This is a genomic window from Mycobacterium montefiorense, from assembly GCF_025823255.1.
Taxonomy (GTDB): Bacteria; Actinomycetota; Actinomycetes; order Mycobacteriales; family Mycobacteriaceae; genus Mycobacterium; species Mycobacterium montefiorense.
In genome coordinates this window covers 57,672-173,014 of sequence record NZ_JACKVL010000006.1, presented here as the reverse complement: position 1 = coordinate 173,014, position 115,343 = coordinate 57,672, and the positions used below count along the sequence as shown (strand labels likewise).

Annotated in this window: 109 protein-coding genes, 1 tRNA gene, 4 pseudogenes and 1 riboswitch (1 of these 115 only partly in view); of the genes and pseudogenes, 45 read left to right on the top strand and 69 right to left on the bottom strand. The window is 65.7% G+C overall.

Going from position 1 to position 115,343, the window contains the following annotated elements; translation table 11 throughout:
- Positions 1-110: 110 nt before the first annotated feature.
- The gene (locus H7K34_RS02655; RefSeq protein ID WP_264059642.1) at positions 111-1,040 is read left to right on the top strand and encodes a hypothetical protein; all 930 of its coding nucleotides are present in this window, start codon (positions 111-113) and stop codon (positions 1,038-1,040) included.
- Between the two features lie 650 nt (positions 1,041-1,690).
- Complete coding sequence (locus H7K34_RS02650; protein WP_264059635.1) at positions 1,691-2,245, top strand: hypothetical protein; 555 nt, start codon at positions 1,691-1,693, stop codon at positions 2,243-2,245.
- Between the two features lie 131 nt (positions 2,246-2,376).
- Here the strand turns inward: H7K34_RS02650 and H7K34_RS02645 are convergent, their stop codons facing one another.
- Entirely contained in the window at positions 2,377-2,604 is a 228-nt protein-coding gene (locus tag H7K34_RS02645; protein WP_264059633.1) for a hypothetical protein, read from the bottom strand.
- 1,011 nt (positions 2,605-3,615) lie between these two features.
- Between H7K34_RS02645 and H7K34_RS02640 the strand changes: the two genes are divergently transcribed.
- The 4 genes from H7K34_RS02640 to H7K34_RS02625 all read left to right on the top strand — a co-directional run bounded on the left by H7K34_RS02640 (position 3,616) and on the right by H7K34_RS02625 (position 7,187).
- Positions 3,616-4,413: a DUF5631 domain-containing protein gene (locus tag H7K34_RS02640; protein WP_264059632.1), complete on the top strand. Its 798-nt coding sequence runs from the start codon at positions 3,616-3,618 to the stop codon at positions 4,411-4,413.
- A gap of 49 nt (positions 4,414-4,462) precedes the next feature.
- Positions 4,463-4,777, top strand: a complete 315-nt coding sequence (locus H7K34_RS02635; RefSeq protein WP_264059630.1) for a DUF2563 family protein — start codon at positions 4,463-4,465, stop codon at positions 4,775-4,777.
- Positions 4,759-6,639, top strand: a complete 1,881-nt coding sequence (locus H7K34_RS02630; protein ID WP_264059628.1) for a putative alpha/beta hydrolase — start codon at positions 4,759-4,761, stop codon at positions 6,637-6,639. Before H7K34_RS02635 ends, H7K34_RS02630 begins: the two co-directional genes overlap by 19 nt.
- Before the next feature lie 95 nt (positions 6,640-6,734).
- Complete coding sequence (locus H7K34_RS02625) at positions 6,735-7,187, top strand: hypothetical protein (RefSeq protein ID WP_264059625.1); 453 nt, start codon at positions 6,735-6,737, stop codon at positions 7,185-7,187.
- A gap of 2 nt (positions 7,188-7,189) precedes the next feature.
- Here the strand turns inward: H7K34_RS02625 and H7K34_RS02620 are convergent, their stop codons facing one another.
- Positions 7,190-8,320: a M24 family metallopeptidase gene (locus tag H7K34_RS02620; RefSeq protein ID WP_264059623.1), complete on the bottom strand. Its 1,131-nt coding sequence runs from the start codon at positions 8,318-8,320 to the stop codon at positions 7,190-7,192.
- Positions 8,321-8,368: 48 nt separating this feature from the next.
- On the opposite strand from H7K34_RS02620, the gene H7K34_RS02615 reads away from it, so the two are divergent.
- Positions 8,369-9,325: a 5'-3' exonuclease gene (locus tag H7K34_RS02615; protein ID WP_264059621.1), complete on the top strand. Its 957-nt coding sequence runs from the start codon at positions 8,369-8,371 to the stop codon at positions 9,323-9,325.
- 4 nt (positions 9,326-9,329) lie between these two features.
- Here H7K34_RS02615 and H7K34_RS02610 read toward each other — a convergent pair whose 3' ends face one another.
- From H7K34_RS02610 to pafA, 7 genes are all read right to left on the bottom strand, one after another.
- Positions 9,330-10,109, bottom strand: coding sequence for a DUF4333 domain-containing protein (locus H7K34_RS02610; RefSeq protein WP_264059619.1), 780 nt, complete (start codon positions 10,107-10,109; stop codon positions 9,330-9,332).
- A gap of 55 nt (positions 10,110-10,164) precedes the next feature.
- Positions 10,165-12,921 (bottom strand): DEAD/DEAH box helicase, encoded by a 2,757-nt coding sequence (locus H7K34_RS02605; RefSeq protein ID WP_264060488.1) that lies wholly within the window; start codon positions 12,919-12,921, stop codon positions 10,165-10,167.
- Between the two features lie 24 nt (positions 12,922-12,945).
- Positions 12,946-13,914: a twin-arginine translocase subunit TatC gene (tatC, locus tag H7K34_RS02600; protein ID WP_372510671.1), complete on the bottom strand. Its 969-nt coding sequence runs from the start codon at positions 13,912-13,914 to the stop codon at positions 12,946-12,948.
- 43 nt (positions 13,915-13,957) lie between these two features.
- Complete coding sequence (gene tatA / locus H7K34_RS02595; RefSeq protein ID WP_108924119.1) at positions 13,958-14,224, bottom strand: Sec-independent protein translocase subunit TatA; 267 nt, start codon at positions 14,222-14,224, stop codon at positions 13,958-13,960.
- A 72-nt stretch (positions 14,225-14,296) separates the two neighbouring features.
- Positions 14,297-15,268 carry a helix-turn-helix transcriptional regulator gene (locus H7K34_RS02590; protein WP_264059605.1) on the bottom strand — a complete coding sequence of 324 codons (972 nt, stop codon included), beginning with the start codon at positions 15,266-15,268 and terminating at the stop codon, positions 14,297-14,299.
- A complete protein-coding gene (locus H7K34_RS02585; protein ID WP_264059603.1) occupies positions 15,265-16,263 on the bottom strand; it encodes a helix-turn-helix transcriptional regulator in 999 nt (332 codons plus the stop codon). The genes H7K34_RS02590 and H7K34_RS02585 overlap by 4 nt, the downstream gene beginning before the upstream one ends.
- 98 nt (positions 16,264-16,361) lie before the next feature.
- Entirely contained in the window at positions 16,362-17,720 is a 1,359-nt protein-coding gene (gene pafA, locus H7K34_RS02580) for a Pup--protein ligase (RefSeq protein WP_264059602.1), read from the bottom strand.
- Positions 17,721-17,926: 206 nt separating this feature from the next.
- On the opposite strand from pafA, the gene H7K34_RS02575 reads away from it, so the two are divergent.
- Positions 17,927-18,874 (top strand): phosphodiesterase, encoded by a 948-nt coding sequence (locus tag H7K34_RS02575; protein ID WP_264059601.1) that lies wholly within the window; start codon positions 17,927-17,929, stop codon positions 18,872-18,874.
- Positions 18,875-18,898: 24 nt separating this feature from the next.
- Here the strand turns inward: H7K34_RS02575 and H7K34_RS02570 are convergent, their stop codons facing one another.
- From H7K34_RS02570 to dop, 5 genes are all read right to left on the bottom strand, one after another.
- Positions 18,899-20,410: a stealth family protein gene (locus H7K34_RS02570; RefSeq protein WP_372510670.1), complete on the bottom strand. Its 1,512-nt coding sequence runs from the start codon at positions 20,408-20,410 to the stop codon at positions 18,899-18,901.
- Positions 20,411-20,488: 78 nt separating this feature from the next.
- Positions 20,489-20,661: riboswitch (M-box (ykoK) riboswitch) on the bottom strand.
- 132 nt (positions 20,662-20,793) lie between these two features.
- The gene (prcA, locus tag H7K34_RS02565; protein ID WP_264059599.1) at positions 20,794-21,558 is read right to left on the bottom strand and encodes a proteasome subunit alpha; all 765 of its coding nucleotides are present in this window, start codon (positions 21,556-21,558) and stop codon (positions 20,794-20,796) included.
- Complete coding sequence (gene prcB, locus H7K34_RS02560; protein ID WP_264059597.1) at positions 21,555-22,436, bottom strand: proteasome subunit beta; 882 nt, start codon at positions 22,434-22,436, stop codon at positions 21,555-21,557. Before prcB ends, prcA begins: the two co-directional genes overlap by 4 nt.
- Positions 22,433-22,621 carry a ubiquitin-like protein Pup gene (locus tag H7K34_RS02555; RefSeq protein ID WP_264059595.1) on the bottom strand — a complete coding sequence of 63 codons (189 nt, stop codon included), beginning with the start codon at positions 22,619-22,621 and terminating at the stop codon, positions 22,433-22,435. The genes prcB and H7K34_RS02555 overlap by 4 nt, the downstream gene beginning before the upstream one ends.
- A 102-nt stretch (positions 22,622-22,723) precedes the next feature.
- Positions 22,724-24,232: a pup deamidase/depupylase gene (dop, locus tag H7K34_RS02550; RefSeq protein ID WP_264059593.1), complete on the bottom strand. Its 1,509-nt coding sequence runs from the start codon at positions 24,230-24,232 to the stop codon at positions 22,724-22,726.
- Between the two features lie 229 nt (positions 24,233-24,461).
- Here dop and H7K34_RS02545 point away from each other — a divergent pair, with 229 nt between their 5' ends.
- Positions 24,462-25,640 (top strand): hypothetical protein, encoded by a 1,179-nt coding sequence (locus H7K34_RS02545; protein ID WP_264059592.1) that lies wholly within the window; start codon positions 24,462-24,464, stop codon positions 25,638-25,640.
- 3 nt (positions 25,641-25,643) lie between these two features.
- Positions 25,644-26,249, top strand: a complete 606-nt coding sequence (locus tag H7K34_RS02540; RefSeq protein ID WP_264059589.1) for a hypothetical protein — start codon at positions 25,644-25,646, stop codon at positions 26,247-26,249.
- 19 nt (positions 26,250-26,268) lie between these two features.
- Here H7K34_RS02540 and arc read toward each other — a convergent pair whose 3' ends face one another.
- On the bottom strand, positions 26,269-28,098 hold the full coding sequence (gene arc, locus H7K34_RS02535; RefSeq protein ID WP_108924405.1) for a proteasome ATPase: 1,830 nt from the start codon (positions 28,096-28,098) through the stop codon (positions 26,269-26,271).
- A gap of 310 nt (positions 28,099-28,408) precedes the next feature.
- Here arc and H7K34_RS02530 point away from each other — a divergent pair, with 310 nt between their 5' ends.
- Together H7K34_RS02530 and H7K34_RS02525 are read left to right on the top strand one after the other, a co-directional pair.
- Complete coding sequence (locus H7K34_RS02530; RefSeq protein ID WP_264059577.1) at positions 28,409-29,062, top strand: hypothetical protein; 654 nt, start codon at positions 28,409-28,411, stop codon at positions 29,060-29,062.
- Positions 29,062-29,361, top strand: a complete 300-nt coding sequence (locus H7K34_RS02525; protein WP_108921786.1) for a DUF503 domain-containing protein — start codon at positions 29,062-29,064, stop codon at positions 29,359-29,361. Before H7K34_RS02530 ends, H7K34_RS02525 begins: the two co-directional genes overlap by 1 nt.
- Here H7K34_RS02525 and trmI read toward each other — a convergent pair.
- A pseudogene (trmI, locus tag H7K34_RS02520) lies at positions 29,358-30,200 on the bottom strand (tRNA (adenine(58)-N(1))-methyltransferase TrmI). The gene H7K34_RS02525 and the pseudogene trmI sit on opposite strands and share 4 nt — an antisense overlap.
- A 73-nt stretch (positions 30,201-30,273) precedes the next feature.
- On the opposite strand from trmI, the gene H7K34_RS02515 reads away from it, so the two are divergent.
- Complete coding sequence (locus H7K34_RS02515; protein WP_264059574.1) at positions 30,274-31,152, top strand: RecB family exonuclease; 879 nt, start codon at positions 30,274-30,276, stop codon at positions 31,150-31,152.
- A gap of 4 nt (positions 31,153-31,156) precedes the next feature.
- Here the strand turns inward: H7K34_RS02515 and H7K34_RS02510 are convergent, their stop codons facing one another.
- The 4 genes from H7K34_RS02510 to H7K34_RS02495 form a co-directional block, all read right to left on the bottom strand.
- Positions 31,157-32,527, bottom strand: coding sequence for an FAD-containing oxidoreductase (locus H7K34_RS02510; RefSeq protein WP_264059572.1), 1,371 nt, complete (start codon positions 32,525-32,527; stop codon positions 31,157-31,159).
- Positions 32,524-33,036, bottom strand: coding sequence for a DUF4126 domain-containing protein (locus H7K34_RS02505; RefSeq protein ID WP_264059570.1), 513 nt, complete (start codon positions 33,034-33,036; stop codon positions 32,524-32,526). The genes H7K34_RS02510 and H7K34_RS02505 overlap by 4 nt, the downstream gene beginning before the upstream one ends.
- A gap of 104 nt (positions 33,037-33,140) precedes the next feature.
- Complete coding sequence (hisG, locus tag H7K34_RS02500; protein ID WP_108921753.1) at positions 33,141-33,998, bottom strand: ATP phosphoribosyltransferase; 858 nt, start codon at positions 33,996-33,998, stop codon at positions 33,141-33,143.
- Between the two features lie 2 nt (positions 33,999-34,000).
- Positions 34,001-34,282: a phosphoribosyl-ATP diphosphatase gene (locus tag H7K34_RS02495; RefSeq protein ID WP_264059568.1), complete on the bottom strand. Its 282-nt coding sequence runs from the start codon at positions 34,280-34,282 to the stop codon at positions 34,001-34,003.
- Between the two features lie 171 nt (positions 34,283-34,453).
- On the opposite strand from H7K34_RS02495, the gene H7K34_RS02490 reads away from it, so the two are divergent.
- A complete protein-coding gene (locus H7K34_RS02490; RefSeq protein WP_264059566.1) occupies positions 34,454-35,896 on the top strand; it encodes a PPE family protein in 1,443 nt (480 codons plus the stop codon).
- 26 nt (positions 35,897-35,922) lie between these two features.
- Here the strand turns inward: H7K34_RS02490 and H7K34_RS02485 are convergent, their stop codons facing one another.
- Complete coding sequence (locus H7K34_RS02485; protein WP_264059559.1) at positions 35,923-36,525, bottom strand: TetR/AcrR family transcriptional regulator; 603 nt, start codon at positions 36,523-36,525, stop codon at positions 35,923-35,925.
- Positions 36,526-36,828: 303 nt separating this feature from the next.
- Here H7K34_RS02485 and H7K34_RS02480 point away from each other — a divergent pair, with 303 nt between their 5' ends.
- From H7K34_RS02480 to H7K34_RS02430, 11 genes are all read left to right on the top strand, one after another.
- Complete coding sequence (locus tag H7K34_RS02480; protein ID WP_264059555.1) at positions 36,829-37,668, top strand: MlaE family ABC transporter permease; 840 nt, start codon at positions 36,829-36,831, stop codon at positions 37,666-37,668.
- Position 37,669: 1 nt separating this feature from the next.
- Positions 37,670-38,533 (top strand): ABC transporter permease, encoded by an 864-nt coding sequence (locus tag H7K34_RS02475; protein WP_108921757.1) that lies wholly within the window; start codon positions 37,670-37,672, stop codon positions 38,531-38,533.
- A complete protein-coding gene (locus H7K34_RS02470; protein WP_264059552.1) occupies positions 38,533-40,119 on the top strand; it encodes an MlaD family protein in 1,587 nt (528 codons plus the stop codon). Before H7K34_RS02475 ends, H7K34_RS02470 begins: the two co-directional genes overlap by 1 nt.
- Positions 40,120-40,126: 7 nt before the next feature.
- Positions 40,127-41,182: an MlaD family protein gene (locus H7K34_RS02465; protein ID WP_264059550.1), complete on the top strand. Its 1,056-nt coding sequence runs from the start codon at positions 40,127-40,129 to the stop codon at positions 41,180-41,182.
- Between the two features lie 28 nt (positions 41,183-41,210).
- Positions 41,211-42,230 carry an MlaD family protein gene (locus H7K34_RS02460; RefSeq protein ID WP_264060485.1) on the top strand — a complete coding sequence of 340 codons (1,020 nt, stop codon included), beginning with the start codon at positions 41,211-41,213 and terminating at the stop codon, positions 42,228-42,230.
- The gene (locus tag H7K34_RS02455) at positions 42,227-43,348 is read left to right on the top strand and encodes an MCE family protein (protein WP_264059548.1); all 1,122 of its coding nucleotides are present in this window, start codon (positions 42,227-42,229) and stop codon (positions 43,346-43,348) included. Before H7K34_RS02460 ends, H7K34_RS02455 begins: the two co-directional genes overlap by 4 nt.
- Positions 43,345-44,568 carry an MCE family protein gene (locus H7K34_RS02450; protein WP_264059546.1) on the top strand — a complete coding sequence of 408 codons (1,224 nt, stop codon included), beginning with the start codon at positions 43,345-43,347 and terminating at the stop codon, positions 44,566-44,568. Before H7K34_RS02455 ends, H7K34_RS02450 begins: the two co-directional genes overlap by 4 nt.
- Positions 44,565-45,815, top strand: a complete 1,251-nt coding sequence (locus H7K34_RS02445) for an MlaD family protein (RefSeq protein WP_264059544.1) — start codon at positions 44,565-44,567, stop codon at positions 45,813-45,815. Before H7K34_RS02450 ends, H7K34_RS02445 begins: the two co-directional genes overlap by 4 nt.
- Positions 45,816-45,884: 69 nt before the next feature.
- Positions 45,885-46,577, top strand: a complete 693-nt coding sequence (locus H7K34_RS02440) for a DUF3329 domain-containing protein (RefSeq protein ID WP_264060484.1) — start codon at positions 45,885-45,887, stop codon at positions 46,575-46,577.
- Positions 46,574-47,341, top strand: a complete 768-nt coding sequence (locus H7K34_RS02435; protein WP_264059542.1) for a mannan-binding family protein — start codon at positions 46,574-46,576, stop codon at positions 47,339-47,341. The genes H7K34_RS02440 and H7K34_RS02435 overlap by 4 nt, the downstream gene beginning before the upstream one ends.
- Before the next feature lie 78 nt (positions 47,342-47,419).
- On the top strand, positions 47,420-48,319 hold the full coding sequence (locus tag H7K34_RS02430; protein ID WP_264059540.1) for a class I SAM-dependent methyltransferase: 900 nt from the start codon (positions 47,420-47,422) through the stop codon (positions 48,317-48,319).
- A 10-nt stretch (positions 48,320-48,329) separates the two neighbouring features.
- On the opposite strand, the gene H7K34_RS02425 is transcribed toward H7K34_RS02430, so the two are convergent.
- The gene (locus H7K34_RS02425) at positions 48,330-48,596 is read right to left on the bottom strand and encodes a hypothetical protein (RefSeq protein WP_264059537.1); all 267 of its coding nucleotides are present in this window, start codon (positions 48,594-48,596) and stop codon (positions 48,330-48,332) included.
- A 70-nt stretch (positions 48,597-48,666) separates the two neighbouring features.
- Positions 48,667-52,407, bottom strand: a complete 3,741-nt coding sequence (gene metH / locus H7K34_RS02420; RefSeq protein WP_372510669.1) for a methionine synthase — start codon at positions 52,405-52,407, stop codon at positions 48,667-48,669.
- A gap of 376 nt (positions 52,408-52,783) precedes the next feature.
- Here metH and H7K34_RS02415 point away from each other — a divergent pair, with 376 nt between their 5' ends.
- Positions 52,784-53,671: a PAC2 family protein gene (locus tag H7K34_RS02415; protein WP_372510668.1), complete on the top strand. Its 888-nt coding sequence runs from the start codon at positions 52,784-52,786 to the stop codon at positions 53,669-53,671.
- Between the two features lie 96 nt (positions 53,672-53,767).
- The gene (locus H7K34_RS02410; RefSeq protein ID WP_264059530.1) at positions 53,768-55,267 is read left to right on the top strand and encodes an amino acid permease; all 1,500 of its coding nucleotides are present in this window, start codon (positions 53,768-53,770) and stop codon (positions 55,265-55,267) included.
- 28 nt (positions 55,268-55,295) lie between these two features.
- Here the strand turns inward: H7K34_RS02410 and H7K34_RS02405 are convergent, their stop codons facing one another.
- Positions 55,296-56,177 (bottom strand): SDR family oxidoreductase, encoded by an 882-nt coding sequence (locus tag H7K34_RS02405; protein WP_264059525.1) that lies wholly within the window; start codon positions 56,175-56,177, stop codon positions 55,296-55,298.
- Positions 56,178-56,203: 26 nt separating this feature from the next.
- Complete coding sequence (gene mshC, locus H7K34_RS02400) at positions 56,204-57,439, bottom strand: cysteine--1-D-myo-inosityl 2-amino-2-deoxy-alpha-D-glucopyranoside ligase (RefSeq protein WP_264059523.1); 1,236 nt, start codon at positions 57,437-57,439, stop codon at positions 56,204-56,206.
- A 146-nt stretch (positions 57,440-57,585) separates the two neighbouring features.
- On the opposite strand from mshC, the gene H7K34_RS02395 reads away from it, so the two are divergent.
- Entirely contained in the window at positions 57,586-59,136 is a 1,551-nt protein-coding gene (locus tag H7K34_RS02395; protein WP_264059521.1) for an aldehyde dehydrogenase family protein, read from the top strand.
- 12 nt (positions 59,137-59,148) lie between these two features.
- Here the strand turns inward: H7K34_RS02395 and H7K34_RS02390 are convergent, their stop codons facing one another.
- From H7K34_RS02390 to H7K34_RS02365, 6 genes are all read right to left on the bottom strand, one after another.
- Positions 59,149-59,916, bottom strand: coding sequence for a 3'(2'),5'-bisphosphate nucleotidase CysQ (locus H7K34_RS02390; protein ID WP_264060477.1), 768 nt, complete (start codon positions 59,914-59,916; stop codon positions 59,149-59,151).
- A gap of 53 nt (positions 59,917-59,969) precedes the next feature.
- The gene (locus H7K34_RS02385; RefSeq protein WP_264059519.1) at positions 59,970-60,794 is read right to left on the bottom strand and encodes an SCO1664 family protein; all 825 of its coding nucleotides are present in this window, start codon (positions 60,792-60,794) and stop codon (positions 59,970-59,972) included.
- Positions 60,778-61,365, bottom strand: a complete 588-nt coding sequence (locus H7K34_RS02380) for a DUF3090 domain-containing protein (RefSeq protein WP_264059517.1) — start codon at positions 61,363-61,365, stop codon at positions 60,778-60,780. Before H7K34_RS02380 ends, H7K34_RS02385 begins: the two co-directional genes overlap by 17 nt.
- A 63-nt stretch (positions 61,366-61,428) precedes the next feature.
- Positions 61,429-62,169, bottom strand: coding sequence for a histidine phosphatase family protein (locus H7K34_RS02375; protein WP_264059515.1), 741 nt, complete (start codon positions 62,167-62,169; stop codon positions 61,429-61,431).
- Entirely contained in the window at positions 62,166-62,996 is an 831-nt protein-coding gene (locus H7K34_RS02370; RefSeq protein WP_264060471.1) for an undecaprenyl-diphosphate phosphatase, read from the bottom strand. Before H7K34_RS02370 ends, H7K34_RS02375 begins: the two co-directional genes overlap by 4 nt.
- 61 nt (positions 62,997-63,057) lie before the next feature.
- Positions 63,058-63,360, bottom strand: coding sequence for a hypothetical protein (locus H7K34_RS02365; RefSeq protein ID WP_264059514.1), 303 nt, complete (start codon positions 63,358-63,360; stop codon positions 63,058-63,060).
- Between the two features lie 110 nt (positions 63,361-63,470).
- Here H7K34_RS02365 and H7K34_RS02360 point away from each other — a divergent pair, with 110 nt between their 5' ends.
- The 3 genes from H7K34_RS02360 to H7K34_RS02350 are packed head-to-tail and all read left to right on the top strand — an operon-like array spanning position 63,471 to position 65,895.
- Positions 63,471-64,544 carry a YncE family protein gene (locus H7K34_RS02360; protein ID WP_264059512.1) on the top strand — a complete coding sequence of 358 codons (1,074 nt, stop codon included), beginning with the start codon at positions 63,471-63,473 and terminating at the stop codon, positions 64,542-64,544.
- The gene (locus H7K34_RS02355; protein ID WP_264059509.1) at positions 64,541-64,795 is read left to right on the top strand and encodes a DUF5703 family protein; all 255 of its coding nucleotides are present in this window, start codon (positions 64,541-64,543) and stop codon (positions 64,793-64,795) included. Before H7K34_RS02360 ends, H7K34_RS02355 begins: the two co-directional genes overlap by 4 nt.
- A 23-nt stretch (positions 64,796-64,818) precedes the next feature.
- Complete coding sequence (locus H7K34_RS02350) at positions 64,819-65,895, top strand: quinone-dependent dihydroorotate dehydrogenase (RefSeq protein WP_264060468.1); 1,077 nt, start codon at positions 64,819-64,821, stop codon at positions 65,893-65,895.
- 1 nt (position 65,896) lies between these two features.
- Here H7K34_RS02350 and H7K34_RS02345 read toward each other — a convergent pair whose 3' ends face one another.
- Entirely contained in the window at positions 65,897-67,258 is a 1,362-nt protein-coding gene (locus tag H7K34_RS02345; protein ID WP_264059507.1) for an HNH endonuclease signature motif containing protein, read from the bottom strand.
- A gap of 302 nt (positions 67,259-67,560) precedes the next feature.
- On the opposite strand from H7K34_RS02345, the gene H7K34_RS02340 reads away from it, so the two are divergent.
- Positions 67,561-67,836: a hypothetical protein gene (locus H7K34_RS02340; protein WP_264059506.1), complete on the top strand. Its 276-nt coding sequence runs from the start codon at positions 67,561-67,563 to the stop codon at positions 67,834-67,836.
- On the opposite strand, the gene H7K34_RS02335 is transcribed toward H7K34_RS02340, so the two are convergent.
- The 3 genes from H7K34_RS02335 to H7K34_RS02325 are packed head-to-tail and all read right to left on the bottom strand — an operon-like array spanning position 67,830 to position 70,372.
- Positions 67,830-68,408, bottom strand: a complete 579-nt coding sequence (locus tag H7K34_RS02335) for an alpha/beta hydrolase family protein (RefSeq protein ID WP_264059505.1) — start codon at positions 68,406-68,408, stop codon at positions 67,830-67,832. The genes H7K34_RS02340 and H7K34_RS02335 overlap by 7 nt on opposite strands.
- Before the next feature lie 42 nt (positions 68,409-68,450).
- Positions 68,451-68,978, bottom strand: coding sequence for a YbhB/YbcL family Raf kinase inhibitor-like protein (locus tag H7K34_RS02330; RefSeq protein ID WP_108921779.1), 528 nt, complete (start codon positions 68,976-68,978; stop codon positions 68,451-68,453).
- A 29-nt stretch (positions 68,979-69,007) separates the two neighbouring features.
- Positions 69,008-70,372: a M20/M25/M40 family metallo-hydrolase gene (locus H7K34_RS02325; RefSeq protein WP_264059498.1), complete on the bottom strand. Its 1,365-nt coding sequence runs from the start codon at positions 70,370-70,372 to the stop codon at positions 69,008-69,010.
- 112 nt (positions 70,373-70,484) lie between these two features.
- Between H7K34_RS02325 and H7K34_RS02320 the strand changes: the two genes are divergently transcribed.
- Positions 70,485-70,570, top strand: a tRNA-Leu gene (locus H7K34_RS02320).
- A gap of 103 nt (positions 70,571-70,673) precedes the next feature.
- On the opposite strand, the gene H7K34_RS02315 is transcribed toward H7K34_RS02320, so the two are convergent.
- Positions 70,674-70,958 (bottom strand): WXG100 family type VII secretion target, encoded by a 285-nt coding sequence (locus H7K34_RS02315; RefSeq protein WP_264059491.1) that lies wholly within the window; start codon positions 70,956-70,958, stop codon positions 70,674-70,676.
- Positions 70,959-71,005: 47 nt separating this feature from the next.
- On the bottom strand, positions 71,006-71,302 hold the full coding sequence (locus H7K34_RS02310; RefSeq protein ID WP_264059488.1) for a WXG100 family type VII secretion target: 297 nt from the start codon (positions 71,300-71,302) through the stop codon (positions 71,006-71,008).
- Positions 71,303-71,558: 256 nt separating this feature from the next.
- Between H7K34_RS02310 and H7K34_RS02305 the strand changes: the two genes are divergently transcribed.
- Positions 71,559-72,188: a TetR/AcrR family transcriptional regulator gene (locus H7K34_RS02305; RefSeq protein WP_264059485.1), complete on the top strand. Its 630-nt coding sequence runs from the start codon at positions 71,559-71,561 to the stop codon at positions 72,186-72,188.
- Between the two features lie 19 nt (positions 72,189-72,207).
- Here H7K34_RS02305 and H7K34_RS02300 read toward each other — a convergent pair whose 3' ends face one another.
- Complete coding sequence (locus H7K34_RS02300; protein ID WP_264059483.1) at positions 72,208-73,371, bottom strand: PPE family protein; 1,164 nt, start codon at positions 73,369-73,371, stop codon at positions 72,208-72,210.
- A gap of 239 nt (positions 73,372-73,610) precedes the next feature.
- Between H7K34_RS02300 and H7K34_RS02295 the strand changes: the two are divergent.
- Positions 73,611-73,862 (top strand): annotated as a pseudogene (locus tag H7K34_RS02295) (hypothetical protein); the annotation flags it as partial.
- On the opposite strand, the gene H7K34_RS02290 reads toward H7K34_RS02295, so the two are convergent.
- Entirely contained in the window at positions 73,841-74,254 is a 414-nt protein-coding gene (locus tag H7K34_RS02290; protein ID WP_264059481.1) for a PE domain-containing protein, read from the bottom strand. The pseudogene H7K34_RS02295 and the gene H7K34_RS02290 overlap by 22 nt on opposite strands.
- A gap of 757 nt (positions 74,255-75,011) precedes the next feature.
- Here H7K34_RS02290 and H7K34_RS02285 point away from each other — a divergent pair.
- Positions 75,012-75,692: pseudogene (locus tag H7K34_RS02285) on the top strand (phosphoribosyltransferase); the annotation flags it as partial.
- A gap of 10 nt (positions 75,693-75,702) precedes the next feature.
- Here H7K34_RS02285 and H7K34_RS02280 read toward each other — a convergent pair.
- From H7K34_RS02280 to H7K34_RS02185, 20 genes are all read right to left on the bottom strand, one after another.
- On the bottom strand, positions 75,703-76,014 hold the full coding sequence (locus tag H7K34_RS02280) for a hypothetical protein (RefSeq protein WP_264059479.1): 312 nt from the start codon (positions 76,012-76,014) through the stop codon (positions 75,703-75,705).
- Positions 76,015-76,097: 83 nt separating this feature from the next.
- Entirely contained in the window at positions 76,098-76,907 is an 810-nt protein-coding gene (gene wag31, locus H7K34_RS02275; protein WP_264059475.1) for a DivIVA-like cell division protein Wag31, read from the bottom strand.
- A gap of 259 nt (positions 76,908-77,166) precedes the next feature.
- Positions 77,167-77,457: a YggT family protein gene (locus H7K34_RS02270; RefSeq protein ID WP_108921356.1), complete on the bottom strand. Its 291-nt coding sequence runs from the start codon at positions 77,455-77,457 to the stop codon at positions 77,167-77,169.
- A gap of 155 nt (positions 77,458-77,612) precedes the next feature.
- On the bottom strand, positions 77,613-78,254 hold the full coding sequence (locus tag H7K34_RS02265; RefSeq protein ID WP_264059472.1) for a cell division protein SepF: 642 nt from the start codon (positions 78,252-78,254) through the stop codon (positions 77,613-77,615).
- Positions 78,255-78,322: 68 nt separating this feature from the next.
- Positions 78,323-79,111 (bottom strand): YggS family pyridoxal phosphate-dependent enzyme, encoded by a 789-nt coding sequence (locus H7K34_RS02260; protein ID WP_264059470.1) that lies wholly within the window; start codon positions 79,109-79,111, stop codon positions 78,323-78,325.
- Between the two features lie 5 nt (positions 79,112-79,116).
- A complete protein-coding gene (gene pgeF, locus H7K34_RS02255) occupies positions 79,117-79,824 on the bottom strand; it encodes a peptidoglycan editing factor PgeF (protein ID WP_264059462.1) in 708 nt (235 codons plus the stop codon).
- Between the two features lie 80 nt (positions 79,825-79,904).
- Positions 79,905-81,059, bottom strand: a complete 1,155-nt coding sequence (gene ftsZ / locus H7K34_RS02250; RefSeq protein ID WP_108921360.1) for a cell division protein FtsZ — start codon at positions 81,057-81,059, stop codon at positions 79,905-79,907.
- Between the two features lie 221 nt (positions 81,060-81,280).
- Positions 81,281-82,264, bottom strand: a complete 984-nt coding sequence (locus H7K34_RS02245; protein WP_264059455.1) for a cell division protein FtsQ/DivIB — start codon at positions 82,262-82,264, stop codon at positions 81,281-81,283.
- Positions 82,261-83,688: a UDP-N-acetylmuramate--L-alanine ligase gene (gene murC, locus H7K34_RS02240; RefSeq protein WP_276059215.1), complete on the bottom strand. Its 1,428-nt coding sequence runs from the start codon at positions 83,686-83,688 to the stop codon at positions 82,261-82,263. The genes H7K34_RS02245 and murC overlap by 4 nt, the downstream gene beginning before the upstream one ends.
- Positions 83,689-83,726: 38 nt before the next feature.
- The gene (gene murG, locus H7K34_RS02235; RefSeq protein WP_264059450.1) at positions 83,727-84,944 is read right to left on the bottom strand and encodes an undecaprenyldiphospho-muramoylpentapeptide beta-N-acetylglucosaminyltransferase; all 1,218 of its coding nucleotides are present in this window, start codon (positions 84,942-84,944) and stop codon (positions 83,727-83,729) included.
- Complete coding sequence (gene ftsW / locus H7K34_RS02230) at positions 84,941-86,647, bottom strand: putative lipid II flippase FtsW (RefSeq protein WP_372510667.1); 1,707 nt, start codon at positions 86,645-86,647, stop codon at positions 84,941-84,943. The genes murG and ftsW overlap by 4 nt, the downstream gene beginning before the upstream one ends.
- A 7-nt stretch (positions 86,648-86,654) precedes the next feature.
- Entirely contained in the window at positions 86,655-88,127 is a 1,473-nt protein-coding gene (gene murD / locus H7K34_RS02225; protein ID WP_264059448.1) for a UDP-N-acetylmuramoyl-L-alanine--D-glutamate ligase, read from the bottom strand.
- Between the two features lies 1 nt (position 88,128).
- Positions 88,129-89,208 (bottom strand): phospho-N-acetylmuramoyl-pentapeptide-transferase, encoded by a 1,080-nt coding sequence (mraY, locus tag H7K34_RS02220; protein ID WP_264059446.1) that lies wholly within the window; start codon positions 89,206-89,208, stop codon positions 88,129-88,131.
- Positions 89,205-90,734 carry a UDP-N-acetylmuramoyl-tripeptide--D-alanyl-D-alanine ligase gene (locus H7K34_RS02215; RefSeq protein WP_264059429.1) on the bottom strand — a complete coding sequence of 510 codons (1,530 nt, stop codon included), beginning with the start codon at positions 90,732-90,734 and terminating at the stop codon, positions 89,205-89,207. Before H7K34_RS02215 ends, mraY begins: the two co-directional genes overlap by 4 nt.
- Entirely contained in the window at positions 90,731-92,275 is a 1,545-nt protein-coding gene (locus tag H7K34_RS02210; RefSeq protein WP_264059427.1) for a UDP-N-acetylmuramoyl-L-alanyl-D-glutamate--2,6-diaminopimelate ligase, read from the bottom strand. The genes H7K34_RS02215 and H7K34_RS02210 overlap by 4 nt, the downstream gene beginning before the upstream one ends.
- A 141-nt stretch (positions 92,276-92,416) precedes the next feature.
- Complete coding sequence (locus tag H7K34_RS02205) at positions 92,417-94,393, bottom strand: peptidoglycan D,D-transpeptidase FtsI family protein (RefSeq protein ID WP_264059422.1); 1,977 nt, start codon at positions 94,391-94,393, stop codon at positions 92,417-92,419.
- A gap of 74 nt (positions 94,394-94,467) precedes the next feature.
- Positions 94,468-95,715 carry a hypothetical protein gene (locus H7K34_RS02200; protein WP_264060463.1) on the bottom strand — a complete coding sequence of 416 codons (1,248 nt, stop codon included), beginning with the start codon at positions 95,713-95,715 and terminating at the stop codon, positions 94,468-94,470.
- Between the two features lie 2 nt (positions 95,716-95,717).
- A complete protein-coding gene (rsmH, locus tag H7K34_RS02195) occupies positions 95,718-96,944 on the bottom strand; it encodes a 16S rRNA (cytosine(1402)-N(4))-methyltransferase RsmH (protein WP_264059421.1) in 1,227 nt (408 codons plus the stop codon).
- Entirely contained in the window at positions 96,919-97,350 is a 432-nt protein-coding gene (mraZ, locus tag H7K34_RS02190) for a division/cell wall cluster transcriptional repressor MraZ (protein ID WP_108921371.1), read from the bottom strand. The genes rsmH and mraZ overlap by 26 nt, the downstream gene beginning before the upstream one ends.
- Positions 97,351-97,701: 351 nt before the next feature.
- On the bottom strand, positions 97,702-98,100 hold the full coding sequence (locus tag H7K34_RS02185) for a DUF3040 domain-containing protein (RefSeq protein WP_264059420.1): 399 nt from the start codon (positions 98,098-98,100) through the stop codon (positions 97,702-97,704).
- Positions 98,101-98,439: 339 nt separating this feature from the next.
- Between H7K34_RS02185 and H7K34_RS02180 the strand changes: the two genes are divergently transcribed.
- Together H7K34_RS02180 and H7K34_RS02175 are read left to right on the top strand one after the other, a co-directional pair.
- Complete coding sequence (locus H7K34_RS02180) at positions 98,440-99,042, top strand: GNAT family N-acetyltransferase (protein WP_264059419.1); 603 nt, start codon at positions 98,440-98,442, stop codon at positions 99,040-99,042.
- Between the two features lie 166 nt (positions 99,043-99,208).
- Entirely contained in the window at positions 99,209-99,856 is a 648-nt protein-coding gene (locus H7K34_RS02175; protein ID WP_165839776.1) for an LppM family (lipo)protein, read from the top strand.
- Here H7K34_RS02175 and H7K34_RS02170 read toward each other — a convergent pair.
- Positions 99,853-100,749, bottom strand: a complete 897-nt coding sequence (locus H7K34_RS02170) for a mycobacterial-type methylenetetrahydrofolate reductase (RefSeq protein ID WP_264059417.1) — start codon at positions 100,747-100,749, stop codon at positions 99,853-99,855. The genes H7K34_RS02175 and H7K34_RS02170 overlap by 4 nt on opposite strands.
- A 244-nt stretch (positions 100,750-100,993) precedes the next feature.
- On the opposite strand from H7K34_RS02170, the gene idsA2 reads away from it, so the two are divergent.
- Positions 100,994-102,043: a bifunctional (2E,6E)-farnesyl/geranyl diphosphate synthase gene (idsA2, locus tag H7K34_RS02165; RefSeq protein WP_264059415.1), complete on the top strand. Its 1,050-nt coding sequence runs from the start codon at positions 100,994-100,996 to the stop codon at positions 102,041-102,043.
- Between the two features lie 3 nt (positions 102,044-102,046).
- Complete coding sequence (locus H7K34_RS02160; protein ID WP_264059413.1) at positions 102,047-103,585, top strand: alpha-(1->6)-mannopyranosyltransferase A; 1,539 nt, start codon at positions 102,047-102,049, stop codon at positions 103,583-103,585.
- Here the strand turns inward: H7K34_RS02160 and H7K34_RS02155 are convergent.
- Entirely contained in the window at positions 103,582-103,986 is a 405-nt protein-coding gene (locus H7K34_RS02155; protein ID WP_264059410.1) for an Rv2175c family DNA-binding protein, read from the bottom strand. The two genes, H7K34_RS02160 and H7K34_RS02155, sit on opposite strands and share 4 nt — an antisense overlap.
- A gap of 48 nt (positions 103,987-104,034) precedes the next feature.
- Here H7K34_RS02155 and H7K34_RS02150 point away from each other — a divergent pair, with 48 nt between their 5' ends.
- The 3 genes from H7K34_RS02150 (at position 104,035) to H7K34_RS02140 (ending at position 107,340) form a co-directional block, all read left to right on the top strand.
- Positions 104,035-105,309: a protein kinase domain-containing protein gene (locus H7K34_RS02150; RefSeq protein WP_372510666.1), complete on the top strand. Its 1,275-nt coding sequence runs from the start codon at positions 104,035-104,037 to the stop codon at positions 105,307-105,309.
- 144 nt (positions 105,310-105,453) lie between these two features.
- Entirely contained in the window at positions 105,454-106,917 is a 1,464-nt protein-coding gene (locus tag H7K34_RS02145; RefSeq protein ID WP_264059396.1) for an FAD-dependent oxidoreductase, read from the top strand.
- A 129-nt stretch (positions 106,918-107,046) separates the two neighbouring features.
- Positions 107,047-107,340, top strand: a complete 294-nt coding sequence (locus H7K34_RS02140) for an SgcJ/EcaC family oxidoreductase (RefSeq protein ID WP_264059394.1) — start codon at positions 107,047-107,049, stop codon at positions 107,338-107,340.
- Here H7K34_RS02140 and H7K34_RS02135 read toward each other — a convergent pair.
- The 3 genes from H7K34_RS02135 to H7K34_RS02125 all read right to left on the bottom strand — a co-directional run bounded on the left by H7K34_RS02135 (position 107,337) and on the right by H7K34_RS02125 (position 110,203).
- On the bottom strand, positions 107,337-108,725 hold the full coding sequence (locus H7K34_RS02135) for a class II 3-deoxy-7-phosphoheptulonate synthase (RefSeq protein WP_264059392.1): 1,389 nt from the start codon (positions 108,723-108,725) through the stop codon (positions 107,337-107,339). The two genes, H7K34_RS02140 and H7K34_RS02135, sit on opposite strands and share 4 nt — an antisense overlap.
- A gap of 83 nt (positions 108,726-108,808) precedes the next feature.
- Positions 108,809-109,315 carry a polyadenylate-specific 3'-exoribonuclease AS gene (locus tag H7K34_RS02130; protein WP_108921378.1) on the bottom strand — a complete coding sequence of 169 codons (507 nt, stop codon included), beginning with the start codon at positions 109,313-109,315 and terminating at the stop codon, positions 108,809-108,811.
- 9 nt (positions 109,316-109,324) lie between these two features.
- The gene (locus H7K34_RS02125) at positions 109,325-110,203 is read right to left on the bottom strand and encodes a hypothetical protein (protein WP_264060460.1); all 879 of its coding nucleotides are present in this window, start codon (positions 110,201-110,203) and stop codon (positions 109,325-109,327) included.
- 115 nt (positions 110,204-110,318) lie between these two features.
- On the opposite strand from H7K34_RS02125, the pseudogene H7K34_RS02120 reads away from it, so the two are divergent.
- A pseudogene (locus tag H7K34_RS02120) lies at positions 110,319-111,612 on the top strand (glycosyltransferase 87 family protein).
- 10 nt (positions 111,613-111,622) lie between these two features.
- Here the strand turns inward: H7K34_RS02120 and H7K34_RS02115 are convergent.
- From H7K34_RS02115 to H7K34_RS02095, 5 genes are all read right to left on the bottom strand, one after another.
- On the bottom strand, positions 111,623-112,360 hold the full coding sequence (locus H7K34_RS02115) for a lysophospholipid acyltransferase family protein (RefSeq protein WP_264059388.1): 738 nt from the start codon (positions 112,358-112,360) through the stop codon (positions 111,623-111,625).
- Between the two features lie 87 nt (positions 112,361-112,447).
- Positions 112,448-112,846, bottom strand: a complete 399-nt coding sequence (locus tag H7K34_RS02110) for a hypothetical protein (RefSeq protein ID WP_264059386.1) — start codon at positions 112,844-112,846, stop codon at positions 112,448-112,450.
- Positions 112,843-114,117 (bottom strand): ArsA family ATPase, encoded by a 1,275-nt coding sequence (locus H7K34_RS02105; protein WP_264060458.1) that lies wholly within the window; start codon positions 114,115-114,117, stop codon positions 112,843-112,845. The genes H7K34_RS02110 and H7K34_RS02105 overlap by 4 nt, the downstream gene beginning before the upstream one ends.
- The gene (locus H7K34_RS02100) at positions 114,110-114,547 is read right to left on the bottom strand and encodes an SRPBCC family protein (RefSeq protein WP_264059384.1); all 438 of its coding nucleotides are present in this window, start codon (positions 114,545-114,547) and stop codon (positions 114,110-114,112) included. Before H7K34_RS02100 ends, H7K34_RS02105 begins: the two co-directional genes overlap by 8 nt.
- Before the next feature lie 103 nt (positions 114,548-114,650).
- Complete coding sequence (locus tag H7K34_RS02095) at positions 114,651-115,040, bottom strand: polyketide cyclase / dehydrase and lipid transport (protein WP_264059377.1); 390 nt, start codon at positions 115,038-115,040, stop codon at positions 114,651-114,653.
- Positions 115,041-115,216: 176 nt separating this feature from the next.
- On the opposite strand from H7K34_RS02095, the gene H7K34_RS02090 reads away from it, so the two are divergent.
- Positions 115,217-115,343: the 5' end (the start) of an AMP-dependent synthetase/ligase gene (locus H7K34_RS02090; protein ID WP_264059372.1), read on the top strand. 1,676 nt of this gene lie beyond the right edge of the window; 127 of the gene's 1,803 nt are visible here — the first part of the coding sequence; its start codon is at positions 115,217-115,219; its stop codon lies beyond the right edge, outside the window.

The following is a 115,343-nucleotide window of genomic DNA, read 5'->3' as shown; positions in this document are numbered from 1 at the left end:
CGGCGTTGGTTCGCTAATGAGGCGGTCCAGTCTTGCTGCACGGGAACGGTTGCGCTTTATCCCCAACACGGCTTCGCCTCGTTCCACTCAGCGGTGCACGGGAGGACGCCATGAGCGGTGACGATGAAATTCGAATTATTCTCGAGCGCCTCGCCCAGCTGACTGGGCATCCACCGCCGCCAGGGATCACACCTGATGCGCTGGCGACGGGCACAGTTTCCATGAGTCAGCTGCTGAGAGCCCTTGGGCTTTCTGCTAATAGCGGCGATCCCAGCGACATGACCGCCGCCCAAACAGGGTACGCCGAGCGCAGTGCGAAAACCGGCGATGCCATGGCGAAATTCCCTGCCAATGAAGCAGAGTCGGCCGGGAAGATGTCCGGTGTCGGTGGTCCTGCCGAGATGGCTCAGCAGATTCCGCAAATGATCTCTGGCGTCGCCGGCGGAATCTCGGGTGCCATGCAAGGTTTTCTCCAACCCTTGAGCCAGCTTCCACAGCAGGCGGCTCAGATCGGACAGCAGATGATGCAAGCCGGCATGGGCGCAATGCAGCACGGCGCGGAAGGAGCTTTGGGAGCTGGCGAAGCCATTCCCGGGGAATTGACGGGGTCGACGAGCGGGGCCGGTGCAGGCGGCGGTGGTCTGGGCGGCGGACCTGGGGCCACCACGCCGACATCGAGCCTCAATCCGCTTCCCGCTCCGTCGGCCGGTACCGAGCCCGCGTCATCGCGGACCACCTCGACCACGCCACCGAGTGCGTCGGCGCCGACTAGCGCGTCGCGGGGCGGAATGGGCGCGATGCCGATGATGCCGCCGGGCGCCATGCACGGCGCGGGCGCCGGAGCCAAGGACGAGAAGCCTGACACCAAACGCATTGTGCCGCCAACAGTTAAAAACGGCGCTCCGGTCCAGGGCCGTATCTCCACACCGCCGCCAGCGCCTGAGGTCGTCAAACGTGTTGAGGGCAAACCGGTTGCGAGCCGACGCATCATCTTGCCCGACCAAAAGCGGGATGACGACGATCAGGATTCGCGCGGCTAAGGCGGTCGTCGCTAGCCTGTCATTGCGACGGGCAAGCTTCGGGGGATCATCCTTTAATCGTTTGTACAAGAACATGTTTCGTCTGCTTTCAATGACTTTGACGGACTGCACCAACTCCCGATGAATGCGCTAGCACCAGGCGGAAGGACCAACCACCAAACAGCCCTTCCGAAATACGATCAGGCGGTGGCGAACCTTTCTCCTCCACCATTCGCGCTGCCCCTGTTGCCCCCTGCCCACCCGCTCAGAAGCGTCCTGCCGGGTTGGCTCGCAGTTGCCGCACTGCGCTGACTCTCGTCGCGGTGGGCATTGCAATCGGTTCCTGGACCCGCCCCATTCCGGACAACAAATGCACCGCTCCACCATCGGCGGCCACTTATTCCGGCCAACAGGTTGCCACAGCAGAGGCTAGCGACTCCCCGATAAGCCCGTTATTCCAAACTATCGACCAATCAACATCAGCAATCGATAGCTTGTGCAAATGACGGATTTCTTTGGGCGACGAAAGCATCTTAACCTGCGGGCCGTAACTCTAAATTCAATACCGGGCGAACATTTGTCCAGCAGCTTGCAATTGATGCGCCAATGTAGTGTCCTCGCGACATCGTGGGTGACTACCGGCATCGCGACAGGACGATACGATTGAGATCGTGTCGGACTTCGGAACACGCCCAGCTGCGTCGCCTATGCCGCCCCCTTGGCCGGCCGCGACGCCACCCAAACAGGCCCGTCAGTGGCCGATTTTTGTATTCTTCGCAGTTGCGCTGTTAGCGACATTGGGCGTCGCGATCGCAGGTTGGTTCCGTCCCGAAGCCAGCAACAAGCCAGGCTCGCTCCCTCAGGCGCCCACGTATTCCGACCAGCAGACGGTCGAGGCTAAGGCCAAGGTCTGCGCTGCCTACGAAAAGGTGCATCACGCGGTACTCGCGAACACGGGTCGTAGCGGAGGTAGCGACCCTGCCTTGCTCCTCGGCGTTGCCGCGAATGCGCGCCTCGCCCTGTATGACGGTGGCGAATATCTGACGAAAACCCTGACGCAGGAACCCGCCACTCCCGCCGGCCTTGCGGGAGCAACGAGAGCACTCGCGAGCGCGTATCAAGAACTTGCCATTGACTACATGGCCGAGGCGAGCGATACGGACATACAATCGGCTCTTCAAACAGTCGAAAGTACAGGTTCAAAAGTATCTGGAATGTGCAAATGATTTTTCCACCCGGGAAATACTCAATCCCGATTGTTGGTGACCAGTGGATACACGACCAAGATCTAATGGCACTTCTACATAGCCGAACTAACCGCAGAAATATCCAAACGGGATATTCTAATTTTGCGGACCTACTCCGTAACGCCCAATCTGGGCCGCTCGCCGAACAGCGGGGCCGTACTGTGGACGATCTGCGCAACGCTTACCGTCAGGGCGAAGATCAGGCCCGACAAGTTGCCCAAAAGAACGGCGTCAAGGAGAACGCATACGCCACCGCCTACGACAGTATGGTGAGCCTCCAGCACGATCTGACCAATGTCGCCTATGAAGGTAACAACCGCATCAACGAGATAGAACATTCGAAAGAGCCCCCTGAAGCCAAGGTTCCGCAGATCGTCGCCGCGATACACGAGTATCGGGCTCAGGCAAGCTTGGTCTCAGCTAAGTACAGCGGCAACGTGCTCGACGCGATGCAGCGAATCCTTGACGCTGAAGGGACGGGGCAGTCGGCTCGACAGTTCGCACAGGCTCATGGCCTGGACGTCGGACGAATGTTCCGACCAGCGCAGGAGCAACCCGGGGAACTCGAAGATACGGTAAGGAAAGCACTGGGCAACTCCGATTCAACGGAAGCTTTCCGATCGGGTGGCGCCCTACCGACGGGAATGCAAACTCCGGCTGACGAAATGCCGCCTGCATCGCCACCTGTCGAACCGGAAGTCTTACACGGCGCTGGGCAGCTCCCAACGGGACTTCAACCTGTGAGCAATAGGATCCCAGCGCCAACGCCGCCACAGAGTTATTCGCAGGGCGGCCAGCTACCAGCTGGACTCCAGCCCGCTGGCACGACACCGTCGGCGCCGACCCCAGTTCGTGCGCCTGCTCTAGTGGCTCCAGCTCAGGGCCTGCCAAGCCCCGGGATAACTGCGTCCGGTGGGGGTCCACACCTGCCCACGACTGGAGCAACACCCCTAACCGGCGCACCGGCGGCACCAACCAGCCCGGTCCAGCCGGTAACACCGGCCGACTTGATGCACAGCTTCGACAAGGGAATGCAGGCAGGGACACCACTTTCCGCGACTGCTGGCGCGATGCCGCCCCCTCACTCCACAGACCCTCAGATACCGACGACCCCCACCGCAGGCGCGGGCGCTGTCCCGGTCAACGCACCGGCATACGAAGCACCGCCCGTCGCGCATGCGGCAGCCCCCGACGCAACCCCGCCACCACAGGTCGTCGCGGGATCGCCAAGCCCAGCCGCGGCTGCACCCGCGTCCGCGGGCCCGCTGCCGGCTTACGCCTCCGACATACGGCCGACGATCCCCGCAGCCTCCGGCCCTGTCCTTCCATCGAGCCCACCGCCCTCCGCGATGCCAAGTTCTGCGCCGGTGCATCCCTCGGCGGGGCAAGGTAGCCCGGCTCAGCCCACGGTCGTGCGCCAATCGCCCCCTCCTGCACCGCCGTCGTCGCCGTCGGGTCTGGGAACCGAGGCCGTCGCGGCCACCGCTACCGGGGCACTCGCCGGGGCCGCATCGGCCAACGCCACCGAGCGTGCACGACTAGAGCGACTGGTGGCCGCGGTTGCCCGCCAACAACCTCGGCTGTCCTGGGCGGCCGGAAATCGCTCTGACGAAACCACCGTGCTTACAACAGATCTCGCCAGCGGCTGGATCCCGCCGGGCATCGAACTCCCAGCCGCGGTCACACTGCTGTCCCCCGAACGACGCCGCGGCGACCTGGAAACCCTGCTCGGCGAGGTCACTGTCGCCGCGGGATACACCCCGATCCACCACGTTCCGGAGGAAGACGAGCCCACCCCCACCTCGCCACGGCCCCGCCGCCTGCCCGACATCGACGAACTCGGTTGGGAGCTCAACCAGGCAACACAATGGCGCGACGGTCTGCCGCGACTGGCCCACACGCTCGCCAAAGCCGCCACTGGCGGCACCGGGGTGCTCGACAAGGAGGTCGATCTCCTGCAAACGCATCTGCGCGAGATCAGCACCCGCGTTCTGGACAGCTACCCCGAGAACGTCGACTTGCACGACGTCGGAAACTGGCAGCTGCTGGCAGCCATCGAGGCACTGGTGGCAGACGACAAGACGGCCGCCAACTATCACCTCGCCTGGTTCCAGGCCTGCAGTGCAACGACCCACAAGGTGAATTGACGGCAAAACCGCCGGTAGTAATCTTTAGTCCAGCTCGGAAGGGGTGGCGGTGTTCGTCGACACTGGATTACTGCAATCGGGGGGAAGCCAGTCTCACCGCGCGGGCGGGCATGCTCAAGACGCAGCCGATCGCCTGTCGCGGGGACCGCTGATGTCGGGGATGTTCGGTGACTTCTCCGCCGCGGAGCAATTTCACGAAGCGGTGAGCGTAGCCCACGGCAAGCATGTGAAAGACCTGCAAGCCCACGGGGAAACGCTGGCCACAGTCGGCGGTAAGGCCCACAAAGCCGCCTCAGAGTTCACCGACATGGAGGAGCACAACGCCGCGAAACTGCGGGCCGTGCGATGCAACTCCGCTACATAAGCATCCCCCAGCTGATCGCCGAAGCCGGCGGTGACCCTTGGGCGATCAACAGTAGCCTCCAAAGTGGCCGTCCCGCACAGATTTCCGATCTCGCGCAGGTATTTCACAACGCGGGCCGCTGTACTACCGAGTCCTCCAACGCATTCGAACAAGCCCGCAATCGCTTTGAGGCATCCTGGAATCGCGAGCACGGCGAGAACCCGATCAACGACTCAGCCGAGGTGCAGCGCGCCGCCCAGCAGCTTGGTGCACAGTCCTTGCAATTGCCCAAGATCGGCGTTGACCTGGAAAGCATCGCCGCCGCCCTGGCCGAAGCGCAGCGAACCGGCGCCACGTTGATCTCGACGTTGGAGAGCCAACTACAGCAGATTGACAACCAACTCGGGCAAGCACTGGGCCTGGAGAAAGACCCTCACCTCAGCGCTGCGGATAGATCAGCGGTGGATACGCTCATCGGCTTGCTGGAACAGCAAGCCATCGACGACACCAAATCGACTCTCGCACAAATTCGCTCGATTCGCAGCGGCTACTCCGACTACCTGCAGAAGTCGTTGACGACGCTGCGCACGGACGGATACGACGGCGCGGCCATCCAAGGCGTGGATGCACCGGAATCGGCTCCCAGAGCCGAAGATTCGATTCCGCTCCCAGCCCCGGGAACAAGCACCGACGGCGTAAACCGGTGGTGGAAGTCGCTCACCAAAGAACAACAGGGCCGACTGATCGCCCAGCATCCCGCGGATCTGGGCAACCTCAACGGGATTCCCGTTGTGGCTCGCAGCCAGGTCAACATGGCGGTGATGAACGACGACCTGCACCGCGTCGAGCACCTCGTCAACAACGGGGTATCCGTCAACGACGTGCTCAGCAATCCGGGCAATTACGGGCTGTCGCCCGCCGAGGTCAACCGCTACACCAACGCCTCTCGCAGCAAGGAAGGCTTGGCAAAATCCGCAGAGGCGGTGGACCTCTGGAACAGGCACCCGGACATATTCCTGGTGAGGTATCAGCCTGACGCATTCGGCGGAGAGGGTGTGGCGGCCATCGCAATGGGCAACCCCGACACCGCCGCGCACACCGCAATCCTGGTCAAGGGCCTAGGAAGCGGTGTGTACGAAGGAACTCTGGCCAACCCCGACGGTGTACGTCTCTATGACGAAACGACACGCGCCGCTGGGGGCAAGCCGACTTCGGTGGTGATGTGGATCGGCTACGACGCCCCGAATAATGTGACCGACCCCGGCCTGTACGAGCCGAACATGGCACGTACCGGGGGCCAGCTGCTGGCCTCAGATGTCAACGCGTTCGCGGTGACTCACGAGGGTGCGCCGACCCACATGACCGTGGTCGGCCACTCCTACGGATCCACCGTCGTCTCGGACGCGGCAGCGGGCTATGGCATGCATTCCAACGATGTGGTGCTGGTCGGGTCGCCCGGCACGGATTTAGCCCACTCCGCAGCCGACTTCCACCTATCGCCAGGTGGACATCTTTACGTCGGCGCGGCCTCGGGCGATGCGGTGACCTGGTCACCCGGTCAGGTGACGGGTCCGGGCGTCTTCGGTCCGACGCTGGGCGGACTCGGCGACGATCCGTCCGTGGACGGCTACGGGGCCACCCGTTTCAAAGCCGAAGTCCCCGGCTATACCGCCAACCCGATTTACGACCATTCCCATTACTTCGATAATGGGTCGGAGTCGCTGTTCAGCATCGCCGACGTGGTTTCCGGCCACGGTGACGCGCTGGAACACGACGGCATGACGGCACCGCACCGCGGCGAATACGGAATGGGTGATTGGTTTGACCCAGAGGCCCTCCGCTCGGCGACCACCGGGCACACCCACAGCGCCCCGACAGGCTAACCGCAGAAAGGAAGTGACGAGTGTGGACTCTCACAACCAGGATCGCCGTCGCGGCGTCAATAATCGGCGTTGCACTCACGGGATGTGCTGAGACCGTGCATAATCCGATATCCCCACAACAAGCCCGCGCCCAGGTCCTCAACGCTGCCCGCGACATCGTGACTACCCTGCACAGCCAAGTGACCGAGGCGACATTCAGCTATGAGTCGTGTAACGACCAGGGAGAGCCGCCATTTCGAGGCGTTGCGAAGGTGGCGTTCTGGCTGCCAGGCATCCCGCACAACGAACCCGCCGACGCTCAGACGGTGATCAAGGGACTCGTCGCCGACGGGTGGAGCACCGATTCCGATTTCAAATCTCACTCACCGACCTTGCGGAAAGACAACGTCAACATCATCCTGACCGTGTCGCCGCGCCCACCCGCCGGCGTCGAACTCAACAGCCACGCTCGCGTCGACGTCAATGGTGAATGCCGCGACACCACCGATCACCGCACCGACGGCTCGATCGTGCCGGCCGATATCAGCAAGGAAATCCAGCAGCCGTAAGGCTATTCGGACACCGGTACCACGACGAGGTCGTGCGGTTGGTTGTTGACGGCCAGCGCGCCGTCCTCGGTCACGACGACGATGTCTTCGATGCGCGCACCCCAATGGCCCGGAAAGTAGATGCCCGGCTCGATCGAAAATGCCATCCCCGCAGTCAATGGCAGATCGTTGCCACTGACGATGTAGGGCTCCTCATGCACCGAGAGTCCGATGCCGTGGCCGGTGCGGTGCACGAAGAACTCCGCGAGTCCCGCTTCGGCTAGCACGTCGCGGGCGGCGGCGTCGACCTGCTCGGCGGTCACCCCCGGACGAACCACCTCGAAGGCCGCCCGCTGGGCCTGCTGCAGCAGCGAATATTGCTGCGCAACATCGGGATTAGGCTCTCCGATGCTGTAGGTGCGCGTCGAGTCGGAGTGGTATCCCGGCTCGTAGGCTCCCCCGATGTCGACGACGACAATGTCACCGGTCCGCAGTTCGCGGTCCGAATAACTGTGGTGCGGGTCGGCGCCGTGTGGGCCGGAGCCGACGATGATGAACGACACCTCCGAATGCCCTTCGGCGACAATAGCTTCGGCGATATCATCGGCGACGTCGGCCTCGGTACGGCCCGGAATCAGGAACTCCGGCACCCGGGCATGTACCCGGTCGATGGCCGAACCGGCCTTGCGCAGCGCGTCGATCTCGCACTCCTCCTTGACCATCCGCAGGCTGCGCAGTATGTCGGTAGCCAACACCGGGGGCACGCCGAGCAGACCGGCCAGCGGCAACAGATGCAGGGCTGGCATGGAGTCGGTGACCGCCGTCGCGGCGGGAGCGCCGCCCAGCGCCGCAAGAACCAATTGGTAGGGGTCGTCGCCGTCGACCCAATCGCGCACCGGCAAACCCAATTCGGCAATGGCCGATCCTCTGAGCGAGGCCAGCTCCAGCCGCGGCACCACCACCGTCGGGTCACCGGAGGCCGGCACCACCAGCGCGGTCAGCCGCTCGAACGTCTGAGCCCGCGACCCGCTGAGATAGCGCAGGTCGTATCCCGTGGTGATCACCAGGCCGTCGAGTCCGGCGTCGGCGGTCGCGGCGGCCGCCGCTGCCAGGCGACGGGCATAGACCGCGGCATCGAATCGGTGAGAATCCATGGCAGCCAGGCTAACCGCGTCGGCGGCGGCGCTGGCAGGATAGCCCGCATGCCTGCACCTGTGTTGCTGCTCGACGGCGCCAGCATGTGGTTCCGCTCGTATTTCGGGGTGCCGTCGTCGATCACCGCTCCCGACGGTCGGCCGGTCAACGCCGTGCGCGGGTTCATCGACTCGATGGCCGTTGTGATCACCCAACAACGACCGAAAAGGCTGGCCGTGTGCCTCGATCTGGACTGGCGCCCGCAGTTCCGGGTGGACCTGATCCCGTCGTACAAGGCGCATCGGGTGGCCGAGCCGGAACCGGAGGGCACGCCGGACGTCGAGGAAGTGCCCGACGACCTGTCGCCGCAGGTCGACATGATCATGCAGCTCCTCGACGCGTTCGGGATCACGACGGCCGGCGCGGAGGGCTTCGAGGCCGACGACGTGCTGGGCACGCTGGCAGCGCAGGAAAGCAACGACCCGGTCGTCGTGGTCAGCGGAGACCGCGACTTGATGCAGGTGGTCACCGACGATCCCGTCCCGGTTCGGGTCCTCTATCTGGGCCGCGGCCTGGCCAAAGCCACGCTGTTCGGGCCCGCCGAGGTGGCCGAACACTATTCCGTGCCGCTGGACCGCGCCGGACCGGCCTACGCCGAACTCGCGCTGTTGCGCGGTGACCCCTCCGACGGCCTGCCGGGGGTGCCGGGCGTCGGTGAGAAGACGGCCGCCACGCTGTTGGCGCAGCACGGCTCGCTGGAGCAGATCCTGGCGGCCGCGCACGACCCGAAATCCAAGATCGCCAAGGGATTGCGGGCAAAGCTGTTGACCGCCACGGACTACATCGAGGCCGCCGGTCAGGTGGTGCGGGTGGCCACCGACGTACCGATCACGCTGTCGAGACCCACCGACGAGCTACCGCTGACGGCCGCCGACCCGCAGCGCACCGCGGCGCTGGCCACGGAATTCGGCGTGGGATCCTCGATTGCCCGCCTGCAGAAAGCGCTCGACTCGCTGCCGCAGTGACGCGCTACTGCGGCCGGCCGACCTCGTAGGTGCCCTTGTCGTCCTGGAAGGTCACCGTCACGCGCTTCTGAGCGCCATCGATGCTGACGGCGCAGTCGAAGGTGGCGCCCTTCGTCACGGTCGGGTCGGCGCCGTTGTTGCACTTGACGTCCTTGACGTTCTTCGCGCCGTAGCCGTTGGTTTCGTCGGTCAGGACCTGCTGCACGCCGGTCTGAGCCTTATTGACGTCCAGCTTGGTGGTGACGAAAAATCCGGGCTCCCAGAAGCCGAGCACCAGCACGATCGCGATCAGCAGAAACGCGATCGCCCCGCCCACGCCGCCGATCAGCGCCATCGACCGCTTTTTCTTCGGCTGCTCGTAGCCCGGGTACTGCTGCGGGTACTGGCCGGGCTGACCGTATTGACCTGGCTGACCGTACTGGCCCGGCTGCCCATATTGACCGGGCTGACCGTACTGGCCCGGCTGCGCGTACTGGCCCGGCTGGCCATACTGACCGGGCTGCGCGTACTGGCCCTGCTGGCCGTACTGCTCGGGTTGCCCGTAGCCGGGCTGCTGCTGGGGGTACTGCTGCTGGTAGGCGTGCTCAGCCGGCTGCTGGTATTGCGGGTACTCGGCGGCTGCCGGGTACGCCGGGGCTTGCCACGTTCCCTCTTGGGTCGGCGGTTGCTGCTGTTGCCAGGGTGAGCCCACCTGACCCACCTGAGTCGGTTCTTGGGAGCGATCGCCACCCTCGCCGGGCGGTTGCCATTGCTGGCCCGGGTTCGATCCGTGCGGTCCGCTCATCATTTCTCCTCAATCGCCTTGTGTCATGGCCCTGTAACGGTAGCTCGGGCCCAGCCTACCCGGCGTCAACTGCGACGACGCCGCGCCGGACATCGTTGATCGCACGCTTTGCCGTCGCCCGCAGTTCAGCATCCGGCGCGGCATTGCGCACCTGGTCCAGCAGATCAAGCACCTGACGGCACCACCGCACGAAATCCCCGGCCAACAACGGTGAACCGCTGCCGGTCGCGTCGGCCGCGGCTAGCGAGCCAGCCAGATCGCCGCTCCGCGCCCACCGGTACATGACGGTAACGAAGCCGTCGTCAGGTTCGCGGGTGGGCGCGATGCGGTGGGTTTGCTCGTCGGTACGCAGCGCGAACGAAAGCTTCGCTGTCTGCTGCAGGGCCTGCCGCAATTTAGGGGTCGGCGCCTCGGCGGCAAACGGAGCGCCGGGGCCGTCGCTACCGCGCGTCTCGTAGAGCACCGACGAAACCACCGCGGCCAACTCGGCGGGCTTCAGTTCGGCCCAGGCGCCGGTGCGCAGACATTCGGCGACCAGCAGGTCGCTCTCGCTGTAGATCCGCGCCAACAACCGGCCGTCGTCGGTGACTCGGGGATCAGCCGCGGAGCCCTGGATGAACTCACGCTCGGTGAGCAGCCCGACGATTCGGTCGAACGTGCGGGCCAGCGAGTTGGTGGCGGCGGCGACCTTTTTTTCCAGCTGCGCGTTGTCGCGTTCGATGCGCAGGTAACGCTCGGCCTCACGGACTCCAGCCTCGACGCCGGGGCTGTTGTGTGCCGGGTGGCGACGCAGCTCCGCGCGCAACGACGTCAGCTCCGGGTCGTGGAAACCGTCATCGGAGTCCGCGGCGCGACGGCGCGACGGCACGTCCAGCTCAGCGGTAGCCGACCGCAGCGCCGAGGCCAGATCGCGGCGCACCCGGGGCTGACGGTGTTCGACTCGTTTGGGCAGCGGCATCGTCGCGACGGGTTCGGCAGCACCGGAGTAGTCGGCCGACGAAATCCGGCCCGCCCAACGGTGTTCGGTGAGCACCAGAGGTCGGGGGTCGTCGCCGTCGCGTGCCGATTCCAGCACCACCGCCAGCCCGCTGTGCCGGCCGTGCGTGATGGTGATGATGTCACCGCGGCGCAGCCCGGCCAGCGCCTGGTTGGCCGCCTGTCGCCGGTGCAGCCGCGACGCCCGGGACTGTGCGCGCTCCATCTCCGAAATTCGCGCACGCATCCGGGCGTATTCCAGGATCGGCGCGTCCGCCCCGCCGAGTTCGGCGGCGATCTCGTCCTGCAGCCGCTTGCCCCGGTCAATGCCGCGGACCAAGCCGACGACGGAGCGGTCGGCCTGATACTGCGCGAAGGACTGCTCGAGCAGCTGATGCGCCTGCTCCGGACCCATGTGCTGCACCAGGTTGATGGTCATGTTGTACGACGGCGCGAACGAGCTGCGCAGCGGGAACGTCCGGGTGGACGCCAGCCCAGCCACCGCGGACGGGTCGGAGGTTTCCTCGCCCGGATGCCAGAGGACCACTGCGTGACCCTCGACGTCGATGCCACGCCGCCCGGCCCGGCCCGTCAACTGGGTGTACTCCCCCGGCGTCAGCGGCACGTGCGCTTCGCCGTTGAACTTCACCAGCCGCTCGAGCACCACGGTGCGGGCGGGCATGTTGATGCCCAGGGCCAGGGTTTCGGTGGCGAACACCGCCCTGACCAGGCCTGCGGTGAACAGCTCCTCGACTGTGTGACGGAAGGCCGGCAGCATGCCGGCATGGTGGGCCGCCAATCCACGCAGCAACCCCTCCCGCCACTCGTAGTAGCCGAGCACCGCGAGATCGGCTTCCGCGAGGTCTCCGCACCGGTGCTCGATCACCTCGGCGATCTGAGCGCGTTCCTCTTCGGTGGTGAGCCGCAGCGGCGAGCGCAGGCACTGCTGGACCGCGGCGTCGCAACCGGCCCGCGAGAACACGAACGTGATCGCCGGCAACAGCCCTTCGGAGTCCAGCGTGGCGATCACGTCGGGTCGCGCGGGCGGCCGGTAGAAGCGCGGCCGCTCCGGCCTGCCCCTGCCCGACTGCCGGCGGGGACCACGCCAATCGCCCATCCGGTCCGCCTCGCGGCGGTGCGCAATATGTTGCAGCAGTTCGGGATTCACCCGAGGATGACGATCGGCGGCCGGCTTCTCGTTCTCGTAGTCGAACAGGTCCAGCAAGCGCCGGCCGACCAGGACGTGTTGCCACAGCGGCACCGGCCGGTGCTCGTCGACCACTACCGTCGTGTCGCCGCGCACGGTCTGGATCCAGCCGCCGAACTCCTCGGCGTTGCTCACCGTCGCCGACAGGCTCACCAACCGCACCTCGTCGGGCAGATGCAGGATCACCTCCTCCCACACCGGACCCCGCATCCGATCGGCAAGGAAATGCACCTCGTCCATCACCACATGGGAAAGCCCTTGCAGCGCAGCCGAATCGGCGTACAGCATGTTGCGCAGCACTTCGGTGGTCATCACCACCACGGGCGCATCGGCGTTCAGCGACACGTCGCCGGTTAACAGCCCGATCCGATCGCGGCCATAGCGTGCCGTCAGATCGGTGTGCTTCTGGTTGCTCAGCGCTTTGAGCGGCGTGGTGTAGAAGCACTTACCGCCGCCCGCCAGCGCCAGGTGCACGGCGAATTCGCCGACCACCGTCTTGCCGGCTCCCGTTGGCGCGCAGACCAGCACGCCGTGACCCCGTTCCAGTGCCGCACAGGCCCGCGTCTGGAAGTCGTCGAGCGAAAAAGGCAGCTCCGCGGTGAACCGAGGCAGCTCGGTCAACTCGGTCACGCCGCCGTCAGGTGCCACCGACATCTACGTCACGTCGTCGTGTTGCCCGGCGATAAACGACGGTTCCGGCACCGACTGGGACATCGGCTGGGCCGGCTCGATGACCGATGCTTCGTCGTCCGAGATTTCAGTTTGGGCTTCGCGCTTGGCTTTTCGCTTGTCGTGGATTCGGGCGATCTGGATGGCCAGCTCTTGCAGCACGGACAGCGCGATTCCCAGCGCCGTCATCGAAAACGGGTCGGAGCCGGGCGTGAACACCGCCGCGAACACGAACATCGCGAAGATCAGGCCGCGCCGCCACGACTTGAGCTTTTCGTAGGTCAGGATGCCCGCCATGTTGAGCATGACGATCAGCAGCGGGAATTCGAAGCTGACGCCGAACACCACCAGCAGATTGATCAGGAAACCGAAATAGCGGTCTCCGGACAGCGCGGTCACTTGCACGTCGCTGCCGACCGTCAACAGGAAGCCCAGCGCCTGGGACAGCACGAAGTAAGCCAGCACCGCACCGCCGATGAACAGCACCGCGGCGGGGATCACGAACCCGACCGCGAAGCGGCGCTCCTTTTGATACAGCCCCGGCGTGATAAAGGCCCACAGCTCGTAGAACCACACCGGGCAGGCCAATACGATCCCGGCGGTCATCCCGACCTTGAGCCGCAGCATGAACTGGTCGAACGGCGCGGTGGCCAGCAATCGGCACTGCCCGTCGGCGCTGATGTCCGCACGCGCCGACTGCGGCAGCGAGCAATAGGGATGGCGTAGCCACTCGCCCAGGCTCTGCAGCCCGAACAGCGGATGCCCGTACCAGACGAACCCGAGAATCGTGGTGGCCACGATCGCGGCCAGGGAGATCAGCAGCCGGGTGCGCAGTTCGGTCAGGTGATCGACCAGCGACATCGTCGCGTCGGGATTGGTCCGACTGCGCCTATTGCGCGGATTGAGATGCTTCAGAAACGCAGCAGTACGCGCTGAAGTTTTGAGTGTTTTCACAATGCTCGGTCAGTGGCGCTCGGGCACCGCGGCCGATGCCCGGCTAAGCGGGGCGCGCTTCGGTGTGACCCTGCTCGGAGGTCGCCGACGGGTCGACCCGCTGCGACTGCACGGGCTGCGGGGCCGCGGCAGGGGTTTCAATGGAAGGCGCCTCGGGCTTGCCTTCCGTCTGCATTTCACGCATCTCGGATTTGAAGATGCGCATCGATTTGCCCAGCGAGCGCGCTGCATCCGGGAGCTTCTTGGCACCGAACAGCAGGATTACGACGACCGCGAGGATCGCCCAGTGCCACGGACTAAGACTGCCCACTTTGATTACCTCCAGACGTCCACCCGATGCTACCGCAGCACGGCCAACTGCCGGTGTGCCCGCGCCGTGCGATCAGGACGTCACTGCCTGGTAGGACTCCAAGGCCGCCGCCGCGGCATCCCGTATCCGCTGCGCGAGCGACTGGGGTTCAACCACCCGAACGTCCGGCCCGAATCCCAGCACCAGGCGTGTCATCCAGTCCTCGGAGGCGTAGGTCATGACCGCCTCACACGATCCGTCCGGCAACTCGCGTACGTCGCGCATCGGGTAGTACTCGAACATCCATGACGCCGAGGGCGCTACCCGCAGCCTGGCCGATGGCAGCGACGGATCGCCGTCGAACAGCGATGTGTCCGGGCGCGCCTGCAGCGCCGGCATGGGTGGGGCGGCCGGCTCGCCCAGCTCGCTGGCCTCGACGATCCGGTCGAATCGGAACAGCCGCACACCTTCGGCTTCACGGGACCAGGCCTCCAGGTAGCTGTGGCCGCCGATCAGCAACACCCGGATGGGGTCGACGGTTCGGCTGGTCAGCGTGTCGTGTGAGGCGGAGTAGTAGTCGATAGCCAGCGCGTGCTTGTACTGCACCGCCGTACGCACGGTAGCCGCGGCCCGGTTCTCGATCGGCGCCGGCTCGTCGATCGCCGTCACCGAACTCGTTGCGTCGTGTCCGACAGTGCCGGCCGCCGCGGCGATCTTGGCGATCGCGGTACGCGCCGCCTCCGGATCGACCACGCCCGGAATGTCGGCCAGCGCCCGCAGCGCGACGAGCAGACCGGTGGCCTCCGGAGAGGTGAGCTTGAGCGGCCGGTCGATGCCCGCCGAGAACGTCACCTCGATGGTGTCGCCGGAGAACTCGAAGTCGATCAGATCACCCGGGAAGTAGCCGGGCAGCCCACACATCCAAAGCTGGTTGAGGTCTTCTTCCAGCTGTTTGGCCGACACCCCCAGCTTGGCGGCGGCTTCCGCGCGGGTGATCCGCGGATTGGCCTGGAAATACGGCACCATGTTGAGCAGCCGAACCAGGCGGGTGGACACGGGGGTCACGCGGGCGCTCCCGCGTGGGCACGCAGCCGGGCCAGCACGTCGTCGCGCAGCGGTTGCGGCTCGAGTACGACGGCGTCGGCCCCGTATCCGGCGATTTCGCGGGCCAGCCGGTCGGTGGAGCTGATGTCGACTTCGAGCACTTCACCGTCGCGGCCACCCAATTGCCGGGCGCCGGTGGACCGTCCGGCGCGGCGCAACGCGGTGGCCCGCCCGTCGGCAACCCACACCTGGGCCTGCCCGCCGGTCGGCGTCTCGGCCACCGTCTGGGCGACTATCTTGCGCAGGTCGATGCCGCCGGGGACGGTGACGGCGCCGGACGGACCGATCGGCGCGACCTCGGCGCCGATGCGGGAGAGCCGGAAGGTGCGGGTGGCCTCGCGATCACGGTCGTGGCCGACGAGATACCAGCGGCCCTTCTCGGTGACCACACCCCACGGCTCGACGGTGCGCATGGTGTAGGGCTCGGCGCGTGACGGCCGATGCGGGAACTGGACGGCCTGCCGGGAATCGATGGCGGACAACAGGATTCCGAGCACCTCCTCGGACCCGCGCAGGCCCGGCACGCCCTCCGGGGAGGCGATCGCCACCGGGGTCCCGTCATCGAAGGGGTCGACGTCGACGCCGGCGGCGCGCAGCTTCAGCAACGCGCCCTGGGTCGCGGTGATCAGCTCGGGCGACTCCCACAGCTGCGTGGCGACGGCGACCGCGGCCGCCTCATCCGCGGTCAGCTCGACCGCCGGCAGTGAGTACGCGTCGCGGTTGATCCGGTAGCCCTCGGTCGGGTCCAGCGCCGACACCCGGCCGACCTCGAGCGGGATGCCGAGGTCGCGTAGCTCGTTCTTGTCGCGTTCGAACATCCGGAAAAACGCCTCGAGGCTGGGGCTTTCCGAATAGCCAGCCACGCTGGACCGGATCTTTTCCGCGGTGATGTAGCCGCGGGTGGACAACAAGGCGATGACGAGATTGACCAGCCGTTCGACTTTCGAGGTCGCCATTTGCTCCAGATTAGATGGCCCGCATCGCGCGCGTGCACCGACTCGCCCGCGTCACTTTGGCCACATGAGCCACCTGATCAGCTGTAGACAGCCGATGGTCACATGCTGGCGATGAGCCGCTTGACCCGCTCGTCGACCGCCCGGAAGGGGTCTTTGCACAGCACGGTCCGCTGCGCCTGGTCGTTGAGCTTCAGGTGGACCCAGTCGACGGTGAAGTCGCGGCCGGCCGCCTGAGCGGCGCTGATGAACTCGCCACGCAGCCTGGCACGGGTGGTCTGAGGCGGGTTCTCGACGGCCTCGGCGATGTCCTCATCGGTGGTGACGCGTGCCGCCAGGCCCTTGCGCTGCAGCAGTTCGAAGACGCCGCGACCGCGCTTGATGTCGTGATACGCCAGGTCCAGCTGGGCGATCTTCGGGTCGGACAGCTCCATGTTGTAGCGGTCCTGATAGCGCTGGAACAGTTTGCGCTTGATCACCCAGTCGATCTCGGTGTCGACCTTGGCGAAGTCCTGGCTTTCGACGGCGTCGAGCTGCCGGCCCCACAGGTCGACAACCTGCTCGATCTGCGCATTGGGCTCCCGGGTCTGCAGGTGCTCGACGGCGCGGCTGTAGTACTCGCGCTGGATGTCCAGCGCGCTGGCCTGACGCCCACCGGCCAGGCGCACCGGCCGGCGGCCGGTGACGTCGTGGCTGACCTCGCGGATCGCGCGGATCGGGTTGTCTAGCGAGAAGTCGCGGAAGGGCACACCGGATTCGATCATCTCGAGCACCAGCGCGGCCGTACCCACCTTGAGCATCGTGGTGGTCTCGCACATGTTCGAGTCGCCGACGATGACGTGCAGCCGCCGGTACTTCTCGGCATCGGCGTGCGGCTCGTCGCGGGTGTTGATGATCGGGCGGCTCCGAGTGGTGGCCGACGAAACGCCTTCCCAGATGTGCTCGGCGCGCTGCGATAGGCAGAACGTCGCGGCTTTGGGGGTCTGCAGCACCTTGCCCGCCCCGCAGATCAGTTGGCGGGTGACCAGGAACGGCAGCAGCACATCGGAAATCCGGGAGAACTCGCCGGCGCGCACGATCAGGTAGTTCTCGTGGCAGCCGTAGGAGTTGCCCGCCGAGTCGGTGTTGTTCTTGAACAGGTAGATGTCGCCGCCGATGCCTTCGTCGGCGAGCCGTTGCTCGGCGTCTACCAGCAGGTCTTCCAGCACCCATTCGCCGGCCCGGTCGTGGGTGACCAGCTGCACCAGGCTGTCGCATTCGGCGGTGGCGTACTCGGGGTGGCTGCCGACGTCGAGGTACAGGCGGGCGCCGTTACGCAAGAAGACGTTGGAGCTGCGGCCCCAGGACACCACCCGGCGGAAAAGGTAGCGAGCTACCTCGTCCGGCGACAGGCGGCGATGGCCGTGGAACGTGCAGGTGACACCGAACTCAGTCTCGATGCCCATGATTCGTCGCTGCACACAATTGAGGGTACTTGCTGTGTCGCCGCGGCGGTCAGCAAGCCGCCCGGCGAGTGGTGCTAATTGACTAACACACGGATTTAGCCGCCACGCTGGACGAGCCCCATCGAACCATCGCGATCCCGGATGCGAGGCCGACCACCGTGTAGAATTGATGGTGCTCGTTACCGCGAGCCCAGTCGTTTTAGAAAGGCTTTGTCAGCCCTGTGGACAGATCCAGGGTCGCGGAATACCCGCGGCCGGACCACGTCATCGCACACATCAGCGACACCCACCTCATAGCCGGTGACGGCGACCTCTACGGCGACGTCGATGCGGAGGCTCGATTATCCGAGCTGCTTGAGCGGCTTGAGGCTTCCCAAATACGCCCCGACGCAGTCATTTTCACCGGCGACCTGGCCGACAAGGGACAGCCCGGGGCTTACCGCAAGCTGCGCTGCCTGGTTGAGCCGTTGGCCGATCGCCTTGGAGCTGAGGTCATCTGGGTGATGGGTAACCACGACAACCGAGCGGCACTGCGCGAGCATCTGTTGCGCGAGGCTCCGACGATGGCGCCGATGGACCGGGTGCACGATATCGCGGGTTTGCGGGTAATCGTCTTGGACACTTCGGTTCCCGGCTACCATCACGGGGAGATCGCGCCGGCGCAGTTGCAGTGGCTCGCGGCGCAGCTGGCCGAACCCGCCCCCTTCGGCACCATCCTCGCGATGCATCACCCGCCGATTCCCTGCGTGCAGGACCTCTCCGTCATGGTAGAGCTGCGCGATCAAGGCCCACTTGCCGCGGTTCTGCGTGGCACCGATGTGCGCAGCATCCTCGCCGGACACCTGCACTACTCGACCTCGGCGACCTTTGCCGGCATTCCTGTTTCGGTTGCCTCGGCCAGCTGCTATTCCCAGGACCTTCTGACGGCGGGGACCCGGGGTCGCGATGGTGCACAGGCATTCAATCTCGTGCACTGCTACCCAGAAACTGTGGTGCACACCGTTATTCCGCTGGCCAGCGGTCCCACTGTGGGACGGTTCGTACGGCCGGCGGCCGTGCGCCAAGAACTCGCCGACGCCGGGGTGAGTATTCTTCCGGCCAGCCGGATACCGCGCATCGCACATCAGCTCGCGCGCACATGGCCAGCTGCCAGCCGACGCACGGACTAACGCACCTTCACTCGCCGCCGATTTTCAGTCGTCTTCGGCTCCTCGCTCCCACGGCGCGGGCACCGGGAAGTACCGGTCCAGAAACTCGCCGACAACATGCGCCCGCTCGCCCATGCTCACTTCCGGGAAGCTGCCATCGTTGAGGCAGAAGAAGTCGAACTTGCGCTTCCTCAGCAGCTGCGGCAATTTGGCCAGCCCCGACCGCATTGTGGTGTCGACGTAGAGCACCTTGGCGCACTCGTGCTGAACCGCACGGCCAGTCATCAATGCGTAGTAGTGGTACAGCGAATTGGTCACCGAGATGTCGGTGCTGGCGCGAAAGCGACTCGCTTGAGTGCGCGCGAACTCCTGCGGAAACTCACGCTCGAGTTCCAGCAACACGCTCTTGCGCAGCGGGGCAGCGCTGTGCTCGAGGTGGCGCGTGATGACCTTCCCGAACTTGTCCCACAGCAACTGCCGGTTGACGCGCGCTGCGTTCTCGAAGCCGCTGCGCTCCGGATGGTTGGCGCCAAGTCCGATGCGCGTGCCCGCTTCGATGAACTTCGTGACGCCTCCCGGCGAGAAGAACATTGTGGGTGAAACGGGCCGGCCGAAGAACATGTCATCGTTCGAGTAGAGGAAATGCTCTGCCAGACCTGGGATGTGGTGCAGCTGGCTCTCGACCGCGTGGCTGTTGTACACCGGCAACGCCGACAGATCGGTGAAGTGATCCTCGGCGCGCACGATGGTGACCTTCGGGTGGGCGGCGAGCCACCTGGGAACCGGCGAATCCGTCGCGACGAAAATCCGTCGCACCCATGGGGCGAAGGCGTGCACCGAGCGCAGCGCGTACTTCAATTCGTCGATCTGACGGATGCGCGCATCGGCTTCATCGCCTTCGCCGACAACCTGCCCCGCCATCGCCGCCGCGCGCCGTGCGCAGAACTCCGGGTCGTTGCCGTCCACCCAGGAGAACACCATGTCGATGTCGAACGTCACGTCGCCGGCGTGGGGGGCGAACATGCCGTCGATCGTCCGCCACGTGCGGCCGAACATATCGACGGTGGTGTACGCGATGTCGGCGAGCACCAACACCTTGCGCGTGAGCGAATTCTCGATCGGACAAATCGCCTGCATCCCATCGAAGACCCAGAACTGCAGCTCGACCCCGGCAGACGCGCCGTAACGCAGCCCAAAACGCGGGCATTCCCGGTGGCGAAACACCCGCAGCAACCGCGGGTCCGGGTCTGCCGACAGCAGGCCATCACCCAGGTACACCGAGCGGCGCCCGGTCCCGTCGAGGATCTTGGCGCGCAGCGGCACTTCAAGACATGCGGACATCAGAGTCTCGGCGACCCGGGCGCGCAACGCGATGTCCACGACAAGCGCCGGGCGGCCGTCCGCACCGCGGATCAGAACGAAAGGGACGCCCGCCATGTTCAGTTCGTCGCAGACGAACAACAGGTCGGCCAACATCGCCTCATACGGAGTCAGGCGCACCTCATCGGCCGAGCTGATTGAGCCCGCCCGGGGGGCGACATCGACCAATCTGGTCATGGGAACACCTGCCTTCCAGAGTCAATACGGGTCACGACATGCACAAAGAGGGAACCCGCGAAGCGGAATAGCAGGCGATGCTGCCCCCACACGTTGAGCTTCGGCACTGAACGACGTATCCCCGGGAGCCGGGAAAGCCACTTGGGACCACCCCTTAAGCCGGGGAGATCTGTCCTGATCTTGGGCGTCTCTCGACGTCGTGAGATCAGTGGCCTGTGTTCGTTCAGGAGCCTCGCCTAACGAGGTGCCTCAGCAGGCTAGCTCCGTTTCAGGCTTCCGGCAACACGCTTTTGCGTGCGAAGACGCAGCCGAAGCGCGCGGTGCGGCTCAAGTCCCACGTCACGCCCGCCTCCACAGTCACCTCGCGCTTAGCCGCGCGTCGGCTACTCGGACGGCTCTTCGGGCGCCGAGGTGCCCTTGTCAGGCGACTTGGAGACCGATTTGGGCAGTAGCACCTCGAGGGCGGGTCCCGTCATCCGCCGGAACGCGCGCCGCGGCCGGTTGGCGTCCAGGATGGCGACCTCGAGATTGGCTACGTCCAGTGCAGGCTGGTCGCCGTTCGAGGAGTCGGCGCTGCCGGCCCGCAGCGCGTCGATCGCGATCCCCAAAGCTTCGCGCAGGTCGGCGTTTTCGGCGTACGACTCCTTGAGCGCGGTCGTGATCGGCTCTGTGGTCCCGCCCATCACCACGAAGTGCGGCTCGTCGGCGATGGACCCGTCGTAGGTGATCCGGTACAACTCAGGCGGTTTCGTCTCGCCGTAGTGCGCAACCTCGGCGACGCACAGCTCGACCTCGTAGGGCTTGGCTTGCTCGGTGAAGATGGTGCCGAGGGTCTGCGCGTAGACGTTGGCCAGCTGCCGGCCGGTGACATCGCGGCGGTCGTAGGCGTAGCCGCGGGTGTCGGCGAACTGAATGCCCCCACGGCGCAGATTGTCGAATTCGTTGAACTTGCCCGCAGCCGCAAAGCCGACACGGTCGTAGAGTTCGCTGATCTTCTGCAGCGAGCGCGACGGATTCTCCGCGACGAAAAGCACGCCGCCGGAGTAGGCCAGCGCCACCACGCTGCGGCCCCGCGCGATGCCCTTGCGCGCGAGCTCGCTGCGCTCACGCATCGCCTGCTCAGGCGAGATGAAATACGGGAAGCTCACTTCTCACCGCCATCCGGACCGAAAGTGTCAGCGCGCGAGCGGCTTTCGATGACCTCCCGGGCTAGTTCGGCGATCCGGCTCTCGGGCACGTCGACTGCTCCTTCGGCACCGATGGTGACCGCCGTGGGGAAGATGCCGCGAACCAGATCCGGTCCGCCGGTGGCGGAATCGTCGTCGGCGGCGTCGTAGAGCGCTTCCACGGCGACTCGCACCGCGGAATCGGCGTCGGCGACTCGGGAATACAGCTTCTTGATCGAGGACTTGGCGAAGATCGACCCCGACCCCACCGACTGGTATCCCTCTTCCTCGATGTTCCAGCCACCCGCCGCGTCGAACGACACTATGCGCCCGGCGCTTTCGGGATCGGCCGCGTGGATGTCGTAGCCCGCCAGCAGCGGCAGGGCCACCAGCCCCTGCATCGCGGCGGCGAGGTTGCCGCGCACCATGATCGCGAGCCGGTTTACCTTGCCGGCGAAGGTGAGCGGTACGCCTTCCAACTTCTCGTAGTGCTCGAGCTCCACGGCATAGAGGCGGGCGAATTCGACCGCGATCGCGGCCGTGCCGGCGATGCCGGTCGCGGTGTAGTCGTCGGTGATGTAGACCTTTTTGACGTCGCGGCCGGCGATCATGTTGCCCTGCGTGGAGCGCCGGTCACCGGCGATGAGCACACCGCCGGGATATTTCAGGGCGACGATCGTGGTGCCGTGCGGCAGGTGTCCGGCGTCACCACCGGATTGACCTCCACCGCCACCCAGCACTGCGGGTAGCAATTCCGGCGCCTGGCGGCGCAACAGGTCGGCGAACGAAGACGTGTTTACAGCAGAGAATCCGGGTAGTGACGAGTTAGTGGGCAGGCGATCGGGGAAAGACCAGGTCACTGTCCGCCCTTTTGGACGTACGCACGAACGAAGTCCTCCGCGTTTTCCTCAAGGACGTCGTCAATCTCGTCGAGCAAGTCGTCGGTCTCCTCGGTCAGTTTCTCGCGACGCTCTTGACCCGCGGCTGTGGTGCCAACGACGTCGTCGCCGCCGCCTCCGCCACGCTTGGTCTGCTCCTGCGCCATCGCCGCCTCCTGCTTCGTCTGGGCTGTTCACTGGCCGCTTAAACATGCCCGCTGGTATCTCTACCCTACCGGTCGAACCCGACGTTCTTCGGTTAACAAGCCTCAGCTCGTCAGTTGTTCCACCAGTTCGACGGCACTGTCAACGGAGTCCAGCAAGGCCCCGACATGCGCCTTGCTGCCCCGCAGCGGCTCCAGCGTCGGAATGCGCACCAGCGAATCGCCACCGAGATCGAAAATCACCGAGTCCCAACTGGCTGCGGCGATGTCGCCCCCGAACCTGCGCAGGCACTCGCCGCGGAAATACGCGCGGGTGTCGGTCGGCGGATTGTCGACCGCCTCGATCACCTGGTGCTCGCTGACCAGACGCTTCATCGAGCCACGCGCCACCAGCCGGTTGTACAGGCCCTTGTCCAGCCGGACATCGGAATACTGCAGGTCGACAAGGTGCAGTCGGGGTGCCGACCAGGCCAGGTTCTCGCGCTGCCGGAAACCCTCGAACAGTCGCAGCTTGGCCGGCCAGTCCAGCAGCTCCGCGCATTCCATCGGGTCGCGCTCAAGCAGATCAAGCACGTGTGCCCAGGTTTCCACGACGTCGGCGGCCCGCGGATCGGGGTCGCGACCGTCGACCAGCTTGGCCACCCGGTCGAGGTACATCCGTTGCAGCGCAAGAGCAGTCAGTTCCCGGCCGTCCGCCATGGCCACCGCGACGCGCAGCGACGGGTCACGGCTGATCGCGTGGACCGCGTGCACCGGCCGGGCCAACGCCAGGTCGCTCAGGTCGATCCCGTGCTGCGGGCCTTCTTCGATCAGGTCCAGCACCAGCGCCGTGGTGCCCAGCTTCAGGTAGGTCGACGTTTCGGCGAGGTTAGCGTCGCCGATGATGACGTGTAGCCGGCGGTACCGGTCGGCGTCGGCGTGCGGTTCGTCGCGGGTGTTGATGATGCCGCGCTTCAGCGTCGTCTCCAGCCCGACCTCGACTTCGATGTAGTCGGAGCGCTGGGACAGCTGGAAGCCGGGCTCATCACCCGAGGGGCCGATACCGACCCGGCCAGAGCCGGTGACGACCTGCCGGGACACTAAAAACGGGGTCAGACCGGCGATGATCGACGAAAACGGCGTCTGCCGGCTCATCAGGTAGTTCTCGTGCGATCCGTACGAGGCACCCTTGCCGTCGACATTGTTCTTGTAAAGCTGCAGCTTGGCGGCTCCGGGCACGCTGGCGACGTGCCGCGCGGCGGCCTCCATCACCCGCTCGCCGGCTTTGTCCCAGATCACGGCGTCCAGCGGGTCGGTGCACTCGGGCGCGGAGTATTCGGGGTGCGCGTGGTCGACATAGAGCCGCGCCCCGTTGGTCAGGATCATGTTGGCGGCACCGACCTCGTCGGCGTCGACGACCGGCGGCGGCCCGGCCGAACGGCTCAGGTCGAAACCTCGGGCGTCGCGCAGCGGCGACTCCACCTCGTAATCCCAGCGGGTGCGCTTGGCGCGTTGGATGCCGGCGGCGGCCGCGTAAGCCAGCACCGCCTGAGTCGAAGTAAGGATCGGGTTGGCAGTTGGGTCGGAAGGCGACGAAATGCCGTACTCGACCTCCGTCCCGATAATCCGTTGCATCCGTTCAGCGTAGGCCGGGCAACGACGTACCCGGCGTTGGGGCAACCGCGCGGCCGATACGGGCCTGCCGCCGATCGTCGAAACATCTTCTGGCTGAAGATGCTTCAGGAGCAGACGGGCGCACCGCCCGACGGCCGTGGCGGCACCCGCCGAACGCGCCGCCGAACAAATCCTGACCTGCGTGAAAACGCCCAACACAGGGGTTGCTGCGCCACTAGGGTGACCCGGTGTGGACCCAACTTTGCGCCGCACACCGGGCAGCCAGAAGGCGGCGACAGCCGAGGCGGAACAGTGGTTCCTCGAGCGCGGTTTGCCGTCCGTGCTGACCCGGCGGGGCCGATGGCGACGGCTCTGGCCGCGGTCCGCTCCGATGCTGGCCGCGTGGACGGGAGTCGAGGCCTGCCTGCTGGGCGTCTATCTCGTCAGCAACGGCCGCGAGGTCTTCATTGATGGGACACCGTCCACCCGGCAATGGGTCATCCTGGCGTTGCTCGCGGCCGCTCTCCCGCTGGCCGCTCTGATCGGTTGGCTGGTGTCGCGGGTATCGGACGGGCGCGCCCGCGCGACGATCGCGACCGCAGCGCTGGCGTTTGCGATCGTCTGCGGGTTCGTCGAAAGCGGCCCGATCCAACTGACCCGGGACGCCGCGATTCTGGGCCTGGTGCTGCTGCTGACCGGCTCGGGCGTCGGATCGGTGCTCGCCTGGGCGGTGCGCATGACGTTCGAGCACCTTGCCACGGTCGGCACGCTGGCGATCAGGGCGCTGCCGATTGTGCTGCTGACCGCGTTGGTGTTCTTCAACACCTACGTCTGGCTGATGGCGGCAACTATTAACGGGAAGCGGATCTCGCTGGCCATATTCTTTCTGCTCGGCATCGCGGGGGCGTTCGTCGTGTCCAAGACCGTGGAACGAGTGAGGCCGCTGCTGAAGTCGACGGCGTCGCTGCCCGAGGACAGCGACAGCCTTGCCAACACTCCCTTCGCGGCGATGCTTGACCCGTCGCCGGGCTCAGCGCTGAGAAAGTCGGAACGCCTCAATGTGGTTTTCCTGCTAGCTGCCTCGCAACTAGTCGAGATCCTGGTGGTGGCAATCGTCGGCGCCACGATGTATCTCATTCTCGGGCTGATCATTCTGACGCCGCAGCTGCTCAACGAATGGACCCACACCTACGTCAGCACCGCGACAGTCATGGGATGGACACTGCCCGTACCGGATTCGCTGATCCACATGTGCCTGTTCCTCGGCGCGTTGACGTTCATGTACATCAGCGCCCGCGCCGTCGACGACGCCGAGTACCGGGGCATGTTCCTCGATCCACTCATCAACGACTTGCATGTCTCGCTGGCTGCCCGCAACCGCTACCGAGGCGCCATCAATTGCGTCGCCACGACGACAGAAAGCGAGTAACAAGTGCCCGACCTATCTGGAAAGCGTTACGGTGAAGTGCTTCTCGTTGAAGTCGGCGAATCTGGCCCACAGGCGACCGTCTACAACAGCTTTCCGCTCAACGACTGCCCGGCCGAGCTGTGGTCAGCGCTCGACCCGCAGGCAATCGCAGAGGAACACGGCGCTGCCGCGGCGTTGCTCAATGGTCCGCGCTACTGGCTGATGAACAACATCGAAAAGCACGCCGAGGGCCCGCAGGAACGGATGACGTTCGGCGGGATCGAGATGATCAAGCAAGCCACCGTTGCGCTTTCGTCGATGAACCCCGCCCCGTACACCGTCAACGAAGTGACCCGCAATACGGTCTTCGTCTTCAACGCCGGCGAAGAGGTGTACGAACTCATCGATCCCGAAGGCAAGCGCTGGGTCATGCAGACCTGGAGTCAGGTCGCAGACCCCAGCCTGTCCCGGGCCGACCTGGCCGGGCTGGCCGGCCGGCTCACGCTGCCCGCGGGCTGGAGTTATCAGCCGCGCGTGCTCACCGAGACATTGCGGGTGGACACGACGACTCGCCCCGCCCGCGTGACGCAGGACGATCTGACGAACAGCTACTCGTTCGAATTCGACTGAGCCGACTAGGGATTGATCCCTAGAGGTACTGGCCGAGGTTCGATTCGGTGTCGATGGCGCGCGACGCGCTGGACGACTTGCCGGTGACCAGGGTACGGATGTACACGATCCGCTCGCCCTTCTTGCCCGAGATCCGCGCCCAGTCGTCGGGGTTGGTGGTGTTGGGCAGGTCCTCGTTCTCGGCGAACTCATCGACGATCGAGTCGAGCAGATGCTGAATACGCAAGCCCCGCTGGCCGGTCTCCAGCACCGACTTGATGGCGTTCTTCTTCGCCCGGTCGACGACGTTCTGGATCATCGCGCCGGAGTTGAAGTCCTTGAAGTACATGACTTCCTTGTCACCGTTGGCGTAGGTGACCTCCAGGAACCGGTTGTCGTCGATCTCGGCGTACATCCGCTCGACGACCTTTTCGATCATCGCACCGATGCAGGCCGACCGGTCGCCGTCGAACTCGGCGAGATCGTCGGCATGCACCGGCAGCGATTCGACAAGGTATTTCGAGAAGATGTCTTGTGCCGCTTCGGCATCGGGTCGCTCGATCTTGATCTTGACGTCGAGGCGGCCGGGCCGCAGGATCGCGGGGTCGATCATGTCCTCGCGGTTGGAGGCGCCGATCACGATGACGTTCTCCAGCCCCTCCACGCCGTCGATCTCGCTCAGCAGCTGCGGGACCACCGTGGTCTCGACGTCCGACGAGACACCCGTTCCGCGGGTGCGGAAGATCGAGTCCATCTCGTCGAAGAACACGATCACCGGCGTTCCCTCGGACGCCTTCTCACGGGCCCGCTGGAAGATCAGCCGGATGTGGCGCTCGGTCTCGCCGACAAACTTGTTCAGCAGCTCGGGGCCCTTGATGTTGAGGAAGTACGACTTGGCCTCGCGAGCGTCGTCGCCGCGCACCTCGGCCATCTTCTTGGCTAGCGAGTTGGCCACCGCCTTGGCGATCAGCGTCTTACCGCAGCCGGGCGGACCGTAGAGCAGCACGCCCTTGGGCGGACGCAGCGCGTACTCGCGGTACAGCTCCTTGTGCAGGAACGGCAGCTCCACGGCATCGCGGATCTGCTCGATCTGGCGAGTCAGGCCGCCGATGTCCTGGTAGCTGACATCGGGCACCTCTTCCAGGACCAGGTCCTCGACCTCGGCCTTGGGAATGCGCTCGAACGCGTAGCCGGCCTTGGTGTCGACCAGTAGAGAATCGCCAGGCCGCAACTTGCGCGGCCTGGTGTCATCGTTGAGTGCGTCGGGAACGCCGTCCGGCAGATCCTCCGCCACCAGTGGCTCCGCGAGCCAGACGATCCGCTCCTCGTCGGCGTGACCGACGACCAATGCTCGGTGCCCGTCGTTGAGCACCTCGCGCAACGTAGAGATCTCGCCGACCGATTCGTACGTCCCGGCTTCGACGACGGTCAGGGCTTCGTTGAGCCGAACCGTCTGTCCCTTGCGCAGGGACGGCACGTCGATGTTGGGCGAGCACGTCAGTCGCATCTTGCGACCCGAGGTGAACACGTCGACCGTTTCGTCCTCGTGGGTGGCAAGCAAAACGCCGTAGCCGCTCGGTGGCTGCCCCAGCCGGTCGACTTCCTCGCGGAGCGCCAACAACTGCTGTCGGGCCTCTTTAAGAGTTTCCATTAACTTCGAATTGCGGGAGGCAAGCGAGTCGATGCGGGCTTCGAGCTGATGCACGTCGCGCGAGGAGCGGGCGCCGCCCTGCGATCCGGCGGCCTGCTCGAGTTGATCGCGCAGCGCTGCTGCCTCGCGGCGTAACTGTTCCAACTCGGCGGCATCGCCGCTGGACATGTCAGTTTCGCGATCGATACCGAATGCTTCAGAACGCTCTGAGTCACCCATGTTGCGCTCCTTTCCCGCCCCGAATTGATGCGGTGGATTCTTTAACGCTACCGGCGATTGGCTGTTCATGCGTGAACTCAAAAGCCATCAAAAGTCGCGTCTTCACTCCCACTGGTAACCTCAGCGTCGATTTGGGACCACCGAGAGGACACCCCGTGACCGCAAAACCCCTCACCACAGGCACTACCGTGGTCGCGGTCATCAACGCAATGTTTCCAACTGTGACTTCTATTGCACCAGTTGGCCGGATCGCAGCAACCACCCCCCTCCAAGAATCAGGCCTCGCCGAATAGCCCGGCCGACCGCAGGGATGCACCGACACTTGTCCGTAGCACTGAGCGCCGCCACCGCCGTGGCGACGCTCGGGCTGACGGGATGCGCGCACAGCGAACCCAAGGTGCTGCCGTCGAGTAGCTCGGCAGCCGCGGAGCCCACGTCCAGCCCGCTGATCGTCACGGCCCCCCCGACCGCCCCCGTCCCGGTGGCCGAGGCTCTGGTCGAAGTGCTTAACCGGCTTGTCGACCCGAACATTCCGGGCATCAACAAGGTGAACCTCGTTGAAGGCGCGACGCCGGAGAGCGCCGCCACGCTGGACAAACTCGTCAACGCGCTGCGTGACAATGGCTACTTGCCGATGACTTTCGTGGCAAACAACATCGCGTGGTCGGACAAGAATCCGTCCAACGTGGTGGCCACCGTCAGCGTCAACACTGCCAAGGGAAGCAACAGCAAGTTCACCTTCCCGATGGAGTTCGCCCCGCTGCAGGGCGGCTGGCAGCTGTCCCGGCGAACAGCCGAAATGCTTTTGGCCCTGGGTAACTCGGCGGCCTCGACGCCTCCGCCTCCGAGCCCGACGCTTCCCCTGCCCCCGCCGCCGGAACCCGTCCAGCCACCCGCGCCGCCTCCACCACCTGCGCCGTCCCCGCCACCCGAGTCCGCTCCTGCGCAACGTCCGCCCGGCTGATGTGGATCGCCTGGCTCGAGTTCGACGTGTTGCTGGGTGACGTGCGATCGCTCAAGCAGAAGCGATCGGTGATCCGTCCCGTTGTTGCCGAGCTGCGCCGCAAGTTCAGCGTGTCGGCCGCGGAGACCGGATCGCAGGATCTGCATCGGCGAGCGGGCATCGGGGTGGGCGTCGTGTCCGGCGACCGTAGCCATGCCGTCGAAGTCCTCGACGCGGCCGAACGTCTGGTCGCCGCGCATCCCGAGTTCGAAGTGCTGTCGGTGCAACGCTCGCTGGTACGCAGCGAGGACTACGCCTAGCCGTCCCTGCCCGGACGCTTGCGACCCAACGGCACCGGGGCGATCGTGCCCGGCGCGAGACGTCGCGACGCCACCAGGAACGCGGTGTGGCCGCGCATCGAGTGCTGCGGACGGACGGCCAGGCCGACAACATGCCAGCCGCGCTGGATCGTCTCCCAGGCCCGCGGTTCGGTCCAGCACTGCTGGGCCCGCAGCGCCTCCACCACCTAGGACAGCTGGGTGACCGTGGCCACGTAGATCACCAGCACCCCGCCGGCGACCACGAGCCGCGACACGGCGTCGAGCACCTCCCACGGTGACAGCATGTCCAGCACGGCCCGGTCGAAGGAGTCGTCGGGCAGCCCGGAGTCGATGACGTCGCCGACGACCAGCTCCCAGTTGGCGGGTGCCCCGTCGAAAAAGACGGTCACGTTGCGCCGCGCATGTTCGGCGTGATCCGGCCGCACTTCGTAGGAGACCACCCGCCCCTCGGGTCCCACGGCGCGCAACAGCGAACAGGTCAACGCGCCCGACCCGGCGCCGGCCTCCAGCACGCGGGCGCCCGGAAAGATGTCGCCCTCGTGCACGATCTGGGCGGCATCCTTCGGATAGATGACCTGAGGCCCCCGCGGCATCGACATGATGTAGTCGACCAGCAGCGGGCGCAGCACCAGGTAGGGGTTGCCGTTGCTGGATTTGACCACGCTGCCCTGTTCCAGACCGATGATCATGTCGTGCGGGATGGCACCGCGATGGGTGTGGAACTCGGCGCCTGCCACGAGCTCCACCGTGTAGTGACGGCCCTTGGCGTCGGTCAGCTGGACGCGCTCGCCGACGGTGAATGGACCGGTGTTGGACACGCCGTTCAGCGTGCCAGCCGACTCGCCGTTACCGATGCTCGGGGTTGTCAGCCTGCAGTTCTAGGCTGCGAATATGACCGACCAGCCGCAAGACCAGGCGCGGCCGGCTTCCAGACCGGCACTATCACCGTCGCGAGCGGCGGACTTCAAGCAGTGCCCGTTGCTGTACCGGTTCCGGGCGATCGACCGGCTGCCCGAGCCGCCGTCGACGGCGCAGATCCGCGGGTCGGTGGTGCACGCCGCGCTGGAACAGCTCTATGGCCTGCCCGCGGCATCGCGCGGGCTAGATACGGCGATATCGCTGGTGGAACCCGCCTGGGAGCACGTGGTCGCCGCCGAACCCGACCGGATCGGCGAGCTGGACTCCGCGCAGCGGACCCAGGTGCTGGAGGAAGCCCGCGCGTTGCTGTCCGGCTACTACCGGCTGGAGGACCCCACTCGATTCGACCCGCAATGCTGCGAGCAGCGAGTGGAGGTCGAACTCGCCGACGGCACTCTGCTGCGTGGATTCATCGACCGAATCGACGTCGCGGCGACCGGCGAGCTGCGGGTGGTCGACTACAAGACCGGTAAGGCGCCACCGGAGGCGCGCGCGCTGGCCGAATTCAAGGCGATGTTCCAGATGAAGTTCTACGCGGTGGCGCTGCTGCGTACCCGCGGCGTGCCGCCCACCCGGCTGCGCCTCATCTACCTGGCCGACGGCCAGGTGCTGGACTATTCGCCCGAGCTCGACGAGCTGCTGCGCTTCGAGAAGACACTGATGGCGATCTGGCGTGCGATCCAATCCGCGGGTGCGACAGGCGATTTCCGTCCTCACCAGTCGCGATTGTGCGATTGGTGCCCGCACCACGAATACTGTCCGGTTTTCGGGGGCACCCCACCGCCCTACCCCGGCTGGCCGGATCACGCTCGGACACAGGCCATTTCGCATACGACCGAGCCGGCGGCGTAATCGACTAGTCGAGCGGCGACATTTCTTGCAGCATCGTGGGAATGAGCTCGCTGACGGTGGGATGGATATGCATCGTGCGCGACAGTGTGGTGTATGGCGCCTTGGCGGACATGACGTCCAGAATGGCGTGAATCGCCTCATCGCCGCCGACGCCGAGGATGGCCGCGCCAAGGATCTGTTGGGTGTCGGCGTCGACGATGACTTGCATAAAGCCTTGCGTCTCACCCTTTTCCACAGCCCTGCCCACCCTTGTCATCGGCCGCTTACCGAGCAGCGCGTTGCGCCCCGATTTGCGCACCTCGTCGACCGTCATGCCGGCGCGCCCCAGCGGCGGATCAATGTAGAGCGCGTAGGTGGTGATGCGGTCGCTCACCCAGCGTGGATCGTCGTCGAGCAGGTTGGCGGCGACAATCTCGAAATCGTTGTACGAGGTATGGGTGAACGCGCCCTTGCCGTTGCAATCGCCCATCGCCCAAATGTGATCGACGTTCGTCTTGAGCTGGTCGTCGACCGCGATATAGCCGTGGGCGTCGGTCTGCACCCCGGCAGCGTCCAGCCCCAGATCGTCGGTGTTGGGCTGCCGGCCCACCGCCAGCAACAAGTGGCTGCCGCCGATGGGGTTGGCACCGGCGCGAGGTGTGAGTTCGAATCCGCTGTCACTCTTACTGATCCGCACGTCGTCGGCACCGAGGACCACGTCGATGTCTTCGGCCTCCAGGATTTCCTTGATGGTGGCCGAGACGTCCTCGTCTTCGCGGGAGGCCAGCCGCGGTCCCCGCTCCACGACGGTGACCTTCGCCCCGAAGCGCCGGTACATCTGGGCGAACTCCAGTGCGATGTAGCTGCCGCCGACGATCACGAGATGTGTTGGCAGTTCGTCGAGTTCGAGGATGGAAACGTTGGTGAGGAACTCGACATCGTCCAGGCCCGGGATGGTGGGCACGACCGCGCGGCCGCCGACGTTGAGGAAGATGCGATCGGCGTGCAGCTCGTCGTCACCGACGCGCAAGGTGTGCGGATCGATGAAGCGGGCGTGTCCGCGAACGACCGTGCAGCCGTCCATGCCGTCCAGCCAGTCCTCCACGCCCTTGCGGTCGGCGAGCATGATGCCGTCCTTGCGCGCCTTGACTTTCGCCATGTCCACACTGACCGAACCGGTCCCGACGCCGTATTCGGCGCCGCGACGGGCCGAGTGGGCGGCGTGCGCAGTGGCGACCAGCGTCTTGGTCGGGATGCATCCGTTGTTGACGCAGGTGCCGCCGATCAGTTTGCGCTCGACGACCGCGACGCGCTGGCCGGCGGCTGTCAGCCGCCCCGCGAGTGGGGGGCCTGCCTGGCCGGCACCGACGATGATCGCATCGAAATGCCGGCTCACTTAACCGCCGTGAGCAGGTATTGCGTCAGCTCGTGACCCGTGGCGGCAACGATGGCGAACCCACCCAGGATCGCGATCGCGTCCTCGAGCAGCGCGATCGGCAGGTCACGCCCGCCGCTGACCGCGACCAGCCGCTTGCGCGCCTGATAGCCGCCGAGGGTGCCGAGCACCGCGCCGATGATCCCTGCCCCCAGCGCGCTGAACGTCCAGTGCGGCCAGGCGCCGAGCACCGCGCCCGCAAACCCACCCATCAGCAGCCGGGCCGCGAAGACCGGTGGCGCAGTGCGGGGCGGGGTCTTGGGCAGCTTGTCGTTGACCACTTCGCCGACGGCGAGAACGGTGAAGACAACCACCGTAATGATGTTGGCCATCCACGATGCCCACGTGCCATGCAGGTCGATCCAACCCAGGTACGCGGCCCACGCGACGACGGCGGGTGCCGTCAAGGAACGCAACCCGGCGATAACACCAATCAGCAAAGCCAGCAAGAGAATAAGGACGTGTGTCACGGCGACCCTCCTGGGAATGACAGCGCGGCAACGATAAGAGGGGCGGCCCGGCGGGCCCCCTCCCCTAGCCGGACGCTAACACAGCCGGAGCCAGGCAGGCGTGATCAGAACCGGCAGAATCTGATATCGGAAGCCAGAATCGCTTTGGCTCCGATGGCCGCGAGCTCGTCCATGATCTCGTTGACGCCCCGGCGCGGCACCAGCGCGCGGATCGCGACCCAGTCCGGGTCGGCGAGCGGAGCGATGGTCGGCGACTCCAGCCCCGGCGTGATCACCGTGGCCTGGTCCAGTACCGAGCGCGGGCAGTCGTAGTCGAGCATCAAATACTGCTGCCCGAACACCACACCCTGGATCCGCGCGACCAACTGGTCGCGCGCCGCCTTCGCCGCGTCCTGACCGTCGTGGTTGGCGCGCTCGATCAGTACCGCCTCCGAATCACACAGCGGCTCACCGATGGCCACCAGATCGTGCAGGCTCAGAGTGCGGCCCGATCCCACCACGTCAGCAATCGCATCGGCCACCCCGAGTTGGACCGAAATCTCCACCGCGCCATCAAGCCGGATGACCGTGGCCTCAATCCCTCTGTCCGCCAGATCTTTTCGCACTAGATTGGGGTAGGCGGTGGCGATCCGCTTGCCGGCCAGATCGGCTGTCGTCCAGTTGCGCCCGGCGGGCCCGGCATAACGGAAGCTGGACGAACCGAAACCCAGCGCCAGGCATTCACGCACCGGCGCGTCCGAGTCGAGCACCAGGTCTCGCCCGGTGATGCCGAAATCGAGCTGCCCCGAACCGACATAGATGGCAATGTCTTTAGGCCGCAGAAAGAAGAACTCGACGTGGTTGACGCGGTCGATGACGGTGAGGTCTTTGGTGTCGGTGCGCCGCCGATAGCCCGCCTCCGAGAGAATCTCGGAGGCGGGCTCGCTCAGCGTGCCCTTGTTGGGAACCGCGACTCGCAACATGCTCACAGCTTCCGATAGACGTCGTCGAGGGAGAGCCCACGCGCGATCATCAACACCTGCGCCCAGTACAGCAACTGACTGATCTCCTCGGCCAAAGCTTCGTTGGATTCGTGCTCGGCGGCCAGCCACACCTCGCCGGCCTCCTCCAGGATCTTCTTGCCCAGCCCATGAACCCCGGCGTCGAGCGCCGCGACCGTGGCACTGCCGGCCGGTCGGGTGCGGGCACGATCGCCGAGTTCGGCGAACAGATCCTCGAAAGTCTTCACGGCCAGCGATTGTTTCACGAGGCCACAAGCAAAGTCACGGCGGTTTCGCCAGCAACAGTGCACACCCGGACCGGGTCCGGGGTCAGCCGGCCTCGGACCATCCCCTTCCGGAGCCGATGCGTACATATATAGGTTAGGCTAACCTATATATTCATACACTCCGTATATATATTTCTAAGGAAACAATCGATGACATACCCGATCTGGGGGGCGTTTCCACCCGAGATTCATTCGGCCTTGCTGTCGACCGGCCCCGGCCCCGGTGGGCTTGTAGCCGCGGCCGAAGCATGGCGAACCCTGGCGGTCCAATACACCGACACGGCAACGGAACTCACTGCGATCCTCGCCACAACGCAGGCCGCCGCGTGGGAAGGTCCGACCGCTGCGCAGTTCGTCGCAGCACACCAGTCATATGTGCTCTGGCTGGATCACACCAGCGCGGTTGCCACCGCGACCGCGACCGCGACCATGTACGAAACCATGGCCGCTGCGTACGCCTCAGCTCTGGGCGCCATGCCCGCGCCTGCTGAGCTCTCCGGAAACCATGCGCTGCACGCCGCGTTGGTAGCAACCAACTTCTTTGGCGTCAACACCATCCCGATCGCAGTAAACGAGGGCGACTACAGCCGCATGTGGGTTCAGGCCGCCGCCGTCATGGGCGTCTACCAAGCGGTGTCGCAGGCGATCCTGTCGGGAACCCCCGTCACATCAGCCGCGCCCCACATTGTCACGACCGAAGCCACTTCCCTGGCGGCCCACACCCACCACAGGTTTCCCGACCCAACCACGTTGATCCTGCAAGCGCTACGGAAATTCCTGAAGTACCTCGACAACCTGATCACCCACTTCCTGCCGGGACCGCTCGGCGCGCTCATCAGCCACGCGCTGGAGTGGGTGATCGCCTTCACGTCCACCCAGGCGTTCTTGATTCCCGCGTACTCAATATTGGATTCATTGATCTATTTCGGGCCGTTTGTAGCGGCACTGGGCCTTCTTGCACCCATCGCGCTGATCGGACTCGCCGGCGCGGCAGGGCTGGACAACCCAATGGCGCTCGCCGACCAGCCCCAGACGGCTCTACCGCGCGAAAGCCAGCAGCTGTCACCGGTCGCGGCCGGGGTCGCACACGTTAGCGCTGGCCCCGCGGCGTCGAACTCCGCGGCCCCCGGCTCCCCGACGAGTTCTACCGCGACGGCCACCGCTGCGGTCCCGGTGACGGGAGCGGGTGAAGTCCTCTACGCCGTCGGAGGCGATCCAGGCGGCGAAGGGTTCACTCCAACGTTCGGCGGCAAAGCCGCCGCGAACACAACCGCATCATTGCCGGATGCCAGCGCCGTTGCCGGCAGCAGCGAGGCCGCGGCAAAACGGCGGCGGACCAGGCTGCGTCAGCACGGGCGTAAGCATCAGTTCGCGTATCTGAACGAAGATCTCGACCTGGCGCCACCGGACGACTCGGCCGAAGCCGAGTATGTCGCCGGCGCCGGTGCGACGCCACTCGGGTTCGCAGGCACCATCCCGAAAGCGACTGCCGCACACGCCCGAGGGCTTACCCACTTCGCCGGTGGCGAGTTCGACAAGACACCGCTGCACCCGATGCTGCCGCACACTTGGGATGCCGGTGAGAAGCCTTGAACACATCCAGGGAACGGATGAACTTCTCAGTCGAAGCTGCAGAGCGTGATCCGAAGCGCCTGTTCCAGCTGGACGTGGAACAGCTCGCTCATCTCGACATCCGGGCTTAGCCAGCGGTCGAGAACGAATCTGATTGTGGCCAAACTGGTGTGAACCAACAGAGCCGGCCGCACGTCGTCCGACGCGTCGACGCCCATCCGGAAAGCGACCTGCTGTAGGAACTTATCGTGATCGGCCTCGCTAACCAGCGCCGTCTTACTCAACAGGTGGGGCGCGGTGGCGATTGCGTGACGCCAGGTATCTAGATTGTCGAGTTCGTCGGCGTCGCGGGCCCGCGTGACGAATACCTGAATCAATGCCTCAACGGCCGACTCGTCGTGCGGTCTCGCGCTGTACGAGCCAACGACTTCGCCGATCGCCTCTCGGACCGGATCGACCAGCAGGCCTTCCTTCGTGGGTGCGTGCCGGAAATAGGTGCTGATGGAGATTCCGGCGGCGGCGGCAATATCCTCGGTCGTTACGGCATCGAATCCGCGCGCGGCGAAAAGCTCATATGCGTTGAGCTGGATCTGGGAGAGCAGTTCGGCGCGGCGACGGTCCCGTAGCGAGCCGGTGTTTGCTGCGGACATGTCGTTACCTTCGTCGAGCTGACATTCCAACGCGTCGGTACCGTCCAGTGACGATCTCAGGTGAGTGACTCTACACTATTGAAAGTCCCTATCAACTAGGCTAGTCTGACTCAGCACACACCGAGAACCGCAGTTCACGGAGCCTCGTGACACTACCTTTATCAAGATGCGTTGGACGGCACCCGGCTCCTTCATGTTCTGCACTCGTGCACTTATTGGTGGGGGGAACGCCAATGGAGGCGGCAGCTGGTGCGCAATGACCGGTAGCGTAGGTTTGCTAGACGGACTACCGGTTGCGCATCGATGACGGCGCAACAAGACAGCGTCGTCGCCATCGGGGACTGGTCGGTCGGATACATCAAACGTCATCCGCTCGCTTCGCTGACGACGGTCGGCGAACAGTTCGTCCTTGGTGTGCGCACCATTCAGTACTTCTTTTTCGACCTGGTGACCGGCCGATTCCAATGGCAGGAATTTGTCCGCCAGGGCGCATTCATGGCCGGCACCGCAGTCCTGCCGACGATTCTGGTCTCACTACCGATCAGCGTCACCCTGTCCATCCAGTTCGCCTTGCTGGCTGGGCAAGTGGGAGCCACCTCGCTGGCCGGCGCGGCCAGCGGGCTCGCGGTCATTCGTCAGGGCGCATCGTTGGTGGCCGCCGTTCTGATGGCCTCGGCCGTCGGGTCGGCGATCACCGCCGACCTGGGTTCGCGGACCATGCGCGAAGAAACCGACGCGATGGAGGTCATGGGCGTATCGGTGATCCATCGACTGGTGGTTCCACGCTTCGCCGCCGCCCTCATGATCGGCGTCGGGCTCACCGGCGTCGTGTGCTTCGTCGGATTCTTCGCGAGCTACATGTTCAACGTGTACTTCCAGAACGGGGCGCCCGGCAGCTTCGTGTCGACCTTCGCGTCGTTCGCGACCACCGACGACATGATTTTGGCGCTGGTGAAGGCGGTCATCTTCGGCGCCATCGTGGCAGTAGTTTCGGCACAGAAAGGCCTATCCACCGTCGGCGGGCCGACCGGTGTGGCGAACTCGGTGAACGCGGCCGTCGTCGAGGCGATCCTGCTGCTGATGATCGTCAACGTCGTGATCAGCCAGCTCTACATCTTGTTGGTGCCCAGGACGGGGCTGTGACGTGGCGGCCTCTACTTTTCTCCCGTTTGCTCCGCTGTCGAATCAGGTGGTTCGGCTTTACCGCCGGGGCACCGTCCCGATCATCCGGCTCGGGCATCTACTTGTCTTTTTCATCCGAGCGCTAGTCGCCGTCCCCCTCGCCTTACGCCACTACCGGGGCGAGTTCCTGCGACTGCTGTCGAACATCACCTGGGGTAACGGCTCGATCGTGGTAGGCGGCGGCACCGCCGGCGTGGCCGTTGTTCTCGGAATGACCGTCGGCGCACTCGTCGGCATCGAGGGCTACAACTTTCTGGACCTACTGGGCCTTGGCCCCGCCACCGGATTCGTCTCCTCGTTGGTCAACACCCGCGAGCTGGCACCGCTGATGGCGTCGCTGTCTTTCGCCATGCAAGCCGGCTGTCGCTTCACCGCGCAGCTGGGATCGATGCGTATCGCCGAGGAAATCGACGCGCTGGAATCGATCGCGATCCGACCGATCCCGTATCTGGTGACCACCCGGCTGATCGCGTCCGTGGTGGCGATAGTCCCGCTGTACGCGGCATGTTTGGCGATCGGCTATCTGACGACGCAGGTCGTCGTCGGGATCAGCAGCGGCGGCTCGACCGGCTCCTATTTGCACTACTTCACGCTTATGCTGGCCGGCCAAGACATCGTGTATTCGTTGTTCAAGGCCGTCATCTTTGTGTGGATCGCGTCGACGATTCAGTGCTACTACGGGTATTACGCGACCGGCGGGCCCGAAGGAGTCGGGGTGGCGGCCGGACACGGCATGCGGGCCAGCATCACCGTCGTGATCATGGTGAACATGCTGCTCACCATGGCGCTGTGGGGCGTCGATGCCGGCGCAAGGTTCGGTGGCTAGTGCCGAACTCCTTTGAGCTGGACGGGCGCGGCCCCTCGGACCGGCAATTGCTTGCCACCGGCACAGCGGTGGTAGTGGTCACGGCCTTGCTCACCATCGCGATGTTGCTCAAGTCCACCGGCCGGCTCAACGACTACGTTCGGGTGGTCGCCGATCTGGTCAACGTCGGCGACGGTCTGCCGCAGAAGTCGGACGTCAAGTATCACGGCGTGCTCGTCGGGATGGTCGACGACGTGGTTCCCGCGTCCAACGGAAAACCCAACTACGTCCACATCGATCTCAAAGAAGAGTTCGCCAAGTCGATTCCGGCGTCCGTAACCGCCCGAGTGGTGCCTAGCAATGTGTTCGCCGTGTCGTCGGTGCAATTGGTAGGCACCCGAAACCAGGAGAGCCCGGGCTCGACGATCAGGGCGGGCGCCCACATTCCGGAAGACACCCGGCTTCCGACCGTGCTGTTCCAGACGACCGTCAGCAAGCTGCGCGACCTGCTGGCGGCCGCCGGACGAGGCCGCGACGATAGATCCGTGGGGATCCTCGCCGCGCTGGGTGCCGCCACCGACCACCGCCGCGGCGCCCTGTTGAATGCCGGGGGGCAACTGAATCGCCTTCTCGATCAACTCAATTCGATTGTCGGTACTGACTCCGGCCCCTCGACCGTGTCCGCGCTCGTCGATGCGGCGCACGGCCTTGCGCAGACGGCTCCCGACCTGCTCGACGCCCTGCACCAGGCCGTCGAGCCGATGCAGACCTTCGCCGAGACGCGCGGGCAGTTGGCCTCGCTGCTCTCCGGCGCCGAAAACACGGTCGCAACCACACGCGGATCGTTTGGTAACCACATCGACCAGCTCATCAGGATCACCGGCGATTTCACGCCGGTGCTGGGCATCCTGGCGATGAAGTCCAATAACTTCGTGCCCGCGGTGGCCAAGTTGGACAACCTGGCCAACAGGTTCATGGAAGAGGTCTGGGTGCCGGGAAGAGACGTCGGCAACATGCGCGCGATGCTCACATTTACCCCTAGTTCCACCTACACCCGCGCGGACTGTCCACATTACGGAGAACTGAAGGGGCCCAGCTGTTTCACCGCACCGCTCATTCCGGTGCGCCCGGACCTGCCGGAAGTGCTGTTGCCGCAGAACTATCAGCCGCCCAAAGATCTGGCGCCACCGCCGGGCACGGTCATCGGTCCGGACGGGAACCTCGTCGCGGTCGGACCGCCGCTGATCAATCCGAGCCCCAACCTGACCGATCCCAATCCCCCGCTGCCGGACTGGCTTCCGCCGTCGCCGCCGGTACCGGGCAGTGCGAATCCCAACAACCCGGCACCGGGGGCACCAGCGCCGGCATCAGCGCCGCCGGACGCTCCATGGGTGGCCCCGGTGGCACCGAAAGCTCCGTGGATACCGCAATCGTCCTTCGGCGGAAACGTGGGGCCCATCGGTAGCCAGTACGAGCGAAACATGTTGAGCGTCATCACCGGCCAGCCGGCGACGTCGGCAACTGAGTTGCTGCTCGGCCCGGTCGCCCGCGGCACCACCGTGTCCTTGAAGCAGGGTCTGAAACCTCCACCCGGGGGTCCGAACTGACATGCAAATGAGATTTCGTGGCCCGCTGATCGGCCTCACCTTGTTCATGGTCGTCGCGTTGACCCTCACCTGGCTGGTCTACGTGAGCCTGCGCCGTGACGTTGCCGGCAATACCGCTAAGTACTCAGCGTTGTTCACCGATGTCTACGGGCTACGGGAAGGCGACGACGTCCGCATGGCCGGGGTGCGGGTGGGCCGAGTGGAAAGCGTCGAGCTGGACGGCAAACTCGCGAGAGTCTCGTTCGTGGTGCAGACCGAACAACACCTGTACGGGAACACCGTCGCCTCGGTGACGTACCAGAACATCGTCGGACAGCGCTACCTCGGGCTGACTTTGGGCTCCGAGGGCAGCCAAGAGCTGTTGGCGCCCAACAGTGTTCTGCCGCTGACACGCACCGAGCCATCCTTTGATGTCACCGCGCTACTCAACGGCTACGAGCCGCTGTTCAGCCTGCTGAACCCGCAGGACGCCGACAACCTCACCAAGGGCATCATCACGTCGCTGCAGGGCGACAGCTCGTCCTTGACCACGTTGATCAGCCAAACATCAACGCTGACACAAACTTTCGCCGGTCGAGACCAGGCTCTCGGCGCCGTGATCACCAACCTCAACAAGGTGGTCGGCAATCTTGCCCAGCAGAACGACAATCTAGACGGGGTCATCACCCAAACCCGCGAGGTCGTTGACCAACTCGACCGACGGCGTCCCGAGCTGGTCTCCTCGTTGGGTTCACTGTCTCGGGTAATGGGCCGTCTGTCGGCCTCGGCAACCGACGTATACCCGGCGCTGCGCGAATTCGTCGACCGCAAACCCGGTGTCGCCAGGCACCTGATGGATGTCGAACCGCAGGTGGCTTTCTTCGGCGACAACATCCCGCTGCTGCTCAAAGGGCTGGTCCGAGTCGGCAACCAGGGCGCCTACGGCAACGCCTACGTGTGTGACGTGAACTTCATGGGGTTCTTCCCCGGCCTCAACGATGTGGTGCCGATCATCGTCGCCGCCGCCACCCCGGGAAACAAGATGTGGCACACGCCGAGATGCAGGAGCACGGCTGGTGGCTGATTCATCCGTGCGGCTTCGACTTTCGGCGATGAAGAAGCGTCCGTTGGAGAGCTATCACAAGACGTGGCTCGGGTTTATCGCCGTCGCGGTGGTGGCGGTGCTGATCGGCGCCATGCTGGCGGTGCACGCACTCGGCGCCGGATACCGGCATTACACCGCGGAGTTTTTGCAAGCCGCCTCGCTGCGGCCCGGGAACCCGATCGCGGTCGCGGGTATCCCGGTGGGCGAGGTGACGAGCATGAAACTCGCCGGCGATCACGTCGAGGCGGGCCTGAAGATCCGCGACAGCGTGGTGCTGGGCAAGGATTCTCGCGCCAAGATCAAGGTCACGACCATCCTGGGCTCGCGCTATCTGGCGGTGCAGCCCGACGGCCCGGCGGCGCTGCCACACAACACGTTTGACCTGTCGCACACCGAGGTTCCCTACGATCTGCAATCGGCACTGAAGGACGCCACCACGACGTTCGAACAGGTCGACTCCGACAGATTCGCTGAGTCGCTCGCGGTGCTGGGCAAGCAGCTCGCGGGCCTGCCCGCGGTGGTACCGCAGGCCATGAAGAACATCGGATCGCTGTCATCCATCATCGCGGTGCGCCGTGACCAATTGGGCCAGTTGCTGGAAAGCACCGAACGGGTGACCAACACGTTGCGCCGCCAACAAGCCGGCCTCGGCAATCTCATCAACCAGGGGCAGGACCTGCTCGGCCAATTCGTCGCGCGGCGAGCCGTTTTCCACGCCATGATGCAATCACCGACCAACCTCGTCGACACCATGAGCCAGATCGTCGTCAACGATCGATCAGGTCTGGACTCGCTGATCGCCGACATGCGCGACTTCACCGGCATGATGGCCAAACACGACGACCTGCTGGGCAGCCTGCTGCAGATCAGCCCGATCTTCTTCCGGGAGGCCGCCAACCTGACCGGCGAGGGCAATGCGGTGAATTTCAACGCCAACAACGTCCCGCTGATCGACTCGTGGATGTGCGCAATCAGCGGCCGCGCCAAGCAGTTCGGCATGATCGAATACTTCAAGGACTGCAAGTGACGACATCGAAACTCAGGCCTAAGGCGCTGGCCATCGGCGCCGCCCTGGTGGTGCTGGCCGCAACCGCCGGTATCGGCTGGTGGTATCTGGGATCTGACCAGGACACCATCACGGTGACAGCCCAATTCGACAGCGCCTCAGGTCTTTACCAGGGCAATGTGGTCGCGGTACTGGGTATGCCGGTGGGTAAGATCATCAAGATCACCCCCAAGGGCGGCTACGTCGAAGTCGAATTCACCGTCGACCGCAACGTCAAGGTTCCCGCTGGCGCCCAAGCCGTCACGGTGTCCACCTCCATCCTCACCGACCGGCAGATCGAGCTCACGCCGCCCTACCGTGGCGGCCCGGTCCTGGAAAACCACGACACCATCGGGTTGACCCGGACCAAGACACCGGTCGAATTCAGCCGCGTGCTCAATGTCCTCGACAAGGTGACCAAGTCACTCGAGGGAGATGGTCACGGCGGCGGACCCGTCGCCGACGTGCTCAACAACGGAACTAAAATTGTCGAGGGCAACGGCGGGCAGATCAAATCGGCGCTCGACGAACTGTCCCACGCACTGCGCCTTTCCAGCGACGGCGGCGCTCAGACTCGCGAGCAAATCACCACGATTATCAAGAACATCAGCACGTTGTTCGATGCAGTGGCGGCCAATGACGGCAAACTGCGCGAATTCGCCTCCACCATCCACCAAGTCAGCCAGATCATGGCCGACGAGGAGATCGGTAGCGGCAATACCGGAAGACGATTCGACCAGCTGGTCCAACGGGCCGGCGACCTGCTCGACGCCAACCGGGACACCATCAAGCAGAGCCTGCTCAATGGGAACTCCACGCTGAAAAGAGTCACCGACCAGCGGCGCGACCTCGCCGAACTCCTCGATGTAGCGCCGATGCTTGCCGACAACGCCTACAACATGATTGACCGGGCCAACGGTGCCGTGCGCGCGCGCTTCCTGACCGACCGGCTGGCCTTCGACAGCCAGTACACCAAAGAGATCTGCAACCTGATGGGCTTGCGGCAACTCGGATGCAGCACCGGCACAATCCAGGACTTCGGCCCGGATTTCGGATTGACCTATGTGCTCGACGGCATGGCCGCGATGGGGCAGAAATGATCACCGCCGACGCCCGAAACATGCTCGCCCTCGCGGCCACGGTCCTGATCAGCTCGGGATGTGCCACGAATGGCCTTGCCAGCCTTCCTCTTCCGGCTCCGGGGCTGGGTTCGGGGGGATACACCCTGACCGCGGTGTTCTCCAACGCGCTCAACCTGCCAATGAACGCGAAGGTAAAACTCGCCGGCGCCGATGTCGGGCAGGTCGAAGCGATGAGCGCGCACAACTACACCGCGGTCACCACGCTACGGATCAGAAACGGCGTGCAGCTGCCGCGGGGCAGCACCGCCGAATTACGTACCGCCACACCACTCGGCGACGTATTCGTGGCGCTGAAGCCTCCCGCAGATGATCCCGCCAGCGATCCGATGCTGCACAACGGCGACACCATTGGCCTGGATTCGACGGCGGCCGCCGCGACCGTCGAGTCGGTGCTGAGCTCGGCGGCGATCCTGGTGAACGGTGGGGCCGTGCGCAATTTCACCAACATCATCAACGGTTTCGGCAAGGCGACCGGCGATCAAGGCCAGGCTTTCGGACAACTGATCAGCAAGTCCAACCAGCTGGTCGGCACACTCGACACGCGGTCCGACCAGATTTCAACCGCATTGACCCAATTGTCCCGTCTGGCGGACCAACTCGACGCCAAAGACGCCGCCATCACCGATCTGATGACCGCGGCCAGGCCCGCCACCGCGACCCTGGCCGACAACACCGCCGAGCTTTCCAACCTCGCCGTGCAGGTGGGTGACACCTCCCGGTTGCTGGCCAGGTTCCCTTCGGTCGGCGGAACCGACACCAGCGGCCGAAGCATCATCCGCGACCTCAACACCATCGCCGGGGCAGCCAATGACGTCGCGGTAAGCCCGGATACCAGCTTTTACGCATTGAACAGGATGATTCCCCCGTTGGTCAAATCGACTGCGGGAAGCGCGATTTCAGTGCATGTGGGGGTCGACAAACTGATCCTCGGATCGATTCCCGACATCGGCTTTCCGGGCGACATCGGGCTGCATGGACCACACCACTACAACGTGAACCTGCTCGTCGGCACCCTGAAGTACACCCTGTGGCGGCTGCAGGAACGCGTGGTCGGGCGGGGGCCGAATTCTCCGCAGGTTCCAGTCATTCCCGACCCGACTGTTCCGGGACAAATCGATATCGCCCCCGGCCCTCCCCCGCCGGCGCCGGGCCCACCGCCACCCGGACCTCAGCCATGATCGCCGCCATCGCCAATGCCGTGGTTCGGGTGGTGCGGGCCGGCCACCGCCAACAGGTCTGGCTGTCGGTGCTGGGACTGGTGCTGACCTTGGTCGTCGCAACCGCGTATCTGCTGATCGGCGCCCTGCGGGTGACGCCGTTCGCATCGTCGTATCGGGTCACCGTGCAGTTGCCGGAATCCGGCGGCTTGCTGCCCAACCAGGATGTCGCGTTGCGGGGGGTGCGCATCGGGCGGGTCGAGTCACTACAGATCACCGACACCGGAGTCAACGCCGTCGCCAGCATCTCGTCGACGGTGCGGATCCCGGCCAACAGCGTCGTGCACGTGTCGGCGCTGTCACCGGCCGGGGAGCAGTACATCAACTTCGAAGCCGAATCCGATGCCGGGCCGTATCTGCACGACGGCAGCCACCTCAGCCCGGACCACGCGACCGTCCCGGTCAGCCTGGCGCGGTTGCTCGGTGACGCCGACGGTCTGCTGGCACAGGTCGACCCGCGCAAAGTCGAGCTGATCAAGAAGGAACTGAGCCTGAGTAAGGAGGGCCCGGCGAAACTGGCGGCGATCGTCGACGGCGGCACGTTCCTGTTGTCGACGCTCGATTCGGTGCTGCCCCAAACGACCAGCATCATCAAGACCAGTCGCGTGGTGCTCACCCTGGCGAACGACAAGAACGCCGGCTTGGCCGCCACCGCAACCGAACTCAACCGCACGCTGTCCGGGGTTGCCCGAATGCAAGCCGGCTACCGGAGGCTGACCATGCAGACACCACGCGCACTGTCGGCGGTCGACAATCTGTTCTCCGACAATTCCGACACAATGGTGCAGTTGCTGGGCAGCATGGCCACCATGTCGCAATTGCTCTACCAGCGAGTGCCGGCGCTCAACGCGCTGTTCCCCGACTACCGCGGCTCGGTGCTGGACGCCGTGGCGAGCGCCTTTCATGACCACGGAGTCTGGGCGATCGCCGATCTCTATCCCCGCTACGTGTGCGATTACGGGACGCCCGCGCATGCCTCGTCGGCCGCGGACTATTACGAGCCGTTCATGTACACCTACTGCCGCGACACCGACCCCGCCGTGTCGATCCGCGGAGCCAAGAACGCGCCGCGTCCGGGCGGCGACGACACCGCCGGCCCGCCGCTAGGAGCGGACCTGGGACGAAGAACCGACCCGACACCGAAGGGCCGCTTCACGATTCCCACGCCATACGGCGGTCCCTCGCTACCGATCGAACCGCCGCACTGACGACCAACCTAAGCTCGAGGCTAGGAGAAGATTGTGACCGCTACATCCGAGAAAGTTGCCGAGGCCGAAATGCCCGAAGCGCCAGGCTCAGAAGCCGAACCCGAAGACGTCGACAACTCCGACGCCAAAGACTCCGACGCCGACGTCAAGGACGTTGACGCCGAGAAATCCACCGAGGCCAAATCCAAGAGCACTGAAGCGACAGCCGAGGACGACGAGGATATTCCGTTCGGGCGTCAGGCCAAGAAACCGAAGCGCGAGAAGGTCGCGCTTCGCGAGCGGCCCTGGGGGAGATATCTGCGTCGCAGCCTGGTCCCGCTGTTACTGGTCACCTCACTTTCCGTTTCCGGCTTCCTCGGATGGAAGTTATGGCAAGAGCACCAGGTGAAGGTGGCCGGCCAGCAGGCCCAGCAGGCGGCGATCGCCTACGCGCAGGTGCTGACGAGCATCGACGCGAACAAGGTCGACGAGAATTTCAGGCAGGTGCTCGACGGCGCGACCGGCGAGTTCAAGGACATGTACACCCAGTCCAGCGTGCAGCTTCGACAGCTGTTGATCGACAACAAGGCAAGTGCACACGGGGTGGTGGTGGACTCGGCCATTCAATCCGAATCCACGAATAAGGTTGTGGTACTTGTCTTTATCGATCAGACCGTGGCCAACTCGCAGTCACCCGATCCGCGCATCGACCGCAGCAGGATCAAGATGACCATGGAGAAGGTCGATGACCGTTGGCGGGCCAGCAAGGTTCAGCTGCTGTGATCGCAAGAGTCCTCGCGGCGCTCGTATTAGCCTCCGCTGCAACGATTCCCAACGCCGCCTACGCACGAGCGTCTGCCCCGTCGTTCTGCGGCGAGCTCGGCGGCGACTGGGACGGCCAGTACTGCCACACCTCGGTGACGTCAGAACGTAACGCCGTCCGCGACATCAAGGTCGCACTACCGGGTGAGCTCATCGACAACCCGGCCACCAGCGGCGTGCTGCGCGACTACCTGCACACCTTGGTCAACAACTGGCGCAACGCCAACACGAGCATGGCCGCCGACAGCTATGGCGAGGAGAACTACGAGATCTTCCGGCACGGCAACCTGCTGAGCGTGGTGTTCCACGAGGACTACCACGCCAACGGGCCCAAACCCAACAACGCCTACCGCACCTTCACGTTCGACATGGCCAGCGGCCGGCGGCTGCAGCTGACCGATATCACCAACGGCAATCCGCTGACCGCCATCCCGCCGCTGGCGCAGCCCTACATCGAAACCGCGTTGAATCAGGCTCCGCCGCCACATGACCCGGGGACGTACCCGTTTGTCGTCGACCGCTGGACGCCCGACAAGGTGTACTCCGGCGCGTACAAGGCGTGGGCGCTGACTCCCGACGAGTTGATCATTTACATGCCGGACTATCCGGTCGGCCACGACGAGCCGATCAACTTCTCACCCGGGCTGCCGCAGTGGTACATGGACGGCGGCACCGTCTCGGCACACATCCCGCTCACGGCGCTTCGCCCGGTGCTGCGCATCTAGGCGGCGACCTCGCCGGTCTCCGCGTACAGTAGCGGTGGTTAAGTCAGCTAACTAACGCGGAGACACCAAGGAGCCGCCATGGCGCGCACCGAGAACGACACCTGGGATTTGGCGTCCAGCGTGGGCGCGACCGCGACGGCGGTCGCGACCCAGCGTGCGATGGCTTCGCAAGAGCCACATCGGCTGTTGAATGACCCGTGGGCCGACCCCCTGGTGCGCGCGGTGGGCAGCGACACCTTTATCAAGCTGATCGACGGAAAGCTCGGCGACACTGACGATCCCGTCATGAACCGGCAGGCCGTGATCGAGCAGATCACCGTGCGCACCCGATACTTCGACGACTTCTTCCGGCAAGCCACCGAGGCGGGCGTACGACAGGCCGTGATTCTGGCGTCCGGCCTGGACACCAGGGCCTACCGACTGCCGTGGCCGGCGGACATGGTGATCTACGAGATCGACCAACCCGAGGTGATCGAGTTCAAGACCCGCACGCTGGCTGATCTGGGCGCGAAGCTGCCCGCGCAACGTCGCACGGTCGCGATCGACTTCCGCGAGGATTGGCCCGCGGCGCTCGTCGGCGCCGGACTCGACACCTCAAAGCCGACCGCGCGGAGCGCCGAGGGCCTGCTGGTCTACCTGCCGCCGGAGGCACAGGACCGGTTGTTCGACAACGTCACCCGGCTCTCAGCGCCGGGCAGCCGGATCGCCAGCGAGCACATGGATTTCAGCAGGATTCCGGCAGATTGGGCGGAAAGGCTCACCGAAAGGTCGCGGCGCATCGGCTCCAAGATCAATCTGGCCGAGTTGTTCTACACCGGTGATCGGAATAGCGCCGGTGAGTATCTCGGCGAGCACGGTTGGCGGGTCGACATTCGAACGACCGAGCAGGCGTTCTCCGCCAACGGTTTTCAGGTTCCGCAGGACGAACTGTCATCGTTGGGTGATGCCGCCGGTTACCTGTCGGCAGTGCTGGGCTGAGTCGGTCGCCTCAGTTGGCCTGCCGGCGGCGCAGCTCGATCGAGATCACGTCGGCAATCTCCTGGCTTTCCGCCGTCTGATCGCGATCGCCGGTCGTGGTGCTGCCGGCGCGGGCCGATCTGCGAAGGCTTGCCGCCAGTTCGCTGTAGTCCCAGGCTAAGTCGCTGACTTCGCGCTTCGTCCTGCCGAGCGCGGTACACAGCGCTGCCACGATGCGCCGCACATGCAGGGCCGTGACATTGACGACTTCGACAACGATGTCGGCGATGCGGTTCAACTCTCGCTCAAGCACGAACATCCCTTTCCTGAATGTCCCTCGAGCTTAGCCGGTGAAGTACTTGGACTGGTCAGTCCTCCGGGTTGTAACCGAGGTTGGGGGCAAGCCAGCGCTCGGCCTCGGCCAGGGTCCAGCCCTTGCGTTTCGCGTAGTCGGCGACCTGATCCTGGGCCATCCGGCCGACCACGAAGTACTGCGACTGCGGGTGCGAGAAATACCAGCCGCTAACGGCGGCGCCGGGCCACATCGCCATCGACTCGGTCAGCTCGATGCCGGTCCGCGCGCTCACATCCATCAACTCCCACAGCGTCGCCTTCTCGGTGTGCTCCGGGCAGGCTGGGTAGCCCGGTGCTGGGCGGATTCCCACGTACTTCTCACCGATGATTGCGTCGTTGTCCAGTTGCTCGTCAGCCTGGAATCCCCAGAACTCCTTGCGCACCCGTTGGTGCATCCGTTCGGCGAAAGCCTCTGCCAGCCGATCGGCGATCGACTCCAACAGGATCGCGCTGTAGTCGTCGAGAGCTGCCTTGAACTCTGCGATCTTGTCTCCGCTGCCAAGCCCGGAGGTGACAGCGAAGGCGCCGACGTAGTCAGCCAGACCGGTGTTGCGGGGCGCAATGTAGTCGCCCAGCGACCGGTTCGGGATGCCTTCGCGATGCTCGCCCTGCTGGCGCAGGTTGTGCAACGTGGTGAGCACCTCGGTCCTAGTCTCGTCGGTGTAGACCTCGATGTCATCGCCGACCGCGTTCGCCGGGAAGAAGCCGATCACCCCGTTGGCAGTCAGCCACTTCTCCTTGATCAGGGTGTCGAGCATCTCCTGCGCGTCGTCGTACAGCTTGCGGGCAGCCTCGCCCGAGGCCGGGTTGTTGAGGATGTCGGGGAACCTGCCCTTCATCTCCCAGGCGTTGAAGAACGGCTGCCAGTCGATGTACTCGCGTAGCTCGGCGAGGTCGTAATCCTGAAAATCCCGCACACCGACACCTTGGGCCGGCACCGGCGGTATGTAGCCGTCCCACTCGATCGATGTCCGGTTCGCGCGTGCCTTCTCCAGCGTCAGCATCGGCCGCTCGTTCTTCTGCGCGTGCCGTTCGCGCAGCGACGCGTAATCCTTCTCGGTGGTCTCCAGCAGTGCTGGACGCTGCTTGTCATCCAGCAGCGCGGCAGCCACCGGCACCGACCGCGACGCGTCCTTGACCCAAACCACCGGGCCGCTGCGGCGCGGCGATATTTTCACGGCGGTGTGGGCGCGCGAGGTGGTCGCGCCACCAATCAGCAGCGGGATCTCCAACCCCTCGCGCTCCATCTCGACGGCGAAGTTGGCCATCTCGTCCAGCGACGGGGTGATCAGCCCGGACAGCCCAATGATGTCGGCGTCGTGCTCCTTCGCCGCGTCCAGGATCTTCTGCGCGGGCACCATCACGCCGAGGTCGATCACTTCGAAGTTGTTGCACTGCAGCACGACCCCGACGATGTTCTTACCGATGTCGTGAACGTCGCCCTTCACGGTCGCCATCACGATCGTGCCGTTGGTGTCCTTGCCGGCTGTGGCGCCCGAGTTGACCTTCTCTTCCTCGATAAACGGCAACAGGTATGCGACAGCCTTCTTCATCACCCGGGCGGACTTCACGACCTGGGGCAGGAACATCTTGCCTGCCCCGAAGAGATCGCCGACGACGTTCATGCCGTCCATCAGCGGGCCCTCGATCACCTCGATCGGGCGACCCCCCGCGCCGGCAATCTCGGCCCGCAATTCCTCGGTGTCAGCATCGACGTCCGCGTCGATGCCCTTGACCAGGGCATGCGTGATCCGCTCGCGGACCGGGAGGCTGCGCCACTCGGCGGCCACCGGGTCGTCGGCCTTCTCGGCGCTGTTGAACCGTTCCGCGATCTCCAGCAGCCGTTCGGCCGCATCCTCGCGACGGTTCAGGACGACGTCCTCGATCCGGTCCCGCAGCTCGGGGTCGATCGAGTCGTAAGGCACCAGCGCACCCGCATTGACGATGCCCATATCCAGGCCGGCCTTGATGGCGTGGAACAGGAAGACCGCGTGGATCGCCTCGCGGACGGGGTTGTTGCCCCGGAACGAGAACGACACATTTGAGATACCGCCGGAGATGTGCACGCCGGGCAGGTTCTCTTTGATCCAGGCGCAGGCCTCGATGAAGTCGATCCCGTACGTCGCGTGCTCCTCGATACCGGTCGCCAGCGCGAAGCAGTTCGGGTCGAAGATGATGTCCTCGGCCGGGAAACCCACCTCTTCGGTCAGGATCCGGTAGGCGCGCCCGCAGATCTCCTTGCGGCGCTCCAGGTTGTCGGCCTGCCCCTTCTCGTCGAAGGCCATCACGACGACGGCGGCGCCGTACTTGCGGCACAACCGCGCCTCGCGGACGAACTTCTCCTCGCCCTCCTTCATGGAGATCGAGTTGACAATCGGCTTGCCCTGCACGTTCTTCAGGCCCGCCTCGATGACCTCCCACTTGGAGGAGTCGATCATCACCGGGACGCGGCTGATGTCCGGCTCGGCCGCGATCAGCTTGGTGAACCGGTCCATCGCGGCGACGCCGTCGATCATGCCCTCGTCCATGTTGATGTCGATGACCTGCGCACCGACCTCGACCTGTTGGAGGGCGACCGACAGCGCGGTGTCGTAGTCCTCGGCCTTGATCAGGTTGCGGAACCGGGCGGAGCCAGTGATGTTGGTGCGCTCACCGATGTTGACGAACAGGGAGTCGTCGGTGATGTTGAGCGGCTCCAGGCCCGAAAGCCGGGTGGCCACCCCGATCTCCGGCAGCCCGCGCGGCGGCTTGCCCTCGACGACCTTGGCGATCGCGGCGATGTGTGGCGGCGCCGTTCCGCAGCAACCGCCGACCAGGTTGACCAGGCCAGCCTCGGCGAAGTCCGCGATGTAGCCGGCCTGAGCTTCCGGGGTCTCGTCGTACTCGCCAAAGGCGTTGGGCAGGCCGGCGTTCGGGTAGCAGGAGACGAAGGTGTCCGCGATCCGCGCCATCTCGGCGATGTAGGGCCTCATCTCCGGTGCACCCAGGGCGCAGTTCAGACCCACCGCGAGCGGCTTCGCGTGCCTGATCGCGTTCCAGAACGCTTCGGTGACCTGACCGGACAACGTCCGCCCGGAAGCATCGGTGATGGTGCCCGAGATGATCACCGGCCAGCGGCGTCCGCGCTCCTCGAACAGCGTCTCGACGGCGAACACCGCCGCCTTGGAGTTCAGCGAGTCGAAGATCGTCTCGATGATGAGGAGGTCGGCACCACCGTCGACCAGGCCGTTGGCGGCTTCGAGGTAGGCGGCGACCAGTTGGTCGTAGGAGACGTTGCGGGCTCCGGGGTCGTTGACGTCCGGTGAGATCGACGCGGTCCGCGTCGTCGGACCGATGGCGCCGGCGACGTAGCGCGGCTTGGACGGGGTGCTGAACTCGTCGGCGGCCGCCCGCGCCAGGGCGGCGCCGGCGTAGTTCAGCTCGTAGCTCAGGTCCGTCATGTCGTAGTCGGAGAGCGAGATCGCGTTCGCGTTGAAGGTGTTGGTCTCCAGGATGTCGGCGCCCGCCTCGAGGTACTCGCGGTGGATCCCCTCGATGATCTGCGGCTGTGTGAGGGTGAGCAGGTCGTTGTTGCCCTGCAGGGCGGTCGGCCACTCCGTGAACCGATCGCCGCGGTAGCCGGCCTCGTCCGGCCGATCCCGCTGGATCGCCGTGCCCATCGCGCCGTCGATCACCATGATCCGCTCGCGCAGAGCGGCCGTCAGTTCGTCGGTGCAGTCGGGGCGGATGTTCGGCTCCAAGGCGGTCACATGCATTCCTTCCGTAACGGAAGGCGTCCTTGACTCTGCCGAGCGTGGCGGATACCGGCAAGAACCGGAGAACCGTTGCAACGCCTCTCGACCAGAAAAGTCTACGTCGTCATCCGGTCGACGTCTGGACGCCTAGTTCGTCGCTGCAATCGACCCCGGCCCGCTTGGCGATCGCGGCATAGTTAGCAAAGTTAGCGAGATTACAGCCGAGCGTATTTCGTCGCGACCGTGTCGACGCTGGTCATTGAGGTCGCCCAGCGTGAAGTCTGCGGATCGCAGCAGTCACGCCACAAGCATAGTCGGCCTATGCAAATCCGCTGGTGTGCTGGTTGGCCGCGCGGCTGGGAGTAGTCCCCGGGCGGTCAGGCCTTAGGCTGATTCTGTGACTCTGCCAGATCGTGGCCCGGAAGCCGCTGGGCTACCCGAACTGCACAACACGATCGTCGTGGCGGCGTTTGAGGGCTGGAATGACGCCGGTGATGCGGCCAGCGATGCGCTGGAGCACCTGGACGCCATCTGGGAAGCCCACCCGATCGTGGAGATCGACGACGAGGCCTATTACGACTACCAGGTGAACCGCCCGGTCATCCGCCAGGTCGACGGAGTCACGCGTGAGCTGGTCTGGCCGGCGATGCGGATCAGCCATTGTCGCCCGCCCGGCAGCGACCGCGACATCGTGTTGATGCACGGCGTGGAGCCCAACATGCGCTGGCGCACGTTTTGCGCCGAGTTGGTCGCCATCGCCGACAAGCTCAATGTCGACACGGTGGTGATCCTCGGTGCGCTGCTGGCCGACACACCGCACACGCGGCCGGTGCCGGTCTCCGGCGCGGCCTACTCCGCCGAATCCGCCGAACGCTTCGGCCTGCAGGAGACCCGCTACGAGGGGCCGACCGGCATCGCCGGGGTGTTCCAGGACGCCTGCGTGGCCGCCGGGATTCCCGCGGTGACGTTCTGGGCCGCGGTGCCGCACTACGTGTCGCACCCGCCGAATCCGAAAGCGACGGTGGCGCTGCTGCGCCGCGTCGAGGACGTACTCGATATCGAGGTTCCGCTGGCCGATCTGCCCGCTCAGGCCGAGGAGTGGGAACAGGCGGTCACCGAGATGGCCACCGACGACGAGGACCTGGCCGAATACGTGGTGTCGCTGGAGCAACGCGGCGACGCCGAGGTCGATGTGAACGAGGCCCTGGGCAAGATCGACGGCGATGCGCTGGCCGCCGAGTTCGAGCGGTATCTGCGCCGCCGCCGCCCGGGATTCGGACGGTGACCGGCCGCGTCGCTCGTCTTGCCGTCCTCGTTCGACTACGAAAAGATCGTTGACCAACCCCTCGAGGGGGTTGGTCAACGACGACGATTGGACCCCATGACGGCCCTGCCTGAGACGCCCGAACCGAACCCACGCACGTCATCGGAGCCTCTCAACGAGGAGGCCGGCTATCACAAGGGGCTCAAGCCCCGGCAACTTCAGATGATCGCGATCGGTGGTGCGATCGGAACCGGCCTGTTCCTCGGGGCCGGCGCTCGGCTGGTGAAGGCCGGTCCGGGCCTGTTCCTGGTGTACGGGGTGTGTGGCATCTTCGTCTTCCTGATGCTGCGCGCGTTGGGCGAATTGGTGTTGCACCGGCCTTCGTCTGGATCGTTCGTGTCGTACGCGCGCGAATTCTTCGGCGAGAAGGCCGCCTTCGTCGTGGGCTGGATGTATTTCCTGAACTGGGCGATGACCTCGATCGTCGACACCACCGCAATCGCTACATACCTGCATCATTGGACGGCCTTCGGGGCGGCCCCCCAGTGGCTGCTCGCCCTGATCGCCTTGGTGCTGGTGTTGTCGATGAACTTGATCTCCGTCGAATGGTTCGGCGAACTCGAGTTCTGGGCGGCGCTGATCAAAGTCTTTGCGCTGGTCGCCTTCCTGGGCGTGGGAATTGTGTTCCTGGCCGGGCGCTACCAGATCGACGGACACAACACCGGGCCCAGCGTGTGGGAGGGCCACGGCGGCTTGTTCCCGTCCGGCGCAATACCACTGCTGGTGGTCGCCTCCGGCGTGGTATTCGCTTACGCCGCGGTCGAATTGGTGGGCACTGCGGCCGGCGAGACGGCCGAGCCGGAGAAGATCATGCCGCGCGCAATCAACTCGGTGATCGCCCGTATCGCGATCTTCTACGTCGGCTCCGTCGCCCTGCTGGCGCTGCTGCTGCCCTACACCGCCTACAAGGCCGGCGAAAGCCCGTTCGTCACCTTCTTTTCCAAGATCGGCTTCCAGGGCGCCGGCGACCTGATGAACATCGTGGTGCTGACCGCGGCACTGTCCAGCCTGAACGCCGGCCTCTATTCGACTGGGCGGGTCATGCACTCACTGGCGGTGAGCGGCAGCGGCCCAAAGTTCGCATCGCGTATGACGAAAAGCGGTGTGCCGTATGGCGGTATCGCGATGACCGCCGTCATCTGTCTATTCGGTATCGCGCTCAATGCCTTCAATCCCGGTGAAGCCTTCGAAATCGTGCTCAACATCGCCGCGCTGGGCATCATCGCCTCCTGGGCCACTATCGTGCTGTGCCAGCTGCGCTTCTTCAAGATGACGACCGCGGGGATCTTGAAGCGCCCGCAATTCCGGATGCCGTTCACCCCTTACAGCGGCTACCTGACCCTGGTGTTCCTGCTCGGCATCCTGGTGCTGATGGCGTTCGACGAACCGATCGGCACGTATACCGTCGCGTCGCTGGTGGTCATTGTGCCGGCGCTGTTCTGCGGTTGGTACCTGGTGCGCAACCGGGTGCTGGCCGCCGCAAGTGAGCGGATGGGCCATACCGGCCCCTATCCGACGATCGGCAACACGCCGGTACGGCCCCGGTCCTCGGAGTAGCGATCCAAATGACGTGCCGGGCCAGCCGCTAGGCCTTGCCCAACTCCTGGTTGTACGCGCTGGTGGAACGGCCAAGCGCCGCAACCTCGGCATCCATCGCAGGCATCAGCTCCGAAGTGGTTCGGCGGACCGGCAATTCACCGAGGCGAGTGGACAAAACCGGCTTGAGCCAACGGAACGCGGCCACCCAGCGCGGGCAGTAGATGCGGTCCTTGCGGCCCTCGATGCCCTTAACAAAGGCCGTCGCGCAGCTGTCTACGTCGGTGGTCTTACTCAACGGCCACGGCAGCCTCTTGAGCAGGGTGCCGAACGAGGGCAGGTCGGCCTTGGTATCGCGAACCAAAGCGGTGTCGATCCAGGACATGTGTGCCGAGCCAATGCCGACGCCGAGATGGCCAACTTCCAGGCGGAGCACATTGGCCAGGTGCTCGTTGCCGGCCTTCGACATGTCGTAGGGCGCCATTCCCGGGGCCGCCGCGAACGCCGCCAGGGACGAGACGATCAGCAGATAGCCACGCCGGTCGATAAGCGCGGGCAGCGTGGCGCGCGCCGTATGAAAGACGCCGAGCAGGTTGACTTCCAGCACCCGCTTGAAGGCCTCCGGGTCGACCTGTAGCACCGAACCATAGCTGGCGATACCGGCGTTGGCGACGGCGACATCGAGGCCGCCGAAACGTTCCACGGCCTTATCGACGACGGCCTGCATGGCGGGCAGATCGCGCACGTCTGCGACGACCGTCAGCGCGTGCTCGTCGCCACCGAGTTCGGCGGCCAGCGCGGCCAGCGCGGCCTTGTCCAGATCGGTCACCACGAGTTTGACGCCCTTATTGTGCAGACGGCGCGCGACCTCCGCACCGATTCCCCGGGCACCGCCCGTAATGAGAACGACTTTGCCCTGCACCGATGCCATGGCCGACAACGTACCTTCCCCAGCGACTACAGGTCTACCCCGAGTAGCGCATCGATCGCGGCGGTTACCGACCCCGGCGCCGCGGCGTCATGTCCGCCGTAATCGAGCGCGTCGGTGGCCCAACCATCAAGTGCGGCAATAGCTTTAGGGGTGTCGAGGTCGTCGGCCAGATACTTGCGCACCCGCGCGATGACGTCGGTTGCGTCCGGCCCGGCGGGCAGCGTAACCGCGGTGCGCCAGCGTTGCAGCCGCGCGGCCGACTCGTCGAGCAGCTGCTGGCTCCAGGACCGATCCGCGCGATAGTGACCGGCCAACAGACCCAGCCGAATCGCCGACGGCGGCACGCCTTGCGCGCGCAGCCCCGACACCAGCACCAGGTTGCCGCGACTCTTCGACATTTTGTGCCCGTCCCAGCCGATCATTCCGGCGTGCACATAGTGGCGGGCGAATCTCCTTTCGCCCCTTACACATTCGGCGTGCGCCGCGGTGAACTCGTGGTGCGGGAAGATCAGGTCGCGGCCGCCGCCCTGAATGTCGATGCCGCTGCCGATGCGGCTGAGCGCGATCGCCGCACACTCGACGTGCCAGCCGGGCCGGCCGGCGCCGAACGGTGCTGGCCAGCTGGGTTCACCGGGCCGCGCGGCGCGCCACAGCAGCGCGTCGAGTTCGTCGGTCTTACCCGGACGGTCCGGGTCGCCGCCGCGCTCGGCGAACGAGCGCAGCATGGTGTCCCGGTCGTAGCCCGACTCGTAGCCGAACTGCAGCGTGGCATCCGCGCGGTAGTAGACGTCCGGGTATTCGTCATCGACAACGTAAGCCGCCCCCGACGCCAGCATCTTTTCGACAAGCTCGATTACCTCGGGAATGGCCTCGGTTGCGCCGACATACTCGCGCGGCGGCAGCACCCGCAGCGCGGCCATGTCCTCGCGGAACAGGGCGACCTCGCGATCGCCGAGCTCACGCCAATCGACGCCGTCACGCGCGGCCCGCTCGAATAGCGGGTCGTCGACGTCGGTGACGTTCTGCACGTAATGCACCTGGTACCCCAGGTCCAGCCACAGCCGGTGAATCAGGTCGAACGCCAGATAGGTAGCCGCGTGGCCCAAATGAGTGGCGTCATACGGCGTGATCCCGCAGACGTACATGGTGGCGGTCGACCACGGCGCCACCGGGCGGACCTGACGGTCGGAGGTGTCGTAGAGCCGTAGATCCGGGCCGCGTCCGGGGATCACCGGAACCTGTGCGGAAGACCACGACTGCATGCTTCGACTCTAGGCGCGGCGGGTGGGACGACCCATCTGCGGGCACCCGCTTTGCCTACCGCAAACGGTGTCGACACCGCCGGTTCTGTGCTTTGCTGTCCGATACCGAGCAAAATCGATGAGCCCCGCTGGGTGAGGTGATGGCAATGTCGCTGAATACAACCGATCGGAGAGGCCAAACCGAACCGGACGCTCGCCAGGAAGTCGTGGTCAAATGCCCGGCCACCGGGGACATCGTCGGCAGCGTCCCCGTATCCACCACGGCGGAAGTCAAGTCGCTGGCAGACCGACTGCGGGCGGCACAGCCTGCCTGGCAGCAAATGGGAGTCGCCGGCCGAGCGGAGTGGCTGGGCAAGTGGCGTGACTGGATGCTCGACCACCGCGACGACGTGTTGACTCCACTGCAACTCGAAACCGGCAAGTCTTGGGCCGACACCGGTGTCGAGATCGCCGCGGTGCAAATCGTCAACTACTGGATCGACACCGCCGCGGAATTCCTCGCCGACCAGAACGTACGTCCGTGGGGCGCAGCCAACCTCACCAAGAAGCTGACCATCGTCTACGAGCCCTATCCCCTAGTCGGTGTCATCACGCCATGGAACGGCCCGCTATCGGTGCCGCTGCTCGACGTACCCGCAGCGTTAATGGCCGGCTGCGCGGTGCTGTCTAAACCCTCGGAGATCACCCCGCTGGCTTGGCAGGTGGCGGTCGAAGGCTGGAAGCAGATCGGTGCGCCCGAGGTGCTCGACGTCGTGTTTGGTTTTGGCGAAACCGGTGCGGCCCTGGTCGATGTCGTGGATTACGTGATGTTCACCGGATCGCTCAATACCGGCCGCCGCATCGCTGTCGCGGCCGCGCAGCGGTTGATCCCGTGCAGCCTGGAACTCGGTGGCAAGGACGCGATGATCGTGTGCGCGGACGCCGACATCGACCGGTCCGTAGACGGCGCCGTCTGGGGCGGATTCGTCTACAGCGGCCAGGTCTGCATCTCGGTGGAGCGGATCTACGTCGAGGAGCCGATCTACGACGAATTCGTGAACAAGTTGGTGGCCAAAACATCTCAGTTGCGTCAGGGCATGGACGCCGCGCACGACTACTCCGCCGAGATCGGGTCACTGACCACCGAGCAGCAACTGGCCATCGTGTCCCGCCATGTCGACGACGCGGTCAGCAAGGGCGCCAAGGTGCTGGTCGGGGGCAAGTCGAGCAATCCTGCCGGCTTGTTCTACGAGCCGACGGTGCTGGTCGACGTCGACCACGGCATGGACTGCATGCGTGAGGAGACCTTCGGCCCGACCCTGCCGGTAATGAAGGTGCGCGATGTCGCCGAGGCCATCGAAAAGGCCAACGACTCCAATCTCGGGTTGGCCGGCAGCGTGTGGACGCGGGATAAGGACAAGGCGAATGCCGTTGCGCGTCAGATGAATACGGGGACAGTGAATATCAACAACGTCATCACCGGCTTACTGCAATTCGGGGTTCCGATGCCAGGATGGAAAGAGTCGGGGCTGGGTTCGCGTTCCGGCGGGCCCGATGGCATCCGTAAGTACTGCCGTCAGAAGAGCATCGTCGCCGAGCGGGTCGCGATAAAAACCGAACTGCTCTGGTACCCCTACAGCCGCAAGAAGGGCCGCTTCGTCGAGAACGCGGTCCGGCTGCTGTCCGCCAGAGACTGGCGACGTCGCTTGGGTCGATAGCGCGCCAGCCGGTTAGCCCCGCGCGTCGCGGATGGCGCCGAGCAGGATCGGAGCCACCTCGGCACGACACATCACGAAGTCGGGCAGGTACGGGTCGGGCTGGTTGTAGCGCATCGGCGAGCCGTCCAGCCGGGACGCATGCATACCCGCGGCCATCACCACTCCGACCGGCGCGGCCGAGTCCCATTCCCACTGGCCGCCGGCATGCAGATAGGCGTCGACGTCACCGTCGATGATGGCCATCGCCTTGGCGCCTGCCGAGCCGATCCCCACCGGCTGGATCGCCAGCGTCTGCCGGATCCGGTGCAGCACGGCCGGTGGCCGGGTGGCACTGACGGCGATCCGCAGTGTCTGCGGAATACCGACCCGCGCCTGGCTGTCGGTCACGGTGTCACTGCGGTACACCATGTTGTCCCGAGCGGGCAAAGATACTGCCGCATCAGTGATTTCGCGCTGTCCATCAGTGGGACGCTGCCACAGCGCGATGTGCACCGCCCAGTCGTCACGCCCCGGCGTGGAGAACTCGCGGGTGCCGTCCACCGGGTCGATGATCCACACCCGGTCATTCTTGAGCCGCGCAAGATCGTCGTAGGCTTCCTCGCTGAGCACCGCATCGTCGGGGCGCTCGGCCCGCAGCCGCCGCAGGATCAGCTCATTGGCCAGGCTGTCGCCCGCGTCGCCGAGCATCCAGGGATGGCCGAAGCCGATCTCCTCGCGCACTTTCAGCAGCAACTCCCCCGCGTCGGCGGCGAGATCGGCGGCCAATTCGGCATCGCTCATCTCTTCGGGGGCCGGGCTCACCGCTTCAGTATCGCCGACGCCAATGCCGGGCCTTAAAACGCGGGCCACGGAATGGGGCGATGCCGGCTCGGAACGGGCATCACCGGGTTTTCCAGCAGCGCGTGTGCCCGCATGCCCAGCGCCGCGATCTCCGAGGAGGTGATGTGTTCGGCCAGCACATCGCCGAACTCATCGCCCAGCGCCTCGGCCAGGCCGGCGACGGCCTGCAGCATTTGATCGTCGATCGGCTTGCCGGCCCAGCCCCACAACACCGTCCGCAGCTTGTTCTCGACGTGCAGGCACACCCCGTGATCGACGCCGTAGATGTGGCCTTCGAGGTCGCGCAGCACGTGACCGCCCTTGCGGTCGGCATTGTTTATCAGCACGTCGAACACCGCCATCCGCCACAATCGAATGTCGTCGGCGTGCATCAGGATGACCTCGTCGCCGTCGTAGTCCTGGGCTCGTAGCACCGGCAGATAACCCGGCTGTTGATTGTGGGCGGGGAACAGGTCCACCAGATCCGGCCCCGGCCGTGGGTCGGTGTCCACCGCGTCACCGGGCTGTTGCACCCATAGCTGCAGCATGCCCGGACCAGCTGGACCGCGACGAATGATGGTGTAGGGCACCAGGTTCCAGCCCAGTTGCGTCGACACCAGATACGCGGCGAATTCGCGGCCGGCGAGCGTCCCGTCGGGGAAATCCCAGAGCGGCTGCTCACCGGAGATCGACTTGTAGACGCAGTGCACGCTGGACTCGTCGCGCGTGGACTCACACAGGAAGGTGGCGTTACTGGCCGAGCGGATCCGTCCGAGAACGGTCAGCTCGCCGTCCCGCAAGACTGCGCGATCGTCACTCCTGTTATTCAGGGGGGTCATCGTTAGACCCGAGCAGCGCACCGCGCTTATAGCCGTTGGAACGCGCGCAAATGTGGCCCTCAGGGTCCAGCGGTTCGTCACACAGGGGGCATGGCGGACGTCCCGCCGAGATCACGCGATTGGACCGGGTGGCGAATTGGCGTGCCGACTCCGGGGTCAAAAACACGCGCACCGCGTCGGGACCCTCATCGGTGTCGTCGAGCACGACCGAGGCGTCGAACTCGGCGTCGGTGACGGCGAGCAGTTCGACCACCACCGTCTGGGCTTCCGAGTCCCAGCCCAGGCCCATGGTCCCGACCCGGAATTCCGCGTCGACGGGCGTGCTGAGCGGGTTGAGGTCATCGACCTCGGCGGGCTCCGGCGGGACGGGTGTGCCGAACCGGCGATTCACCTCGATCAGCAGCGCACCGATGCGTTCGGCGAGCACCGCAACCTGTTGCTTCTCCAGCACCACGGAAACCACCCGGGAATCGCCCTCCGCTTGGATGTAGAAGGTGCGATTTCCGGGCTGACCGACGGTCCCGGCCACGAAGCGGTCGGGTGTGCGGAATACATGAATTGCGCGAGGCATGGCACCTCCCAAAATACCGGCTGTTGCCCTCGCAACGCGATTCGATCGGTTGCGGTAGCGGAATTAGTCTGTGGTTCCCCCGACCACCGCGTCGCTCGACGGCTCCGCCTCGGCCGGTTGTTGTTGCGGCTCTTCTGATTTGTCACTTTCGGCGTCACCGGAGGGCGGCGGTCCGGCCCGCAATGCGGCGGCCAGCCGCCCGCCGGTGTGGTTGACGTGTAACACGAACGGCCGAAGCGTGGTGTAGCGGATGACACTCACCGATGCGGGGTCGGCAGTGACGCGCTGGAAGCCGTCCAGATGCATGCCGTATGCGTCGGCGATCAACGACTTGATGACATCACCGTGAGTGCAAGCCACCCACAGCGCGTCACCGTTGTGCTCCTCGCTCAGCCGCCGGTCGTGTTCGCGCACCGCGGCGACTGCGCGCGCCTGCACCTGTGCCAGTCCCTCGCCGCCGGGAAAGACCGCGGCGCTGGGATGAGCCTGCACCACCCGCCACAGCGGCTCGTTGGCCAGCTCGCCGATCTTGCGGCCCGTCCAGTCGCCATAGTCCACCTCGGCGAGCCGGTCTTCGACGAGCGGCTCCAGGCACAGCGCCTCGGCCAGCGGCACGACCGTGTTCCGGCAGCGCAGCAGCGGCGAGGTGACCACCGCACGAATCGGCAGGTCACCGATGCGGTCGATCAGCCCGACGGATTGCTCGCGGCCCTTGTCGTCGAGGTCGACACCTTCGGAGCGGCCAGCCAGGACGCCCGCGGTGTTGGAGGTCGAGCGGCCGTGGCGTAGCAAGATGACGGTCATGTCGCGGCCACCGTTCCGGTCGTTAGCAGGGTCAGCACGACGGCTCCGGCCACTACCCGGTAGCCCACGAACCAATACATGCTGTGCTGCACCAAAAACCGCAGGAACCAGGCCACCGCGGACAGACCGATGACGAACGCGATAACTGTGGCCACCAGCAGCTGCGGGCCGGTGGCGCTCATGCCCGAGGTAACCGGGTGAAAAGCGTCCGGGATCGAGAACAGCCCGGAGGCGAACACCGCGGGAATGGCCAGCAGAAAACCGAATCGAGCGGACAGCTTCCGGTCGAGTCCTAAGAACAGCCCGGCGCTGATCGTCGCCCCGGACCGTGACACGCCCGGAATCAGAGCCAGACATTGCGTGGCCCCGACCACCAGGGCGTCCCGCCAGTTCAGCTGCTCGACGTGACGGGTCTGCCGGCCAAGGTACTCGGCCAGCGCGATCACGGCCAAAAACACCACCATCGCCGTCGCGATCACCCACAGGTTGCGCACACCGGAGCGGATCTCGTCTTTGAACAGCAGACCCAGCACACCGATCGGGATACTCCCGATGATGACGTACCAGCCGATCCAGTAGTCGAGATCGCGGCGTGCCTTTACTACCAGGCCGGCGAACCAGGCCTTGAGGATGCGCCAGATGTCGCGCGCGAAGTAGACCAGCACAGCGGCCTCGGTGCCCAACTGGCTCACCGCGGTGAACGAGGCGCCGGCGTCGCCGGAGAAAAAGACCCGGGAGACGATCGCCAGGTGCCCGGACGACGAGACCGGCAGGAACTCGGTCAAACCCTGCACTACAGACAGCACGGTGACCTGCCACCACGACATCGCCGCTACCGCTGCCACGACGACGACCGTACCTGGTGCGGGTCGCCGCTAGCTGAGGTGACTAGTGAGGGACGGGGACCGCTGCAGCGACCGAGTCGCGCACCGCGGCGGTCAGACTGCGCTCGTCGGTGACGTCGATGTCGACCAGGCCACGCACCGCGGTCGCGACCACGTCCTCGGCCTGCGGAACCGGCCCGGCAAGGTGCGTCCGGTAAATTTCGACGACGAGCGAACGATGCTCAATGTGAAACGAAAAACTGCGTCCATCACCGACTTGCCCGTACCCGCTCGCAAAGATCCCTGTCGAAATATCTTCGACAGCAAACTCTTTGTCTGCGGTATGCCAGTCAGCGATGACGGTCACAATCCGACGATACCTCTCCAGTGCGGGCGGATGCGGGCAACATGGCCCCATTGGATGCGCCAGCGTTCCTTAGAATTTGAACTTCATGTCCGCCGATTCAAGGTTGGTTGTTGCTAACACGACGTAAGCACCAGAAACGAACAGCTCAGCGGCGTTTTGCTGGCCTGCTTATTTTGCTAGCGCTGGTCGCTGGCTGTTCATCGAATCCGCTCGATAGCGCCCCGCCCACCATTGAGGCGGCACGTCCGGCGGTGTCGCCGGCAGTATCGCAAGATCCGGCCGGCACGGTGCGGCCGCTGGCCGGGCACGCGGCGGCGACACTGTTCGACGACGGCACACGCCAGCTGGCGGTTTTGGCCCCCTCCGAAAACGCAGCCGATCCGCGAGCCTCCGCCAGCATCACCGTGTTCGGCCAAGGGCAGGTCGCGCCGCGGGTGATCGCTTTGCCGGGACCGACGAGCGCGCTGACCGGCGACGGCCACGGCACGGCCTATTTGGCCGCCCGCGGCAGCTATTTCGTGGTGGATCTGGCCACCGGGCACACCGCGCGGGTGACTGTCGCCGATTCGGCGAGCGTGGATTTCACCGCTATCGCACGCCGCGCCGACGGCTTGCTGGTGCTGGGCAGCGCCGACGGCGCCGTGTACACGCTGGCTTCGCCGCCCGACGGCACGGGCACCGCGGCGGTCAAGAGCCGGAAGAAGATCTTCGCCAAGGTTGATTGGCTTGTCACACAAGGAAATACGACCGTGGTTCTGGATCGCGGACAGACCTCGGTGACGACGATCGGCGCGGACGGTCGTGCCGACCAATCATTGCGGGCCGGCCAGGGCGCGACGACGATGGTCGCCGATCCGGTGGGCCGGGTCCTGGTGGCCGACACCCGCGGCGACGAACTGCTGGTGTATAGCGTTGATCCGCTGATCCTGCGACAGGCCTACCCGGTGCGGCAGGCCCCGTACGGATTGGCCGGCTCTCGCGATTTGGCGTGGGTGTCACAAACCGCATCGAATATGGTTATTGGTTACGATTTATCAACCGGAATTCCCGTCGAAAAGGTGCGTTACCTAACTGTGCAGCAACCCAACTCGTTGGCCTTTGACGAAGCTTCGGGCACCTTGTACGTGGTGTCGGGATCCGGGGCGGGAGTTCAGGTCATCGAGCATGCGGCGGGACCGCGTTGACCGCGGCGCGGTGGAGCCGGCTACCGGCAGGCTGGGACACGGACATGTCCGACGACTACGAGTGGGTGCCGTTGCGCCTGCCGCCGGAGGTGACCAGGATCAGCGCCTCCATCCGGTTGTCCATCGAGGCTGAATATCGCGGCTGGGAGCTGACCCGGGTGCGCCTCTACACCGACGGCAGCAGACGGGTGCTGTTGCGCCGCAAGAAATCTCGTGTCAATGGCCGACGGCCCGATCAGCCGGAACTGTGACGGCGCACGAGCGGCGTCTTAGCGTGTACGGCTTGCTACGCCGGCTGTTCTTCGTGATTCCGCCCGAACGTATTCACACCCTGGTGTTCGCCGCCCTGCGCGGCGCGACCGCCGCCGGGGCGTTGCGGCGGCTGCTGCACCGGCTGCTTGGCCCGACCGATCCGGTGTTGGCCAGCACGGTGTTCGGCGTGCCCTTCCCCGCACCGCTGGGCCTGGCCGCCGGCTTCGACAAGGACGGCATGGGGCTGCTCACTTGGGGCGCCTTAGGTTTCGGGTATGCGGAGGTCGGGACCGTCACCGCGCACCCGCAGCCCGGCAATCCGGGTCCGCGGTTGTTCCGGCTGCCCGACGACCGGGCGTTGCTCAACCGGATGGGGTTCAACAATCACGGCGCCGGGGAGCTGGCCACCCGGCTGGCCCGCCACCAGCCGGACGTGCCGATCGGGGTGAACATCGGCAAGACCAAGGTCACACCGGCCGACGAGGCCGTCGAGGACTACCGGGCCAGCGCCCGGCTGGTCGGCCCGTTGGCGTCGTATCTGGTGGTCAACGTCAGCTCGCCCAACACGCCCGGGCTGCGCGATCTTCAGGCCGTCGAGTCGCTGCGGCCCATCCTGTCGGCCGTCCTCGCCGAAGCGTCGGTACCGGTGCTGGTGAAGATCGCGCCGGACGTCTCCGATTCCGACGTCGACGACATCGCGGACCTGGCCGTCGAACTGGGCCTGGCCGGCATCGTCGCGACCAACACCACGGTGTCGCGCGACGGTCTGCGCACGCCGGGAGTCGACGCGCTGGGCCCCGGCGGCATTTCCGGGCCGCCGGTGGCGCGGCGCGCGGCCGAGGTGCTGCGCCGGCTCTACCGCCGGGTCGGCGATCGGCTGGTGCTGATCAGCGTCGGGGGCATCGAGACCGCCGACGACGCCTGGGAGCGGATCACCGCGGGCGCCTCGCTGCTGCAGGGCTACACCGGCTTCATCTACGGAGGCGGCTTGTGGCCCAAGCACATTCACGACGGCATCGCGAAGCGGCTACACGACGGCGGGTTTACCTCGCTGAGCGATGCGGTCGGCTCGGCCGCCGGAGAGCTACCACCCGGCTAAATCACGCCGCGCCGTCTTCTCCGTCAGCCAACAGGTTCTCCGGGTGATGGAACGTGTTCACCCTTGGCTGCCCGCGGTCGAGATGTGGTGGCGGGATCCATTCCGTGTCACCGTCTTTGCGTTTTCGAGTGTTCCAGCCGGCCTCGAGCAGTTTGTGATCGGGGCCGCAGGCCAGCGTGAGCTGGTCGATGTCGGTGCAGCGGGTTGTTGCCCAGTCTTCGACATGGTGCACCTCGCACCAGTACCCGGGTATGTCACAACCCGGTCGAGTACAGCCACGATCTTTGGCGTACAACACTATTCGCTGCCCAGCCGAGGCCAGCCGTTTGGTGCGATACAGCGCAACGGGTTTGGCATCGTCGAAGACCACCAGGTAGTGGTGGGCGTGGCGGGCCAGACGGATCACATCGCGGATGGGGAGGACGCTGCCGCCGCCAGTCAGTCCCTTACCCGCTGCGGCTTCGAGGTCTTTGAGCGTGGTGGTCACGATGATCGTGGCCGGTAAACCGTTGTGCTGTCCTAGTTTTCCACTGGCCAGTAGTGCCCGCAGCGCGGCGTTAATTCCGTCGTGATTGCGCTGGGCGTTGGTGCGGCCATCGCACCGTACCGCGTCTTGATCGGCCTCGCCGTCCACGACAGGCACGTCATCGTCGGGGTTGCACATGCCGGGAGTGCCGGATTTGGCCAGCACGGCCTCGACGGTCGCGCGGGCCTCGGGAGTCAGCCAGCCGCTGAGCCGCGACATGCCGTCGATGTCCTGCTTGCCCAGAATCAGCCCACGCCGGCGGGCCCGGTCGCCGTCGGTGTAGTTGCCGTCGGGGTTCAGGCAAGCGGCCAGCCGGTCGGCGAGTTTGGCGACCTGGTCGGGCCGATACTGGGTGGCGTGTTCGGCTAGATCCTTCTCCGCGCATTCCCGGGTCTCGATGTCCACCCACTGCGGCAGCCGGTCGAAGAACTGGCGGATCACCGCGATGTGGGATGGGCCGATCTTGCCGTCGCGCTGGGCCGCTGCCGTCGCGGTCAATACCGGCGGCAGCGGCTCGCCGGTGAACGCACGCCGCGGCCCCAGTTCGACTGCCTCGGCAATACGCCGGCTGGCTTCACTGCGCGTGATTCGTAGCTGGTCGGCGAGCACCGCGGTCAGAGTTCCACCCAGCTCACCAGAGTCGGACTGTTCGCAGATCTGGTTGATCAGTTCATGCCCGGGCGCCCGCAGGCGCCGAGTCTCGCGTTCGAGTCGCTCCAGCAATGCCAACCGTTCGGGAGTGGTCAGCACATCGAACGTGTGCCCCACAACGCGCGACACCGCGCTGCGCAGTGCGTCGAAACCCGCTTGGATCTCCTCGCGACTACTCGAACTCATGTTCGAATGATAATCGCGCCCACCGACAGAAAACGCCGGCCCTGAAATCACTGAAACTAAAGTGACTCAAGTGGTTTGGGGCGCTCCGAAAACAGCAGCCGGGTCAGCAGCACAGAGATATTCTTTGCCATCGCGAACAATATGCAAGCTACACGCGATGCTGTAATTCGCTGTTCTCCGTGCTGACGACAACTGTATGGTGGCCGCACCACAATCGATCCTCCCAAAGGAGACCTCCGGTGCGATTCAACCGATTGACGATTGTCGGAACCACTGCCATCGCAGTGGTTATTGCGAGCTGCGTGAGTGGCACGGCCAACGGCGAGCCGCCCGACACTTCCACCTGTTACGACCTTGGCGGCGCCAAAGACGACCTGATGCTCGCCTCGAAACCGGAGACCGCCCGCAAAGCTGCCGACACGCTGGAGAAGTACAGTCCTCCCGACCAGGTTAAAGCCGCGATCGAGCATTTCGTCACCACGGCTGGCGCCCAACCCAGCGATCCCACTCTCGACGTCAATCGCAGCTCAATTGCCAACTGGCTCAAGCAAATGTGCCCGATGTTGAACACCTACTGAAGGTATTCGGCGACGAAATCCACCGTGCGGCGGTGCCATTCGAAATAGCGCCGCACCATGTGGTGACCCACGCCCTCGATGCCCACCCACTGCGCATCAATCCCCCGCTCGCGGGCTCGTAGCGTCTGGATGCGAGAGCTGACTGGGTCGGTCCGGGTATCGGCGGTGCCGTGCACCACCAGCAGCCGGGTGGACACCGGAATCAGGTCACCGTCGTCGCGGGGCCAGTACGGCGCCAGTGCGACCACGGCGCCGACCTGCCCGTCGGCAGCCAGCCTGGTCGCGACTCGACCACCCATCGAATGACCAACCAGAACAATGCTTTTCGGCTCGAACCGGTGACGGACATCGTCAAGGGCGGCGGTGGCGTCGGCCACCGCGTCGTAGCGCGGACTGTTCCAGCCGCGGAGGCGGTACTGGACGCGTCGCACCTCGACGCCGCGGCCCAGTCGCCACCGCAACGCGGCAGCGACCAACATCATCCGGATGTTGGCCAGCTGCCACCAGCGGGAAGCCTCGTCGCTGCGCACTCTGCCGCCGGGCAGAACCAGCACACACGCGCGACGCTTCACGACTTTCATTCGGAGCCCAGGCCGGTGCGGTCGGAACTGCGCTCAGTTCTGTTCGTAAGTGCCGACGATGTAGGCCCGCGCGATCGCGTGCTGGAACAGATTGAAGCCGAGAAACGCCGGGCTGGCGTCCTCGCTGAGGTCCAGCTTGTCGACGTCGACGGCGTGCACCGCGACGAAGTAGCGATGCGCACCATGTCCGGGCGGCGGCGCGGAGCCGATGTAGCGGCGCATGCCGGCATCGTTGACCAGCTGCTGCGCGCCGCCGGGTAACTCGCGACCGTCTCCGGCGTCCGCGGGCAGCTCGGTGACGTCGGCCGGCAGGTTGGCCACCGCCCAGTGCCAGAAGCCGGACGCCGTCGGGGCGTCGGGGTCGTAGACGGTGACCGCGAAGCTGCGGGTCTCCGCGGGGAATCCCGACCAGCTCAGCTGTGGGCTGACGTCTTCTCCCCCGGCGCCCATGATGCCGCTGACCTGCGGCGTGGCCAGCGGCTGACCGTCGGTGATCGAGGTCGAGGTCAGGGTGAACGACGGCAGCTTCGGCAGCGCGTCATACGGGTCGGGCAAGCTCATGGGCGATCCTCTCGTTTCGGTTCTCTGCACTAGCAATGGGTCAGGAAGTGGGCCAGCACCTCGACGCCGAACCTCAGCGCATCCACGGGTACCCGCTCATCGACGCCGTGGAACAGCGATGCGAAATCCAATTCCGGCGGTAGCTTCAGCGGCGCGAAGCCGAAGCAACGAATACCCAAGCGCGCAAAGGCTTTCGCATCGGTGCCGCCAGACATCATGTAGGGGACCGTACGGCCGTCCGGGTCGATCGCCAGCACCGCAGCGTTCATCGCATCGACCAGGTCGCCGTCGAAGCTGGTCTCGTACGACGGCAAATCCCTGATCCACTCCCGCGTCACGTCCGGCCCGATCAATTTGTCGATCTCCGCCTCGAACGCGGCCTGCCGGCCGGGCAGCACGCGACAGTCGACCACCGCTTCGGCGGTCCCGGGAATCACATTGGCCTTGTACCCGGCCTTGAGCATCGTCGGGTTGGCGGTGTCGCGCACCACCGCTTTCAACATGCGAGCCATCGGGCCCAACTTTTCGATCGCGCCCTCCACATCGCCGGATGCGGTGTCGAAGGTCAGGCCGGTCTCCTCGCTGATGGCGGCCAGGAACTGCACCACGGTGTCGGTCATCACCAGCGGGAACCGATGCCGGCCGATCCGGGCGACCGCCTCGGCGAGCAGAGTGACAGCGTTGCGATCGTTGGCCATCGACCCGTGGCCGGCCTGACCGCGGGCGGTCAGGCGCATCCACTGGATGCCCTTCTCGGCCGTCTCGATCAGATACAGCCGGCGTTCACCCCCGTCACGACGCGGCACGGTCAACGAGAAACCACCCACTTCGCCGATCGCTTCGGTGATGCCGTCGAACAGCTCGGGGCGGTTCTCGACCAGCCAGTGCGATCCGAAGCGGCCGCCGTGCTCCTCGTCGGCCACAAACGCGAACACCAGATCACGGGGCGGCACGATGCCCGCCTGCTTCAGCTGGCGCGCGACGACGATCATCATGCCGACCATGTCCTTCATGTCGACCGCGCCGCGGCCCCAGACATAGCCGTCCTCGATCGCGCCGGAAAAGGGGTGCACGCTCCAGTCGGCCGGTTCGGCCGGCACCACGTCGAGATGCCCGTGGATCAGCAGTGGGCCGCGTGAGCGATCCGCGCCCTCGAGGCGGACGAACACATTGCCCCGCCCGGGTGCGCCGGACTCCAGATACTGCGGCTCGTAGCCCACCTCGGCGAGTTGCTCGGCGACCCAGTGCGCGCATTCGGCCTCACCCCGGGTGGTTTCGCGTTCACCGGTGTTGGTGGTATCGAACCGGATCAACCTGCTGACGACTTCGACCACATCGTCACTCGGATGGTTGGGAACTCCGTTCTCAACGGTCACAACCACCTTTCCTACCATTGCCCGGGACGCCCGGCTCGGGCAGCGGAAGTCCCGGGCCGGGCATCGGCGAGCTAACTTGGGTCCGCGCGGGCCGATCCGCTAGCCTTAGCTGCCAACTCTCGTTGGTCTGGTCCGAGTGGCGGAATGGCAGACGCGCTAGCTTGAGGTGCTAGTGCCCTACTAATGGGCGTGGGGGTTCAAGTCCCCCCTCGGACACAACTATCAAAAACCGCATCAGGCGTTTCGGCTCAACTGGCTCCGGTGCACACGTCGGGCCGGTGGCACCGGAGCCAGTTGAGAAATCAGGTTTGGCGCGCCGTCAAGCCCAGCTGGACCTGACGGCGCTGTCGGTGCTGGCCATGTTGTTTCCCGCGGACTGAACCTTCTGGCCGTGCTGGTTGGCCTGCTCGTAGATCACCTGGAAGTTGCGCCCCAACTGGGTGATGAACTCCTGGCAAGACACCGAACCGGCGCCACCCCAAAAGTCACCGGCGGCCAGCACATCGCGAACGATGGCCTGGTGCTCGGCTTCCAGCGAAGCGGCCTGTGCGCGGATCCGGGCGCCGTGGGCGTCTACTTCTCCGTACTGGTAATTGATCGACATTGTCCATGTTCTCCCTTGAAAGTGTTGGTTAGCAGCGAGTTTCGCGGCTAGTGGCCGAGGGCCTGCTGCGAGGCGTGCTCTTGCGTCTCGTAGTTGTTCGCATCGCGTCTCAGCCCGCCGCCCACATCGTGGAGCATGTTGATGATGTTGGTGAACGCCTGGTTCATCTGCCCCATGGTGTCGTACGAGGCCGCCTGAGCCCGACCGCTCCAGCCCGCGCCAGCGATGTCCATCGACGACGCCCACATCTTGCGAGCCTCATCCGACACCTCCTGCGCGTGCGCATCAAAGCGACCCGCCATCTCACGCATCGCATGCGGGTCGGTCATAAAACGTGTTGTCATATTGCCCTTCTCCTTAGGTGATCATCAAGGCGCAGTTACGCCATTTTCCATTTTCAACTAACCAGCCGGAGCTAATTGTATCTATAACCTGGAAGAGTTTCTAGTAACAAATGTCGGAAACTGCGAATTGCGCGATCAAATTTGGAAGGCTTTCCTGAGGTCGGTCTTTGATCGTTACGGCCAGTGCGTTGCCATTGGGGGCTGCGGTCGGCCCGGCTGAGGGCCTGATTGCCAAATGGGCAGATAGAGTTGCCGGGTGAGTTCTCCCCAAAAAAGGCAGCTCCGGGCGCAGGCACGCAGGTACGCCTTGCTCCGCGCGACGGTCGAAGTCGCCGCCGCCAAGGGCTTCGCTGGCCTCACCCACCGTGCGGTCACCGAGCAGGCGAATCTCCCGTTGGCAACAGCCAGTTACTTCTTCAATTCGATCGCTGACCTGGGCCGTGAGGCTCTGCTGGTATTCGTCGGAGAGGACATCGCAAACCTGCACCAATTGGCATCGGCACTCGCGAACGAGCACCGAACCACCGATGAAGTGGCAACGGCGTTTGCGTTGGCTGCCGCTCCGCGATGGCCAGACACCGCCGCACTTCTCGAGGCCTATCTCACCGCCGCCCGTCAACCTGAGTTTCGCGACACGATGGGCGAAGCACTGACCGCCGCGCACGCCGTGGCAGCGGCCGCCGCTACGGCGGCGGGTATGCCCGAGCCGCAGGAAATTGCCGCGGGGTTGGTCGCGCTCGCACACGGATTCGCCCTGCATAATTTGGCCCTCCCGGACATCGTCGACATTGACGACCAGCGACGTGCCATGCGAACCATGCTCATCGGGCATCTTGTCGAATGTGGACGAATCGATGAGGTGCTGCGCATTACCGCGCAGCAATAGTTCGGCGCCGCCCGATTGGTTATCCGACACCGATGTGCGGCACCACACTGTGCGGCCGCTGCGCCGCAGTCGGAGTCGCGGCGCCGCGGCTGGTCATCGCGCCCGGCATGCCACCGCCGAGACCGCCGAGGCCGGGGGGCATCGGCGTCATCGGAGTAGTCCCCGCAGCAGCCACCGGCTCCTCGGTAAGCACGGTGGGATTAGATATCGCGCCCAGTCCGTGTAGAGCCGAACTAGCCATCCCCACCGGCGACGAACCCGGCCAGGTGGGCGGCACTGACATGGCTCCCACCAGCCGTGACTGCCCGAGACTTGCCGAAATCCCCCGACCCATTGCCTCGCCACTCAGGCCCTTTACGGCGGTTGCGGTAGCGAAGGGGGACTTGGGCAGGTCGGCGGCAATTCCCTCAACTGCCGCACCGACCAACCCGGTCGCATTCGGCTTCGCGGTTTGTCCCAACTGCATGAGCGGGCCCATCACCGTGCCGATTGGCCCTAACGCTGCCTGCGCCGCCGACATCAATTGTGATACGCCCATCTCGGATGCCATCGTTGGCGCCCCGGACACCCCTCTGGCAAGTGAAGACATCCCCGGGGGTGGCACTGCTGCCGGCGCCGGCGCCGGCGGAGCCGACGCCGAGGCAGCGGCTCCCTCCAAATTCACCGGCGGTGCATCAAATGGCGTCAACGCTGCAGACAACGACATCGCCTCGCCGTGATAACCGGACATCGCGGCCACGTCCTGCGCCCACATCTCCATGTACTCGCATTCTGTAGATTCGATCGCCGGAGTATTTTGTCCTAAGAAATTCGTCGCTATCAAAGCCAGAGATAGCGTTCGATTGGCCGCTATCACCGCCGGATGCACCGTGGCAGTCATTGCCGTCTCAAACGCCATTGCCGCCAGTTGGGCTTGAGCTGCCGAGAACGTCGCATGCGCGGCGGCCGCCGTCATCCAGGGCACATACGGCGAAACTGAAGCCGCCATCGCTGCTGACGCTGCCCCCGTCCACGGTCCACTTGTCAGGTCGGTAAGCACCGATTGAATCGCCGCTGCCGTCGCTTGCAAATCCGCGCTCAGCCCTTCCCAGGCGGTTGCCGCCGCGAACAACGGGGCCGGCCCCGCACCAGTAAAGATTCGCTCCGAGTTGATCTCGGGCGCCAACCACGCAAAATCCAACATCGCCGCAATCCCTTCAATCAATCCGACACTTCAACGGATCCGATGACGGCCGACAAGCAGCCCCGCCGGTGGGAAGCCCGCTATCAGTGGGCTTATATATGACACTAGAAACGGTTCCTGAGATTACCTAGAATATTTTCTAGATTTTTAATGTGAATCATTGCGGCAATGCTTTCAGGGGGCGTTGTATGCAGGGCGTAGATCGCAGGACCGGGATGACCGAGGAGAACGGGTCACATATGCACGCGCACAGGCGCGGTGGAGTGTACAAAGCACTGCGAACCGCGGTCATCGCCGTCGTTGCGCTGATCGCCGTCCTCTCGATACCGGTCAAGCAAAGGTGTGGCGCACCGGGCATTTGGTGTGCCGCGGCGGTGGATTCGCAGGGCTACGCGCATCACTACTACGAGGTCGAACCGCTGGGTGTCTACCTCGTCGAAATTGTCACCGGCTCGAATAGTCGTCTCTTCTACGAGTCCGGCGAGGACCTCGAGGAGCCGTCACACACAACGCCACAGACACGTAGCCCCGCAGGGTCTCTCCCTGATCGATCGATCAGGTATCTCGTCGAGCCCAGCACCAAAACCCCTGCCGCCCGGTTGGAGCCGACATTGAGGTGACCCCCACTCCGCCCGCGGCGAACTCGAGGCATAGCAGGTGAACCGAACATCACTTCGCCTAAACGGCGACGTCGAGCAACTCGGTTTGTGCGTTGTGGATCTTGGCCGCAAGAATTTCGGGCTTGGCGACTGCTGGCACGGGGTATCAATCCCGTCGTGGGTGCGGCGGCCGCTGCGTTGGCCGCACGGACTACTGATCCCAGGATCGCCAAAGATGTTGCCGCGTCCGTCATTATCTTAGGGGACGCGACTACAAACGACATGAAGCCCAACCCTTCTCACCAAACACCCAGCCGCAACCACCGGACACAACCTCGACAGCGAAACGTCACCACCGCCAAGTAGCGACAAGCTAACAACCTCCAGCTAAACAATTCCTTAGAAACCTAGAAGAATTTCCAGTTTCTAAGAAACACCAGCAACATATGCACCAATCGACATACATTGGCAGCAATGACTGGAGAACCATCACGGGAGCTCCCTCCGGGCGATTGCATCGATCGAGATTGAGGTCCGACTCACGATCGTGGAAAAACACCAGCGCCCCGATACGGGTATCGACGAATCGTATTGTCTTCAATAACAAAGGGATTGACCACCGGGGAAGGCGCGTAACGCTTCGCCGATCGCCCAAATTGAGCGACTGGTGCAATCGCCCGAGAGGGTCGCTCGATCCGACGCAGTTCATTATCCGCGTCGCCCGCGCCTGGCAACACGATATTCGGTGTGGGCAAACCCGATACCACCACGCAGGCTGGGTGCGAGTTTAGTTGCCGTGCAACATCTTTCGTAGCGAATCCGTAAAGAATTGAGGCCAGATATTCACCCGATCGACACCGCCGCGACCGTTCGCGTCGAGTTCATCCCCCATGGGACGGTCCCTATCCACGATCAGTTTTGGGTGGAACGAGTCTAGCTAATTCTCAAGCCGCACAAGGTTATTGAATTTGCCGTGGGCAATTTGACTGGAGATCCTTGGTTGCGGCGTAGGGTGGTCGCAGGCACCTAGACTGGGGTGGACCCATGAACCCACGGAACGGCTTCCTGCGCCGAACGGTGACGCGAACCTTCCACGACCGCCACGATGCCGGTCGTGCGCTGGCCGAGCAGCTAACGGCCTACCGCGGCAAGGACAACGTGCTGACGCTCGGGCTAGCGCGCGGCGGCCTTCCGGTCGCCTGGGAGATCGCCTCGGCGCTGCACGCGGCACTGGATGTATTCCTGGTCCGCAAGCTCGGGGTGCCCCGCGCCTCGGAACTCGCGATGGGCGCACTGGCCAGCGGCGGCGGCGTGGTGATGAACGACAACGTGGTTTCCAGCCTGCACATCACCGACGAGCAGGTCCGCGAGGTGATCGACAGCGAGACGGCCGAACTGGCACGACGCGAGCACGCGTATCGGGGTGGGCGCCCGGTCATCGACCCACGGGGCAAGATCGTGATCCTGGTCGACGACGGCATAGCGACCGGTGCGAGCATGCTGGCTGCAGTTCGGGCGGTCCGGGCCGGTGGACCGGCATCGATCGTCGTCGCCGTCCCGGTGGGCCCGGAATCAGTCTGCCGCGAACTCGCCCAGGTGGCCAACGAGGTCGTGTGCACGACGATGCCGCCCGCATTCGAGGCTGTGGGGCAGGTCTATGCCGACTTTCACCAGGTCAGCGACGACGAGGTGCGCCAGCTGCTGAATACGCCGACGCGCTGAGCGAGATCGGTTACTTAGTCGAGTCGTCGACGGCTTCGGCCGAAACCGTCGACTCCTCGGTCGCGCCGTCAGCAGCGGCGGCGTCCTGCGCGCTCTCATCCGCGACTTCTTCGGGGTAGTCGACCGCGTCGTCAGCAGCCGGCTCTTCGTCGTCGCCTTCGGAACGCTGCTGGCGTTCACGCAGTGCGTCGACGATCAGCAGCACCACACCTAGGACGCTCGCGCCGATACACACCCAGGCCACCAGCTCGTTGCTGGTCACGACGGCGAACACCAAGGCCACAAGCCCAATCAGGGCTAGTACCAGCGCAATGATCAGCATCGGTCATCCTCAAGCCGAAGGGCGGGACTGCCAGGTCCAGTGCACATAAGTGTGCCGAACGTGGCGTCCGGCACTACTCCCGGCTAGTTATTGCCCCGATTGAATTGGTCGAACCCACCGGTATCAGCGCTCGAGTCGACGGGAGCCGCCGATCCGCGCTGACCGAGTTCCTCAAGCTGGGACTCGAGGTAGGTCTTCAGCCGGGTGCGGTATTCGCGTTCGAAGGTGCGCAGCTGCTCAAGACGGCCTTCCAGCACGGTGCGCTGCTGGTTGATGGTCCCCATGATCTCGGTGTGCTTGCGCTCGGCGTCGGCCTGCAGGGCGTCGGCCTTCTCCTGGGCTTGACGCAACTGCGTCTCGGAGCGGGTCTGGGCGTCGGCCAGCATCGAGTCGGCGCGCTGACGGGCCTCGGTGACCGTGGTCTCGGCGGTCTGACGGGCCTCGGTCATGATCTGGTCGGCGTTGTTGCGGGCGTCGGACAGCATCTTGTCCGATTCGGCCTTTGCGGTGCTGGTCAGCCGATCGGCGGTGTCCTGGGCCAGGCTCAAGACGCGGGCCGCCTTCAGGGCCTGCTCCTCGTTGGTCCCCGTCGCGGCCAGCGCCGGAGCCGCCCTGACGGGTTCGGGCTCGGGCTCGAAGACAGGGGCAGGCGGGGTGGGCGCGGGTGCGACGGCAGCAGCGGGGGCAGCGGCGGCGGCACCGCCACCGATGGCCAGTTCGCGGTCGAGTTCCTCGATCCGCTGGCGCAGATCGGAGTTCTCTTCAATGAGCCGCGTCAGCTCGTTTTCCACCAGGTCGAGGAATGCGTCAACCTCGTCCTCGTTGTAACCGCGCTTGCCGATAGGCGGCTTACTGAACGCCACATTGTGGACGTCGGCTGGTGTAAGCGGCATTGTTTCGTCCCCTCAAGTTCCTGTCAAGTTCCTGTCAAACGTTCCCGAAAGTGTAGAACGGAGTGGCAGCGGTTGTGCAACTGCCGCCCATCCTGTCACACCAGACCCGGCGGTTGCCGATTGCCCAATAAATTAAGACCCAATTTCAAACACTAAGAGCCATAAAATCCCAATCCTTAGAATTTGCAAATCGCGCGCATCAAACCGAGGCCGAACCGTGGCCAAACCGTCGCTCAGAGCCGTCGGCATCCAATGCGGCTTACGCCGCGGCGCCGAAGGCGAGCTGCATGCCGATAAACGCGACCAGCAGTAGCACCATGATGGACAGATCGAAGCGGATCGCACCGATGGTGAGTTGAGGGATCAGCCGACGCAGCAGCTTCACCGGCGGATCAGTAATCGACATGATGATCTCGAGGACCACCACGGTGATGCCGGTGGGATGCCAGTCACGGCTGAACGAGCGAATGAACTCGACGACGACCCGAGCGATGAGCAGCAGCCAAAAGATGAACAGCGCAAACCCAAGGATCTGAAAGAACAGCACCAACGAGAGCCCGACCTTACCGATGAGATGTCAATCCCCGCGCGGTAGCGCGGCAATCGCAAGAGTACCGACTCACCTGTGGGCCGACATCTCATACACGCCGCATCGGCAGCTGGACCGCTGATGCCTAACGCCGCTGCCTAGCGGGGTGGATGTGGTTATTGGTAAGCGTAGAAGCCAGTTTCGGCGATCCGGCGGCGCTCCTCCGGCGAGACGTCGACGTCGGCGGGCGACAGCAGGAACACCTTGGTCGCGACCTTGTCGAACGAGCCCCGCAACGCAAAGGCCAGACCGGCAGCGAAGTCGACCAGCCGTTTCGCGTCGGCGTTGTCCATCGATACCAGGTCCATGATCACCGGGGTTCCGTCGCGGAACCGCTCGCCGATCGTGCGGGCCTCGCTGTAGTCCTTGGGCCGCAGCGTCGTGATCTTCGACAGCGGGTGGCCCTCTTCGAACATCATCGCCATCCGGCGCGGGTCCATGGCCAGCGCGCCGCGGGTGGACCCGTTGCGCAGCCACGACCCCAGGCGCGGGCGGCCCATGTCCGGGCGGTCGAACTCGCGGCCGCGGAACGGCGGCGGCTCGTCCGCGTAACCGCCGCGGTAGCCGGCGGGCGCGTAGTCGCCCGGCTCGCCACGTGGATCGTCGTAGTCGGGACCGTCATAGCCGCGGCCGTAACCCTCGTCGAAACGAGCACGCGGGAAACCGCGGGAAGGTGCGCGGTCGTCGTAATACTCGTCTTCGTAGTCGTCCATTGGGGCCATACCGAAATAGGCCTTGACCTTGTGCAGTGTGCTCATTGCGTACGACCCCTTCTAGCCCCTGGGATTTCTGTTGTCTGTGATGAAGGTGTGACTACAGTGACTATTCACGGTGACGGTAGCCGCCGTGGACCCATTAGCGCGGTACCGACACGCACACACGTCGAACCGTGTTTTACCGCGATTTCTAAATCGTTGGACATGCCGGCGGACAAACCGACCGCATTCGGGTGCACTTCGAGCACCCGGCGGTGTGCGGATTGCAACCGCTCAAAGGCTGCGGCGGCGTCGGCGTCCAGCGGCGGAAGGCCCATCAACCCGACGAGTTCCAGACCTTGCGATTCCTCGACCTGCGCGCACACCTCGTCGAGGGTTCCCGGCGTGGCGATGTCGATGCCGCCGCGCGAGATATCGCCATCCAGGCTCACCTGAACGTAGACGCGCAGCGGGTGCTCCCGTCCACCCTCGGCCAGCGTCGCCATCACCGCGCGGTCCAGCGCCGTCACCAGTTGGGTGCTGTCGACCGAATGCGCGGTGTGCGCCCAGCGTGCCATCGACCGCGCCTTCTTACGCTGAATCTGTCCCACCATGTGCCAGTGCAGCTCGCGAGAATCCGGTCGCGCAGAAGCCGCCGCCAACCGAGTGAGTTCCGCCACTTTTGCCGTTGCTTCTTGTTCCCTCGATTCACCGACCGACCGACAACCCAATCGGGACAAAATCGCAACATCGGTTGCCGGAAAGAATTTGGTAATAGGGAGAAGTTCAATTTCGCCGACATTGCGACCCGCTGCTTCCGCGGCCATCGCTAGTCGCGAACGCACTGCCGCCAACGCATGAGTCAATTCAGTTTCGCGGTTGCCCTGACTCGATCCCGCGTCTGATATTCCAACCGCCATAGCGGTCACTCCATCCAGATCAGCGACGCCAGTCGCCCAGTCGGCGCGTCCCGGCGATGGCTGAACAAAGCACGGTCGGCCACTGTGCAGCGCGGATCGATGTCGATCGAGTTGACGCCCAAACCCTTTAGCTGGCAAGCGATTCCGGCCCGAAGATCGAGACCCGGCGTTCCGTTCGCGGTGGTGGCGCGACTGCCCGGCAGCGCCGCCTCGACCTCGTCGGCCATCGCCGCGGGCACTTCGTAGTTGCGTCCGCTGACCGCTGGGCCCAGCAGCACCGATATGTCGTCCGCTTGCGCGCCCAGCTTCAGCATCGCCTCCACCGTGCGAGTTACCACTCCCCGCTGCGCGCCGACGCGTCCGGCGTGCACCGCCGCGGCCACACCGGCCCGCGCATCGGCCAGCAATACCGGCACACAGTCGGCCGTCACCACGGCCAACGCCAGTCGGGGTGTACGTGTCACCAACGCGTCGGTGTCATCGAACGCGACATTCCGCGGCCGGTCGACGACCTCGACCCGGTCGCCGTGGACCTGGTTCATCCACACCACCCGGTCGGCACCCAGGCCGATGGCGCGGGCCAGCCGGGCACGGTTGGCGGCCACCGCGGCGGGGTCGTCACCAACATGGTCGCCGAGGTTGAAGCTGTCGAACGGTGGCTTCGAGACGCCGCCCGCGCGGGTGGTCGTCACTCGCCGGATGCGAACGGTCACGTAACCAGTATCCGAGATTCCGCGCCGACCAACCGTCCCCGACGCGTGGCCGGGGCCGGGGGTCGGGTGCATGTCCGTTCTCAGCGGCGCATGAAGGGCGGCACATCGACGTCGTCGTCATCGCCACCGATATTCAAGGTCGAGCCGTTGGTGTGCACCGGGACGCTGACGGCGTCGACCGGCTCGAATAGCGTCGAGGTGAGCTTGCCCGCCTTCGCCGACTCGATCCGGTGTGCACCGCCGGCCTTCTCTGCCTTGTCGGCACCGACCACGGGTTTACGCCCGGGTCCGGCCGCGTCGAAGCCGGCCGCGATGACGGTGACGCGCACCTCGTCGCCCAGCGAGTCGTCGATGACGGTTCCGAAGATGATGTTGGCGTCTTGGTGCGCCGCGTCCTGGACCAACGAAGCTGCCTCGTTGATTTCGAACAGGCCCAGGTCGCTACCGCCGGCGATCGACATCAGCACGCCCTGGGCGCCCTCCATCGACGCCTCGAGCAGCGGCGAGTTGATGGCGATCTCGGCGGCCTTGAGCGAGCGGCCTTCACCGCGGGCAGAGCCGATGCCCATCAGCGCGGTGCCCGCGCCGGACATGATGCCCTTGACGTCGGCGAAGTCGACATTGATCAGGCCGGGCGTGGTGATCAGGTCGGTAATGCCCTGGACACCGTTGAGCAGCACCTCGTCGGCGCTGCGGAACGCATCCATCAGCGACACCGCGGCATCGCCCATCTGCAGCAGTCGGTCGTTGGGGATCACGATCAGGGTGTCGCAGCTCTCGCGCAGCGACCCGATGCCATTTTCGGCCTGGTTGCTGCGTCGTTTGCCTTCGAACGAGAACGGCCGGGTGACCACGCCGACGGTCAGCGCGCCCAGCTTGCGGGCGATGCTAGCGACGACGGGTGCACCGCCGGTGCCGGTTCCGCCACCTTCGCCGGCGGTGACGAACACCATGTCCGCGCCGCGCAGCAGCTCCTCAATCTCGTCCTTGGCGTCCTCGGCGGCCTTGCGCCCGACCTCGGGATCGGCGCCGGCGCCCAATCCACGGGTGGAGTCGCGGCCTACGTCGAGCTTGACGTCGGCATCGCTCATCAACAGTGCCTGCGCATCGGTGTTGATCGCGATGAACTCGACGCCCTTGAGGCCCTGTTCGATCATCCGGTTGACGGCGTTGACGCCGCCGCCACCGATACCCACAACCTTGATGACGGCCAGGTAGTTATGCGGGGGGGTCATCATCTCGTCTTCCTCCCTGGTGGGATTCGGTTCTACCGGAACGGTGGCGGTCCCCCTGGCAAACTCTCAACCTCAACCATAGAGTTAGAGTTATGTCAAGTAGTTCCGCGCAACCAGAACGGTATGGGCACGATGCGCGCTAACCCTGCAGGCGCGCCGAGGCGCCGCACGCAAATTTCGGTCAATTTTTTGGTGTTTGGCGTGCCCCGGAGTGCGGGCCGCTACTTGACGGTTGGCAAATCAGGACTGGACACGTCGTAGGTCTTGCCCGGCTGCGTCAGCAGCGCGGCCAGCTTCTCGGCCTTTTCATCCGTCCGGTCCGTCGTACCCCAGATCACCACTCGCCCATCACCGAGCGTGAGGGTAATCGAGGCCAGCGACGGCGCCGCGATCCGGCCCACCTGATCCGCAACCTCCGGCCGCAGCGCCAGCAGCACCTGTAACGCGGCCATGGTCGTCGGGTCGGTCGGTCCGGGGTTGGTGACGTCGATATACGGCAGCGCCGGCGGTGGCGGGCCGGTCGCGAAGTCGACACCGTCGCGGTCGAATAAGTGCGGCCCGTCGGGAAAGTCCTTTACTACCACGGGAACTCGCTCGACGATCGTGATCCGCAGCGCCGAAGGGTATTGACGCTGCACCCGGGCGCTGGCCACCCGGCGGATCGCCGCCACCCGGTCGGCGACCTGATTGGTATTGACCTGCAGCAGCGGCGTGCCGATCCGCACCCCGGCCGCGTCGAGGACCTCCTCGCGGCTCACCGCACCGTTGCCGGTGACGACGATGTTGCGCGCCGACATCACCGGCGTGAAGTAGAGGATCAGCGCCAGGCCGACTCCGACGATCACCACCAGCACCGTCGCGAGGAACAGCTTCAAGCCCCGGACGACGCCACGGCCAACGGGTTTGGGTTGGTTGACGATGCGGCCGCTGGCCCGGCGCTTGGCTTCGCGGCGCGCTTCCTCGATCGCGGTGGCGCGGGCCTGCGCGGCGCGACGCTCGGCCCGTTCGCGCCGCTCCCGACGGCGTGGTCCCTCGAATCCGGCTTGCTCGGGCTCGGTGTGATCGTTTTCCGGTTGAACCTCTTCGACGGGGATCGGTTCGGTGACCGCGTTGTCCACCGAATCGGCGGCGGCGTCGGGCGGCTCGGTGGCCTCGCCGGAGTCGGCGACCAGGTCGGTGGGTGTGGGCTCGTTGGGCTCGGTCATCGCAACACCCCGGGCGCACCGGGCGCGCCGCGGCTAGCCCGCACCCGCAGCGCCGTCACGATCTCGGGCCCCAGCAGCGTCACGTCGCCGGCCCCCATCGTCACGATGACATCACCGGGACCGGCGGCGGCGGCCACCTGATCGGCGACCGCAGAGAAATCCGGCAGGTAGCGCGCCGGCACGCTGATGTGCTCGGCGACGCTGGCCCCGCTGACACCGGCCAGCGGCTGTTCTCGGGCGCCGTAGACGTCGAGGACGAACACCTCGTCGGCGGCGTTGAGTGCGTGACCGAAGTCAGCAGCGAAAGCCTTTGTCCGCGAATATAAGTGGGGTTGGAAGACTACCAGCGCGCGACCCTCGCCGCCCTGCTCGACAACCGTGCGGACGGCCGCCAGCGTCGCGGCGATCTCGGTCGGATGGTGGGCGTAATCGTCGAATACCCGCACCGATCCCACCGCTGCGACCAATTCGAAACGGCGTCGCACGCCCTCGAAACCGCCGAGTCCGTCGAGCACCTGATCGGCCGGGGCGCCTACCTCGATCGCGGCCAGCAACGCGCCGAGTGCGTTGAGCGCCATATGCCGACCCGGCACCGACAGCCGCATGGTGCGCACGGCTTGGTCGCCCAATTGGATGTGTGCGACAGCTCCGGTGCCCTGCTGCTCCCACGACAGCAGGGTGCCGGCCAACTTCTGGTCCGGCTCCCCTGGCGACCCGGACCCGTAGCGCAACACCCGGACTCCCAGTTCGCTGCTGCGCTGGGCCAGCGCCGCGGCCCCGGGATCGTCGGTACACACCACCAGCGCGCCGCCCGGGGCCAGCCGCTCGACAAAAGCGTCGAAGACGGCGACGTAGGCGTCTGGGCTGCCGTAGAAATCCAGGTGATCGATCTCGATGTTGGTGACCACCGCGACGTTGGGCGTGTATTCCAGCAGCGAGCCGTCGCTTTCGTCGGCTTCGGCGACGAAGCAGTCGCCGCTGCCGTGGTGCGCGTTGGTGCCGGCCTCACCGAGATCCCCGCCCACCGCGAACGACGGGTCGCGCCCGCAGTGCTGCAGGGCCACGATCAGCATCGACGTCGTCGTGGTCTTGCCGTGGGTGCCGGTGACCATCAGCGTGGTCAGCCCATCCATCAGCTTGGCCAGCACCGCCGGCCGCAACACCACCGGAATGCCGCGGCGCCGGGCCTCAACCAGCTCGGGGTTGGTCTTCGGGATGGCAGCGTGAGTGGTGATGACCGCGGTCGCACCGCCGGGCAGCAGGTCCAGCGACGACGGGTCGTGCCCGATGCGGATCGGCGCGCCACGGGCTCGCAGCGCGTGCACACCGCGGGACTCCTTTGCGTCCGACCCCGACACCAGCCCGCCCCGGTCCAGCAGGATGCGGGCGATGCCCGACATTCCGGCTCCCCCGATGCCCACCATGTGCACCCGCTGCAGCTCGGGCGGCAACGGATTGGCGGTCACCGTCTCCCCCTGGCTGCAGGCCCCCCATCACGTGCTTGCCGCGCGATGTCCAGCGCCGCCTCGGCGACCTGGCGCGCAGCATCCCGATGCCCCACCCGCGCGGCGGCCGCGGTCATCGCCGCCAGCCGCGGCGGGTCGGTGAGCAGCCCGGTCACCTCGCGGGCCACCAGCTCCGGCGTCAGGACAGCGTCGGGGATCACCATGCCGCCGCCGGCGTTGACCACCGGCAGCGCGTTGAGGCGCTGCTCGCCGTTGCCGATCGGCAGCGGGACGTAGATCGCCGGCAGGCCGACGGCGGACACCTCCGCGACCGTCATGGCGCCGGAGCGGCAGATGGCCAGGTCGGCAGCCGCATAGGCCAGATCCATCCGGTCCAGATAGGGCACCGGCCGGTAAGGCGGATCGCCGTCTTGGGGTTCGCACAGCTCGAGGGTGTTCTTCGGGCCGTGCGCATGCAGCACGGACACTCCCGCGGCGGCCAGGTCAGCGGCGGCTGCCGAGACCGCGCGGTTGAGTGACACCGCACCCTGCGAACCGCCGAAGACCAGCAACACTCTCGCGTCGGCGGCGAAGCCGAAGTGCCGGCGCGCTTCGGCCCGCAGCGCCGTGCGGTCCAGCGTGGTGATGGTGGCCCGGACCGGGACCCCGACCACCTCGGCGTGTCGTAGCCCGGAATCCGGCACCGCGGACAGCACCCGCTGCGCGGTGCGGGCGCCCACCCGGTTCGCCAGCCCGGCGCGGGCGTTGGCCTCGTGGATCACCACCGGGATACGACGCCGGAACCCGGGAAAACCGCGGGCGGCCAGGTAGGCCGGCAGGGCCACGTAGCCGCCGAAACCCACCACCACGTCGGCGTCGACCACGTCGAGCACCGAACGGGTCTCCCGGACGGCACGCCACACCCGCGGGGGCAGCCGGGCCAGGTCACCACTGGGCTTACGTGGCAGCGGCACCGGAGTGATCAGTTCGAGGTGGTAGCCGCGTTCGGGGACCAGCCTGGTCTCGAGGCCACGCGCGGTGCCCAACGCGGTGATCCGGACGTGCGGATCCAGTGCGCTCAGAGCATCGGCGACGGCCATCGCGGGCTCCACATGACCGGCGGTGCCGCCGCCGGCCAGCACGACCGACAGGGAATTAAGTGACGACGAAGCGGCACCGGCGGGCGAGGGACTTACCCCCTGCCCGCCGGCCGGCTCCTTGACCGTGTGGTTCACCCGTAACGCTGACCTTCCAATGCGCGTGCGCGCCGTGCTTGACGCTGGCCGGCTCCCTGCCTCGGGTTGCGCTGGCCAGATCCATGATGCCCTGAACGGTCCGTCCGGGCAGCCGTCCGACCGAAAACCGGCCGCAATGGCGGCTCGGGCTTGCGGACACTCTTGCGGGCGGGCGGCTCTGCTTTCCGGGCAGGGGCCTTGCGGGCCCGCCCCGGGGCGGGCGGTCGCGGCTTTTGCGGCTGCGCTCGCTTGCGATCGCGAAACGACTCGATACGGCTGGGCACATACGGCTCCGGCGGCGGCAGCCGCAGCAACCGGTTCATCTTGTCGTCTCTCCCGGCACGCAGCGCGGCCACCGCCTCGGGCTCATGCCGTGCCGCGTTGCACATGATTCCAATCATGAAAAGTGTTGCAGCCGTGGATGTTCCACCAGCAGATATCAACGGGAGCTGCAGGCCGGTCACCGGCAGCACGCCGATCACGTAGCCGATGTTGATGAAGGCCTGGCCGAGGATCCACATCGTCGTGGTGGCGCTCAGCAGCCGCAGAAACGGGTCGGCCGACCGCCGCGCGATGCGCATCCCGGTGTAGGCGAACAACCCGAACAGCGCCAGCAGCCCGAACGCGCCGATGAAGCCGAGCTCCTCGCCGATGATCGCGAAGATGAAGTCGTTGTGCGCGTTGGGCAGGTAGTTCCATTTGGCGGTGCCCTGGCCGAGACCGTCGCCGAAGATGCCGCCGTGGGCCAGCGCGAACTTCGCCTGTCGGGCCTGGTAGCCGGTGTCCTGCGGGTCGTTCTCGGGGTTGATCCACGAGCGCACCCGGTCCGACCGGTATCCGGCCGACATTGCCAGAACCGCACCGGCCATGATGACCGCCAGCAGCGACGTGCCGAAGACTCGCAGCGGCAACCCCGCGTACCACAGCAGGGCCAGCAGGATGATGCCCAGCGACACCGTCTGCCCGAGGTCGGGCTGGGCCACGATCAGCCCCAGCGCGATGACCGCGGCCGGTACCAGCGGGATCAGCATCTCGCGCAGCGAGGCTCGCTCCAGGCGGCGCGCGGCCAGCAGGTGGGCACCCCAGATCGCGAAGGCGATTTTGGCCAGCTCGGAGGGCTGCATCGACAAGCCGGCGACGACGAACCATTTCCGCGAACCGTTGGCGAGGTTCCCGATTCCGGGAACGAGCACCAGCACCAGCAAAATGATGGTGACCAGGTATCCCGGGAAAGCCACCCGCCGCAGAAACCGCACCGGCATCCGCATCGCGACGTAGGCCCCGATGACCCCGATGACCGTCCACAACACCTGTTTGCCGAAGATCACCCACGCCGATCCGTCGTCGCCGTAGGACCGCACACCCGACGCTGACAGCACCATGGTCAGGCCCAGTGTGGTCAGCAATGCGGTGATCGCGACGATCAGGTGAAACGAGGTCATGGGACGGCCCAGCCAGGCGCCGAACCGGGCGCGTGGACTGTGCTCCGGGTCTTTGATCTTAGTTTTCGCGGCCGCCGGGATCCGTTCGTCGGGTGCCTCGTCCGACCCGGCAGCATCTGTTACGTCGGCGGTTTCCAGCGCGTCGGTTACGGCGTCGGCGTCCTCGGTCGTGTCGTCGGCGACGGCCTCCGCCGCCTCGGCCGGCGCGGTCTCGTTCTTCTTCTTGCCCCGACGTAAGCGCCGGGTCAGCGCGTTACCCACAACCCGCCTACCGCAGCGCCGCACGTACCGCGGCCGCGAATGCGTCACCACGGTCTGCGTAGCCGCTGAACTGGTCAAACGATGCCCCCGCCGGCGCCAGCAGCACCGTGTCTCCCGACTGTGCCAAATCACGAGCCGCGGCCACCGCCGCCGTCATCACGCGAACGCCGAGACCATCCCCCACACTGTCAACTTTTGTCACATCAGTATCAGCAGTCGCATGCATACCAGCATCCTCGCCTGTCACAACCTGGACGACCGGGACATCGGGCGCGTGTCGCGATAACGCCTCGGCAACCTCTTGGCGATCGCGGCCGATGAGCACCGCACCGACCAGCCGGGATGCGATTCTGGCGACCTCTGCGTCCAGCGATGCGCCCTTGAGCAAACCGCCGGCCACCCACACCACCCGCGGGTAAGCCATGATCGACGCCTCGGCGGCGTGCGGGTTGGTGGCCTTCGAGTCGTCGACGTAGCGGATCCCGTCGGCCACAGCAACGACTTCGCAACGATGCCGGCCCAACTGAAACGTCGACACGGCTTCGGCGATCGCGGCGGCAGGCACGTCGACGCTGCGGGCCAGCGCCGCCGCGGCCAGGGTGTCGAGCACGCCGACCGGGCCCGGCACCGGGATGGACGCGGCCGGCAGCAGGGCCAGGTCGTCGGCAAAGGCGCGATCGATCAGCTGTCCGTCCCGTACGCCGAGCTCGCCGGGGGCCGGCTCGCCAAGCCGGAACCCGGCTCGCACCGGGGCCGCCGCGGTGCTCAGTAATGCGGCGGCCCGGCTGTCGTCCAGCCCGACGACGGCGACCCGGCCGCCCAGAACCCGGGCCTTCGCCGCGGTGTACTCGGCCATCGACGCATGCCAATCCAGATGGTCTTCGGCGATGTTGAGCACCACCCCCGCCTCCGGCTGCAGCGAGGGGGCCCAGAACAGCTGAAAGCTCGACAACTCGACGGCCAGCAGGTCGGCCGGCTGGTCCAGCACGTCGAGGACGGGGTCGCCGATGTTGCCACAGAGCAGGCTGCGCCGTCCCCCGGCGATCAACATGGCATGCAGCATCGACGTCGTCGTGGTCTTGCCGTTGGTGCCGGTCACGACCAGCCAGCGGCGCGGTATCCCGTAACAGCCCGCTGCGTCCAGCCGCCAGGCCAGCTCCACGTCACCCCAGATCGGCACGCCCGCGGCCGCCGCGGCGGCCAGCACCGGCGCCGACGGCTGGAAGCCGGGACTGGTGACCACCAGCGCATAGTCGGCGATGTGCGCAACCGCCGTCGCCGGATCGACTGTCGCAACACCGCTTTCGGTGTAAGGACGCAGCATCACCGGATCGTCGTCGCACAGCGTCGCCGCGGCGCCGAATCGGGTCAGCGCACCCAGAATTGCCCGGCCGGTGACCCGGGCACCGGCGATCAGGACGGGCGCACCCGCCAGCTGGGGGTACTGCCCGCTTGCGGGGGAGGGTTCGAGCCCAGGCATGTCACGCGCCGATCGTGGCGAGCCACTCACCGTAGAACAGCGCGACGCCCAGGCCGCAGGCGATCGCGGTGAGCAGCCAGAAGCGGATGATCACCGTCGTTTCGGCCCACCCGCTCAACTCGAAATGGTGGTGGAAGGGCGCCATCCGGAACACCCGGCGCCCGGTGGTCCGGAAGGTCAGGATCTGCAGCACCACCGAGATGACCTCGGCGACGAACAGCGAACCCAGCACCACCGCAAGGATCTCGGTGCGGCTGGTGACGGACAAACCCGCGATGATGCCGCCCAGCGCCAGCGAACCGGTGTCGCCCATGAAGATCTTGGCGGGCGCGGCATTCCACCACAGGAACCCGATGCACGCGCCGGCGGTCGCGGCCGCGACGATCGCCAGATCCAGCGGGTCGCGCACGTTGTAGCAGGCCAGCCCGGGCGCGGTGGCACAGGCGTTGCGGTACTGCCAGAAGGTGATCAACACGTAGGCACCGGTGACCATCGCCATGCAGCCGGCAGCCAGCCCGTCCAGGCCGTCGGTGAAGTTGACCGCGTTGGACCAGGCGCTGACAACGACCACGCAGAACAGCACGAAAAGTCCGGGAGTCAGTGCGACGGTGGCAATCTCGCGCACATAGGACAGATCCGAGCTGGCCGGCGTCAGGCCGTTGGCGTTGTGGAATCCCAGCACCAGCACACCGAACAGCACCGCCGCCAGAATCTGCCCGACCGTCTTGGCGGTCTTGTTCAGCCCCAGGTTGCGTGACCTGCGGATTTTGATCAAGTCGTCGAGGAAGCCGACCCCGCCCAGCATCGTGGCCAGGCCCAACACCAACAGTCCCGACGCGGAGACCCCTTCGCCGTCGAACGCCAGCCCGGCCAGGTGCGTGCCCAGGTAGCCGGCCCAGATGCCCGCCAAGATCGCCACGCCGCCCATCGACGGCGTGCCGCGCTTGGTGTGATGGCTCGGCGGGCCGTCCTCACGAATCTGGTGACCGAAACCCTGCTTGCTGAACAGCCGGATTAGCGCCGGGGTCAACAGAATTGACACGGTCAAGGCGATCGCGAGGGCGACGAGAATCTGTCTCACGGGCGAGCCTCGCCGTCTGCGGCCAGCGCCTCTGCCAGCGCACGCAGGCCAGCGGCCTTCGACGCCTTCACCAGGACGACGTCACCGGGTTGCAGTTCGGCCCGCAACAACGCCAGGGCGGCGTCGCCGTCGGCCACGTTCACCGCCTCGGCGCCCCACGAGCCCTCCATGACCGCAGCGTGATGCATCGCGGTGACCGACCTCCCCGTTCCCACGACAACAAGTCGAGACACATCTAAGCGCACCGCCAGCCGTCCGATGGCATCGTGCTCGGTTATCGCGTCCTCGCCGAGCTCGGCCATCTCGCCCAACACCGCCCAGCTGCGCCTCTTTTTCCCCGCCGGAGCTTCCCCGCCGGCGGCGATCCAGGCCAGTGCCTGCATTCCGGCCCGCATCGAGTCGGGGTTGGCGTTGTAGGCGTCGTCGATGACGGTCACCCCGTCGGAACGGTTCGTCACGTGCATGCGATGCCGCGACACCGGGCCGGCCGCGGCCAGCGACGCCGCGATCTGCTCGACGCTGGCGCCACACTGCAGCGCGACCGCAGCGGCGCATAACGCATTGGTGACCTGGTGTTCGCCGTAGACACCGAGCGCAACCTCGGCTTCCAGGGCGCCTCGCGCGTCCATCGCGTGCAGGGTAAATCGCGGCCTGGCCAATTCGTCCAGCGACACGCCTTCGGCCCAGACGTCGCTGGGTCCCGAATCGGTGTGGCTGGCCCCGCTGACCCGCACCACCCAGCCAGAGCTGACGTGCGCCATGGCCGCCACCGACGGGTCGTCGACATTGAGTATGACCACTCCGGAAGCTGGGACAGATTGTGGCAGTTCAGATTTCGTTCGAGCGATGGCCTCGCGCGAACCGAACTCGCCTAGGTGCGCGGTGCCGACGTTGAGCACGACGCCGATCGCGGGCGGGGCGATCTGCGCCAGGGCGGCGATATTGCCGGGATGACGCGCCGACATCTCCAAAACCAGGTAGTCGGTGCTGCGCGTCGCGCGCAGCACCGACCAGGGATGCCCCAGCTCGTTGTTGAACGATCCCGGCGGCGCCACCACCTCACCCAGCGGTTCGAGCACCGCGGCCACCAGGTCTTTGGTCGACGTCTTTCCCGACGAGCCGGTGATCCCGATGATCGTCAGGCCACCGGCCACCAGCTCCTCGGCCACCACTTTCGCCAGCTTGGCCAGCGCGCCCAGCACCGCGGCACCCGAACCGTCGGGATCGTGCTCGAGCACCCCGGCCCGCGACCCGGAAGCCCCCTGGGGGGCAACCACGATGGCGGGAACCCCGACCGGCCGCGCGGCCAGCACCGCCACCGCGCCGGCGGCTACCGCCGAGGCCGCGTGGTCATGGCCGTCCGAGCGCGCGCCCGGCAGCGCCAGAAATAGCCCGCCCGGACCGGCGGCGCGCGAGTCGAACTCAACGGTCCCGGTGACGTGGAGTTCCGCGGCGTCGCGCGGCGAGATGTCGGCCAGGGTGCCGCCGACGATATCGGCGATCTGCGCGACGGTCAGGTCGATCATCGGCGTGCCTTGCGGAGGTCTTCCAGCGCTGCCGCCAGCTCCACCCGGTCGTCGAACGGGCGGACCACGTCGCCGGTGCGCTGCCCGGTTTCGTGGCCTTTCCCGGCGATCAGCACCACGTCGCCGGGGCCGGCCCAGCCGACCGCGTACCGGATCGCGTCACGCCGGTCGGCGATCTCGACCACCTGCGCTAGTGAGCCGACTTCCGTTGCACCGGTGACGATCTCGTGCCGAATCGCCGCGGGGTCCTCACTGCGCGGGTTGTCGTCGGTGACGACAACGAGGTCGGCCAGCTCGGCGGCGACGCCGCCCATCGGCCCGCGCTTGCCCGGGTCGCGATCGCCGCCGGCGCCGAACACCACCGCGAGCCGCCGACCCGGCTGCAGCAGGGTGGTCAATACCGCCCGTAGCGCGCCGGGCTTGTGGGCGTAATCGACGAGGGCCAGGAAATCCTGGTCGCGATCGATGTCTTCCAACCGTCCCGGAACACGGGTGTCCAGCAGCCCCGCTGCCGCCTGCTCCGGCGAGACCCCGACCGCGTCCAGAATTGCCAGTGCTACAAGACAATTGGCGATGTTGTAGCCGCCCGTGAGCCGAATACCAATACGGTGTTTGCCACCGGCGGGGTCGACGACGGTGAACTCTTGTCCCCCGGCGCCCGTCGACGCCAGGTCCGTTGCGCGCCAATGCGCCGGTTGGCCGGTGACACTGACCGTGATCGCGTCGGTGGCACGCGCGGCCATCGCCCGACCGGCATCGTCGTCGACGCAGACCACGGCCCGGCGAGCGTGCAGCGGCGAGTTCGGATCGAACAGCATCGCCTTGGCTTCGAAGTAGTCGGCCATGGTGGGATGAAAGTCGAGGTGGTCGCGGGATAGGTTGGTGAATCCGCCTACCGCGAAACGGGTTCCGTCGACCCGGCCCAACGTCAACGCGTGGCTGGAGACCTCCATGACGACGGTGTCCACCCCGCGTTCGGCCATCGCCGCCAGCATCGCCTGCAGCGCGGGCGCCTCCGGAGTGGTCAGCGCGCTGGGGATGTCGGCGCCGTCGATGCGGATGCCGATGGTGCCGATCAACCCCGCGGTGTGGCCGCCGGCGCGCAGACCAGACTCGACCAGATAGGTCGTGGTGGTTTTACCGGAGGTGCCGGTGATCCCGACCACCGTCACCCGGTCCGACGGATTGTCGTACACGGTGGCGGCCAGCGCGCCGAGGATGCTGCGGGGCGCCGGCTGCACCAAGGTAGGCACGGCGCCGGCCAGCGTGCCCATCTCGGCGGCCCCGGCCGCGTCGGTGAGCACCGCGACGGCACCGCGTTCGATCGCGTCGCCGGCGTAGCGGGCACCGTGGGTGGCCGAGCCGGCCAGTGCGGCGAACAGGTCACCGGGCAACACGTCCTGGGCACGCAGTGTCACCCCGGTGATCGACACGTCCGGGACGGCGCCCCCGCCGGCCAGCACCGCGCCCACTTGCTCCGCCAGCGCAGGCAGTCGCACGCCCGCGCCCTTGCTGGGGCGCAGCTCATCCGATACCTGCACTTCCGGTCACACCTCCCGCCGACGCCGCGTGATCGCCATGACCAGCCATGACACCCTACCTAGGCGCGGCCCAGCCGGACGCACGTCCGCGCTCCCGTCCAGTGTGCGTTCAGGGCAATGCCGGGGACCGGCGTGGGGCTCCTAGGTGGCCTGCAGGGTCAGCGGCGGCCCCGGGTCGGGTGAGAGCGGGACGTTCTCCCGCTGCATCAGCCAGCCGGCGATGTTGTGGAACAGCGGGGCCGCCGAGTGGCCGGGCGTACCGTCCGCGTTGCGCTCGGGGTTGTCCATCATGATGCCGATCACGTAGCGGGGATTGTCGACGGTGGCCATCCCGGCGAAGGTGATCCAGTAGACGTTGTCGAAGTAACAGCCGCAGCCCGGGTTGATCTGCTGGGCGGTGCCCGTCTTGCCCGCCATCTGGTAACCGGGCACCGCCGCCGCGGTACCGGTGCCCTGTTGGTAGCCCATCGGGTCGCTTTGCACGACGGCGCGCAGCATTTGGCGCACCGTCTGCGCGGTCTGTGACGACACCACCCGAACGCCCTCGGGGCGCGCTTCTTCGGTCCGGCTTCCGTCGGGGGCGACGGTGGCTTTGATGATTCGCGGCGGCATCCGCACCCCGTCGTTGGCGATCGTCTGGTACATGTCCGTCATCTGCAGCAGAGTCATCGAAAGACCTTGGCCGATAGGCAGGTTGGAGAAGGTGCTGCCCGACCACTGGTCGATGGGCGGCACCAGCCCGGCGCTCTCACCGGGCAGCCCCACGTTGGTGCGCTGCCCGAGCCCGAACTTGCGGACCATGTCGTAAAAGCGTTCCGGGCCAACGCGTTGGGCCAGCATCAGCGTTCCGACGTTGGACGACTTCCCGAACACACCGGTGGTGGTGTAGGGCATCACGCCGTGGTCCCACGCGTCATGGATGGTGACACCACCCATGTTGATGGAGCCCGGGACCTGGAGCACCTCGTCGGGGTTGGTCAGGCCGTACTCGATGACCGAGGAGGCGGTGATGATCTTGTTCACCGAGCCCGGCTCGAACGGCGAGGACACCGACAGATTGCCCAGTTGCCGGTCGGCCTGCCGGCCGATGTCCTGGGACGGGTCAAAGGTGTTGTCGTTGGCCATGGCCAACACTTCACCGGTCTTGGAATCCAGGACGACAGCCGAAACATTGTGCGCCCCAGATAGATTCCTGGCTTGCTGAACCTGCTGCTGCACGTAGAACTGGATGTCGTCGTCGATGGTGAGCTGGACGGTCGAACCGTTGACCGCCTTGTGCCGGTTGCGGTAACTGCCGGGGATGACCACGCCGTCGGACCCGCGGTCGTAGGTGAGCGAACCGTCGGTTCCCGACAGCACCGAGTCCATGCTGTCCTCGAGTCCGAGCAGACCGTGACCGTCCCAGTCGATGCCGCCGACGATGTTGGCCGCCAGCGATCCGCCCGGATACTGACGCAGATCCTGTCGCTCGGAACCGACCTCGGGATACTTGTCCGAGATCGCGCTGGCGACGGCCGGGTCGACGGCACGCGCCAAATAGGCGAAGTTGTCCTCTGTTTGCAGCTTCTTCAGCACGGTCGCATAGTCCGGCCTGTTGTTCAGCCGACTGGAAACCTCTTTGGCGATGTCACGCAGCCGCTGCTGCGGATCGGGGGCCGCCGGGTTCTTCTTTTTGGCATCCTCCAATTGCTGGCGGATCTTCTTCGGCTGGAACGTCAACGCACGCGACTCGATGGTGAAGGCCAGCTGTTGGTTGTTGCGGTCAACGATGCTGCCGCGGATGGCTTTTGAGACGTCGGTGACCTTGAGCTGGCTGGCGGCCTGGGCTCGCAGTTTCGGCGCGCTGGTTACCTGTAGGACGAACAACTGCGCCCCGGCCACCAGCATCAGCACCAGGATGACCGCGTAGCCGGCTCGATGCCGAAAGACGAAAGATGCGCCGCGCGTTCCGGCCTCGACGGCTGGCCGGGTGCGTCGCTCACGTGCCGAGTGGCCCAGCGCCGCCTCCGCCCGGCCCGGGGCGGCGGATTTCTTGGCCTTACCGAATCCCTTGGACTCCTGCGTATCCCGGCCTCTTTGCGCCTTTTCCGGTTTGCGACTGCCGTTCGGCTGCCGCATCTCCCTGGTTTCTCGCGGTTTAGCCGGACCGCGCGACGACCGCGACCGTCGGGTCCGGCCGTCCTCGCCGCGGCTCACCGGGCCGCGCCTGGCATGGCGGCCGCCGGTGGCGCGAACTGTGGGCCGTTATTCGGCGCGAGCGCCGGTGCGGCCTGCGGCCCGGTCAGACTGGGCAGGACCGGGACACCGGCCTGGGAGCTCTGCGGCGCCATACCCGGTTGCACGGGCACTGGTATTTCCGCGGGCACGGGTGCCGCCGGTACCGCCAGCGGCAGCCCCCCGACCGGGATCGGCACTTCGGCGGGCACCGGAGCGATCGCCGGGCCTGCCTGCGCCGGCATCGGCAGGCCAGGAGTCGGCAGCCCCTGCGCCGGCAGCCCTTGAGTGGGCAGCCCCGGCGCGGGCACCCCCGGGAACTGCCCGGCGATCGGCCCACCGGGTGCACCGGGCACCGGCGGCGCGGCCGGCGGCAGATGCTGGCCTCCTACCGTCGTCGAGCCATCCGGAGCGCGTAGCAGCGCCTCCGGCCCACCCGGCCGGCCCGGCACCAGAACAGCACCCAGATCCGGTTGCACGCGAACCGGGACTTCCGGCGGCAACGCCGCCGGCTTCGGGGGCACCACAGGGCCTTCATCGGGCAGCTTGGTGTTCAGCGGCGGCGGCGGAACGCCATCGGCCGGCTTGGGCGTACCGACGACCACCCAGTTACCGGACGGATCCTGGATCAGGTGCGCGGTGTCCCGCGTCGGGATCATGCCCTGCTTGCGAGCCGCCTCGGCCAGCGCCGGCGCGGCCTCCGCCTCGCGCACATCGCGTTCCAGCGCCTCCTTCTGCTGCTGCAGCATTCGGGTCTTCTCGCGAGCGTGGCTCAACTGGTAGGAGCGCTCGGCGGAGTCGGTGGACAACCACAGCGTCAGTGCCAGCCCAAGTCCGAGCGCACCGATGATCAGCACAACAAATGGAACCTTGGCCAGCAGTGTCTGCGGACGCAGGTCGATCGAGGACAGCCGGATGGCTATCCGCTCAGTCAGCCGAGGCCGAATAACTTTGGGCGCCTTGGCTTTCCGAGCTTTGGCACGGGCCTTGGCCTGGCCACTGTTCTTGGGGCGTGCCGATCGCTCGACCGGGCGCGCGTTAGGACTGGTCTGCGGTCCCGATTTCGCTGCCCGCGCCTCGCGACCGGTCGTCGAGCCCTTCGTCGGCCGGGTGCGACGCGCCGTCGAGTCCGCCGCGCTGCGCCTGGCCGTACGGGCAGCAACGTCACGCCCGCCGCGACGGTCACTGCCGCCCCGGCGCTTTGGCGTCTCGCGCTTGGCTTTCACTCTCATGAGTCGCCCTTCTTGGTCACGCGCTGCTGTGCATGTCCCTCGTGTTCCAGCCGTTGCAAGGCCCGTAGTCGCACGGCGGCACTGCGAGGGTTACGTTCGATTTCGTCTTCATCGGCACGCTCGGCACCGCGGGTCAGCGACCGGAATCGGGGGCCGCGGCCGGGCAGTTCGAAAGGGAGATCCACCGGCGTGCCGGAGGCGACCGCGTCGGCGAACACACGTTTGACGATCCGGTCCTCCAGCGATTGGTAGGCCATCACCGCGATGCGCCCGGCGACGGTCAGGGCGTCCATCGCGGCCGGAATGGCGCTGCGCAGCGAGCTCAGCTCGTCGTTGACCGCGATCCGCAGCGCCTGGAAGGTACGCTTGGCCGGATGCCCGCCGGTACGCCGGCCCGGAGCCGGAATCGCCTGGTAGAGCAGAGCCACCAACTCGGCCGTCGAACGCAGCGGCGTGCGGGCTCGCTGGCGGACGATGTGAGTGGCGATGCGGCGGGCGAACCGCTCCTCGCCGTAACGGTGCAGGATGTTCGCCAGCTCGGCCTCGTCGTAGGTGTTGACGATGTCGGCCGCGGTGAGCGGCGACGACGGATCCATCCGCATGTCCAGCGGCGCGTCCTGGGCATAGGCGAAGCCCCGCTCGGCGCGGTCTAGTTGCATCGAGGAAACACCCAGATCGAACAGCGCCCCATCGATTGATTCGTTTGCGGCATAACCGGACTCAGCTAGGGCATCCCGGATGCCGTCATACCGTGTGTGCACCAGCGTGATTCGGTCGGCGAACGGCGCCAGCCGGGCGCCGGCGATGTCCAGGGCGCTGGGATCGCGGTCGAGCCCGATCAGCCGCAGGCCCGGCAATTCGGTCAAGAAGCGTTCCGCGTGCCCGCCCGCGCCGAGGGTGGCATCGACGAGTACGGCGCCGGATCCGTCGGCGTGCTGGCGGGTCAGTGCCGGGGTGAGCAGTTCGACGCAGCGCTCCAGCAGCACAGGCACATGCCCGAAGCCATTCGGCCCGAGATCATTTGGCTTGTCAGCCACCGCAACACCTCCCCGGGTCTCGAGGGACACGTCGGAACGAGGGACGGCCCTGAGGAAGGCCGCCCCTGCACCGAGGTCCCTGTCCGAAGCTACGAACCAGGCGTTGGGGAAGTACGCCAGGGTCGGTTCGGGCAGAGGCCACGATGCACGGGCATGCGCCTCAGATGATGTCGCCGAGTGCTTCATCGCTGGCCGCGGAGAAGTTCTCTTCGTGCGTCTGCTGGTAGTCCTGCCAGGCTTGGGCATCCCAAATTTCGAGGTAGTCGACCGCTCCGATCACCACGCAGTCCTTGGATAGGTCCGCGTAGCGGCGGTGATCGGCCGACAAGGTGATGCGGCCCTGGGCATCGGGATGCTGCTCATCGGTTCCGGCGGCCAGATTGCGCAGGAACGCCCTGGCTTCCGGGTTGCTTCGAGACGTCTTGCTGGCCCGCCGGGCCAGCTGCTCGAATTCCGCCCGCGGGTAGACGGCGAGGCTGTGATCTTGGCTCTTGGTGACCATCAACCCCCCTGCCAGCGCGTCGCGGAACTTGGCGGGCAACGTCAGTCGCCCTTTGTCATCGAGTTTGGGCGTGTAGGTGCCGAGAAACACCTGCTCACCTCCTGCGGAGACCGGCTCGCGCCTCGCCCAAACACTTCAGCCACCATACCCCACAGTCCCCCACTTTGCCCCATAAAAGAGTTGTCGCCGGGGTGTTTCGCAGATCGTTTGCCACCCGACGTCGCCCAGCGCCCGCACACCGCCATCTCGGGGCCCGCACCTAGCGCTAAGAAACCGCATTTCAGGACCCCAAAGTCGGTCCGTGGGGGGAAGTGGGGCATCCCAGTGGGGCGCAGTGGGGCTCAGATTGGCCACGATCGGGCCTCGAATCGGGCTCCAGCACAAAAATAAGGGGCAGCCGTTCCGGCCACCCCTTATGGTCTGTGTCTTTAGTAGTTCTGACTATTCGTCGAAGCGGCGGCGGAAGCGGTCTTCCATGCGGCTGGTGAACGAGCCGCCACCCTTGTTGCGACGCTGGCGCGTTCCCTGCGCCGGGCCGGAATGGTCTGTCCTGCCGGCCATTCGGGGACCAGTGATGGCGAACACCACGCCACCGAACATCGCGATGAACCCAACGACGCTGAGAACCGGGAAGCTGCCGATCATCGTGGCCTTGAACGCCACACCGGAAACCAGCATCGCCAGTCCGATGACAAACAGCGCCGCACCCTGCAGACGACGACGCGCGGTCGGCGCGCGGAAACCCCCACCACGGACACTCGACGCGAACTTCGGGTCCTCGGCGTAGAGGGCGCTCTCAATCTGGTCGAGCATCCGCTGCTCATGGTCGGAGAGTGGCATTCGTCCCTCCTTGCCGACAGTCTGACACGTAACTATCGATAGCACGCGGATGCCCATTGTATGGGCAACTAAGTCAAATGATACGAGGTCAATCTGACCCGTACCACTGGTTCGACCGCGATTCTATCTCCGTTGCTTCCCGACGATCATCGGGCCGTAACGACGATGCGTTACAACACCCTTGCCGAAACGTGCGCGGTCGCCGGCCGGTTGCCGCCACCGCCCGTCACCCGATCCGCCTCGGACCCGATAATGGCGATACGGGCGCCGCGCCGGCGCGCCGCTGAAGCCGATAGGCGCACGAGGCCCGGATCACTGGGACGAGGAGGACACCGCGAGTTGGCGATATTCCTCATCGATATGCCTCCGAACGATATGGAGCGCCGCCTCTCCGACGCCCTGGGCGTGTACGTCGACGCGATGCGGTACCCACGAGGCACCGAGCACCAGCGCGCCGCCATGTGGCTCGAGCACATCCGCCGACGTGGCTGGCAGGCGGCTGCCGCGGTAGAGGCGGACGCGCTCGAAGGCGACGGTGTGCCGTCGGCTTCGGAGCTGAGCGATGCACCGCTGCTCGGCGTGGCCTATGGCTACCCCGGCGCGCCCGGACAGTGGTGGCAGCAACAGGTTGTCTTGGGATTGCAACGCGGCGGCCTGCCACCGACGGAGATCGCGCAGCTGATGAAGAGCTATTTCGAGCTGACCGAACTGCACATTCATCCGCGCGCCCAAGGCCGCGGCGTCGGCGAGGCGCTGGCCCGCCAGCTGCTCGCCGGTCGCTGCGAGAGCAACGTCCTGCTGTCCACGCCCGAAACCACGGGCGAGGCCAACCGCGCGTGGCGGTTGTACCGGCGACTGGGCTTCACCGACGTCATCCGGCGCTACCACTTCGCCGGTGACCCACGGGCATTCGCGATCCTGGGCCGCCCCCTGCCGCTCTAGCCGACTGACGACACCAGTGGTCGCCGACGTACCCGCCGGACTCGCGAGCGGACGACGTGCCGTGGCGACACCCCGGATCTGGCACGATTACCTGGTGCGCGCCAGCTCTCCCCCACGCCGAGCCCGAGGGTTCACCGCCCGCAGGAGCCGCGTGCTAGCGATCGTCATGCTGCTCCTGCTGGTTCCCCTGGCGACCGGGTGCTTGCGAGCCAGAGCCTCGCTCACCGTTTCGCCCGACGACCTGGTGTCCGGGGAGATCATCGCGGCGGCCAAGCCGAAGACGTCCAAGGACACCGGCCCGCAGCTCGAGACCAACAACCTGGCGTTCAACCAGAAAGTCGCGGTGTCCAATTACGACAGCGACGGCTACGTCGGATCGCAGGCGGTGTTCTCCGATCTGACGTTCGCCGAGTTGCCGCAGCTGGCCAACATGAACCCCGACGCGACCGGCGTAAATCTGTCGCTGCGCCGCAACGGCAACGTGGTGATCCTGGAAGGCCGGGCGGATCTGACGTCGCTGACCGACCCGGATGCCGACGTCGAGCTGACCGTCGCCTTCCCCGGCGTCGTGACCTCGACCAACGGTGACCGGGTCGACCCCGACGCGGTGTCGTGGAAGCTCAAGCCGGGCGTGGTGAGCACGATGACCGCCCAGGCCCGCTACACAGATCCCAACACCCGTTCCTTCACCGGCGCGGGCGTCTGGCTCGGCATCGCGTCGTTTGCGGCGGCCGGCGTGGTCGCGCTGCTGGCGTGGATGAGCCGGGACCGCTCGGAGCGATTCACCACGCCGCGCAATCAGCCGCCCAGCTAGACCCGCTGGGCCGGCGACCAGTAGTCGATCATCTCGGCGAAGGTGGCAAAGGCCGGTCCGGACAGACCGTAGGTCGCCTCCAGGTGGATGCTCAGCGGAAAGCCGAGCTCGGCGACGCCGTCCACCACCCGCTTGTACAGGTCGAGCATCAACTGGCGCTTCTCGGGCGGTTCGCTGCCCGCCAGCTTTTTGACGAACTCCTGCTCGGCGGCCACCGCGGCGTTGCCCGGATCCTGGATGAGCCAGTTGATCAGGCCGATATTGCTTTCCATCTTCGGTACGAACCCGAACGACAACAGGATCTCGGGACGATGATCGGTGGTCTTGGCGAAGTCGGTCAAAAAGCCGACGATCGCGTCGGAGTACAGCAACTGGGTCATGCCGTAGGTGGCGCCCTGGTCGCATTTGAAGTTGAAGCGGCCGTGTTCGCCCTCGCGGGTGGGGATCAGGATCACGCCGCGGTTGGGTACCAGGTCGCGATAGATCGACAGGGCGTCGGTCGGTGCAACGCCGGAGCCCTCGCCGTCGCTCATCGTGCGCGGAACGCCGACGAACACCACACCCTCCATGCCGTCGTCGATCAGGCGAGTGAGCCGCGCGCGCAGCGACGGCTCATCCATGAAGGCGGTCACCTGCGTGCACAGGCCACTGATGCCCGGCAATTCGGGCTTGATAACGGACCAGAAGTCCAGCACGTCGAACTTGGGCTTCATCGGCACCGGACGGTCGTCGTCCTCGGCGATGATGCCCGGAATCATCACGTGACGGATGCGGCCACCCAGACCGGATTCCGCCGAGAACCGCACTACCTTGTGCGCCTCGTCAAGTGCCCGCTCCCGACCCTCGTCCACATTCGGTGGCACCAGCTCCAGCGCCACGGTGTTGAGAGTCACGCGGCTCCTCTCCCTCGGACGATTTGCACCTCGCCAGCATAGGGGCGCGGGGTTACCGCCCGCCCTGGCGGGCTGCCGAGCTAATCGAGGAACCCGAGTCACGCCGGCGCCCGGGTCATGTGCAAACAGCCACCGCCGTAGCGGCGAATACACTGTTCGGGCCTAGAGAACACCAGGGCATACCGAGGAAGAAAGGGGCGCCGCGCTGAGCCTAGAAACCCCAGCGGCCGCAGCAACCGTCGAGTTGACCGGCGCGATTGCCGAGCAACTTCGCCGGTACTTGCACCAGCGGCGGGGCGAGACCGCTTACATCGGCGGCGACTACGCCGCATTGATCTCCGCGCTCGAAGACTTTGTTTTGGGTGGGGGTAAACGGCTGCGGCCCGCCTTCGCGTATTGGGGATGGCGTGCGGTGGCCGACGCGGAGCCCGACGCGCAAGTGCTGCTGCTGTTTTCCGCGCTGGAGCTGCTGCAGGCCTGCGCGCTGGTGCATGACGACGTCATCGACGATTCCTCCACCCGCCGCGGCAAACCGACGGTCCACGTCCGCTTCGCCGCGCTGCACCGCGACCGGGATTGGCAGGGCTGTCCGGACCGGTTCGGGGTTTCGGCGGCCATCCTGCTCGGTGACCTGGCCCTGGCCTGGGCCGACGACATCGTATTCGGGGCGGACCTGGCACCCGAGGCGCAGCGACGGGTCCAGCGCGTCTGGGCCGATATCCGCACCGAGGTGCTCGGTGGGCAGTACCTCGACATCGTCGCCGAGGCCAGCGCGGCCGAGTCGATCGCGTCGGCGATGACCGTCGACACCTACAAGACCGCCTGCTACACCGTGACCCGACCGCTGCAGCTCGGGGCGGCCGCCGCCGCCGACCGCCCGGATGTGCAAGACATGTTCGGTCAGCTCGGCACCGACCTCGGGGTGGCGTTCCAGTTGCGTGACGACGTGCTGGGCGTGTTCGGGGATCCTGCGGTGACGGGCAAGCCATCCGGTGATGATTTGCGCTCCGGCAAGCGCACCGTGCTGCTGGCCGAGGCCATGGAGTTGGCGGACAGGTCAGATCCGTTGGCGGCCAACCTGTTACGCAGCTCGATCGGCGCGCAGTTGACCGACGCGCAAGTGGACGAACTGCGCGACGTCATCGAGTCGGTGGGCGCGCTGGCCGCCGTCGAGCGGCGCATCGCCACGCTGAACGAGCGGGCGCTGGCCGCGCTGGCGGCCGCAGACATCAGCACGCCGGCCAAGGCGGGGATTTCCGAACTGGCCAGGATGGCCACCAACCGGTCCGCCTGAGCCATGGCCATACCGATATCTCCGGACAGCTCATCTACGGCGAAACGGTCTGTTGCCCAACGTCTTTCAGAGGTGAAGGCGTTCGCCTCCACACCGGACGCTCGCCCGGCCAAGCTGGGCTTCCTAGGTTCGGTGCTGATCACCGTCGGCGGTCTCGGTGCCGGAAGCACCAAGCCGCACGATCCCGTGCTGGAGTCAATCCACATGTCCTGGCTGCGTTTTGGCCACGGGCTGGTGCTGTCGTCGATTCTGTTGTGGGCGGGTGTGGCGCTAATGCTCGTCGCATGGCTGGCGCTGGGTCGCCGCGTCGTCAGCGGCGAAACCACCGAATTCATGATGCGAGCCACCACCGGCTTCTGGCTGGCGCCGTTACTGCTGTCCGTGCCGGTGTTCAGCCGCGACACCTATTCCTACCTGGCCCAGGGCGCGTTGCTGCGCGACGGCTTCGATCCCTATGCCGTGGGCCCGGTGGCTAACCCGAATGTGTTGCTGGACAACGTAAGTCCCATTTGGACGATCACCACCGCGCCGTATGGCCCGGTATTCATTCTGATTGCGAAGCTCGTCACGATGGTGGTCGGCAACCATGTGATCGCCGGGACCATGCTGCTGCGGTTGTGCATGCTGCCCGGATTGGCGCTGTTGATCTGGGCCGCTCCCCGACTGGCTCATCACATCGGCACGAGTGGCGCCACGGCATTGTGGATCTGCGTGCTGAACCCGCTGGTGCTGATCCATCTGATGGGTGGAGTGCACAACGAGATGCTGATGGTGGGTCTGATGACCGCCGGCATCGCGCTGACCTTCGCACGCCGCCACGCCCTGGGCGTCACCCTGGTCACGGTCGCGGTCGCGGTCAAGGCGACCGCCGGGTTGTCGTTGCCGTTTCTGGTCTGGGTGTGGATGCGACATCTGCGTGACCAACGCGGATACCGCCCGGCCCGCGCATTCGCGACGGCCACTGCGATGGGCCTGCTGATCTTCGTCGTGGTGTTTGCCATCTTGTCTGTGGCCGCCGGCGTCGGCCTGGGCTGGCTCACCGCGCTGGCGGGATCGGTCAAGATCATCAACTGGCTGACCGTGCCGACCGCGGCGGCGAACGTGATTCACTTCCTGGTCAACGGCCTTGTCCCGGTCGACTTCTACGCCACGCTGCGGATCACCCGCTACATCGGAATCGCGGTCATCGCGGTGTCACTGCCGCTGTTGTGGTGGCGATTCCGGCGCGACGATCGGGGCGCGCTGACCGGGATGGCGTGGTCGATGCTGATCGTGGTGCTGTTCGTGCCGTCCGCCCTGCCGTGGTACTACTCCTGGCCACTGGCGGTGGCTTCTCCGCTAGCCCAGTCACGACGGGCGATCGCCGTCATCGGCGCGCTATCGACCTGGGCCATGGTGATTTTCAAGCCAGACGGATCGCACGGCATGTATTCGTGGCTGCACTTTTCGATGGCCACGGCGGCCGCGCTGGTCGCCTGGTACTCGCTGTACCGGGCTCCGGAACCGGAGGTTCGGCGGGCCGAAGAGCCGCTGGCCGCCTAGTACGCCATGGCCTGAGCCCGGCGTACCACCTCACGCGCCTGGTGGGCATGCAACGCGTCGACCGGACGGGCGTTGTTGAGCGCATCCCTGCTGCCGTCGCGGGTCACCGTCAGCGACGCGTCCGGGGTGAACAGCCAGCGCACGATCTCGGTTTCGTGGTAGCCGCCGTCGTGCAGGATGGTCAACAAACCCGGCAGGCTTTTGACGATCTCACCGGAATTGGTGAAAAACACCTGCGGTATCACCACACCCCCGGCGCGGCGCACCGCAAGCAGATGACCTTCTCGCAGCTGCTGCTGCACCTTGCTCACCGGCACGCCGAGCAATTCGGCGACCCGGGCCAGGTCATAAATTGGCTCGTCGGGATCCAACACATCGTCGCCGGCCGGAATACTGCCCACCGCGCAAGTGTAGGCCGTGGCGCCCGGGTGCGTAGGCGCGTTGAGCTTATGTTGCATCGCCAATCGCAAGCCCGCACCTACGATGGCCCGGTGACCAGACCCGGGACGACAGACCCGTTGGACGGCACGTTGCTGGACGGCCGCTATCTGGTCCAGGGCAAGATCGCCAGCGGCGGCACCTCGACGGTGTACCGCGGCCTCGACGTCCGGCTTGACCGGCCGGTGGCGCTGAAGGTGATGGACTCCCGTTATGCCGGCGACAGTCAGTTCCTGACCCGCTTCCAGCTCGAGGCCCGTACGGTCGCCCGATTGAAGAACCCGGGGCTGGTCGCGGTCTACGACCAGGGCCAGGACGGTCGCCATCCGTTTTTGGTGATGGAGCTCATCGAGGGCGGCACCCTGCGCGAGCTGCTGACAGAACGTGGCCCGATGCCGCCGCATGCCGTGGTGGCTGTGCTGCGCCCGGTGCTGGGCGGGCTGTCCGCCGCGCATCGCGCCGGGCTGGTGCATCGCGACGTCAAACCGGAGAACGTGCTGATTTCCGACGACGGCGAGGTCAAAATCGCCGATTTCGGGTTGGTGCGTGCGGTCGCGGCGGCCGGAATCACGTCAACCAGTGTCATTTTGGGCACCGTGGCCTATCTGTCGCCCGAGCAGGTGCGCGACGGAAACGCCGGTCCGCGCAGCGATGTCTACTCCGCGGGGATCCTCACCTACGAACTGCTGACCGGCGGTACACCGTTCAGCGGCGACTCCCCGCTATCGATCGCCTACCAGCGATTGGACCACGACGTGCCGTGTCCAAGCAGCCTAATCGAAGGTGTGCCAACGCAATTCGACGATTTCGTGTCGTGCGCAACTGGCCGCGACCCCGCGCAGCGGTATGCCGACGCGATCGAGATGCTCGCCGACGTCGACGCGATCGCCGAGGAACTGGGACTGCCCGACTTCCGGGTCCCGGCGCCGCGCAACTCCGCCCAGCATCGCTCGGCGGCACTGCAGCGCAGCCGGATGACTGAGCAGCGGTCCGCCGCGCCGTCCCCACCGGCCCCGGCCCCGGTCCATCAGCCCACCCGCCAGCTGGCGCGCGGCCCCGAGGACTGGGCTCAGGCGGCTCCCGACACCGAGACCGACGAACCCGACGACTACGAATACGGTGCAGTCTCAGGCGAATTCGCCGGTATCGCGATCACTGAATTCGCCCTCGCGCGTCAGCAAAACCGCCGCATGGTGCTGATCTGGGTGGCACTCATACTGGCACTCACCGGTCTGGTCGCGACGGCAGCGTGGACAGTCGGCAGCAATCTGACCGGTCTGCTGTGAAGTAGGCCTTACTATGCGCCGCTCGAAGGCTGCCTTTTCGCGAGTCGATGAAATTGGTGCGGGAACGTCACGTTCGCGACACGAATCTTAATAAAATCTCACAGCTCTCTTATTTTTCTTAATATTGGGGTAGCGTGCTGAGGCATGGGTTCGACAACGCATCGCGCCGACTCGCCGAGCCGGCTCGGCGAGCACGCAGTAGTCCTGGGTGCCGGAATCGCGGGTTTGCTTGCCGCCCGCGTGCTTTCGGAGTTCTACGATTCGGTCAGCGTGGTCGAACGCGACAGGTTGCCGGACTATCCGTGTCATCGCCGGGGCCTCCCCCAAGGGCGCCATGCGCACAACTTCTACAGCCGCGGCCTGCAGGTACTGGGTGAATTGTTTCCCGGACTGCTGGACGACCTGGCCAGAGCCGGGGCGGTCGTTGTCGACGACGGTGACCTGTCGCACTTCTACGTACGCCTCGGGCGTTACGAGCTGAAAAGCGCGGGCACATTCGCCGATCCGGCCGCGCTGACGCTGCACATGGCGAGCAGGCCGTTCATGGAGTATCAGCTACGCCGCCGCGTCAAGGCTCTACCCAACGTGAACATCCTCGACGGGCACGACGTCTCCGAACTCCTCACCACCGGCGATATCGTCAACGGCGTTCGAATCATTCGGCGCTACAACGGTTTTCTGACGACAATAGACGCCGACCTGGTGGTCGATGCGATGGGCCGGGCCGCACGCACCCCGGCGCTGTTGTCGAGGCTGGGCTTCGAACGGCCCACCGAGAACCGCATGGCCGCGAGGTATAGCTACGCGAGCCAACAGCTGAGCATGCCCATGGGATCGATCTCCCAGCGGCTCGTGATGTTCAACCCAGGCGACGGCAGGCCGGGAGGCCTGCTACTGGCCAACGAACACGACACCTGGATGCTGGCGATCGGACAGCTGACCGAAACCGGCGAACCGCCAACCGATTACGACGCGATGCTCGCGCTGGCCGCGCCCTTCCTGCCCGCAGACTTGATGGACGGACTACGCCAGGCACACCCCATCGGGGAAGCCGTGACATATCAGCACACCGCCGCCGTGTGGCGCCGCTACGACCAGTTGTCTCGATTCCCATCGGGTTTGGTGGTTCTCGGTGACGCATTGTGCGCCCCCGACCCGACCTACGGCCAGGGCATGACAATCGCCGCGCTGGAAGCGCTGACTCTGCGCGATTGTCTGCTGTCTGGCGATGCCGCACTGGCACAACGCTATTTCGGTGCAACGGCCCGCTACATCGGCGCGATGTGGGCGGCAAATAGAGCCAGGTCGCGGGCCACTTCCCCGGTTCGCGACCGGAGTTCGGGGCGGGCGCGGCTGCAAGGCTGGGTGACTAGAGCGGCACTGAACGCCGCCGCACACGACGCTGTGTTGACCGAACGCTTCTTTCGGGTCTCAAACTTCATCGACCCGCCGTCGCGGCTCCAGGATCCCGCCCTGCTACCACGCATCGTCTGGGGAAACCTGCGGGCCCGATTTTCGCGGGCACGGCCGCTGGCTCAGCCAGACCCTTCGTCGCCGACAGACACCACCATCGACCCTCGGCGGACAAAAATGGCGGCGACGCGATGAACAGTGACCGCAGTACGGACGAGGATGCGATCCGCAATCTGGTCGACCGTCAGGCAAGTGCCTCGGCCGCAGCAGATCCGGAGGCGTATTCCGGCGTGTTCAGTTCCGATGCCGACTACGTAGACCTTTTTGGGCAGCTACTACAAAGGGCGCAAAACGATCGCCGCGTCCTACGTTCCTCTGTTCAAGAAGCTTCTCCGGGGATCCAAACTTGAGATCGAGATCCTTCAGATGCGGTTTCTGACCCCCGACGTCGCGCTGGTCATGTCGAACGCCGCCGTCAAGCGAAGACGGGCTCGTCGCAACACGCGGGTGAACACCAGCGTCGCCGTGCGAGTCGAGGGCCAGTGGCTGTTCGCCGCATCTCAAAACACCACGCGTCGGCGATTCGCCGAAACCGTGATGCGCCGGTGGGCGAGCTAGTCGCGCAGCATCTCGGCGACCAGGAACGCCAGCTCCAGCGACTGCTGGGTGTTCAGCCGCGGGTCGCACGCGGTCTCGTAGCGGCCGGCCAGGTCGTGGTCCGAAATGTCTTGTGCGCCACCCAAACACTCCGTCACATTCTCGCCCGTGATCTCGACGTGGATGCCACCCGGATGGGTGCCCAGCGCGCGATGCACCTCGAAGAAGCCCTGCACCTCGTCGACGATGCGGTCGAAGTGGCGGGTCTTGTACCCGGTGGACGACTCGTGGGTGTTGCCGTGCATCGGGTCGCACTGCCAGATCACCTGGTGACCGGTGGCCTGCACCTTCTCGATGATCGGCGGCAGCAGGTAGCGAACCTTGTTGTTGCCCATCCGGCTGACCAGCGTGAGCCGGCCCGGCTTGTTGTGCGGGTCGAGGCGCTCGACGTACTCCATCGCCAGCTCGGGCGTCATCGTCGGGCCGAGTTTGACGCCGATCGGATTCGCGATCACCTCAGCGAACGCGATGTGCGCGCCGTCGAGTTGCCGGGTCCGCTCGCCGATCCACACGGTGTGCGCCGACAGGTCGTACAGCTGCGGCTCGCCGCCTTCGCTTTCCGACAGCCGCAGCATCGCGCGCTCGTAGTCGAGCACCAGAGCCTCGTGGCTGGCGTAGATCTCGGCAGTTTGCAGATTGGGGTCGACCACGCCGCAGGCGTTCATGAATCGCAACCCGCGGTCGATCTCGGTGGCCAGCGCCTCATAACGGGCACCGGCGGGCGAGGTCCGGACGAATTCCCGGTTCCAGTCGTGGACCAGGTGCAGCGAAGCCAGCCCCGACGAGGTCAGCGCCCGCATCAGGTTCATCGCCGCGCTGGCGTTGGCGTAGGCGCGCACCAACCGCGACGGGTCGTGCTCACGCGCGGCCCCATCCGGGGCGAAGCCGTTGATCATGTCGCCGCGGTAGGACTTCAGGCCGAGCGCGTCGATATCAGCCGATCGGGGCTTGGCGTACTGACCGGCAATGCGGGCAACCTTGACCACCGGCAGGCTGGCGCCGTAGGTCAGCACCACCGCCATCTGCAGCAGGGTGCGCACGTTGCCGCGGATGTGGGGTTCGGTGTTGTCGACGAACGTCTCGGCGCAGTCGCCGCCCTGCAGCAGAAAGGCCTCGCCCTTGGCGACCTGGGCGAGTTGCTCCTGCAGCCGGACGATTTCGGACGGTACCGTCACCGGCGGGACGCTTTCCAGGACCGTGCGCATTGCCGCGGCCTGGTCGTCGGGCCACGCCGGTTGCTGGGCGGCGGGCTTAGCCAGGGCAGCGTCCAGCCGGGTCCGCAGATCGGCGGGCAGCGGCGGCAGCGAGGGCAGCTGGTCGATCGGTATGTCGACGGTCCAGTTCATCGGTCCATGATATCTGTGGCCAGCCAGGGCTAATGCCATTGCGCACGCGCTCTAACCGGGGCCCCGGCTCGGCCGGGGGCTGCTTAACGGGTCGCTCGCGCGCCCGCATCGTCGCCGGACACTATCAGCCGGTACCGGCGCAACTGATCGCGGGCATCGACCAGTGCATCGTGCACGTCGCGGTGCCGCGGCGGCAACCGGGGCGACCCCCGATCCTCCCACAGCTGGCGCAGCTCCCGGGTGTAGCGGGGTATCGCTTTCGGCAGGCCCGGCATCGGACCCCACAGCTGGCACAACGCCACGTGATCGTAGGCCCCCACCCAGGCCCACAGCTCGATCGGCTCGGCGCCCGACACACCGAAAAACTCTTCCAGGTCGTGACGAATCTGCTTGCGTGAGCGCCACAACTGCGAGGCCGGTGGCGGCAGCTTGGGCAGCACGTTGGCGCGCACCCAGGCGCCGGCGCGCCCGGGATCGAATTCCGTGGACACGGCGTAATACTCGCGGCCGTCTTCGGCGGCCACCCCGATCGAGATCAGCTCGATGGTGCGGCCGTCCTCGATGAATTCGGTGTCGTAGAAATACCGCACGCAGAAAGCCTAGGGGGCGAGGTATCTGCCGACCAGGATGGGCTCGGTTCCCTCCGGTGGCGGCGCGGGATGTACGTCCTGGTCAAGCTGGGCATCGACCATGCGATCGTCTGGCAGGCGCGGCGTCCCGGCGATCGCGCACTGCAACCACAGCTTGGCCCGCACGACGGGACGGCGCCATTTGCGTTCCCGCTGTAACGCGCGCCGCATCTTGTCCGGCTGGGCGGTGTATCGCCAGCGCGCCCACGGGGCGTGCGGGCGCGACAGCCGAATCGCGCCGATAACCAGCAACACGACGATGAACATCCCGAGCAGACCGGTCCACACCTTGCCCTTGAGCAGCACCACCACCGCTAGCGGCAGCGTCATCACCATCGCGCCGATCACCGCGACGCGCCATGCGAACGTATCCGTGCCATGGGTGAACGGGAAGAAAAACATCAACGGGTGCAGCCCCATGATCAGCAATCCGGCCACCGCCACAGCGGCGAACACCGCGTCCACCGAACTGCGACCGTCCTCTTCCCAGTAGACGTCGGACAGGTGCAGGATCAACGCGTATTCGTCGAGCACCAACGCCGCACCGATGCCGAAAAATATTGCGGATACTGTGTTTTCGGGTTCTTGCCCGTTGTCCGACAGCGTCACCAAGGTCAGCCCGGAGATCATCACCAGAACCACCCCAAACGTCACGTGGTGGATGTGCAGTCCCCCGATGTGGACATTGCGCGGTTGCCACCATCGGGCGGGAAGGCCGGAGTCGACGCGGTGGCGGATAAAGCGGACGAAAGTTCGTGTGACGAAAAAGGTCAGGATGAAGGCGACCAGGCAGCACAGCAGGGGAAGCCGGCCCCCGTGAACGATGTCATGCGAGAACCAGTGGGCCACTCTGTGCACGAACCACTGGAACACGTTTTGCAACCTACGCCCGCGCATCCCCGCGGCGCGGGAGCCGCGCTGCGGAACGTGACGGCCATGGACACCGATTACGCTGTTCTGCGAGATGAGTAATTCGCAGGCGCCCGGTATGGGCAGCCGTCGGGGGCGGGCTTTGTTGTGGTGTCTGTTGTGGCTGTTGGCCGCGGCAGCGCTGGGCTACACGGCCTGGGGCCTGTTCGCGCACACGCCATACCGCATCGACATCGATATCTATCAAATGGGCGGCCAGACCTGGCTGGACGGACGTCCGCTGTACCGAGGTGATGTGCTGTTCCACACACCGATCGGGCTGAATCTTCCGTTCACCTATCCCCCGCTGGCAGCGATCGTGTTCTGCCCGTTCGCCTGGCTGCACATGCCGGCGGCCAGCGTCGCGATCACGGTGTTGACGCTGGTGCTACTGATCGTCTCGACAGTGATCGTGCTGACCCGCCTCGACGTCTGGAACACCTCGGCGGTGCTGGGCGGGCCGGCCTGGCTGCGCCGGTGGTGGTTGGCCGTGATCGTGGTGGCGCCGGCCTCGATCTGGCTGGAGCCCATCGCCTCGAACTTCGCCTTCGGTCAGATCAACGTCGTGCTGATGACGCTGGTGATCGCCGATTGTGTGCCACGCCGCACGCCCTGGCCCCGTGGGCTGCTGCTCGGGTTGGGCATCGCGCTCAAGCTCACCCCGGCGGTGTTTTTGCTGTATTTCCTGGTGCGTCGTGACTATCGGACGGCATTGACGGCGCTGACGTCTTTTGCGGTTGCGACTCTGGTCGGGTTCATGCTGGCCTGGAGCGACTCGTGGGAGTACTGGACCCATACCGTGCACCACACCGACCGGATCGGCTCGGCGGCGCTGAACACCGACCAGAACATCGCCAGCGCGCTGGCGCGGATCGGGCTTTCCGAGCAGCTGAGCTTCGTGCTCTGGGCGAGCCTGTGCCTGGCCGTACTGGCGTTGACCGTGTGGGCGATGCGGCGGGTGCTACGCGCCGGCGAGACGACGCTGGCGATCATCTGCGTCGCCCTGTTCGGATTGATGGTTTCGCCGGTGTCATGGTCACACCATTGGGTGTGGGTGCTGCCGGCGCTGCTGGTGACGGCGGTCTTGGGCTGGCGGCGCCGCATCGTCGCGCTGGGCGTGCTGACGGTCGTCGGAGTGGCGCTGATGGACTGGACCCCGCTGGAGCTGATGCCCAAGCACCATGAGGAGACGGCCAACTGGTGGCGTCAACTTCTCGGCATGTCCTACGTGTGGTGGGCCCTGGCCGTGATCGTCGCGGCCGGACTCACCGTCACCACCCGGGTGGCAGGTCGGGATTCGCCGGGACGCGCCGACCCCGATGCCGGCCGTCAACTCATCCGCGACGTGAACGTCGTCGGCTAGCCGACAGCTGTTTCGGGGATCCGCGCGGGATCGTCCGTCAGCCCCTGGTCGGTCGAGTCGTTATCGCGGTTCTTCACGGTCGCGGCGTAGACGTCGACGTACTCCTGACCGGAGAGCCCCATCAGCTCGTAGATGACTTCGTCGGCGACGGCCCGCTCGATGAAGCGATTGCCGGCCAGGCCCTCGAATCGGGAGAAGTCCATCGGCTTGCCGAACCGGACCGTCACCTTGCCGAAGCGCAGCATCGAGGTGCCCGGCGGGTTGACGACGTTGGTGCCGATCATCGCGACCGGGATCACCGGCACGCCGGTCTCCAGCGCGAGGCGGGCCAGGCCGGTCTTGCCCTTGTACAGCCGCCCGTCGGGCGAGCGGGTGCCCTCGGGGTACATGCCGAGCAGCTTGCCTTGGCCCAGCACTCGCTGTGCGGTGTCCAGCGCGGCCTGGGCGGCGTCGGCACTGCTGCGGTCGATGGGAACCTGGCCAACGGCGGTGAAGAACCAGCGGCTGAACCAGCCTTTGATGCCGGTACCGGTGAAATATTCGGACTTCGCCAGGAAGGTGATCCGGCGCCGTACGACCAGCGGCAAGAAGAAGCTGTCCATCACCGCCAGGTGATTACTGGCCAGGATCACCGGCCCCGAACTCGGAACATGTTGCAGGCCTTCAACTTTCGGCCGACCGAGCAATTGCAGTAACGGGCCTAGAAAGATGTACTTCAAAAGCCAGTACGCCATGGCCCTCCCCTCTCGCCCGAAACCGCCGGTGTTCTGCGCCAACTGTACCCACCCGCGACCCAAGGGACCACATTCAAACCCCGCGGATCACTCTTCGATAGTGACGGGGATGGGCCGGTAACGCGTCCGTCCGTTGGCATCGTCGGCGGGGGCGTCCCCGGCGTGCGCGCCGCCGCCGCCGGGACCGTCCGGGGGCGGTTGCGGTGCGGGTTTGGCAGACCCGTCGATGTCGTCGACGATCGCGCGGATCACCTCCAACAGGGCGATGCTGTGATCCGCGATCACTGTGAGCAGTGGGTGCTGGTCGCCGGTCGCCAATGCGGCCAGCGCGCACACCGGGCACCAGATCTGCTGGCACTTGCCGGTCCCGGGGCCGTTGCCCGCCGTCATTGCGGCGGCCATCCGCACGGCGGGGTCGATACCGTCCAGAATCGCCTCGGCGAGCCTGCGCAGTTCAGGACCGAGATCGGAGTGAGCCTTACTCACTTAGGCCACACCTCCGGATCTGGTCGAAAACGAACTGTCAGCTCACCGCCTCGTAGATGCGCGTCGAGCACCGTGCACCGCCGTAGTACGGACGCCAACCGAACCCGGCGCCGCAACCCGCCGGCGCTGATGATCAGGTCGTCGTCCACCCGGCCCAGCGACAGCGATCCGGGGTCGAGCTGGGGCAACGTTAGCCGCATACGGTATGTCGACCCAAGTCCCGACCCCGATTCGAGGTCCACAATAGGGCGCAACGGTCCTGGTGGCGCCGTTCCACGCCGAAGGCGTGCACTGTCGAGCAATCCGCCCAGGGCCTTGGGGCCTATCGGCTCGCCCGCCAGGTGCGGGGTCATCACGAGCGCCACGTCACCGATGGTGGCATCGAGCTCCTCGAGCACCGCGCGCTGCTCCGAGATGCGCTCGCCGTACCAGTAGAACGCCGGATGCTCGGGCAGGTTGCGGTACTCGTAGGACTCGTCTTCCACCAGAACCTGATTGATGATCAGCTCCTCGACGCGCACACCCATCAGTGCCAGCGAACCCAGCGTTCGGGCCGCCTCGGCGGCCACCACCCGCTCAGGCGTCAGCACCAGGTGCGCGCTGACCAGGTCGCCGTCGGTGAGCAGTTCACTGAGCTGCTCGACGCTGGTACTGATGCGTTCGATCAGCTCCACCACCGCGGCCGAGCGCGCGTCGTCGGCGGTGATGGACAGCCGGCGATGACGCGGCCAGGCGCGCTCGACGTACAGCCCGAAGGTGGCGGGCAGGGTCAGCATGCGCAACGCGTCGGCGGTCGAGGCGCAGTCGACGACGACGCGATCCCATCGACCGGAAGCCGCGAGTTCGCCGACGGCGTGCAGCCCGAGCACTTCCTGAATGCCCGGCAAAGCCGAAAGTTCTTCGGGGGCAATGCTACTCAGCTCCGAGTCAGGAAACCGGCGATCCAATGTGGTGACCACCTCATGCCACCGGGCCTCGAGCAGGGCCAGGGTGTCCAACGCCATCGCGTCCAGCGAGCCGCTGCTCGTCTCGGCATCGTCGGCAAGCACCCGGACCGGTTCGCCGCTGCCGCTAGGCGGGACGGGGATGCCGAGCACGTCGCCCAGCGAGTGTGCCTGGTCGGTTGAGACCACCAGCACGCGCTGCCCCTCGATCGCGTCACAGACCGCGGTGGCAGCAGCGAGGGTGGATTTTCCTACCCCGCCCTTGCCAACGAAAAGACTGATCCGGGCCTTGGAAGAGGGAGGGGTGGGTGAACCGGATTCACTCAGCCTCGACTCGTTTCTTCAGATCCTTCAAAGCGGTTTCAGTCAGCCTGCGCTCGGCCTTGCGCTTGAGCAACCCGATCATCGGGATGGCCAGGTCGACCGAGAGTTCGTAGGTGACATCGGTTCCAGAATCCTTGGCCGCCAACCGATATGACCCTTCAAGGGAGCGCAGCAGCGAGCTGGACACCAGGGTCCAGCTCAGCGACTCGTGGTCGGCCGGCCAGGTGTAGGACATGACCATTGTGTCCTTGATGACGCCGGCGTCCATCACGAATCGCACGGTCTTCGGGTAGCCGTCGGCGCCACGCTCCTGCACCTCGGCTTCCTTGTACTCCGAGATCCAGTCCGGATACGAGTCGATGTCGGCGATCACCTGCAGCACCGTGCCCGGATCTGCCTCGATGTGAATGGTCTGGGTCGTCTTCTCCGCCACCTGGCCGCTACCCTCTCTCCCGCACGCGGGTCCACCCGATCATCTCCGGCAGTACCCCGCCTTCGGACCGGAACGGAACTCTCCGTGCGAACCTTGACCGGAGTTAAACTACCGGAGAAACACCGACAGGACGTGACTGCTCCAGAGTCGTCTTGACCTCAAAAGCCATTTTCTTGCCCGCCACCCGACGGCGGTGTGTCATTTTCGCGAGGTTCAGTTTCGCCAGCTGCCAGGCCGCCACGCCAGTGGGTTCGGCGTGCAAGAAATAGTGCAACACCACGCCGTCCAGCGACGGCTCCAGCCAGATCTCCATGGTGCCGGTCAGCGCCCCGGTCACGGCCCAGCGAATTCCTTTCTCCGCACGGGCCTCGACGACCTGCAGCCGCAGATCTGGCCACCAGCGTTGCCAGCTCGATTCGTCGGCGACCGCGACCCCGGCCCGCGCGCCGTCGGCGGCGACGTACGTCTGGTCCGCGATCTGGATGCTGTGCATGGTGTCAGCTTCACATATCAATATTCGCCGCATGCCGCCGAGGGCACGCCCCTCCGAACGCGGCTCGCGGCGATCGCGATGCTGCTCGACCGACAGCCTGCGGCCGCGTGAATCCCGCGATTAGTCTGGGCTACAGCAAGCCGGCCACCGGTCACTAGGTCAATCGAGGTCAAAGAGTGCGTGAATACAGTGTCCCTGCCCGCTTTTCCCTCGGCGAGCACGACAACATCGCAGCCATGGTCTTCGAGCACGAGCGCGACGACCCCAGCTTTGTCATCTATCAACGTCAGGTCGACGGGGTGT

Excerpts from the sequence above, each read along its gene's own strand:
- H7K34_RS02655 (WP_264059642.1), top strand. The coding sequence starts at position 111 with ATGAGCGGTGACGATGAAATTCGAATTATTCTCGAGCGCCTCGCCCAG.
- H7K34_RS02645 (WP_264059633.1), bottom strand. The coding sequence starts at position 2,604 with ATGTTCTATCTCGTTGATGCGGTTGTTACCTTCATAGGCGACATTGGT.
- H7K34_RS02640 (WP_264059632.1), top strand. The coding sequence starts at position 3,616 with ATGCCAAGTTCTGCGCCGGTGCATCCCTCGGCGGGGCAAGGTAGCCCG.
- H7K34_RS02630 (WP_264059628.1), top strand. The coding sequence starts at position 4,759 with ATGCAACTCCGCTACATAAGCATCCCCCAGCTGATCGCCGAAGCCGGC.
- H7K34_RS02620 (WP_264059623.1), bottom strand. The coding sequence starts at position 8,320 with ATGGATTCTCACCGATTCGATGCCGCGGTCTATGCCCGTCGCCTGGCA.
- H7K34_RS02615 (WP_264059621.1), top strand. The coding sequence starts at position 8,369 with ATGCCTGCACCTGTGTTGCTGCTCGACGGCGCCAGCATGTGGTTCCGC.
- H7K34_RS02610 (WP_264059619.1), bottom strand. The coding sequence starts at position 10,109 with ATGAGCGGACCGCACGGATCGAACCCGGGCCAGCAATGGCAACCGCCC.
- H7K34_RS02585 (WP_264059603.1), bottom strand. The coding sequence starts at position 16,263 with ATGGCGACCTCGAAAGTCGAACGGCTGGTCAATCTCGTCATCGCCTTG.
- H7K34_RS02570 (WP_372510670.1), bottom strand. The coding sequence starts at position 20,410 with ATGACCAGATTGGTCGATGTCGCCCCCCGGGCGGGCTCAATCAGCTCG.
- H7K34_RS02555 (WP_264059595.1), bottom strand. The coding sequence starts at position 22,621 with ATGGCGCAGGAGCAGACCAAGCGTGGCGGAGGCGGCGGCGACGACGTC.
- dop (WP_264059593.1), bottom strand. The coding sequence starts at position 24,232 with ATGCAACGGATTATCGGGACGGAGGTCGAGTACGGCATTTCGTCGCCT.
- arc (WP_108924405.1), bottom strand. The coding sequence starts at position 28,098 with ATGGGTGACTCAGAGCGTTCTGAAGCATTCGGTATCGATCGCGAAACT.
- H7K34_RS02530 (WP_264059577.1), top strand. The coding sequence starts at position 28,409 with ATGCACCGACACTTGTCCGTAGCACTGAGCGCCGCCACCGCCGTGGCG.
- H7K34_RS02525 (WP_108921786.1), top strand. The coding sequence starts at position 29,062 with ATGTGGATCGCCTGGCTCGAGTTCGACGTGTTGCTGGGTGACGTGCGA.
- H7K34_RS02515 (WP_264059574.1), top strand. The coding sequence starts at position 30,274 with ATGACCGACCAGCCGCAAGACCAGGCGCGGCCGGCTTCCAGACCGGCA.
- hisG (WP_108921753.1), bottom strand. The coding sequence starts at position 33,998 with ATGTTGCGAGTCGCGGTTCCCAACAAGGGCACGCTGAGCGAGCCCGCC.
- H7K34_RS02490 (WP_264059566.1), top strand. The coding sequence starts at position 34,454 with ATGACATACCCGATCTGGGGGGCGTTTCCACCCGAGATTCATTCGGCC.
- H7K34_RS02485 (WP_264059559.1), bottom strand. The coding sequence starts at position 36,525 with ATGTCCGCAGCAAACACCGGCTCGCTACGGGACCGTCGCCGCGCCGAA.
- H7K34_RS02480 (WP_264059555.1), top strand. The coding sequence starts at position 36,829 with ATGACGGCGCAACAAGACAGCGTCGTCGCCATCGGGGACTGGTCGGTC.
- H7K34_RS02465 (WP_264059550.1), top strand. The coding sequence starts at position 40,127 with ATGAGATTTCGTGGCCCGCTGATCGGCCTCACCTTGTTCATGGTCGTC.
- H7K34_RS02460 (WP_264060485.1), top strand. The coding sequence starts at position 41,211 with ATGAAGAAGCGTCCGTTGGAGAGCTATCACAAGACGTGGCTCGGGTTT.
- H7K34_RS02450 (WP_264059546.1), top strand. The coding sequence starts at position 43,345 with ATGATCACCGCCGACGCCCGAAACATGCTCGCCCTCGCGGCCACGGTC.
- H7K34_RS02445 (WP_264059544.1), top strand. The coding sequence starts at position 44,565 with ATGATCGCCGCCATCGCCAATGCCGTGGTTCGGGTGGTGCGGGCCGGC.
- H7K34_RS02440 (WP_264060484.1), top strand. The coding sequence starts at position 45,885 with ATGCCCGAAGCGCCAGGCTCAGAAGCCGAACCCGAAGACGTCGACAAC.
- H7K34_RS02430 (WP_264059540.1), top strand. The coding sequence starts at position 47,420 with ATGGCGCGCACCGAGAACGACACCTGGGATTTGGCGTCCAGCGTGGGC.
- metH (WP_372510669.1), bottom strand. The coding sequence starts at position 52,407 with ATGCATGTGACCGCCTTGGAGCCGAACATCCGCCCCGACTGCACCGAC.
- H7K34_RS02410 (WP_264059530.1), top strand. The coding sequence starts at position 53,768 with ATGACGGCCCTGCCTGAGACGCCCGAACCGAACCCACGCACGTCATCG.
- H7K34_RS02405 (WP_264059525.1), bottom strand. The coding sequence starts at position 56,177 with ATGGCATCGGTGCAGGGCAAAGTCGTTCTCATTACGGGCGGTGCCCGG.
- mshC (WP_264059523.1), bottom strand. The coding sequence starts at position 57,439 with ATGCAGTCGTGGTCTTCCGCACAGGTTCCGGTGATCCCCGGACGCGGC.
- H7K34_RS02395 (WP_264059521.1), top strand. The coding sequence starts at position 57,586 with ATGTCGCTGAATACAACCGATCGGAGAGGCCAAACCGAACCGGACGCT.
- H7K34_RS02390 (WP_264060477.1), bottom strand. The coding sequence starts at position 59,916 with ATGAGCGATGCCGAATTGGCCGCCGATCTCGCCGCCGACGCGGGGGAG.
- H7K34_RS02385 (WP_264059519.1), bottom strand. The coding sequence starts at position 60,794 with ATGACCCCCCTGAATAACAGGAGTGACGATCGCGCAGTCTTGCGGGAC.
- H7K34_RS02380 (WP_264059517.1), bottom strand. The coding sequence starts at position 61,365 with ATGCCTCGCGCAATTCATGTATTCCGCACACCCGACCGCTTCGTGGCC.
- H7K34_RS02375 (WP_264059515.1), bottom strand. The coding sequence starts at position 62,169 with ATGACCGTCATCTTGCTACGCCACGGCCGCTCGACCTCCAACACCGCG.
- H7K34_RS02370 (WP_264060471.1), bottom strand. The coding sequence starts at position 62,996 with ATGTCGTGGTGGCAGGTCACCGTGCTGTCTGTAGTGCAGGGTTTGACC.
- H7K34_RS02345 (WP_264059507.1), bottom strand. The coding sequence starts at position 67,258 with ATGAGTTCGAGTAGTCGCGAGGAGATCCAAGCGGGTTTCGACGCACTG.
- H7K34_RS02330 (WP_108921779.1), bottom strand. The coding sequence starts at position 68,978 with ATGAGCTTGCCCGACCCGTATGACGCGCTGCCGAAGCTGCCGTCGTTC.
- H7K34_RS02325 (WP_264059498.1), bottom strand. The coding sequence starts at position 70,372 with ATGGTAGGAAAGGTGGTTGTGACCGTTGAGAACGGAGTTCCCAACCAT.
- H7K34_RS02315 (WP_264059491.1), bottom strand. The coding sequence starts at position 70,958 with ATGTCGATCAATTACCAGTACGGAGAAGTAGACGCCCACGGCGCCCGG.
- H7K34_RS02310 (WP_264059488.1), bottom strand. The coding sequence starts at position 71,302 with ATGACAACACGTTTTATGACCGACCCGCATGCGATGCGTGAGATGGCG.
- H7K34_RS02300 (WP_264059483.1), bottom strand. The coding sequence starts at position 73,371 with ATGTTGGATTTTGCGTGGTTGGCGCCCGAGATCAACTCGGAGCGAATC.
- H7K34_RS02290 (WP_264059481.1), bottom strand. The coding sequence starts at position 74,254 with ATGTCGTTTGTAGTCGCGTCCCCTAAGATAATGACGGACGCGGCAACA.
- H7K34_RS02280 (WP_264059479.1), bottom strand. The coding sequence starts at position 76,014 with ATGCTGATCATTGCGCTGGTACTAGCCCTGATTGGGCTTGTGGCCTTG.
- wag31 (WP_264059475.1), bottom strand. The coding sequence starts at position 76,907 with ATGCCGCTTACACCAGCCGACGTCCACAATGTGGCGTTCAGTAAGCCG.
- H7K34_RS02265 (WP_264059472.1), bottom strand. The coding sequence starts at position 78,254 with ATGAGCACACTGCACAAGGTCAAGGCCTATTTCGGTATGGCCCCAATG.
- H7K34_RS02260 (WP_264059470.1), bottom strand. The coding sequence starts at position 79,111 with ATGGCGGTTGGAATATCAGACGCGGGATCGAGTCAGGGCAACCGCGAA.
- ftsZ (WP_108921360.1), bottom strand. The coding sequence starts at position 81,059 with ATGACCCCCCCGCATAACTACCTGGCCGTCATCAAGGTTGTGGGTATC.
- H7K34_RS02245 (WP_264059455.1), bottom strand. The coding sequence starts at position 82,264 with ATGACCGAGCCCAACGAGCCCACACCCACCGACCTGGTCGCCGACTCC.
- murC (WP_276059215.1), bottom strand. The coding sequence starts at position 83,688 with ATGGTGGGCATCGGGGGAGCCGGAATGTCGGGCATCGCCCGCATCCTG.
- murD (WP_264059448.1), bottom strand. The coding sequence starts at position 88,127 with ATGCCTGGGCTCGAACCCTCCCCCGCAAGCGGGCAGTACCCCCAGCTG.
- H7K34_RS02215 (WP_264059429.1), bottom strand. The coding sequence starts at position 90,734 with ATGATCGACCTGACCGTCGCGCAGATCGCCGATATCGTCGGCGGCACC.
- H7K34_RS02205 (WP_264059422.1), bottom strand. The coding sequence starts at position 94,393 with ATGCGGCAGCCGAACGGCAGTCGCAAACCGGAAAAGGCGCAAAGAGGC.
- rsmH (WP_264059421.1), bottom strand. The coding sequence starts at position 96,944 with ATGAAGCACTCGGCGACATCATCTGAGGCGCATGCCCGTGCATCGTGG.
- H7K34_RS02185 (WP_264059420.1), bottom strand. The coding sequence starts at position 98,100 with ATGCCACTCTCCGACCATGAGCAGCGGATGCTCGACCAGATTGAGAGC.
- H7K34_RS02175 (WP_165839776.1), top strand. The coding sequence starts at position 99,209 with ATGCTGCTCCTGCTGGTTCCCCTGGCGACCGGGTGCTTGCGAGCCAGA.
- H7K34_RS02160 (WP_264059413.1), top strand. The coding sequence starts at position 102,047 with ATGGCCATACCGATATCTCCGGACAGCTCATCTACGGCGAAACGGTCT.
- H7K34_RS02150 (WP_372510666.1), top strand. The coding sequence starts at position 104,035 with ATGTTGCATCGCCAATCGCAAGCCCGCACCTACGATGGCCCGGTGACC.
- H7K34_RS02145 (WP_264059396.1), top strand. The coding sequence starts at position 105,454 with ATGGGTTCGACAACGCATCGCGCCGACTCGCCGAGCCGGCTCGGCGAG.
- H7K34_RS02135 (WP_264059392.1), bottom strand. The coding sequence starts at position 108,725 with ATGAACTGGACCGTCGACATACCGATCGACCAGCTGCCCTCGCTGCCG.
- H7K34_RS02115 (WP_264059388.1), bottom strand. The coding sequence starts at position 112,360 with ATGGCGTACTGGCTTTTGAAGTACATCTTTCTAGGCCCGTTACTGCAA.
- H7K34_RS02095 (WP_264059377.1), bottom strand. The coding sequence starts at position 115,040 with ATGCACAGCATCCAGATCGCGGACCAGACGTACGTCGCCGCCGACGGC.